Consider the following 110,645-nt stretch of genomic DNA (forward strand, 5'->3'; position numbering starts at 1 on the left):
CATGGCCACCGAGGGCTACCAGAGCAGCGGCAGCTCCAGCATCACGGTGAGCGAGGGATCCGGCCCCACCAACCCGACCACCCCGCCGCCGAACAGCCCGCCGCCGACCACCAGCAGCCCGCCCCCGACCCAGGGCGGCGGAGCCTGCCGGGTGAGCAACGCGCTGAACGCGTGGAACAACGGCCTGACCGACAACATCACCATCACGAACACCGGCTCGTCCGCCATCAACGGCTGGTCGCTGCGGTTCAACCTCGCGTCCGGGCAGAACATCACCTCCGGCTGGAACGCCAGTTACTCGCCGAGCAGCGGCCAGGTGACCGCGACCAACGTGAGCTACAACGGCAGCATCCCACCGGGCGGGTCGACCACGATCGGCTTCCAGGCCACCCACTCGGGCAACACCGCCGCACCGAGCGGATTCAGCCTCAACGGCGCCGCCTGCAGTAGCTAGCCGGCACCCGCGCTGTGCCGGGTCCCATCTCCTCCGGGCCCGGCACAGCACCGCCCCCTGGCCGACGGACACGCCGGCCGGGGGGCGGTGCTACGCGGTCACTCGGGCTGCGCGGGCTTCCCGAGCCCGAGCGCTCTCCCGATGATCCGGCCACCGACAAGCGCGAGCAGGGAGCCGAAGAGGAACGCGAACGCGTACGCGTTCGGGAATGGTGGGGCCAGCACAGCCGTGATGACCGCGGCCAGTCCGACGGCGATCAGTCCACCGCCGACAGCGATCCCAGCCCCGCGCCTGATCATCTGACGAGTCAAGCAGGCCCGCACCCGTCGAGCAAGCCTGAGAACGCCCCCTGACCGGCATCTGCGCTGGTCAGGGGGCGTTCTCGCGGCCTGTCGGGCGGAGGGTGTGGGATTCGAACCCACGAAGACATCGCTGCCTTACCGGTTTTCAAGACCAGCGCCATCGGCCACTAGGCGAACCCTCCCTGCCACGCCCCCACCGGGGGTACGTGACCGTGCCTAGTCTGCCACGGACGGCTAAATCCCAGTGCTGCCCTCCCACCCCTGGTGTCAGGATGGCGGCCGTGTGGGAGACCCCGTCGGTGGTGCTGATCAGCGGAATCATGGCGGCCGGCAAGTCCACAGTGGCCGAACTGCTGGCCCGGCGGCTGCCCCGCGCCGTGCACCTGCGCGGCGACGTGTTCCGCCGCATGATCGTCACCGGCCGGGCGGCGATGACCGCGCAGCCGGACGCCGAGGCGTGGCACCAGCTCCGGCTCCGCTACGACCTCGCGGCGACCACCGCCGACCGGTACGCGGCGGCCGGCTTCACCGTCGTCCTCCAGGACGTGGTGCTCGGCGCGGAGCTGCCGGCCATGGTCGACCGGATCCGGCACCGGCCGCTGGCCGTGGTGGTGCTCGCGCCCAGCGCCGGCGTGGTCGCCGCCCGCGAGCGGGACCGGCCCAAGCAGGGGTACGGCGACTGGCCGGTGGCCGACCTGGACGCCGCGTTCCGCGCCGACACCCCCCGGATGGGGTTATGGCTGGACAGTTCCGCGCAGACCCCGGCGGAGACGGTGGACGAGATCGTGGCCCGGGCGTGGACGGCCGGGCGGATCGGGTAAGACTGGGCTATGCACGCGATCACGATCCCGAAACCCGGTGGACCCGACGCTCTCGTCTGGGCGGCGGTGCCCGATCCGGAGCCCGGCCCGGGCGAGGTGGTGGTCGAGGTGCGGGCCAGCGGGGTCAACCGGGCCGACCTGCTGCAACGGCAGGGGCAGTACCCGCCGCCGCCGGGCGCGCCGGCGTACCCCGGGTTGGAGTGCTCGGGGGTGGTGGCGGCGATCGGCCCCGAGGTGACCGGCTGGGCCGTCGGCGACGAGGTCTGCGCGCTGCTGGCCGGTGGCGGGTACGCGGAACGGGTGGCCGTGCCGGCCGGGCAGCTGCTGCCGGTGCCGGCCGGGGTGGACCTGGTCGACGCCGCGGCGCTGCCGGAGGTGGCCTGCACGGTCTGGTCGAACGTGGTGCGGCTGGCCCGCCTCACCGGGGGCGAGACGCTGCTGGTCCATGGCGGCGGCAGCGGGATCGGCACCTTCGCCATCCAGCTCGGTGCGGCGCTCGGCGCGACCGTGGTGGTGACCGCCCGCGCCGGGAAGCACGAGCGGCTGCGCGAGCTGGGCGCCGCGCACACCGTCGACTACCAGGAGCAGGACTTCGTCGAGGAGGTCCGCCGGGTCACCGGGGGCCGGGGCGCGGACGTGGTCCTGGACATCATCGGCGGGGCGTACCTGCCGCGTAACGTGGCGGCGCTGGCCACCGGCGGGCGGCTCGTGGTGATCGGCATGCAGGGCGGCCGCAAGGGCGAACTGGACCTGGGCATGCTGCTGACGAAGCGCGCCTCCGTGCACGCGACCGCGCTGCGGTCCCGTCCGGTGGCGGAGAAGGCGGAGATCGTCCGGGGCGTCCGCGAGCAGGTGTGGCCGTTGGTCGAGGCGGGGAGGATCCGCCCGGTGGTGCACGCGCGGGCGAAGATGGCCGACGCCGCCGACGCGCACCGGCTGGTGGAGTCCAGCGACCACCTGGGCAAGGTGCTGCTGGTCCGGTGACCGGCCAGCCCGCCTCGCCCGCCGGCACGGCCGACCGGGGAGGCCGGGCCGCCGCGCCCGCCGGCACGGCCGGCCGGGGAGGTCAGGCCGGCTCGGCCGGCCGGGGAGGTCGGGCCGGCTCGGCCGGCCGGGGAGGTCAGGCCGCGTCGCCCGCCGGCTCGCCGGGCCGGGGCAGCATGAGCCGGGCGCCGGGGCCCTCGGCGGCCAGCGCGTCGCCGGGGTTGTAGAGGGTGCAGCGCTGCAACGACAGGCAGCCGCAGCCGATGCAGCCGTCCAGGTCGTCACGGAGCTTGCCGAGCAGCCGGATCCGCTCGTCGAGCCGGTCCCGCCAGGCCCTGGACAGCGCGGCCCAGTCGTCCGGGGTGGGCGTACGCGACGACGGCAGCGAGTCCAGCGCCTCGCGGATCTCCTCCAGCGAGACCCCGACCTGCTGGGAGATCCGGATGAACGCCACCCGGCGCAGCTCGGTGCGGGCGTACCGGCGCTGGTTGCCGCCGGTGCGCTGGGCCCGGATCAGCCCCAGCCGCTCGTAGTAGCGCAGGGCGGAGGGCGCCACCCCGCTGCGCGCGGAGAGCTGTCCGATGGTGAGTGCTTCGTACATCACATGGCCTTGAGTTGAAGTGAACTTCAAGTCCGAGGCTAGCCGCATGACGACGACCACTGCCACCGACCCGGCCGCGCTGGGCGCGCTGCTCGACCGGGTCCGCGCCGGACGCGAGTTCGGCGCGAACGTCTACTCGACGCTCGACGTCCTCCAGGTCCTCTACGACCGGGTGCTCCGGATCACCCCGGAGACCGTCGACGACCCGGACCGGGACCGGTTCCTGCTCTCCAAGGGCCACGCGGTCGCCGGCTACTACGCGCTGCTCGCGGCGAAGGGTTTCCTGCCGGTCGAGTGGCTGGACGACCAGGGCGGACCGGACAGCCGCCTCGGCGACCACCCGGACCGGACCCTGGTCACCGGCGTGGAGATCGGCTCCGGGTCGCTCGGCCACGGCCTCGGCCTGGCCGTGGGCACCGCGCTCGGCCTGCGCGCCCAGGGCCGGCCCGACCCCCGGGTGTACGTGCTGCTCGGCGACGCCGAACTCGACGAGGGATCCAACCACGAGGCGATCGCGTACGCCGGCGCCACCGGGCTCGGCAACCTCACCGCGATCGTGCTGGACAACCGGTCGGCGAGCCACGGTTGGCCGGGCGGCGCCGCCAGCCGGTTCACCGTCAACGGGTGGAGCGCCGCGACCGTCGACGGCCGCGACCACGACGCCCTGCACACCGCCCTCACCGGGCACGACCACCACCGGCCGCACGTCGTCGTCGCGGTCGTCACGGACGGGGAGTGACCATGCGCGAGACCTTCGTGACCACCGCCACCGGGTTCCTGGACGACCCGCGTACCGCGATCGTGCTGGCCGACATCTCCGCCGCCGCGTTCGCCCCGGCCGCCGCGCGGCACCCCGACCGGGTGCTCAACGTCGGCATCCGGGAGCAGCTCATGGCGGGCGTGGCGGGCGGGCTGGCGTTGACCGGGCTGCGCCCGATCGTGCACAGCTACGCGCCGTTCCTCGTCGAGCGGGCGTACGAGCAGATCAAGCTGGACCTCGACCATCAGGGGGTCGGTGCGGTGCTGGTCAGCGTCGGGGCGTCGTACGACCGGGCGGCGGCGGGACGCACCCACCTGGCGCCGGCCGACGTGGCGCTGATCGACACCCTGCACGACTGGACCGTGCACGTGCCCGGGCACCGGGACGAGGTGCCCGGCCTGCTGCGGGACGCCGTGTGCGGCGACGGCTCGGCGTACCTGCGCCTCTCCACGGAGAGCAACGGGCAGCCGCACCCGGACGCCGGCGACCTGCGGGTGGTGCGCGACGCCGGCCCCGGCGCGCCGCTGCTCGTGGTGGTCGGTCCGCTGCTGGACGAGGCGGTCGCCGCCGTCGCCGACCGGGCGGTCACCGTGGCGTACACCCACCGGCCGCGCCCGTTCGACACCGCCGGGCTGCGGGCCCTCGCGGGCGGCGAGGTGATCCTGGTCGAGCCGTACCTGGCCGGCACCTCGGCGCGGGTGGTCGGCGCCGCGCTGGCCGACCGGCCGCACCGGCTGCTCGCGCTCGGCGTGGGCCGCACCGAGCTGCGCCGCTACGGCACCGCGGCCGACCACACCCACTGGCACGGCCTGGACGCCGCCGGGCTGCGCCGCTCGATCGACGCGTTCCTGTCCGCGTGAGGAGGGAGGGCGGCGTCAGCGGGTGGGTGCCGGGCGGCGCCGGGTCCGCTCCCGGGCCAGGATCCAGATCGCCTCGACGCCGTCCTTCCAGGTGATCTTCTTGCCCTCCTCGCGGCCCCGGGCGCGGTAGCTGATCGGCACCTCGTACGGGCGGATCCGCCGGCGGAGCAGCTTGCCGGTGACCTCGGCCTCCATCCCGAAGCCGCGGGAGCGCACCTGGAGTGAGCGGTACAGCTCGAGCGGCATCAGCTTGAAGCAGGTCTCCAGGTCGCCGATGTAGGAGTTGTAGAGCACGTTCGCCACCGTGGTGACGCCCTTGTTGCCGATCACGTACCAGAAGCTGTAGGCGCTGTGGCTGCCGAAGGTGCGGTTGCCGTACACCACGCTGGCCCGCCCGTCGAGCACCGGCTCGAGCAGCTTCGGGATGTCCTGCGGGTCGTACTCGAGGTCGGCGTCGAGGATGACCATGTACTCGCCCTCGGCGTTGTCGACGGCGGTCCTGATCGCCGCGCCCTTGCCCGCGTTGCGGGGGTGGGTGATGACCCGCAGGCGCGCGTCGTCCACCCGGCCGAGCACCTCGGCGGTGCCGTCCCGGCTGCCGTCGTCGACCACAACGAGCTCGATCTCACACGGGTAGTCGACCGCCAACGCCTGCTTCAGGGCGTCGCCGATGCGTTCTTCCTCGTTGTAGACCGGCATGAGGATCGAGAGCTTCACACGGGTTCTCCAGGTGTAAGGACGGGCAAATCGGCCCTAGCGTAACCTGGCGGCTTTCCGCGGGGGCGCGAGCAGCGTCGCTGAGCTGTGTGAAGATGGCCGATCGGTGCCGGCCGCCAGGCGGCGGCCGCCCACCGGGACGGCCGCCGCGCGGCGTGGCTCAGCGTTGCTTGAGCGGGACCACGACCAGTCGGGCCACCCCGCCGTCGCCCTCCCGGGCGCCGGCCACGCCGACCGTGGTGCCCACCTTGATGTCGCTCGACCGCACCGTGGACCGCCGCTCGACCACCCGCAGCTTGTCACCGAAGGTCCAGGTCATCGTGAAACCGTCGGCGGACTTCACGGTCATCGACCGGTCGTCGACGGCGGTCACCTGGCCGCGCTGCACCGCCACGGTCTTCGTGCCGCCCTCCTTGGCCTGCACCACCACCTCGCCGTGCAGGGTGTTCTTGCGCAGCAGCACCCGGGCCCGGTGCCGCTTGCGCCACTCCTGCCCGCGCTCACCCTTGCGGTCCGGGCCGGCCTTCGCACCGGGCGAACCGGAGGGGGCCGGCGCGGCGACCGGGTCCACGTCCAGGTCGCCGGCATCGAGGCCCAGCGCGGCGAGGGCCTGACCGTCCGCGCCCAGGGCGGCGGCCACCTCGACCGCGCTCTCCTTCGCGGAGTCCTGGGCGAGCTGGGCCGGGCCGCAGCCGGTGAGGCCGAGCGCGGCCGCCGCGAGCAGGGCGGTGACGCCGGTGACGATTCGCTGACGTGCCATCGGTGGTCCTCTCGTCGTCTCTGGTGCGCCCAGCATCCCCCGCCCGCACGAGCGGAGCGTCAGGCCGATGTTCGGGTCAGGTAAGGATCGCCGGGCAGCCGGACGGTGAAGGCGGCCCCGCCCTCCGGCGCGTGCCCGGCGGTGATCTCCCCGCCGAGCCGGCGGACCAGCCCGGCGGCGAGCGCCAGGCCCAGCCCGCTGCCCACCTTGCGCACCCCCCGGTACCGCTGGTGCAGGGCCCCGCGCTCGAACGCCACCGCCAGGTCGTCGTCGGTGAAGCCGGGCCCGCCGTCGCGGACCTCGACCACCCCGCCGGCGGCCGGGTCCGCGCCGGCCGGCCGGACCGCGAGCACGACCGGCGCCCCCGGGGGTACGACCCGCAGCGCGTTCTCCAGCAGCCCGTCCACCACCTGCCGGATCCGGCCCGGATCGGTGTACGCGGGCACCGGGGCAGCCGGCGCCTCCAGCCGGAACGGCACGCCGACCGCCGCGCACCGGTCCGACCAGGTCCGTTCGGCGTCGGTCGCGAGCCGGGTCAGGTCCACCGGCCCCGGGTCCAGCGGGAAGTCGGCGGCCTCCAGCCGGGCCAGCGCCAGCAGGTCGCGGACCAGCCGGTCCAGGTGCTCGGCCTCGGCCAGCACGGTCCGGCCGGTGGCCGGCACCGCGTCCGCGTCGAGCACCCCGTCGGCGAGCGCCTCGGCGTAGCCACGGATCGCGGTGAGCGGGGTGCGCAGCTCGTGCGAGACCGAGAGCAGGAACTCCCGCTGCCGTCCCTCGCTGGTGGCCAGCGCGGCGGCCAGCCCGTTCAGCGCGTACGCCAGGTCGGCCACCTCGTCGGGCGGTTCGACCGGCACCCGCACCGCGCGGTCCCCGGCGCGCAGCCGGGCGGCGGCGTGCGCGGCGGTCCGGATCGGCCGGGCCAGCCGGCGGGCCAGCAGTAGCCCGGCGGCCGCCCCGGCGGCGAGCCCAGCCAGCAGCGGCAGCCAGAGGCCATGCAGCACCTGCCGCCACGGTCCGCTGCTGGTGGCCCGGGTGAGCACCACGCCGTCCCCGCCGGGCAGCGCCCGCCCCTCCACCAGGGCCCGGTGCCCGGCGACGAGCCGGCGGCCGGAGACGTTGCCGCCGGCGGCCACCCGGGCCACCACCGGCCGGGGCAGGCCGGCCCGGTCGACCTGGCCGGCCCGGATGACATACACCTCGATGTCCTGCTGGCGGAGCTGGCGGATGAGCCGGTCGCCGACGGTGTCCCGCTGGCGGACCGCCCGGACCCGCAGCACGTCGGCGGCGAGCCGGGCCTGCGCGGCCAGCGCCGCCTGGTCGCGCCGCTCCGCGCCGCGGACCGCCAGGGGGACCGCGACCAGCGCGGTGACCAGCACCGACACCAGCGCCACCGCGCAGGTGACCAGCACCGCGCGGGCGGTCAGGGTGTGCACGAGGCGCCGGCGCGGCCGGGTCGGGGCGGGCCGGGCGCCGATGACCGGCAGCGCGACGGTGGGCTGGTCAGGCATCGGCCGCGTACCCGACGCCGCGGTGGGTGCGGATCACGCTGGCCGGGCCGAGCTTGGCCCGCACCTGGGCCACGTGCACGTCGACCGTCCGGGTGCCGGCGTGGGCGGCGTACCCCCAGACCCCGGCCAGCAGCTCCTCCCGGGTGAACACCCGGCCGGGCCGGGCCATCAGGTGCGCGAGCAGGTCGAACTCGGTCGAGGTGAGCTGGACCGGGGCACCGGCCGCGGTGACCGTCCGGCGGGCCGGGTCGAGGGTCACCGCGCCGACCACCCGGGGCTGCTCGGCGCCGGCCGGCGGGTTGGCCGTGCGGCGCAGCACCGCGCGCACCCGGGCGACCAGCTCGCGCGGGCTGAACGGCTTGGTCACGTAGTCGTCCGCGCCCAGTTCCAGGCCGACGATCCGGTCGACCTCGTCGTCGCGGGCGGTGAGGAAGATGACCGGCGTCCAGTCGCCGTCGGCGCGCAGCCGGCGGCAGACCTCGGTGCCGGCCAGGCCGGGCAGCGCGATGTCGAGCACGCAGGCCACCGGGCGCAGCCGCCGCGCGGCGGCCAGGCCGGCGGTGCCGTCCCGTTCCAGGTGTACGCCGAAGCCGTCCCGGGTCAGATAGAGCCGGACCAGGTCGGCGATGGCCGGCTCGTCCTCCACCACGAGGACGAGCCCGCGCGGGACGGTGTCGGCGGTCACCGGCCCATGATTACCGACCGGTGGCCGCCGGGGCGGCCCGCGCCATGTTCGGGTTCGGTAAGGAGCCGGTCAGCGGACCGACGCGGGGCGCAACGCGGTCGGACGGACGCCGGCCGGCGGCTCGCCGATGGTGGCCACCAGCCGCTCGGCGGGCGTCCGGAGCCGGGTCCGGAAGGCGTGGTTGAGCAGCGCGTCGAGCTGCCAGACCTGCTTCGGGTGGTGGGTACGGATGAGGAACCGCTCGCGCATGCCGTCGATCGCGGTGGCCGCCAGCTCCACACACTGCGACCGGGCGTCCGGGCTCCAGGTGACGTTGCTCAGCTCGCGCAGTTCGGTGTTGAGGTGCAGGCGCAGCCGGTGCAGGACCCGGGTCTGCCGGGTCACCACCAGCCGGCGGTGGGTGAGCAGCATGAGGTACTCGCCGCCGATCGGGTGGTCGGGGCGGCTGCACCGGGTGACCAGGATGGTCGCGTCGCCGGAGCCGACGCACCGGCGGAAGATCGGCATGTGCCGACTCACGGTCTGGGCCGCCAGGCCGGTCTCGGCGGCGGCCGGAAGGAACGTTCGGGAGAACACGTCCATGCAACATGCAACGAGCAATTGAGCTGGGGTGATATGGGTCACCGCGGATTTCTGGAACTTCCACCCCGCTGAGCCGCACCGGGGGTGCGACCGGTCGGGTCGGGCCGGCGACGCCGGCCCGACCCGCGACGTCACAGCAGCGGTTGCTGCAACCGGGCGGTGGACTTGCTGAGCAGGATCGGGCCGGAGAACGCGCTGCCCGACCAGCGGTAGCGGTTGATGAGGTTGGTCGCGGTGTCCACCGCCACCAGGTCCGCCCGGCCGTCCCGGTCGAAGTCACCGATCGAGACGAGGTCGCGCCGGCCGGTCCAGCCGCTGCCCGCCTTGACCCCCGACGCCAACTGGCCGGCCGTCGTCACCGTGTACCGGTAGAGGTCGCCGGTGCGGGTCTGCCGCGCCAGCAGGTCGACGTACCCGTCCCCGTTGATGTCCGAACCGCCGGTCAGCTCGTCCATGCCGGTCCAGCCGCTGCTGCCCAGCACGATCCGCGCTCCGAAGCCGGTGCCCCGGCCCGGGTAGAGGTAGAGCGACCCGTTGGTGTTCGCCACCACCAGGTCCGGGTAGCCGTCCCGGTTGTAGTCGCCGATCGGGGCGAACTGGCGGTAGGCGCTGGTGAATCCGCTACCGACCCGGACGCGCGGCCCGAGGCCACCGGTGCCGGTGCCCGGGTAGAGCCAGAGGTACCCGGTGGCGGTCTCCCGCGCGATGATGTCCTCGCCGCCGGACCGGTCGAAGTTCCCCACCCGGATGATCTCGTTCATGGCGAGCCAGCCGCCGCCGAGCGAGATCCGGGGGGCGAGCCCGCTGCCGTTCCCCGGTTGCAGGTAGAGCGTCCCGCTGCGGCTGTCCCGGTAGACCAGGTCGGAGAAGCCGTCGCTGGTGAAGTCCCGGATGGCGGGCAGCGGCGCCAGGTCGAGGTAGTTCGAATCGATGTTGAGCTGGATCCCGCCCCAGGTCTCGTTGTGGTCGCCCTGGTACTGCTTCATCCGCCGCTTGGGGGCCCAGTAGTCGGCCGGGATGGCCGGGTCCGAGACCGTCGCCACGCCGTCCCACTTCGCGAAGTCCAGGTAGTCCGGCGGCACGTGCCCGGCCGTGCGGTACGCCGCCACCTGCTGTGCGACGCCGGTGGAGAGGCTGCTGTAGAAGCCAGAGAAGTAGCCGTGGTCGTGCAGCCGCGCGCTGTACGCGCTGACGTACGAATTGACCGCCTGGACGCAGGCCGGATCGCTGGTCGGGTACGACTCGACGTCGACGATCAGCACGCTGCCGGTCTCGAGCCCGAGGTTGCGCGCCTGGAGCGCGGCGTCGTCGGCCTCGGCGCGCCCCTGCCCGGCCGCCAGCGTCGGGTCGGCGGACATCCGGTGCGGGAACGTCGTGCAGGGTGCCTGCAGGCCGACGTAGAGCGGGATGAGCCGCCACCCGGCGGCCAGTTGGGTGGCGACCCACTGCGGCGTGAGGTTCGGCTGGGCGCAGCCGCGGCTGACCCCGCCGAAGTAGATCCCGACGGCCCGGTACGGCGACGCCAGCCAGGCCTGCATCGCCGCGCTGGACGGCGCGGTGCAGGTGTCGAAGCCGTACCCGGTGAAGGCGCCGGGTTGCGGGCCGTAGGTGGCCGCGACCGGGGTCATCGGCGGCGGAGCGGTGACGCCGGAGACGGCGAGCAGCGCCGCGGCCCCCAGCAGCCCGGTGGTCAGGGCGGCACCGAGCCGCCTCGCGGTGGCGCGCGATATCGCCCGGCCAGAGCGCAGAATCATGAGTCCCCGTTCGTCGGCACGAAAGCCGGCGGGCGGACACATCGACCAGTCCAGGCTCATCGCCGGCGGCCTGATTCTGCCGTCACTCGCCCGCCGTGTCGAGACCTGCGGAAATCGGTCGTCCACTCAGCACGGCGGACGGCCCGGACGGACGACGCCGCCGCGTCGGGGAAGTCCCCGGTGGACGGGCCGGCGGTCACCGGCCGGATCGGGTCGCCGGTGCGGGTCGCCGGGTCGGGTCGCCGGTGCGGGCCGCCGGTGCGGGTTGCCGGAGGCTCAGAGCAGCTCGACGATGGTCGCGTTGGCCATCCCGCCGCCCTCGCACATGGTCTGCAGGCCGTAGCGGATGCCGTTGTCCCGCATGTGCTGGAGCATCGTGGTCGTGATCCGGGCACCGGACCCGCCGAGCGGGTGGCCGAGCGCGATCGCCCCGCCCCGCGGGTTCAACCGCTCCGGGTCCGCCTCGGTCTCCGCCAGCCAGGCCAGCGGCACCGGGGCGAACGCCTCGTTCACCTCGTACACGCCGATCTCCTCGATGCCCAGCCCCGCGCGGCGCAGCGCCTTCGCGGTGGCCGGGATGGGGGCGGTGAGCATGGTGACCGGGTCGTCGGCGGCGACCACGGCGGTGTGCACCCGGGCCAGCGGGCGCAGGCCGTGCCGGCTGGCCCACTCGCTGGTGGTCACCGCGAGCGCGGCGGCGCCGTCGGAGATCTGCGACGCGGAGCCGGCGGTGACCACGCCGTCGGCGTGGAACGGGGTGGCCAGCTCGCCGAGCTTGGCCAGCGAGGTGTCCCGGCGGATGCCCTCGTCGGCGGTGAACTTGCCGCCGTCGGCGAGCGCCACCGGGGCCAGCTCCGGGTCGAACGCCCCGGCGTCCTGCGCGGCGGCCGCCTTCTCGTGGCTGGCCAGCGCGAACTCGTCGAGCTGGGTACGGGAGAACCGCCAGCGCCGGGCGATCAGCTCGGCACCGACGCCCTGGTTGAACGGGAGCGCGCTGTCCGCCGCGACCCCCTCGACACCCCGGTAGCGCTCCAGGATGGCCGGGCTGAACGGCAGGCCGCCGGCGACGCTGGAGCCCATCGGTACCCGGGTCATCGACTCGACCCCGCCGGCCACCACCAGGTCGGCCTGTCCGGAGAGGACCGTGGCGGCGGCGAAGTGCAGCGCCTGCTGGCTCGACCCGCACTGCCGGTCGAGGGTGGTGCCGGGGACCGACTCGGGCCAGCCGGCGGCCAGCACGGCGTTGCGGGCGACGTTCCACGACTGCTCGCCGACCTGCGACACGCAGCCCCAGATGACGTCGTCGACCTGCTCGGGGTCGATCCCGGTCCGCTCGGCCAGCGCCCGGAGCACGTGCGCCGAGAGGTCGACCGGATGCACGCCGGCGAGGCTGCCCTTGCGCCGCCCGACCGGGGTCCGTACCGCACCGACGATGACCGCGTCACTCATGTTTACTCCCCGGTAACTTGGGCTGCCCCCGATCCTACGTCGTACGCCCGCCGCCGTCCTCCCCCCGGTCGCCGGCCCTTCCCCCTGCCCGGCTCGGGTTGCGGCAGGTCGTTGCCTCCGACCGCCCGGCTCGGGTTGCGGCAGGTCGTTGCGTCCGGCTTGCCTGGAGACCACGATCTGCCGCACACCGTCGACCGGGAGGCGGCGGCGGGCGGCTGGCATGCTGGGGCGGTGATGCCACCGTCGCCCCCGGCCCGCCAGTGGCGGGTGCCGCCGGTCCTGCCCGCCGTCAAGGCGGCCGGCGCGCTCGTCCTGGTCGCCCTGGGCCTGCTCTTCACCGGCGACGACCCGGTCCCGCTGGTGCTCGCCGTCCTGGCCGCGGTGCTGCTGCTCGGCTGGGCGGCCCGGGACGTGGTGGCGCCGGTCCGGCTCGCCGTCGACGCCGGCGGCATCACCGTGATCCGGGGCTTCGCGGGCCGGCGGCTGCTGCCCTGGTCGGCCGTCGAGGCCATCCGGGTGGAGCGGCGGACCCGGCGCGGCCTGACCGCCGAGACGCTGGAGATCGACGCCGGGGAGTCGCTGCACCTGTTCGGCCGGTACGACCTGAACGCCCCGCCCGAGGAGGTCGCCGAGGCGCTGCACGCCGCCCGGGCCGCCGCCTGCTGACCGGGCCGGCGTGGTCAGCCGGTGAGCATGGCGGTGCGGACCAGGACCAGGCCGAGCAGCGCCAGCACCAGCACCGCGCCGCCGGCCGCCTGGAACAGGCTGCGCCGCATCCGTGGCGCGTACGCCAGGACCAGCGCCATCAGCGCCCCGGCGGCCAGACCGCCGAGGTGACCGGCGACCGAGATGCCCGGCACGGTGAACGTGAAGATCAGGTTGATCACGAGGATCGGCACGATGGCCGAGGTGTCCCGGCCGAGCCGGCGCATGATCACGAAGATCGCGGCGAAGAGGCCGAAGATGGCGGTCGACGCCCCGACCGTGCTGGTGTTCGGCGGGCTGAACAGGTAGGCGGCGACGTTGCCGCCGATCCCGGCCACCAGATAGAGCGCGAGGAAGCGCAGCGGCCCGAGCACCGCCTCCAGCGTCCGGCCGAGCACCCAGAGCGCCCACATGTTCAGCAGCAGGTGCACCAGGCCGTAGTGCAGGAACATCGCGGTCACCAGCCGGTACCACTCACCGGCGGCGATGCCGTGCGGCTCGCCGAAGGCGACGTACGAGGCGTAGCCCAGCACCCCACCCCACCGGGTCAGCGGCGTGTCCCCGCCGGCCAGCCCGCCGAAGGCGCCCCCGGCGGCCGCGTCACCGCCCCGGTCCGAGACGATGGAGAGGAGCATCACCAGCACGTTCAGCGCGATCAGCGCCTTGGTGACGTAGCCCTCGCGGCCGGCGGCACCGCCACCGAAGGCGGTACGCGCCGGCCGCACGCTGCGGCGTCCCTCACTCACGCACTCCGGGCACTGGTGCCCGACGGAGGCTTCCCGCATGCACTCCGGGCAGATCGGCCGGTCACAGCGGGTGCACCGGACGTAGGTCTCCCGATCGGGGTGCCGGAAGCAGACCGGAGTGGTCGGCCCCGGGCCCCCGGTGGCGTCGCCTGGCTGCCCGGAGCGCTCAGTCATGCGAGCAAAGGTACCCGCGTACAGCTCAGGACTGCTGGCGCTCGATCTCGACCCGCTCGATGACCACGTCCTGCAGCGGCCGGTCGCTCGGGCCGGTCGGGGTGTTCGCGATCGAGTCCACGACCTTCACCGACTGCTCGTCGGCGACCTGGCCGAAGATGGTGTGCCGGTTGTTCAGGTGCGGGGTCGGGGACACCGTGATGAAGAACTGCGAGCCGTTGGTGCCCGGCCCGGCGTTCGCCATCGCCAGCAGGTACGGCCGGTCGAAGCGCAGCTCCGGGTGGAACTCGTCGGCGAACTTGTAGCCCGGCCCACCGCGGCCGGTGCCGGTCGGGTCACCCATCTGAACCATGAAGCCGCTGATCACGCGGTGCGAGATGGTGCCGTCGTAGTACGGCCCGTTGCCCGGCTGGCCGGTGCGCGGGTCGATGTATTCGCGGGTGCCCTCGGCCAACTCGACGAAGTTGCGGACGGTCTTCGGCGCGTGGTTCGGGAAGAGCTCCAGCCGGATCGGGCCAGCGTTGGTGTGCAAGGTGGCGTAGACAGCCTCGGCCACGGGTACTCCTCACTCGTTGGTCAGTTCCATGCGGATCCTCCCATGTGCCCGATCTGGCCATGCGGAGGCATCCGAAGGTGGAGGATGTCGAAGGAAGAACTCCCAGGAGGTGGGACCGTGTTTGGAATCGGGCGGCGTAGGACCCAGGGGCAGCTCGCGAAGGCGGAGCTGAACCAGGGCATCGGTCACCTGAGGCAGGCCGCGACGCACGCGGCGAGGGGTGCCGGCGCCTCGGTCGGCCCGCGGGTCCAGGCAGCCCGGGTTGCCGTCGCGCCCACCGCGACCGTGCTCCGGGACCGGGCGTCGAGCGGGCTCGCCTCGTCGGTCGCGGCGGTCGCGCCGCTGGTCCTGGCGGCGCGCGGCGCGCAGGCCGGGGCCGCGGGCAAGGCGATCAAGGGGCGGAAGGCCGCCGCTGCCAAGCAGGTCGAGCTGAGCAAGAAGGCGAAGGCGAAGAACATGAAGGCCGCCAGGAAGAAGCAGAAGCGTTCGCGCGGGATGATGGCCGGCCTGCTGGCCGCCGGCACCGTCGCCGGCCTGGCCGGCGCGATGGCCCTGCGCCGCGCCCGTGAGCAGCGGGAATGGTCCGAGTACGACCCGACCGGCCGGATCGAGTCGAGCCCCGGCGACACGCTGGAGCCGATGCGCGAGGACGTCGACACCATCGTGGTGGAGACGCCCGACCCGACCGCGAAGGTCACCCAGGCCGGCCCGACCGGCGCGGGCAGCTCGGCGGTGGCCGGCAGCGGCAGCGCCTCGACCGCGCGCGCCAGCAGCCAGCCGGTGATCCAGCCGACCGACAAGGTCCCCTCGGTCGCCGAGGGCGCCCGGGACGTCTCCGGCCGCCCGGCCGACGACGTGAGCACGGCGCTGAGCAACGGCAAGAACGCCGCCCGGACCAGCGGTCGCCGCTGACCTCGACGGAAAAGCGCCGGCACGCGGGTACGTCCCGCGTCGCCGGCGCTTCCGGCTGCCGGGCGGGTCAGAGCCAGCCGTTACGGCGGAACAGTCGGTAGAGGGTGAAGGACGAGGCCAGCATCAGCGCCCACACCCCCGGGTAGCCGTAGGTCCAGCCCAGCTCCGGCATGTACTTGAAGTTCATCCCGTAGATGCCGGCGATGGCGGTCCACACCGCGCCGATCGCCGCCCACGCGGCGATCTTGCGCATGTCGTTGTTCTGGTCGACGGTGACCTGGGCCAGCCGGGCCTGGAGGATCGAGTTGAGCAGGTCGTCGTACGAGTTGACCTGCTCGACGGTGCGGCTGAGGTGGTCCTGCACGTCCCGGAAGTAGCGCCGCACCTCCTTCGGCACCTCCCGGTTGACCTGCGAGGTGAGGGTGAGCAGTGGCCGCTGCAACGGCACCACCGCCCGCTTGAACTCGACCAGTTCCCGCTTCATCTGGTAGATGCGCTGGATCCGCCCGCTGCCCTGCCGGTCGAAGACGTCCGCCTCCAGCACGTCGAGGTCGTCCTCCAGCCGGTCGGCGACCTCCAGGTAGAGGTCCACCACCCGGTCGGTGATCGCGTACGCCACCGCCCACGGGCCGGTGCGCAGCAGGTCCCGCTTGGCCTCCAGGTCGGCCCGGACCGCCGACAGCCGGCAGGCGTCCCCGTGCCGGACGCTGACCAGGAAGTCCGGCCCGATGAAGAGCATCACCTGCCCGGTCTCCACCACCTCGGAGTTCTCGGTCAGCTCGGTGTGCTCGCAGTAGCGGGCCGTCCGCAGCACCAGGAACGCGACCTCGCCGAAGTGCTCCAGCTTGGGGCGCTGCTGGGCCTTGACCGCGTCCTCCACGGCCAGCTCGTGCAGGCCGTAGGTGGCGGCGATCTCGGTCATCTCGTCCAGCTCCGGCTCGTGCAGGCCGAGCCAGACGAAGGCGTTCTCCTCCCGGCGGGCCGCCGCCAGCGCGTCGGCGTACTGCCAGTCGCCCTGCTGGCGCTCGCCGTCGACGTAGAGGGCGCAGTCGACGATGCCGCTGCGGCCGGGCCCGGTCGGGGCCGGCTCGCGGGGAGAACCGTCGGCGTTGAGGATGCGGCTCATCGCCCGGACCGGGGCCGCCCAGGCCCGCGGCCGGAGCACCCCGCCGCCGCTCTGTCCGGCCGCGCGGTCGCGTGCCAACCTGTCGGTCATCTCGCCCCCTCCCCACCATGCTGCGGCTTGCAGGTTACGCCGATCGGGACGAACCGCAGCGTCGGCGAGGGCTGCGACGAGGCTCACCCCTCGCCCGCCGGGCGGGCGGGCGGCGCCGGGCGGGCCGGCCGCGTCAGGGGGGTGAGGGGCGACACGGCCCACCCGGCACCCCTTGGGGGCGGGAGTAGTGCTGACGCGCCCTCGATCCGGGGGCCGGGAGGGGTTGCGGTCCCCGGCCGGCGGATCGGCCACCGAAAGGTGAAAGGCGCTCGCAGCATTGTGGGTCCCCGGCCGGCCCAACGGGAGCCCCGGGCCGGCCGGTTTCAGCCTTCTGTCAGGAACCTGACAGAAAATCAGCCCCGGACGGCGGCCATCGCCTCGGCCAGCCGCCGCACACCCTCGTCGATCCGGTCCGCGGTCACCGCGGAGTACGCCAGCCGCAGCGCGTGCCGGCCGCCGTCGATCACGAAGTCGCTGCCCTTGACCACCGCCACGCCGCGCTCGGCCGCCGCCGGGGCGAGCCGATCCACCTCGACGTCCTCCGGCAGCTCGACCCAGAGGAAGTAGCCGCCGTCCGGCTCCACGAACCGGGCCTCGGGAATGTGCCGGCGCAGCGCCTCGGCGAGCAGCCGGGCCCGCTCGCCCAGCGCGGTCCGCACCGTGTGGATCGACTGCTCGATCTGGCCGGAGACGCAGAACTGGTGCACGATCGCCTGCGCCACCATGCCAGGCGAGATGTAGAGGCTGGTGGCCTTCTTGGCGATCGCCGCGATCAGCTCCGCCGAGCCGACCAGGTAGCCGACCCGCACCCCGGGGCAGACCGTCTTGGTGAAGCTCGACGCGTGCACGACCACGCCGCGGCTATCCATCGACAGCATCGACGGCAGCGGCTCGCCCCGGAACCGGATGTCCGCGTACGGGTCGTCCTCGAAGATCGTGAAGCCGTACTCGGCGGCCAGGTCCAGCAACTCCCGGCGCTTCTCCAGGGAGAGGGTCACCCCGGCCGGGTTCTGGTAGTTCGGGATGACGTGGGCCAGCCGGGGCCGGACTCCCGACTCCAGCAGCTTGCGCAGCTCGGCGGTGTCCAGGCCGTCCGGCTGGACGGTCACGCCGTGGATCTCGCCGCCCATCTGCTGGAGGTTGAGCAGTGTCCGGTCGTACGTGGGACGCTCGACCACCACGGCGTCGCCCCGGCGGACCAGGTGGTCGAAGAGGAAGGCGTCGGCCTGGAGCGAGCCGTTCGTGATCAGCACCTGATCGGCCTCGACGCCGTGCTTCTCCGCGATCCACTTCCGCAGGGGCGGGTAGCCGACGGAGGTGCCGTACGCCGTGATCCCGGCGGGGTCGGCGTCGAAGGCACGGACGGCGGCGGCCTTGAGCCCCTCGACATCGACGATGTCCAGCGAGGGAGCGCCACGGGCGAAGGAGATCAACTGCTCGGCGGTCATGCGGACGAGCCTAGGGCCTGCTCCGGCCGGTCCGACCGAGATACACGCGAAGTTCAACATGCGGGCAGTCGATCCGTCCGACCGGCCGACCGGAGAGCCGAAACGCGCTCGCGAACCGTGTCCCGGGCGCGCGGAACCCGGCCGGCCGCCGCGGCCGGACCCCGCCGCGCTCGATGGATTCAGACCGTCGTGGGCGCGTGTTCCCGGGCCCAGACCCGCATCAGGTCGCGGACCGAGATGACCCCGGCCACCTCCCGTCCGTCGAGCACCACCAGATGCCGGAAGCCGCCGCGGGCCATGGCCGCCGCCGCCTCCTCCACCGTCCAGTCGGGACCGGCGTAGACCGCGTCCCAGGTCAGATGGGCACCGGTGCGTTCCTGGTCCGGGTCGAGCCCGGCACCGATCGCGTTGAGCACGTCCCGCTCGGTCATGATCCCGATCCCTTCGGAATCCGGATCGATCACCACCGCCGAGCCGACCCGGCGGGCCGACATCATCTGGGCCGCCTGGCGGAGCGTGTGCTCCGGGCCGACCACGAGCACCTCACTGGACATCGCTTCCCGAACCTGCATCACGCATCACCCCTATGGGACGGTGGCCTCGGTACGGACATGGTGGGCCATCGATGCGTACCGGGACAAGACCGGGCATCGGTGAAAACGGCGCCGGCTCGTCGCTGTCGGCGACGGCCGGGGGTCTCGTCGCTGTCAGCGGCGGCCGGGGGTCTCGTCGCTCTCGGCGGCGGCCGGGGTGTGGCGGCTCGAGCGGCTGGACACTCCGCGCCACCGCCGGGCGGTCCACGCCGGTTGCCCGTAGGGCCACCTCGGCCTGACGTTATCCTCCACGAGAACGCGGTTCAGCTCCGGGGAGGACGTCGGAAATGATCGGAATGGTACTGGCGGCCGGGGCCGGCCGACGGCTACGTCCGTACACCGACACCCTGCCGAAGGCGCTGGTGCCGGTGGACGGGGAGATCACCATCCTGGACATCGCGCTGCGCAACCTCGCCGAGGTCGGGCTCACCGAGGTCGTGATCGTGGTCGGCTACGCCGCGGACGCGGTCCGGGAGCGGCAGGCGGCGCTGGAGGAGAAGTACGGCGTCACCCTCACCCTCGTGCCCAACGACAAGGCCGAGGAGTGGAACAACGCCTACTCGCTGTGGCTGGCGCGGGAGTACTTCGCCCGGGGCGTGCTGCTGGTCAACGGCGACACCGTGCACCCGGTGAGCGTGGAGAAGACCCTGCTGGCCGAGCGCGGGCCGGGCATCCTGCTGGCCGTCGACAACATCAAGCCGCTGGCCGAGGAGGAGATGAAGACCACCTTCGACGCCGCCGGCCAGCTCACCCGGATCACCAAGCTGATGGACCCGGGCGAGTCGTACGGCGAGTACATCGGCGCCACGCTGATCGAGCCGCAGGTGGCTGACGCGCTCGCCGACGCCCTGGAGACGACCTGGCGGCGGGACCCGAACCTCTACTACGAGGACGGCTACCAGGAGTTCGCCGACCGGGGCGGGGAGGTGCGGGCCGCGCCGATCGGCGACGTGTCCTGGGTCGAGGTGGACAACCACGCCGACCTCGCCCGGGCCCGGGAGATCGCGTGCCGCTACTAGCCCGGACGGTCAACACCCCGCTCTCCATCGAGGTCCGGCGGGGCGCGGTGGCCGACCTGGGCCCGCTCCTGGCCGACCGGCGGATCTCCGCCGGCGGGGACGTGGCGGTGGTGGTCGGCCCCGGCCAGGGCGAGAAGATCGTGGAGCTGTGCCGGCCGTCGCTCGGCGCGGCCGATGTGTTCACGGTCACCGGTGGCACCATCGACGCCGCCAACCAGCTCGGCGACCACCTGCGCCGCCGGCAGTACGACGCCGTGGTGGGCATCGGTGGCGGCAAGACCATCGACACCGCCAAGTACGCGGCCACCCGTTACGGCATCCCGATGGTCACGGTCGCGACCAGCCTGGCCAACGACGGCATCGCCTCGCCGACGGCGTCCCTGGACCACGAGGGCGGCAAGGGCTCCTACGGCGTACACATCCCGATCGCGGTGATCGTCGACCTGGACTTCGTGGAGAGCGGCCCGGACCGGCAGACCCAGGCCGGCATCGGCGACGCGGTGAGCAACCTCAGCGCCTGCGCGGACTGGGAGTTGGCCCACGCGGTGCGCGGTGAGCCGATCGACGGCCTGGCCCTCACCCTGGCCCGGACCGGCGCCGAGGCCCTGATCAACCACCCCGGCAAGATCACCGACGACGCGTTCCTGACCACTCTGGCCGAGGCGCTCATCCTGGGCGGGATCGCGAGTTCGGTGTGCGGGTCGACCCGGCCGGCCAGCGGGGGCGACCACGAGATCTCGCACGCGATCGACCGGCTCTTCCCCGGCACGGGTTCGCACGGGGAGCAGGTCGGCCTCGGTGCGCTCTTCTGCACCTTCCTGCGCGGCGAGACGGAACGCTTCGGCCAGCTCGCCCGCTGCCTGCACCGGCACGGCCTGGCCACCACGCCCGCCGATCTGGGGTTGACCGACGAGCAGTTCGTCGAGGCCGTGCAGTTCGCCCCGGCCACCCGGCCGGACCGGTTCACCATCCTCGAGCACCTCGCGCTGTCGGCCGACGAGACCCGTCGGCGGCTGGGAGATTACGCCGATGAACTTCGCGATCACCGTGTCTGACCCCGCCCGCCCGACCGTCGCCGACTTCCACCGGCGCAACCGGGGCGGCGGCCTGTTCAGCGAGTCGGTGAGCCAGTGGATCGGGGCGTTCTTCGCCCTGCTCGCCCAGCGGGCCGGGCTGCGCCCGACCGCGTTGACCCTCGCCAACCTGGTGCTCGGCCTCGCCGCCTCGGTCACCGTGATCGCGCTCGCCGGCCCGGTCGCGGCCGGCACCGTCCCGGCCTGGGCGGTCGGGCTGGTCGCCCTGGTCGGCTGGCAGGTCGCGTACGCGCTGGACTGTGCCGACGGTCAGCTCGCCCGGGTGACCGGGCAGGGCAGCGCGGCCGGTGCCCGGGTCGACGTGCTCTGCGACGTGGCCGCCCAGATCGCCCTGGTCGCCGCGCTCGGGGCGACCGCCGTGGCGCAACACCCGGGCACGCCCGCGTGGCTGGTCGCGACGTTCGCCGGCACCTGGATGGTCAACCTGGTCACCTCGGTGATGCAGGCCGGGCCGAACGCGGCCAGCATGGTCACCTCGACCTCGCTCCCGGTACGCCTCGCCAAGCTGGTCCGCGACTACGGCGCGGTGATCCTCCTGGCCGGCCTGGTGCTGACCGTCGCCCCCGCGCTGGCCCTCTGGCTGCTCGTGGCCTTCACGATCGTCAACGGCGGATTCCTGCTGGCCAGCGTCGCCTTCTCCGCCCGCGCCTCCCTCCGCTGACGGGCACCGACCCGACCGTGCTCGGGCGGCCCGGCCCGGCCCGGCTCGGGGCGGGTCCGGCCAGGCGCGGTTCCGGCTCGGCGCGAGTCCGGATCGGCGCGGGCCCGACCTGGGGCCCGGTTCGGGGTTCGGCTCGGGCGGACCCGGCAGGCGGCTCGGGTGCCGGCGATGAACGGTGCTTACCCCTTGTGACCGTCAGGGCTGGGCCGGGGTCGTCCGGTTGCCCGCCACACCGGCGTAGATGTCGATCAGGCGCCGGGTCACCACGTCGGGGTGGAAGAGCCGCTCGTACCGGGCCCGGGCGGCGGTCGCCAGGACGCCGGCGCCGGCCCGGGCCACCGGGAGGGCGGCGGCCAGCACCGCCGGCTCGGGCGGCACCACCCAGCCCGCCGCACCGGGCTTGATGCCCGCCGGGATCGCCGGCCCGCTAGCGGCGCCGGCGGGGGCCGAGGCCACCTCGGCCGGGCCGGTGCCGGCCGGCTCGCGCGGGGTGTCGGCGCCGACCAGGTACGGGATGCCGCCCAGCGCGGTGCCGAGCACCGGCCGCCCGCTGGCCAGCGCCTCGATGATCACGGTGGGCAGCACGTCGTGCCAGGTGGAGGTGGCCAGCACCACGGCGCTCGAGGTGATCGCGGCACGGACCCCGGCCCGGTCGAGCTGCCCCAGGTAGTGCACGTCGGGTCGCTCGGCGGCGGCCGCCTCGACCAGCGGGCGCAGCTCGCCGTCCCCGGCGATCCGCAGCGGGCCCAGCGCGCCGACCGGGTGCCGCCGCCATGCCTCCAGCAGCAGGTCGAGCCCTTTCTCCGGGGTGAGCCGGGCCAGATAGAGGAAGCCTTCGCCGAGCGGCGCCGGGGCGCCGGGGTCGGGGACCGCGTTCGGCTTCACCACGATCCGCTCGTCCGGGATGCCGTAGTCGCGCAGGTGGTCGGCGACCGCGCTGGTCAACGCGATGAACCGGTCGACCGACCGCCAGGTGGGGCGGTGCACGGCCAGCGTGGTGGCCATCAGCGCGCTCTGCGCCCGGGAGCCGCGGTAGCAGCGGTGCACGATGGCCGGCACGCCCAGCGCCCGGCCCCGGCAGTCCTGGCAGATCACGCCGTCCCGGAAGTAGAGCCCGGAGGAGCAGACCTGCCGGTAGTTGTGCACCGTCTGCACCACCGGCACCCCCCGCTTGTGCGCGGTCCGCACCACCCAGGGCGAGAGCAGCGGGTACGGGTTGTGCAGGTGCAGCACGTCGGGCCGGTGCTCGACGAGCAGCCGGTCGAGGTCGTGCTGGGCCTGCGGGGCCCAGATCGGGGAGATCGGCAGCAGCGCCTTGGCCGCCTTCGACATGGTGGGGATCTCGTCGGAGCTGCGCAGGAACGGCAGCACCTCCACCCCGGCGGCGGTGAGCTGCCCGATCTCGGCGTCGACGATCGTGTTCTCGCCGGAGGGCTGGGCTTCCCGGTACCGGTTGTGCGCCACCACGATTCTCACGGGAAAGAAGGCTACCGTTGTACGGTGCCCGAACTACCGGAGGTGGAAGCGCTCGCCGGCTACCTGCGCGAGCGCGCGGTGGGCCGGCGCGTCGAGCGCGTCGAGATCACCGCGATCAGCGCCCTGAAGACGTACGATCCGCCGCCGAGCGCGGTGGCCGGGCGGGCCGTGGCCGGCGCGGGCCGGCACGGCAAGTTCCTCGACGTGCTCTTCGAGGGCGGGCTGCACCTGGTCGTGCACCTGGCCCGCGCGGGCTGGCTGCACTACCGGGAGGCGTTCCCGTCGACCACCCCGCTGCGTCCCGGCAAGGGCCCGGTCGCGGTGCGGGTCCGGCTCGACGACGGCTCCGGGTTCGACCTGACCGAGGCCGGCACCCAGAAGAAGCTGGCCGCGTACCTGGTGACCGATCCGGCGCTGGTGCCCGGGGTGGCCAAGCTCGGGCCGGACGCGCTCGGCGCCGACCTGGCCACCTTCGCCGAGCGGCTCCGCAGCCGGCGGGGGCAGGTCAAGGGAGTGCTGACCGACCAGGCGGTGCTGGCCGGCGTGGGCAACGCGTACTCCGACGAGATCCTGCACGCGGCGAAGCTCTCGCCGTTCGCGCTCACCGACCGGCTCACCGACGACCAGCTCGCCACCCTGCACGCGGCGACCCGGGCCGTGCTCGGTGACGCGGTCCGGCGGTCGATGGGGCAGCGGGCCGCGGAGCTGAAGGGCGAGAAGCGCTCCGGGCTGAAGGTCCACGCCCGGAAGGGCCTGCCCTGCCCGGTATGTGGCGATCTGGTGCGCGAGGTGTCGTTCGCTGATTCGAGCCTCCAGTACTGCCCCACCTGCCAGACCGGGGGCAAGCCACTCGCTGACCGTCGGTTGTCCCGCCTCGTACGGTGAGTAACCCCACTCTGCGATTACGGAGAGGAATCGACCCGGGATCTCCGAAGCTCCCGGTCCGCTCCTCTACCGGGCCCGCCATCCATCGGTATAGTGGCCCGGTCCCCGGCTTCACAACCGATACGGAGCCGGCCAGATCCCCGCGAGCACCGACGGACGGCACTTCCCTTCGGGAGGCCGTCCCGGCCGGGCCCGGCGTGGGAGACTGGAACGGTGGGCGACCCGGGCCCTCACTGCGAGTGAGGACGCGTGTCATGCGGGAGGACATGGGTTGAGGTGACGACAAGCCTCCAGCGCCCGGTAACCAACACAGGCCGGAGCAAGAGCGTGCGGCACGTCGACAGCTTCGAAATCCAGCCGCCGACACCGCCGTCGCACAACGGCGTACCCCGGTCGGCTTGGGCCCGTGCTCGCCGGCGGGTGTCCCGCTGGCACCGCCCCTACACCGCGCTGCTGCTCCTGCTCGACTTCGCCGCGGTGGTGGTGGCCGACTGGATCGCCCAGGAGGCGTTCGGCCAGGCCCGGGCCGGCTTCTACAACGCCCAGGAAGACCCGACCTGGTTCTACACCGTGGCGTTCGTGCTGCTGCCGCTCGGCTGGCTGGTCCTGCTCTGGGGCAACCGGGCGTACGACCGGCGGTACCTCGGGCTCGGCCCCGACGAGTTCAAGCGGGTGGTCCGGGGCGGGGTGGCGGTCGCCGCCACGGTGTCGTTCCTCGCCTTCGCCACCAAGACCGACCTCTCCCGCTACACGGTGGGCTTCGCCCTGCTCGGCGCGTTGATGCTGATCCTGGCTGAGCGGTTCATGGCGCGCTTCCTGCTGCACGCGATCCGCCGCCGGGCCGGCCAGGCCGGGCACCGGATGGTGCTGATCGGCACCCTGCCGGAGTGCCTGGAGGTCTACACCGCGGTCACCCGCAACCCCGGCGCCGGCCTGGTGCCGGTGGCGATCCACCTCACCGACGGGTACGCCGCCGCGCGGGGCATCGAGACCCCCGTGCCGGTCTACGCCGGCCGGGACGTGCTCGCCCTGGTCCGCGAGGTCGGCGGGGACACCATCGCGGTCTGCGGCTCGGCCAGCGCCGAGCCCGGCGAGCTGCGCCGGCTGGCCTGGCAACTGGAGGGCTCCGGCGTCGACCTGGTGGTCGCGCCCCAGCTCACCGACATCGCCGGCCCCCGGGTGCACATCCGCCCGATCGAGGGCCTGCCGCTGCTGCACGTCGAGGAGCCGACGCTGTCGGGCCCGGCGCTGCTGGTCAAGAACCTGATGGACCGGGTGGCCGCCGGGCTCGGCCTGGTGCTGCTGATCCCGCTCTTCGCGGCCATCGCGCTCGCCATCCGGATCTCCGACCCCGGGCCGGTCTTCTTCCGGCAGCCCCGGGTCGGGCACGAGGGGCGGACCTTCCGGGTCTGGAAGTTCCGGACCATGTACGTCGACGCCGAGGAGCGCCTGGCCAGCCTGGTCGACCAGAACGAGACCGACGGCCTGCTGTTCAAGATGAAGCAGGACCCGCGGGTCTTCCCGGTGGGCCGGTTCCTGCGCGCCTCCTCGCTGGACGAGCTGCCCCAGCTGATCAACGTGCTCTGGGGCGAGATGTCGCTGGTCGGGCCGCGCCCGCTCCCCGCCGACGACGGCGACTTCCTGGGCGACGTGCGGCGCCGGCTGCTGGTCCGCCCCGGGATCACCGGCCTGTGGCAGGTCTCCGGCCGCTCCGACCTGTCCTGGGACGAGGCGGTCCGGCTGGACCTCTACTACGTCGACAACTGGTCGCTGGCGTACGACCTGAGCATCCTGTGGCGGACCGTCGGGGTGGTGCTCGCCCGCAAGGGCGCGTACTAGCGCTCCGGAGGCGGACCCGTCAGGATCGCTGCGTGGGTGGCAACCTCTCGGCCGTGTTCGGCGTCGTCTCGCTGGTCAGCGCGCTCGCCGCGGCGCTCTGGGCGGTGCTGCGGCTGCGCGGCCGCCGGGGCATCGCGACCGCCACCCAGCGCGCCACCTACGAGGTGCTGCACACCGCCGGGCTGGCCGCCGAGCCGCTGCGGGCCGGGCTGAGCGCGGCGGGCGCGGCGAAGGCCGTACGCCATCTGCGGGCCCTGGTGGGTGCGGCCGGGCTGGCCCTGACGGACCGGGAGGCCCTGCTCGCGCTCGACGGGCGCGGGGCGCACCACGGCGACCAACTGCTCGCGGCGGCCCAGCGGGCGGCCGGCACCGGCCGGTCGACCGTGCTGCACGACGCGGAGCTGCAGTGCGACCTGGTGGACTGCCCGGTACGCGGCGCCGTGGTGGCCCCGCTGAGCGCGGACGGCCGGGTGGTCGGGGCGCTGGTGGCGATCGCCGACGAGCGGCCCGCCCCGGGGCTGGTGCAGGCCACCCTGGAGACCGCGCACTGGGCCGGCGATCAGCTCGCCCTCGCCGAGCTGGACTCGTCCCGGGAGCGCCTGGCCCGGGCCGAGGTACGCGCGCTGCGCGCCCAGATCAGCCCGCACTTCATCTACAACGCGCTGACCGCCATCGGCTCGTTCGTCCGGACCGACCCGGAGCGGGCCCGCGAGCTGATCCTGGAGTTCGCCGAGTTCACCCGCTACTCGTTCCGGGCGCACGGCGAGTTCACCACCCTCGCCGAGGAGCTGCGCTCGATCGACCGGTACCTGACCATCGAGCGGGCCCGGTTCGGGGAGCGACTCCAGGTGCGGCTCCAGATCGCTCCGGAGGTGCTGCCGGTGACCCTGCCGTTCCTCTGCCTCCAGCCGCTGGTGGAGAACGCGGTCCGGCACGGGTTGTCCCGCAAGCCGGGCACCGGCATGGTGAGCATCGAGGCCCGGGACGCGGGCGCGGAGTGCCACATCACGGTGGAGGACGACGGAGTGGGGATGGATCCGACCACGCTGACCGCCGGCATCGCCGAGCTGGCCGCGGCCGGCGGTGACCCGACCGACGACCCAGGGCAGCACGTCGGCCTCTCGAACGTCGACGAGCGGCTCCGGTCGGCCTTCGGGGACCGGTTCGGCCTGGTCGTCGAGACGGGCCTGGGCTCGGGTACGAAGGTGAGCATGCGGGTGCCGAAGTTCCATCCCGGGGTCCGGGCGACGTCATGAACACCGCCACCGGGTTTCTCCGCGTGCTGGCGGTGGACGACGAGCCGCCAGCGCTGGACGAGCTGGCGTACCACCTGCGGGCGGATCCGCGGGTGGCCCGGCTGCACACCGCCGGGGACGCCACCGAGGCGCTGCGGCTGCTCCGCGACGGCGACGTGGACGTGGTCTTCCTGGACATCCGGATGCCCGGGCTGGACGGCATGGAGCTGGCCCGGGTGCTGCGCCGGTTCGCTCGGCCACCGGCGATCGTCTTCGTCACCGCGTACGACGACGGCGCGGTGGACGCCTTCGACCTGGGCGCCACGGACTACGTGCGCAAGCCGGTACGGGCGGAACGGCTGGCCGAGTCGCTGCGCCGGGTGATCGGCTCCCGGGTGGTCCCCTCGCACCCGGCGGCCCTGGCCCGGGCCGAGGAGGACCCGACCATCCCGATCGAGCTGGCCGGGACGACCCGGATGCTGCCCCGCTCGGCGGTGCGCTGGGTGGAGGCGCAGGGCGACTACGCCCGGCTGCACACCGCGGACGGCTCGCACCTGGTCCGGGTCTCGCTGGCCACCCTGGCCGAGCGTTGGGCGGACGCGGGGTTCGTACGGATCCACCGCTCGTACCTGGTGCAGCTGCGGCTGATCGCGGAGCTGCGGCTGGTCAACTCGGGGTACGTGGTGGTGATCGACGGGGCGGAGTTGCCGGTGAGCCGCCGGCACACCCGGGAGCTGAAGGACAAGCTGGTCCGGGCCGCCAAGCAGGACTGGAACCGCTGAGCGGAGATTTTTCCGCCGGATCGGGAATACGCGCCATTGGCCGTACGCTGTACGGGACGCCGTACGACAGAGTGGAGGCCGCATGCCCGACAGCCGTTACGACGCCGCGACCGACTTCGACCGCCAGCTCGACCGCCTGGTGGGGCTCGGCTACCCCGCCCTCGCCGGGCTGACCGAGGACGCCTTCCGCGACCTGCTCACCCCGCTGCGCGCAGCGGCCGTCGCCGGGGCGGCCGGGCTGGCCGCACCCACCGACGGGCGGGTGCCCTTCCTGCTGGTGACCACCCGCGAGCTGGTGCCGGTGCCGGAGCGGATCGCGCTGACCACGCTCGCCGGCAAGCGCAAGCCCGGCGTCCTCGACCGAAACTTCCCCGCCGCCGACCTGCCCAGGTTCGACCCGATCAAGGAGCTGGAGGTGCCGGCCGGGCCGGCGTACCTGCTCTTCGACGTGGACCGGGGCGAGGAGTACCGCAACCTGCCGCCGGCCACCGCGCTGGACCAGATGACCGCGGCCGGCCGGCTGCCGATCACCATCGACGAGGGCCTGGCGTTCGTCACCCTGCACCCGCCCGCCCTGGCCAGCAACCGGTGCTTCTCGCTGGTCGGGTCGCGCTGCGGCGACCGGCGGGTGCCGGCGCTCTGGATCAGCCAGGGCGCGCCGAAGCTGGGCTGGTGCTGGCACGGCAACCCGCACACCTGGCTCGGCTCGGCCACCGCCGATCCGGTACGGGTCGGACTCGGCTGAGCCACGGGGGCGTCCCCACCCGTCGTCCACAACGAGGCAGCGGTCATCCACCGGGTTGTCCACAGGAGTGAAGCGTTATCCACATGTTGTCCACAGCGCCGTCCCGGTGCTCTTGACATTCCCACCGGGCAGGCGAGACTGCCGGGGATGACCGGAGCCGGGGAGCAGGACGGTCCGGGGCGGCGGGTGGCCGCTCCGGTCTCCGGGCCGCGCGCCCCGGAGCCGGACACCGCCGGCCCGGACACCCCCGGGCCGCGCGCCCCCGGTGCGCGCACCCCCTGGCCGTCCCGCCGGACCCGGATCGTGCTGGCCGAGGTGTCCCGCCCGGCCAGCCGAGCGGAGCGGACCCGCTCCGAGCTGACCCAGCAGACCCGGGTCGGCGAGACCCTGGTGCAGGGCCTCATGCGGGCCCAGCTCTCGCTGGCGCTGCGGCTCAGCCTGCTGGTGCTGATCGGGCTGGGCGGCCTGCCCTGGCTCTTCGCCATCGCGCCGTCGGTCGGTCGGGTCACCGTGCTCGGGGTCAACCTGCCGTGGCTGCTGCTCGGGGTGGCCGCCTTCCCCTTCCTGATCGGGGTCGGCTGGGCGTACGTGCGGCTGGCCGAGCGCAACGAGCAGGACTTCACCGACCTGGTCCAGCGGCCGGAGCGCTGAGATGGGCAACGCGTACGTCGTCCCGGCGATCGTGGTGGTCACCCTGGTCACCGTGGGGATCGGCTTCTACGGGCTGCGACTGGCCCGGACCACCTCCGACTTCCTGGTCGCCTCCCGGGCGGTCAGCCCGACCTGGAACGCCGCCGCGATCGGCGGGGAATACCTGTCGGCGGCGAGCTTCCTCGGCGTGGCCGGCCTCATCCTCAAGTACGGCGTCGACGTGCTCTGGTACCCGGTCGGCTTCGCCGCCGGCTACCTGGCACTGCTGCTCTTCGTGGCCGCCCCGCTGCGCCGCTCCGGGGCGTTCACCCTGCCGGACTTCTGCGAGGTGCGGCTCGGCTCGCGGCGGCTGCGCAAGCTGGCCACCGTCTTCGTCATCTTCATCGGCTGGCTCTACCTGGTGCCGCAACTCCAGGGCGCCGGGCTGACGTTGAACACGGTCGCCGGCTCGCCGTACCCGGTGGGCGCGCTGCTGGTCGCCGTGGTGGTGACCGCGAACGTGGCGCTGGGCGGGATGCGGGCGATCACCTTCGTCCAGGCGTTTCAGTACTGGCTCAAGCTGACCGCGCTGGCCGTACCCGCGATCTTCCTGGCGTTGCAGTGGCAGGCCGACGCCCGCCCGGCGGTGACCCCGCCCGACGGGCCGGCGTTCCGGACCGCGACCACCGTCGTGGTCGAGCACCGCGCGACCCTCACCCTCCCCGACGGCGAGATCCGGGAGGTACGCCCCGGCGACCGGCTCGACTTCGCCGCCGGTGACCCGGTGCCGGAGGTCGCCGGCACGGCCACCGACGCGGGCGACTGGCTCCTCCCGGACACCGCCGGGGACGACGACCGGGGATTGTTCGCCACCTACTCGCTGATCCTGGCCACCTTCCTCGGCACCATGGGCCTGCCGCACGTGCTGGTCCGCTTCTACACCAACCCGGACGGCGCGGCCGCCCGGCGCACCACGCTGGTGGTGCTCGCCCTGGTCGGCGTCTTCTACCTGCTGCCCACCATCTACGGCGTACTGGGCCGGATCTACACCCCGCAACTGCTGATCACCGGCCAGACCGACGCGGTGGTGGTGCTGCTGCCGGGGGCGGCCCTCGGGGCGGGCCTTGCGGGCCGGCTGCTCGCCGCGCTGGTCTCCGCCGGGGCGTTCGCCGCCTTCCTCTCCACCTCGTCCGGGCTGCTCACCAGCGTCGCCGGGGTGATCTCCACGGACGTGCTCGGCCGCGGCTCGGTGCGCGGTTTCCGGCTGGCCACGGTGATCGCGGGCGGGGTGCCGGCGGTCCTCGCCCTGAACGTCTCCGGGCTGGACGTCTCACAGGTGGTGGGGCTGGCGTTCGCGGTGGCCGCGTCGAGCTTCTGCCCGCTGCTGGTGCTCGGCATCTGGTGGCGCGGCCTGACCGACCTGGGCGCCGCCGCCGGGGTGCTGGTCGGCGGCGGGGCGGCGATCGGCGCGGTGCTGCTCACCGTGCTCGGCCCGCCGCTGACCGGCTGGCCGGCCACGCTGACCACCCAGCCGGCCGCGTGGACGGTGCCGCTGGCGTTCACCGTGATGGTGGCGGTGTCGATGGCCACCCGACGGCGGCTGCCGCCCGACGTCGGGGTCACCATGCTGCGCCTGCACGCCCCGGAGACACTGCGGCTCTAGCCCCTCCGGGCGTCGTCAGCAGGCGTCGGTCCCGAGGCAGAGCCGGTCCGCCACCCGATTCGCCACCGAGCGTGCCTCGTTGGGCGTCGTCTTGTGGTCCAGCCGGAGCTGCGCCAGCAGATCGCCCCGTCGCACGAAGAGCCAGCGGCTCGGGATCCCCTTGATCTGGCCGGCCACGAGCACCCAGTCGTCCTCGCCCGGCCCCTCGCCGAGGACGGCGAGGAATTCCTCCACGTGGTCCGGTTCGCATCCGGTGGCGATCCCCCGGACCCGCTGGAGGGAGGTGGTGGCGCCGGTGCCGGAGTGCCGGGTGACCCGTTCGACCAGCCAGTCGGTGGCCGAGTCGAACTGCACGAACGTGGTGGCCACCACGCCGACCGTCAGTGCGGGCACCTGGCCGTCGCAGTGGGCGGTCGCGGCTTCCAACGTCCAGTCACCGCCCCCGTTGGTCCGCTTCATCGTGAAGCCCTTGGGCAGGTCGGCGAGTTGCAGGGTGGCAGCCGCCGGGATGGTGCGGTCGGCCCGGCCGCTGCCGGCCGCGGCGCTGGTCGGGGGCGAGCTCGACGGCGTGCCGCCGCTCGGGTCCGGGCTCCCGCTCGGAGTCGGGTCGGCCGTGCGCTGCGGGGTCGGCTCCGGCGTCGTGGGGTTGACGGTGGCCGGAGGCAGCGGCGGCGTGGCGTCCGGGCGGTCGGCCAGCGCCACCGCGCCTGAGGCGACCACCGCGACGGCGACCGCGCAGGCCAGCACGGCGGCGATCCGGGTACGGCGGGTGCGTTGCCGGCCGCGCCGGCGGACCTGCTCGACGGGCGCCCAGACCAGGTGTTCGGTGTCCCGGTAGAGCTCCGAGAAGAGCGGCTCAGGCATTGCTGACCTCCTCGGGCAGGTTGATGTCGAGGAGAGCCGCCAGGGCCCTGCGGCCCCGGGCGAGGCGGGCTTTGACGGTGCCGGCGGGAGTGCCGGTCTGCTCGGCGATCTCGGCCACCGACAGGTCGGCCAGGTGGTACAGGACGATGGCGTGCCGCTGCTCCGCCGGGAGCCGCCGCAGCGCGGTGACCAGCAGCACGGTGTTCTCCGAGGGCGGCCCGACGGCGGGCGCCGGCCCGTGCCGCCGGTACGCGGCGACGCCACCCCGGATCTTGCGCCAGCGGTTGATCAGGAGCCGGTGACCGACCATGCGGACCCAGGCCTCGGGATCGTCGTACCCGCTGATCCGCGACCAGCGCTGCCAGGCCCGGACGTACGCCTCCTGGGCGGCGTCCTGCGCCTCGCTGAGGTCACCGGCTAGCGCGTAGAGCACCGTGACGACCCGTTGCCTGGTGGTTCGGTAGAACTCGTCGAATCCGGTGTCCGCATCCAATGTCCCTCCCCCGCCACGACCCTGCCTCTGTGACACCCGCCACCGTCCGGACCGGTTGCGCCGGCCGGTCCCGACTGTCGGGTTCTGCCGGTCGTCCGTGGCCGCGGTCCGGCCGGTGCCCGCGGGTCCGGGTGGTTCGCGCTACGGCTCAGGTAGGACCGGGGATCATCCTGTGGCCGGATCGACGGCTGGACCGGGCGGGATACGGTCGGGGGCATGGCTGAGCACCCCGCGCTGTCCCTCCGTGGCCTGGTCAAAAGGTTCGACACCAAGGTGGCGGTCGCCGGCGTCGACCTGGACGTGCCGACCGGCTCGTTCTACGGACTGCTCGGCCCGAACGGTGCCGGCAAGACCACCACCCTCTCGATGGCCGTCGGCCTGCTGCGCCCCGACGCCGGCCAGGCCCGGGTCCTCGGGTACGACGTCTGGGCCGATCCGGTCCGCGCCAAGGGCCTGCTCGGCGTGATGCCGGACGGGGTACGCCTCTTCGACCGGCTCAGCGGGGCGGAGCTGCTGGCGTACCACGGTCTGCTGCGCGGCATGGACCCGGCGGTGGTCGACCAGCGGGCCGCGGAGCTGCTGGACGTGCTGGCGCTCGGCGACGCCGGCCGCACCCTGGTGGTCGACTACTCGGCCGGCATGAAGAAGAAGATCGGCCTGGCCTGCGCGCTGCTGCACGGCCCTCGGCTGCTGGTGCTCGACGAGCCGTTCGAGGCGGTCGACCCGGTCTCGGCCGCGCTGATCCGCGACATCCTGCACCGCTACGTGGTCGGCGGCGGCACGGTCGTCTTCTCCAGTCACGTGATGGAGGTGGTCGAGCGGCTCTGCACGCACGTGGCGATCCTCGCCCAGGGCCGGATCAGCCGGGTCGGCACGCTCGACGAGGTGCGCGGCGGCCGTCCCCTGGAGGAGGTCTTCGTGACGGCGGTCGGCGGCCGGACCGCCACCGGTGAGGAGCTGTCGTGGCTGTCCCGGTGAGCGCACCGGACGCGCCGGCCCGGCCGGTCTCGGCCCGACACTTCGTCCGGCTCAAGCTGCGGGTGATGGGCAACAACTTCCGGGGCCAGGGCTGGCGGGTCGCGCTCTTCGTGGTGGGGTTGTTCTTCGGGCTCTGGTTCGCCGCCGGCGGTTTCTTCGCGCTGGCCGCCCCCGGTCTGGCCGGCGAGCCCCGCTACGCGCTGCTGGTCGCCGCGTTCGGCGGTGGGCTGCTGGTGTTGGGCTGGCTGCTGCTGCCGCTGGTCTTCTTCGGCGTGGACGAGACCCTGGACCCGGCCCGGTTCGCCCTGCTCCCGCTGTCCCGGCGCACCCTGGTCACCGGCCTGTTCGCCGCCGCCCTGATCAGCGTGCCGGTGCTGGCGACGCTGCTCGCGGTGACCGGGCTGGTGGTGACCGCCGGGGCGCTCGGCGGTTGGCTGGCCGCGCTGGTCGCGGTGCTCGGCGCCGCCGGCGGGCTGCTGCTCTGCGTGGCCGCCGCCCGCGCGGTGACCAGCGCATTCGCCACCATGTTGCGGTCCCGCCGGGTACGCGACCTGGCCGCGGTGCTGCTCGCGGTGCTGGCCGCGCTGCTCGGGCCGGTGCAGATCTTCGTGGCGGCGGCGGTCCAGCGCGCCGACTGGGACCGGCTGACCGGGGTGGCCCGGGTGCTCGGGTGGACGCCGTTCGGGGCGCCGTGGACCGTCGGCATCGACGTGGCCGAGGGCCGGGGCGGCGCCGCCGCGCTGAAGCTCCTGATCACCGCGCTGACGGTGGGCGCGCTGCTGCTCTGGTGGTCGCGGACGCTCGAGTCGGCGATGGTCGGCGCGACCAGCGCCGGACCGGCGCGGCAGCGGCGCGGCCCGATCGGTGGGGCCGTCGGGCAGCTCTTCCCCCGGGCGGTCGGCTGGGCCCGGCGGGACCGGTTCGGCGCGCTGGTCGCCCGGGAGTGCCGCTACTGGTGGCGGGACGCCCGGCGGCGGGCCAACCTGATCACCATCGCGGTGGTCGGCGTGTTCGTGCCGGTGATGGTCAACCTGGGTGGCTCCCGGCTGATCGAGGACGGCGGTCAGGCGTTCGGCCAGGCGGCGGCGGACGCGTCGCCGGTGCTGGTCAGCCTCTCGATGCTTTTCGTCGGTGTGCTCGCCTCGGTCACCCTGGCGAACCAGTTCGGTTTCGACGGCAGCGCGTACGCGGCGAACGTGGTGGCCGGGGTGCCGGGGCGGGTGGAGCTGCGGGCCAGGATGGCCGCGTTCTCGCTCTACGTGGTGCCGATCCTGATCGCCGTGGCGATCGTGCTGGCCGTCGCGCTCGGGCGGCCGGGCTGGCTCGGGGTGATGGCCGGGGCCCTGCTCGCCGCGTACGGCTGCGGGCTGGCGGTCAACTCCTTCGTGGCGGTGCTCGGCGGCTTCGCCCTGCCGGAGACGAGCAACCCGTTCGCGATGAACACCGGCTCGGGGGTGGCGAAGAGCCTGCTCAGCCTGGTCTCCATGGTCGCCTCGGCGGCGCTGGGGGTGCCGCTGGTGGTGGCCGCGGCGCTGCTCGGTGACGTCTGGCTCTGGCTGGCCCTGCCAGTCGGCGCGGCGTACGGGCTGGGCGGGGCGCTGCTCGGGGCGTACCTGGCCGGCGACGCGCTGGACCGGCGCCAGCCGGAACTGCTGGCCGCCGTCACCCCGAGGCGCTGACCATGCCGGTCGTCGAGGCCGTGGTCACCGTCCCGGTGCCGCCGGAGCTGGCCTTCGCCGTGTCGCAGACGGTGGCGCCGGTTCGCTACCGGTGGGACCCGTTCGTCCGGGAGCAGCACTTCCTGGCCGGCGCCACCCGGCCGGGCAAGGGGGTACGCACCTTCACCCGGTCCCGGCACGGCCTGGTCATGGTCAGCGAGTACGTCTCGTACGCCCCGCCGAGCAACGTGGGCATGAAGATGGTGCGCGGCCCGTGGTTCTTCGAGCGGTTCGGCGGCGGTTGGCGGTTCGCCCCGGGGCCCGATCCCGGGACGACGGTCGCCACCTGGCGGTACAACTTCCGCTGCCGGCCGGCGGCGCTGCGCCCGGTCGCCGAGTGGATCGGGGTACGCCTGCTCGGCTGGGACATCCGCCGCCGGATCGCCGGCTACGCGGCCGGCTGCGCCGACCCGGAGGTGCTGGCCGCCGCCCGCCGCGCCCTCGCGGCCTGACGCGCGCCAACTCGCCGCCCAACGCGCTCGCCGCCCTGCGTCGCTCCGTTGCCTGCGCCGCTCGGTGCGCAGCGCCGCTCGGTGCGCCACATCGCCCGCCGCCCAGGGTCGCTCGCCGGTCTGCTCGCGGCGCGCCGGGGTGGCCCGGGATTCGCGGTTCAGGCGGTGCGGCGGATGGCCGCGTACAACTGGTGGCCGTCACCGATGGTGGTGATGTTGACCAGTTCCCAGCCGTAGTTGCACAGGTGCTCGACGGCCTCCAGCAGCGGCTGGAAGCCGCTGTGCCCCCAGCCGCGCCGGGCGGTGACCACGAGATGCCGGTACGGGTAGACGCGCAGGTCGAGCCGGCCGTCGAGGACGGCTTCGGCGCTGACCACCCGCTCCCTGGCGAGTCGCTCGGGCGGGATCATCGACATGCCCGTCACGGTAGGCGCTCCGGTCGAGCCAGGGCCCGGGGGAGGCTGGTCATAGCTGGCGCAGGCTGGTCAGAGCTGGCGGAGGCTGGTCACGGCGGGGGGAGGCTGGTCACGGCCGGCGGATGCTGGTCACGGCCGGGGAGGCTGGTCACGGCCGGCAGAGGCTGGTCACGGCCGGCGGAGGTTGGTGACCAGGGCCCGCCAGGCGGCCGGCGGGAAGGCGAGGTTCGGTCCCGACGGATCCTTGCTGTCCCGGACCAGCACAACCCCCGGCACGTTGCCCGCCACCTCGACACAGTTGCCGGAGTCGTGCGACCTGCTCGATTTGCGCCAATCCGGCGAGGGGACGGTCATGGCGTCACCTTCAACTTGTGGAGGAGGTCCAGGGAAGCGCGCTCGGACAGCGCCTCACCCAGCAGGCTCTCCCACTTGCGCACCATCAAGCTAATCCACTCCGGATGGTCGGCGATCTGGCCGCGTGCCGCATTGTCGAGGCAGAGCAGGTGTTCATTGCCGGGCAGTTCCGCAAGAACGAAACCGCCTCCCATGGAGATATGGGCACCCACCTCAAGCGGAAGCACGTGCAGGCGCACCTGCGGCAGCTCGGCTGCCTCCAGCAGGTGCCCGAGTTGGCGGTCCATCACGGCTGGCCCGCCGACAGGGCGCCGCAGTGCGCTCTCGTCGATGACGAACACGCAGTCCGGCGGTTCGGCGCGCCGTAGCAGATCCTGGCGGCTCATCCGCACCGCGAGCACCTGCTCGACTCGATCAAGGCGATGCACACCGCCAGCCGAGACGATCGCCCGTGCGTACTCCTCCGTCTGGAGCAAGCCAGGAATCAGGCATGGCTCGAAGTTGCGCAACCTGATCGCCTGCTGCTCGTAGCCCTGCCACGGAAGGAACCACGTTGGCGAGCGGTCCCCTTCGGGTTTTCTGAGCAGGCCGGCGAGGAGGCCTCCGGTGCCGAGGGCCTGGTCGGCGGCGACGGCGAACTCCAGGGTGGGTCGGCGGCGGCCGGTCTCGATGGCGGCCACGGTGGACGGGCTCCACTTGATCAGCCCGGCCAGCCCTTCCTGGGAGACCTCCGCGCTGGCCCGGGCGGCCTTCAGCGCCCGGATCCACATCTCGATGTTCATCCTTACCTCTCCGGTAAGTACGCGACCGCGCTGCGTAGTAAGCCCTGGCATCCTCCCCTGTCCGCAGGCCCGAGTCCAGGGTGGAGACACGCGGCCCGGCCGGTGGAGGCGATGACCCGCCGACCGGTCCAGCGGCAGGTCGCCCCGGCCCTTCCCCCGGCCGGGGCGACCCCTCCCGGGAGGTACCGATGACGACAAGAAACGGAGATCTTGGAAAGAAGTGGCCCCCAGAGGGGCCGGATCTCTCCAAGATCTCGAAACGACCGGAGCCGGCGTCGCCGGCGGGGGCGGCAGGGACGGCAGGGACGGCGAAAACGGCGGGGACGGCGAGACCGGCAGGGACACCGAAACCGGCAGGGACAGCGAAACCGGCAGGGACGGCGAAACCGGCGAGGACGGCGGGGACGGCGAGGGCGCACCTGCCGATGCGGCCGGCGTGGCGCTGCCGGGCCTGCGGGGCGCCCTGGCCGTGCCAGCCGGCCCGGCTCGCGCTGCTGGCGGAGTACCGCCACGACCGGGTGGAGCTGCTGGTCTATCTGGGTGGCCTGCTGGCGGAGGCGCACACCCAGTTGCCCGGCGCGACGGACCTGCACGCCCGCTTCCTGGGTTGGGCGCGGGCCGGGGACGGCACAATGTTTCACGTGAATCATGAGCCGGGTGCCGAGATCCACCACACCGACCCGTTCGCCGTGCCCGCCGGGCAACGCTCGCCGGCACGCCGGTTGCGCGGCCGGCTGGCGGCCCCCGTGACGCTCTGGACCGCGCCGGGTCCGGCCGGGCTGACCGTCTCGTCCACGCTGGTCGCCGAGGGTGAGCCGGACCGGCTGCTCGGGTTGGTCGACCCGGAGTCCGACCTGTGGGCGGCGGTCGAGGAGGCGGGGCGGTTCGCCGTCGCCCAGCTCGGGCCGGCGCACCGGCAGCTCGCCGACCGCTTCGCCGGCCTGTTCCCGTCGCCGGGTGGCCTCTTCGCGATCGGCTCGTGGACCGACACCCCGTACGGGCCGGTGCCGTCGGACGCCGGCGGGTGGGCCGGCTGCCGGCTCGACGCGGCCCGCGAGTACGGCTGGGGCCTGCTGGTGGAGGCCACCGTCGAGGCCGTCGAGCTGGCCGAGGAGACCGCTCCGCTGCTGCACTACCGGGGTCGGTACCGCGAACTCACGAATTGACGTGCCGTTGAACGGAGTGACCTGGGTCACTCGGCGCAGCCGGAGTGCCGTTCGGCGCAACCGCTGACCATGGCCGATCCGAGCCTTCCCCGGAGGGGAGCGCGCTCTCTACCGTGCGCGAAAATCCCCGACGCCTGTGAAGGTGGTGATCCACAGATGTCCACGGACACGCCTGCCTCCGCGCCGGCCGAGTCCCCGGCCGAGCGGTACCTCGCCGTACAACGCTCGGACGAGTTCGCCGGGTTGCGGCGCGCGCTGCGCGGCTTCATCTTCCCGATGACCGTCGCGTTCTTCCTGTGGTACGCGCTCTACGTCATTCTCTCCGCGTACGCGCGGGGCTTCATGGGCGCGAAGCTCTTCGGCAACGTCAACGTCGCGCTCGTCTTCGGCCTGCTCCAGTTCGTGTCCACGTTCGTCATCGCGTGGCTCTACTCCCGGTTCGCCGACCGGAAGATCGACCCGGTCGCCGACCGGATCCGCGCCGAGATGGGGGAGGTGACCCATGAACACGGTCCTCGCGGCTGAGGCGGGCAGCACCACCGCCCGCAACCTCACCATCACGCTCTTCCTGATCTTCGTGGCGATCACGCTGGCCATCACCGTCTGGGCCAGCCGGCAGACCAAGACCGCCACCGACTTCTACGCCGGCGGCCGGTCCTTCTCCGGCTTCCAGAACGGCATGGCCATCGGCGGCGACTACATGTCGGCCGCGTCCTTCCTGGGCATCGCCGGCATCATCGCCCTGTACGGCTACGACGGCTTCCTGTACTCGATCGGCTTCCTGGTCGCCTGGCTGGTGGCGCTGCTGCTCGTCGCCGAACTGCTGCGCAACTCCGGCCGATACACGATGGCCGACGTGCTGGCCTTCCGGATGCGCCAGCGGCCGGTCCGTACCGCGGCGGCGGTCTCCACCATCACCGTCTCGATCTTCTACCTGCTGGCCCAGATGGTCGGCGCGGGCGCGCTGGTCGCCCTGCTGCTCGGCATCAAGCCGGGCACCACGTTCCTCGGCATGGACGCGGACACCGCCAAGGTGGCCACGATCATCCTGGTCGGCGCCCTGATGATCATCTACGTCACGGTCGGTGGCATGAAGGGCACCACGTACGTCCAGATCGTCAAGGCGTTCCTGCTGATGACCGGCGCGATCGTGATGACCCTGCTGGTGCTGGCGCACTACAAGTTCAACCTCTCCGCGCTGCTCGGCGACGCGGCCAAGCAGTCCGGCAAGGGCGCGTCGTTCCTGGAACCGGGGCTGCGCTACGGCGTGGAAACGCCCGGGGACGCGTTGAAGACCTTCTACAGCAAGATGGACCTGCTCTCGCTCGGCATCGCGCTGGTGCTCGGCACCGCCGGCCTGCCGCACATCCTGATCCGCTTCTACACCGTGCCGACCGCCAAGGCGGCCCGGAAGAGCGTGCTCTGGGCGATCGGCATCATCGGCGCCTTCTACCTGCTCACCCTGGCCCTCGGCTTCGGCGCGGCGGCGTTGGTCGGCGGCAAGGCGATCACCGCGCAGGACAAGGCCGGCAACACGGCGGCGCCGCAGCTCGCCGAGGCGCTGGGCAAGGACTTCTTCGGCGGTGATCTGGGCGGGGCGACCCTGCTGGCGATCATCGCGGCGGTCGCCTTCGCCACCATCCTGGCGGTGGTCGCCGGGTTGACCCTGGCCTCGTCGTCCAGCCTGGCCCACGACTTCTACGCCAACGTGGTGAAGGACGGCACCGCCTCCGAACGGCAGGAGGTCAACGTGGCCCGGATCTCCGCCCTGGTGATCGGCGCCATCGCGATCGTGCTGTCGATCTTCGCGCAGAGCCTGAACGTGGCGTTCCTGGTGGCGCTCGCCTTCGCGGTGGCCGCCTCCGGCAACCTGCCGGCGATCCTCTACAGCCTGTTCTGGAAGCGGTTCAACACCTCCGGCGCGGTGTGGGCGATCTACGGCGGCCTGATCGCCGCCGTGGTGCTGGTCTTCTTCTCCCCGGTGGTCTCCGGGGCGCCGACGGCCATGTTCCCCGACCACGACTGGCACTGGTTCCCGCTGTCCAACCCGGGCATCATCTCCATCCCGGTCGGCTTCCTCTGCGGCTGGATCGGCACCCTGCTCTCCAAGGAGAGCGACGAGGAGAAGTACGCCGAACTGGAGGTGCGTTCGCTCACCGGCGCGGGCGCGCACTGAGCACCACCCCACCGGATCGGTCAACCGGGGCCCCCTCCACGACGCGAGGCGTCGGGAGGGGGCCCCTTCCCGCGCTATAGGCTGGCCGGCATGAAGGTCGCTCCCCGTTTCGGAACCGGACACCGCATCCTGGTCACCGGTGGCGCCGGCTTCGTCCCGTCGCACCTGGTCGACCGGCTCATCGAACGCGGCTGCACGGTGGTGGCGCTGGACAACTTCATCACCGGCTCCAAGGACAACGTCGCCCACCTGCTGGGCCACCCGGCGTTCACGCTGGTCGAGGCGGACATCTCCGACGGGCTGCCGACCCACCACCCGGCCCTGGCCGAGCGGTTCGACGCGATCCTGCACATGGCCTCGCCGGCCAGCCCGACCGACTTCGAGAAGCTGCCGGTGGAGATCCTCCGGGTCGGCTCGGTCGGCACCCTGGCCCTGCTCGAGCGGGCCACCGACGACGGCGCCCGGTTCCTGATGGCCTCCACCTCCGAGGCGTACGGGGACCCGGAGCAGCACCCGCAGCGGGAGACGTACTGGGGCAACGTCAACCCGGTCGGCATCCGGAGCGTCTACGACGAGGCCAAGCGCTTCTCCGAGGCGGCCACCATGGGCTACCACCGCAGCCGGGGCACCGACACCGCGATCGTGCGGATCTTCAACACGTACGGCCCGCGGATGCGCCCGGACGACGGCCGCGCCATCCCGACCTTCGTCGCGCAGGCGCTGCGCGGCGAGCCGATCACCGTGCACGGCACCGGCGAGCAGACCCGCTCGATCTGCTACGTCGACGACCTGGTGCGCGGCATCCTGCTGCTGCTCGACTCGACCGAGACCGGCCCGATCAACTGCGGCACCGAGCACGAGCTGAGCATGCGGCAACTCGCCGAGTTGATCGTGTCACTCACCGACAGCCGGTCCGAGGTGACCTACATCACCCGGAGCGCGGACGACCCGGAGAAGCGGCGGCCCGATCTCACCCTCGCCCGTGAACTGCTCGGATATGAGCCGACCGTGGCGCCCGAAGAGGGGCTGCGCCGCACCATCGACTACTTCCGCGGCCGGCTAGGGTACTGACTCCCCCTGGGAGGAGGCTGACACCCGCGCTCACCTCAGGGCGTCGGTGGCCCGGCCGACCTACCCTCGGTTACATGTCCGCCACCACGTCTGCCGGCGCGCCGTTTCCCTACCTGAGTCGGAACTCGGGCCGCGCCCAGGTCCCCGGCCCCGGCCGGGACGCCGCCGGGCGCGCCCGTGCCACCGGGGCCCGCTGGTACCCGTCGTACGACGAACAACCCGGCCCGGACGGGCCGGGTGGCCCCGGCGGACCGGCCGGCCCGCGCGGGCCGGGCGGCGGACCGGGTGGCACCCCGGGCCGGCGTGGCCCGCGCCCGCGCTGGGGGCGGATCGGCCTGGTGGCCGGCGTCGCGGTGCTGCTGCTCGCGCTGCTCGGCGGCATCGGCGCCTGGTTCTACGCCCGCAACCTCAACGGCGACCTGGCCCGCACCGACCCGTTCTCGGAGATCACCGGCGGTCGGCCGGCGAAGCAGGTCGAGGGCGCGTTGAACATCCTCATGGTGGGCAGCGACTCGCGCGACCCGGACGCCCCGCTGGACGGCGCCGGCAAGTGGCGCGCCGACACGCTGATCCTCATGCACGTGCCGGCCGACCACAAGCAGGCCTACCTGGTCTCCATCCCCCGCGACCTGTACGTGCCGATCCCGGAGAGCGCGGGCGCGTCCTGCGACTCCGGCTCCCGCAACAAGATCAATGCCGCCTTCGCGTTCGGCGGCCTGCCGCTGGCGGTGAAGACCGTGGAGTGCTTCACCGATGTCCGGATCGACCACGTGATGGCGATCGACTTCGGCGGCTTCAAGGAGGTCACCGACGCCCTCGGCGGGGTGGACCTGAAGGTGGAGCGGACCATCACCTCGATCCACAAGCCGTACCGGACGTTCACCAAGGGCGTGAACCACATGGACGGCGCCGAGGCGCTGGACTGGGTGCGGCAGCGCAAGCAGTTCCCCGACGGCGACTTCGCCCGGATGCGCCACCAGCAGGAGTTCCTCAAGGCGCTGATGGACAAGGCGGCCAGCACCGGGACATTGACCAACCCGAAGAAGCTGAACGGTTTTCTCCAGGCGGTGACCGCGGCGGCCACCGTCGACCAGGGCTTCTCGGTGACCGACATGGCGCTGCAGTTCCGCAGCCTCCGGGGCGACAACCTGACCTTCATCACCAGCCCGAACCTCGGCGGCCAGGACGTCGACGGCCAGTCGGTGGTGGTCTCCGACCGGGAGAAAGCGCTGGCGATGTACCAGGCCATCGCGAAGGACAAGATGGCCGACTGGGTGCGGGCCAACCAGAAGAGCGACCCGGGCAACGGCGGCTGACGACGCGGGAAACACGCAACCGGTCGGCGGTCGAGGCTCGTCTGGTGTCGAGCCAACCGCCGACCGGCCGCATTCAATCATCCGTTCGGTCAATTTATCGGCGCGATTGCCAAGATGTGTGGGAATAGCCCGTACACGAGGTCGCGAGAACGGCAACAGATACGTACAGTGGTCCCGCCCCCGATCACCGAGCTGGAGCACGCATGCCGGTCCAGACCAGCCGTCGCCCTCAGTCACCTGATCCTGGAGCACCCGGCCGGGTGCCTCCCATCATCCCGACCCAGCCCGGCCCCGGCGGTGCCGGTGGCGGGCGGAAGCGGACCAAGCGCAAGGACCCACTCTGGGCCAAGCTCACGGTGATCTTCGGTGCGGTGCTGATGATGACCAGCGGTCTGGCGATCGTCGGCAGCAAGGCGGTGATCGGCCAGGCCACCAGCAACATCAAGCAGGGCAACCTGATCGGCGACGCCGGCAAGAGCGACGCCGAGGGCGGCAGCAGCCTCGAAGGCCCGATCGACATGTTGCTGCTCGGCGTCGACGCCCGGGCGAGCTGGGACGCCGACGACGTCCGCTCGGACAGCATCATCATCCTGCACATCCCGGCCAGCCACGACCAGGCGTACCTGATCTCGATTCCCCGGGACACCGAGGCGCACATCCCGAGCTGGCCGAAGGGCAACTGGGACGGCGGCGTGGAGAAGATCAACGCGGCCTTCCAGATCGGCGCCCGCAACAAGGGCGGCTGGGAGGGCGGCGCCCAGTTGATGGCGAAGACCATCAAGTCGATGACCGGGGTCAGCTTCGACGGCGCGGCGATCATCAACTTCGGCGGCTTCAAGAAGATCATCGACCAGCTCGGCACGGTGCACATCTGCGTCAACCACAAGGTCACCTCGAAGCACATGTCGTACGTCGACGGCAAGCCGATGTGGAACGCGGACGCGAAGAAGACCGGCAAGCCGAGGACCCCGGTGGTGCACAAGAAGGGCTGCCGGGAGATGAAGGGCTGGGAGGCGCTCGACTTCGCCCGCCAGCGCTACGGCCTGCCGAACAGCGACTACGACCGGCAGCAGAACCAGCAGCAGCTGATCAAGGCGATGGCGAAGAAGGCCACCGAGAAGGGCATGCTGACCAACCCGCTGAAGCTCAACGCCATGATGAAGGCGGCCGGCGAGTCGCTCATGCTCGACACCGGCAAGGTGCCGATGGAGGACTTCATCTACACCCTCAAGGGCCTCAACGGGAACGACCTGGTCACGCTGCGGACCAACGGCGGCACCTACGCCACCAACGCCAGCGGCCGGGAAGCACTCAACGAGCTGAGCATGGAGATGTTCCGCGCGGTCAAGCAGGACAAGCTCGCGGACTTCGTGGTGGCGAACCCGAGCGTGCTCTCCACCCGGAAGTGACCCGGTGACCCGGCGGTAGCTGCGGGAAAGCGGCCACCGCCGGAGTTCCGGCCCGTAGCCTGACGTGAGCAGGTCTCACGTCGTCACGGCTGCGGGGGAGGGTGTCACGTCCAGGCCAGCACGGACCGGACGCGGGCGGGGTCGACCCGGCCGCCGCAGCCGGTTCCTGCTCGGCGCGGGCCTCGCCCTGCTGCTGCTCGCCACCGTCGGGCTGGCCGGGCTGCACTGGCTCACCAACCGGTACGACCGCACCGTCACCAAGGAACAGCTGCTCGACGCGAGCGCCCGGCAACCCCGGACCGACCTCTCACGGGCCCTCAACTACCTGCTGATCGGCTCCGACCACCGGGCCGGCACCAACCCCGAGGACCAGCGCTCGGACACCATCCTGATCGTGCACGTGCCGGCCGGCATGCGACAGGCGTACCTCATCTCGATCCCCCGCGACCTGCTGGTCGCCATCCCGGCGGCGCCCGGCTACGGCGGCGGCCAGGACAAGATCAACGCGGCGTACGAGCACGGCGGCGGCGGCGCGGGCGGGGCCCGCCTGCTCTCCGCCACCCTGACCCGGCTCACCGGGACCCGCTTCGACGGCGCCGCGCTGATCGACTTCTCCGGCTTCAAGCAGGTCATCGACCTGCTCGGCGGCATCCGGATGTGCGTCGACACCCCGGTCCGGTCGATCCACACCAAGACCCAGTTCGAGCCGGGCTGCCAGCAGATGGACGGCGCACGGACGCTGGACTACGTCCGGCAGCGCTACGACCTGCCCGGCGGCGACTACGACCGGCAGCGGCACCAGCAGCAGATGCTGCGGGCGGTGCTCGACAAGGCCGGCGAGACCCACCTGCGCAGCGATCCGGTGAAGCTGGACCGGGTGCTCCGCGCCGTCGGCGGCGCGCTGACCCTGGACAGCAACGGCGTACCCCTGGAAGACCTGCTCTTCGCCCTCCGCTCGCTGCCCGCGGACGCGCTGCGCGGGGTGCAGGTCCCGTCCTACCCGCAGACCATCGACCAGGTGTCGTACGTGGTGCTCGACAGCGGCGGCGGCGGGCTCTTCGACGCGCTGCGGGCCACCCGGATGCCGGACTGGGCCGCCGCCAATCCCCGCTGGGTCAACCGGCTCTGAGCGGACCGGCCGTCTAGGCTTGTCCCCGTGTTCGGACCCCAGGTTCCCAGCGTGCCCGCGTCGGCCGTGCCCGACGAGACCTACCTGCTCGACGTCCGGGAGGACGACGAGTGGGCCGCCGGCCACGCGCCGGCCGCCCACCACCTGCCGATGACCGAGTTGCCCGCGCGACTGAGCGAGGTGCCGGACGACCAGGAGGTGTCGGTGATCTGCCGCTCCGGTGGCCGCTCCGCCCAGGTCGTCGCCTACCTCCTGCGCAACGGCTGGGACCAGGTGCGCAACGTCGACGGCGGGATGGGCGAGTGGGCCGCCGCCGGCCGCCCGGTGGTCACCGACGACGGGCAGCCGGGCCAGGTGGTCTGAGGCTTCCACGGCCATGACCATTCCACTGGTCTTCGCGCACCGCGGCTCCTCGTACGACCTGCCCGAGCACACGCTCGCCGCGTACCTGCGCGCCCTCGACGAGGGCGCCGACGGGCTGGAGTGCGATGTCCGGCTCACCCGGGACGGGCACCTGGTGTGCGTGCACGACCGCCGGCTGGACCGGACCAGCAACGGCCACGGCCTGGTCAGCGCGCGTACCCTCGCCGAGCTGGAGCTGCTCGACTTCGGCTCGTGGCACCCCGGCGTGCTCGCCGAGGGGGACGAACCGCTCGACGAGTCGCACACCCGGCTGCTCACCCTGGAGCGGCTCCTCGACGCCGTGCTGGCCGCCGGCCGGCCGGTCCGGCTGCTGATCGAGACCAAGCACCCCACCCGGTACGGGCGGGACGTGGAACGCCGCCTGGTCGGCATGCTGCGCCGGTACGGGCTGGCCGAGCCGGGCCCGGACGACCCGGTCCGGGTCACCGTGATGTCGTTCTCCCCGCTCGCCGTCCGCCGGATCCGTGAGCTGGCTCCCGCCCTGCCCACGGTGCTGCTGCTGGAGGTGCTGCCGCGCTGGCTGCGGCTGGGCCGGCTGCCGTTCGGCGCCCCGATCGCCGGGCCGGGCATCGGCCTGCTGCGGGCCCGGCCGCAGTTGGTCCCCGCGCTGCGGGCCGCCGGCCATCAGGTCTACGTCTGGACGGTCAACGAGCCGGCGGACCTGGAGCTGGTGCTGGCCGCCGGGGTGGACGGGGTGATCACCGACCGGCCCGCCCTGACCCTGGCCCGGTTGGGTCGCTGAGCGCCGCCGGCCCGCCCGGTGGCCCGTCCCGCCCCGGCACCCGCCGCGCGGCGGATCGACCCGGTGGCCGGTCCCGCCCCGGCGCCCGCCGCGTGGGGGGTCCACCCGGTGGCCGGTCCCGCCCGGCCGGGCGGGGGTGTCCGGCGACCGGGCGGCGGGGCACACTCGGGACATGCCGGAGCGAACCGACTACCCCGCCCTCATCGCCGGCCACACCCGCGTCATCTCCATGATCAACTCAGGGGAGGCCGGCCTGCCGGTGCTCAACCGGCTGCTCGGGGTGGTCGAGCCGGCCGTCGGCGCGGCCGGCCTGGTCTGGGTGGAACTCGCCCCGGCCGGCGGCCGGGTCATCGCCGCCACCGGCAGCGCCGAGTTCGTCATCGGGCACCCCCTGCCGCCCACCGACCCGACCACCGTCTGCCTGCTCTCCGGCCCGCCGCTACGGGAGATCCCGGTGGACACGATCCCCGGCTCGCTCGCCGACGAGCTGGCCGGGCGCGGGCTGCACCGCATGATCGTCGCCCGGGCCAAGGTCGGCGGCCTCACCGTCGGCAGCCTGCACGCCCTCTACCCGGCCGGCGACCGGCTCGACGCCTCCCAGCGCGCCGTCATCGGCTACGTCGCCGCCTGCATCGCCCACATGTACGGCGACCAGTCCGGCCTGCCCGTCCACGGGGACGGCCCGGTGGTCGCCGCGCTGGCCGACGGCCTCGCCGTGGTCGACCGGGAGCACCACGTACGGCTCTGGAACCCGGCCGCCGTGCAGGTCGCCGGCCGGCCGGCGAGCGAGGCGCTGAACCGGCCGCTGCCGTTCCCGCTCCCGCCCTCCGGCCAGGTGCTCGACCACCGGCTGCCGGACGGTCGCTGGCTGCGGATCACCGCCGGCGAGCTGCCCGGTCCCGGCGCGCTGCGCGTGGTCACCTTCCGGGACATCACCGACCAGCAGCGCCGCGACCACGACCGGGATCTCTTCGTCGCGGTGACCAGCCACGAGCTGCGCACCCCGGTCACCGTGATCAAGGGGTACGCGGACACCCTCACCGACCACTGGGAGTCGCTGAGCGACGGCGACCGGCGCCAGGCCGCCCGGATCATCGGGCAGCGCGCCAACGAGCTGGCCCGGCTCGTCGACCGGCTGCTCACCGCCGCCACGGAGAACCGGCCCGGCGAGCAGTCGGCCGCCCCGTTCGACCTGGCCGAGGCGCTGCGCACCGCGGTGACCGACCTGCCGGCGGACGTCCGGCACCGGGTCGTCCTGGACCTCCCGGCCGACCTGCCCAAGGCGCTGGGCGACCGGCACAGCGTCGCCACCGTGCTGACCGAGCTGAGCACCAACGCCGGCAAGTACTCGCTGCCGGACACCCCGATCGAGGTGTCCGCCGAGGCGAACGAGCGGACCGTCTCCCTGCGGGTCGCCGACCGGGGCATCGGCATCCGGCCGGAGCACGTGGAGCGGGCGTTCGACCGGTTCTGGCAGGGCGAGTCCGGCGACCGGCGCCGATATCCGGGGGCCGGGCTGGGTCTCTATCTCGTCCGCCAGATCGTTGAACAACAGAATGGATGGGTATCCCTCCGACCGAGAGCCGGCGGGGGTACGGTCGCAGAGGTGCGGCTGCCCCGGGGCTGACCAGGTGACCGGGGGTGAGGGGACAGCGGTGGCGACGGGTTGGGCCGAACGATCGTGGTGCGTGGTGGTGCCCCACCACGCGACCGGTGCCCGCCTGGCCCGGCACCGGCTCGCCGACGAACTGGCCGCGCTGGTTTCCCCCGCCCGGCTGGCGGACCTCGTGGCGGTCCTCGCCGAACTGGTGGGCAACGCGGTCCGGCACGCCGAGCCGCTGCCCGGCGGCGTGGTCCGGGTCGCCTGGCGACTGCGGGCCGCCTCCGACGGCGGGCAGGCCGTCCAGCTGCGGGTCACCGACGGCGGATCGGTCGCCGGCCCACTGATCCGACCCTCGGCCCCGGACGCCGTCGACGGGCGCGGGCTGCACATCGTGGCCGGGCTGGCCAGCCGCTGGGGCGTGGAGCGGGACGGCCTCGGCCAGAGCGTCTGGGCCGAGTTCGACCCGGTCCGCTCCACCCGGCCCGACCTGGTCCCGGCCGGTTGACCGGCCCGGCCCGACGGGTCCTACCCACGCCGGCGCGTCCCGGCATCTAGGCTGTCTCGCCGTGAGCAAGCGTCGAAAGAACCAGCGGGCCGCCGAACCCACCCCGAAGCGGGAGAAGGTGCGCGACATCTACGTGCCCCGACCGTTCGAGGGTCTGGTCGACGAGCCGGAGTGGATCGCCCTGCGCGAACTGGTCCCGGCCGCCTCCGCGCCGCTGCGGCTGGCCCCGGAGCTGGTCGAGGAGTACGGCGACCGCCCGGTCACCCTGGCCACCGTGCTGCCGATGGCCGCCCCGGCGATGACCAAGCCCGACGGGCGGGTCCTCATCGGCCTCCAGCGCCACCAGCAGTCGGGCGACGTCTCCCGGGATCTCGCCGACGCCCTGCTCAGCGCCCTGCGGGCGGAGCCGGGCGGGCAGGTGTCGGTGGCCCCGCTGCCCGGCCCCGGCCCCCGCCTCCAGGACATCCTGGTCGACGGTCCGCTGGAGATCAGCATGCACGACGGCTTCGAGTTCTGGCTCGACCCGGGCGCCACCGACGACCCGACCGTGCAGGCGTCCCTGGAGCGGGCCAACGCGGCCGTCTACCCGACCGTCCGGCTGGCCGCGGCGCGGGCCGCGTACTGGTGCCAGGTGCCGGAGAAGGCGCACGTGCGCTGGGTGCTGCCGGACGACGAGGACCTGGCGCTGGACGCGCTGTCCCGGCTGGGCGCCGCCGGCGCGCTGACCCTCGGCGAGCAGACCCGCTTCGCGGGCATGTTCCGCGCGCACGGCCGCCTGGTGCCGGTCTGGGACCTGCCCGAGGACGTCCCGGCCGCCGACTGGGAGGAGCCGGTCACCGGGTTCGCCAAGCGCTACGCCGAGGCGCTGGAGGAGAAGGAACCGCTGGACGCCGCCGCCCGCCGCGCCCGGCAGGGCCTGCTCGGCCGGCAGCTCACCCTGCGCTGAGCGGCTCGCGGACCAGCGGGCAGGACATACAGCGCGGGCCGCCCCGGCCGGAGCCCAGCTCCGAGCCGGCGATCGCGATCACCTCGATGCCGGCCCGGTCCAGCTGGGCGTTGGTCTCCACGTTGCGCTCGTAGCCCACGCAGAGCCGGGGCGCGATGGCGAGGGTGTTGTTGCCGTCGTCCCACTGCTCCCGCTCGGCGGTGACCGGATCGAGGCCGGTGTCGATGACCCGGAGCTGGTCCAGGTCCATCGCGTCGGCGGCGGCCCGCAGGAACGGCGCCGGGCCGTCCACCCGCAGCTCGTCGCCGTCCGCCCCGGCGATCACCGTGTACGCCGAGAGCGTGCTGGCGATGTTCGGGTACATCAGCACGGCGTCGACGTCGACCATGGTGCAGACCGTGTCCAGGTGCATGGTGGCCCGCTCCTGGGCGACCGGCACCACCAGGATGGTGTGGGCCAGGCCGGCGGCGAAGACCTGCCGGGCCAACCGTTCCGCCCCGGCCGGGGTGGTCCGCTCGCCCACCCCGACGGCGAGCACCCCGGGGGCGAGCAGCAGGACGTCGCCGCCCTCCAGGTGCTCCAGCTCGGGGTGGTAGAGGAAGCGCGTGCCGGCGAAGCGCGGGTGGTGGCGGTAGATCGCGTCGGTCAGGCTGGTCTCCCGGCGGCGGGCCGTCATGGCCAGGCTGGTCACCCCGACCCGGTCCCCGATCCAGACCGACGAGTCGCGGGTGAAGAGCAGGTTGGGCAGCGGGTCGATGACGAAGTCGTGCCGGTTCATCAGCGTCCAGACCAGACCGCCCGGCCGGTCCGGGCCGATCCGCAGCTCCTCGTGGGCCAGGCCGGCGATGAACACGTCGGCGAGCGCGGCCGGGTCGAGGTAGGCCAGGTGGTCGGTGATCCGCCGGCGCAGGGTGTCGCCCAGCCGGGGCGAACGGAGCACCAGCTCGGTCAGCTCGGCCCGGGCGTCCGGCACGGCGAGCGTCTCGGCCAGCAGGGTCGCCAGGTAGAGCACCTCCACCCCGCGGTCGCGCAGGGCGGCGGCAAAGGCGTCATGCTCCTCCTGTGCTCTTCCCACCCATGGGATAGCGTCAAAGAGCAAGGAGTCGTTGTTGCGTGGGGTGAGGCGGGCGAGTTCCGGCCCGGGGCGGTGCAACAGCACGGTGCCGAGCCGACCGACCTCGCTGTCCACGTAGTGGGTCACCTTCGCAGCGTAGGACAGGCTTCCGCACCATCCGGGAAAAGAAGTGTGAATGAATATGGCATTCATCCGCACTCATTCCGGCGCTCCAACTTGCCGAGCCCCCGGGTAGGCAACGTAGGGTAGTGGAGACATAACTTCGAGAGACCTTTTGCCGGAGGTCGCGATGACTGTCTTTCCCGCTCGTCGAGCCGTACCCACCCGGGCACTGCCGCCCGTCGCGGTGCCGCACCCTCGGGCCGAGTCCACCTCGGTGCTCGAACCGGCCCGGCCGACGCCCCTGGAGTGGGCCCGCCGCCGCCGCGCCGAGCGGGGCGCCCGCCGGTTGGAGGCGGCCGGGGCCCGCGCCCTCGGCCAACTCGACCACCTCGGGCCCGCCTGGCACGTCATCGAATGGCCCCGCACGGACGCCGTCGACGTCCTCCTCGACCGCGGCCAGGACGACCGGGCCGGCTTCCTCGCCATCGGGCCGAGCGGACTCTTCGCGGTCACCATCGCCGACCACGGCCGGGCCCGGGTGCTCGTCGCCGGCGACGTCGTGCAGATCAACGGCAAGCGCCCGCCCTATGTGGCCGAAGCCCGGCGCGACGCCAAGCGGGCCAGCAAGGCCCTCTCCGACGCGGTGGGCCTGCCCATCCCGGTCACCCCGGTGCTGACCTTCGTCGGCTCCGGGGTGATCAGCGTGTACGGCCTGCCCAAGGACTGCCTCATGGCCACCCACCGGGAGCTGGACCGGCTGCTCGTCGCCGGCGGCAACCGGATCAGCCCGGCCACCGCCGAGAAGCTGTCCCGGGTCGCCCAGCACCCCAACACCTGGCTGAACGGCACGTACCGTCCAGCGGCCGACTACCGGTGGTATGAGGAGGGCCGAACGGCCGCTGACAAGCGGGCCGCCCGGCGGTAACGTCTCCGGCGACGCCACGCGGTCCGCGGATCCGCCCCGGTGGTTCCGTCGGCCACGCCGTCGCCGGCCGTCCACACCGGGGATCCGTCGCGCCGACACCCGTCTCCCGTCCGGCCGACGCCCCCGGCAGCACCGACGGCCGCCGGGCCCGACGCGGTCGGCGAGCGGCCTGACGACCGGCTAGCGTGGACAGACCGTCGGTGTACCTAGGAGGCGCGGTGGCCCACGTCGAGCTCTCGCTCTCGGAAGTGTTCGCGCCCACGGCGGGGACCTCGTCCGAGCAGGAGTCCGACAACGTCGGGCAGTGGTCGGCCACCGTTTCCCGGGCCGCCGAGCCCTGCCTGCTGATCGACGCCGACACCAACGTGCTGGCCATCTCGTCCGCGGGTTGCGCGCTGCTCTGCCTCGGCGCGCCGGAGGACGTCATCGGGCGGCCGCTGCTCGCCGGCGGCCTGCGCCTGGTCGACTTCACCGCCCGCCCCAGCGAGCTGACCGAGCAGGACACCGACAAGATCGCGCCGCTGCTCGCCCTGCACTCCAAGCAGCTCGCCCGGGGCCTGCTCCGGGTCATGGGGCCGGACGAGGCCGGCACCACGGTCGACGCCATCTCCACGCCGGTGTTCGCCGACGGCGAGGTGGCCGGCGCCCTCACCTTCTTCTCCAAGATCTGACCGGCCGCCGGCCAGGTGACGGACGCCGCACCGGGCGCCGACCGGGCGGCCGGCGCCGAGGCCATAGGGTGCCCCCATGCTCGATGTCGCGCTGTTGCCGGGCGAGTACGCCGTGTGCCGCCTGCCGGCCGGCTCCACCCTGCCGCCGCAACTCTGGGACGGGCTGGCCGACGGGGACGTGGTGACGGTCACCTGGACCGCCGAGGGCAGCTCGCTGATCTGCCCGGTCGACCGCGCGCCCGCCCAGGTGGTGGTCGAGACCGACTGGCGCTGCCTACGGATCGTCGGCCCGGAGGAGCTGCCGCTGACCGGCATCCTCGCCGCCCTGGTCGGCCCGCTCGCCCAGGCCCGGGTGAACGTGGTGGCCTTCTCCACCTACGACACCGATCACGTGCTGGTGCCCAGCGTGCGGCTGGCGGAGGCGACCAGCGCCCTGGAACGGGCCGGGCACCGGGTGCACAAGTGACCTTCACCCCGACCGGGGATCCTCCTACGATGGGCTCGGCCAGCAGGCCAGAACGACATACGTCGATGTCGAGGATCGGACCGTGCCCACCCCACCCTGTTCCGCCGTCCGCACCCGCCTGAGCCTCCCGGCGGCGCTGGCCGCCCTGCTCGCGCTGGCCGGCTGCGGTGCCCCACCCGAGCTGCGGCAGTCCAGCACCCCGGCGGTCACCGCCACCGCCACGGCCACCGCGACCCCCACCCCGAGCGCGCCGCCGACGACCGTCGACACGCCGGCCGCCCCGGTGCCCCTGCCCACCCCCAGCGACCTGATCGCGAACCCCTGCCCGGCCGGGCCCTCCGGCGACCGGGTGGTGTCGCTGCTGCGCGGCGCGGCCGGCGTCCTGCCCCGGGACGTCCGGGTCCGGGTGCGCACCGGTCCGCTCTGCGCCGGCGACTGGCAGTACACCGTGCTGGAGGTGACCGGGCACGAGGAACTCCAGGTGGTCACCCGGGGCGGGCCGAGCGCCCTGAAGCTGGTCACCGCCGGCACGGACGTCTGCTCGGTCGAGGTCCGCGCCGCCGGCCCGCCCGGCATCCGTACCCTGGCCTGCGCCGGCACCCCGGGTGCGTAGGCTGGTCGGCATGCCGGGAACACCGCCGACCCGCTTCGTCTACCTGGGTCCCGAGGGCACCTTCGCCGAGCAGGCGCTCCGTACCGTCCCCGCCGCCGAGCGGGGCGACCGGACGCCGGCCCGCAGCGTCGGCGAGGCGCTGGACGCCGTACGGGCCGGGGAGGCGGACGCCGCACTGGTGCCCCTGGAGAACTCCATCGGCGGAGCCGTCGGGGTGACCCTGGACGAACTGGCCGAGGGCGCACCGCTGGTGATCACCCGCGAGGTGATCCTGCCGGTGGAGTTCGTGCTCGCCGCCCGCACGGAGACGCCGCTCGCCGCCGTGCGCAGCGTGGCCGCGCACCCGCAGGCCTCCACCCAGTGCCGGAACTGGCTGCGCGACCACCTGCCCGACGCCACGGTGGTCGACGTGCTCTCCAACGGCGCCGCCGCGGCGGGCGCGGCCGCCGGCGAGTACGACGCCGCGATCTGCGCCCCGATCGGGGCGAACCGGCACCGGCTCGCCGTGCTCGCCGACAAGATCGCCGACCATCCGGACGCGGTGACCCGGTTCGCGCTGCTCTCCCGCCCCGGCCCGCCGCCCCCGCCCACCGGGGACGACGTCACCTCGCTGGCGGTCTACCTCGCCCACGACCGGGTCGGCGCGCTGCTGTCGGTGCTGATGGAACTGGCCGTGCGGGGCATCAACATGTCCCGGATCGAGTCCCGCCCGACCGGTGAGGCGCTGGGCCGGTACGTCTTCTTCCTGGACTGCACCGGCCACGTCGCCGACGTACGCCTCGGCGAGGCGTTGCAGGGACTGCGCCGGGTCAGCGCCGGGGTCCGCTTCCTCGGCTCGTACCCCCGGCACCGCTGGAGCCCGGCGGCGAGCGAGCGGCCGGTCCCCGCGCCGGCCGGCCTCTCCGACGCCGACTACGCCGACGCGGCGGCCTGGCTGGCCCGGCTGCGCGCCGGCGAGCTGAGCTGAGGCGCCGGGGCCGCCCGGTCGGCGCGGCCCCGGCGCCCGGTCACTGCAGCAGGCCGCCGAGCAGGCCGCCCTGCTGCTGTTGCTGCGCGCCGCTGCCCTGCACCGGCGGCTCCTCGGACGGCTGCACCACCACGAAGCCCTGGCCGGCGAAGCTCATCGTGAACGCCTCCCCGGTGCTGCGCCCGAGCAGCGTGCCGAGGCCGAGCTGCTCGGCCCGGTGGTAGCCGGTCTGCAGGTTGGCCGACCAGCAGACGGCGGCCTGCGGGTCGACATAGGTCGGCGCGTCCACGTTGAGCACCACCGGGGTGCCCTTGGTGGTGATGGCGATCCGGCCGTGGCCGGTGAAGACGCAGTTGAACAGGCCGGAGGCGGCGAAGCCCATGCCGCTGACCATCTTGATGTCGTAGGTCAGCGACGAGTCGAAGGCGAGCACGCTGGAGCCGTTGATGGACAGCGCGTCGCCGGGCTCCAGGTCGATGATGTGCACGTCCTTGGCGAGGTCGGCGAGAAAGACGTCGCCGCGGCCGCTGAGCTTCATCAGCGGGACGCCCTCGCCGGTGAGCCGCTGCTTGATGAACTTGCCGATGCCGCCGGAGCCCAGCGCCTGGAACTGCACCTGACCTTGGTACGCGACCATGGACCCGACCCGGGCCATCGCCTCGCCGTTCAGCTCGATCTTCAGCATCTTGGAGTTCTGCAGCCGCAGGCCCGGCTGCTGGGACTCCTTCTCAAGGTTCTCCGCGGAGAACAGGGCGCTGCGCATGGATTTCCTCCTGCATCGGGGTGTGCCTGCCCCGCAGGTTAGGGGAACCGCGCAACGGCGGGGATCGGCCAAGCGGGGCCCGGTGGGCGACCGTCAGCCCCAGCCCAGGCCGTGCAGACGGTCGTCGTCGATGCCGAAGTGGTGGGCGATCTCGTGCACCACGGTCACCGCCACCTCCTCCACGACGTCCTCGTCGGTGTCGCAGATCGCCAGGATCGGGTTGCGGTAGATGAGGATGCGGTCCGGCAGCACGCCGGAGTAGTCCCAACCGCGGTCGGTGAGCGCGTGCCCCTCGTAGAGGCCGAGCAGGTCCTCGCCCGGAGGCGGATCGTCCTCCACCAGGATGACCACGTTGCTCATCAGCCCGAGCAGTTCCTCGGGCACCTCGTCGAGGGCGTCGCCGACCAGTTCCTCGAACCGCTCCCGGCTCATCTCCACGGCCACCCGTCCGCTCCCTCCTTCACGTCGGCACGCCGCACGGCAAGGGTGCCCGGGTGGGCACCCTTGCCGTGCGGGCGTTCTCAGGCGAGGCGGGCGTCCAGCGAGATCTGCGCGCCGGGGGAGAGCAGCCGGGAGATCGGGCAGTTCTCCTTGGCCGCCTCGGCGAGCTTGGTGAACTGGGCCGCGTCCATGCCCGGGACCTGGCCGACGGTCTCCAGGTCGATCCGGGTCACGGTCATGCCCGCGTCGGTCTTGTCGAAGTGCACCTTGGCGGTGGTCTCCACCGAACTGTCGGTGGCGCCGGCGTCGGCGAGCTGCTTGGAGAGGGCCATCGAGAAGCAGGCCGCGTGCGCGGCGCCGATCAGTTCCTCGGGGTTGGTCCCCTCGCCCTCCTCGAAACGGGACTTGAAGGAGTAGTTGCCGGTGAGACCGCCCTTGCCGGTGCGGACCGTGCCGGCACCCTCGGTGAGGTTGCCCTGCCAACGTGCGGAAGCGGTACGGATAGGCATGGCAACGACGCTAACCGAAACCGGGGCGCGACGCACCGGGCAGTGCCGACCGTGCCCGGGCTCACGGTCACCGTGCCGGGCCGCCGGCTGTGTCATGATGCGACGCAGACCCGCGTGCGCGGAAGGTGGCCCATGTCCCAGGATCTCCCCATCCCCCGGCAGGATCACCGGTCCGACGACCCGACCGTGGTGGAGTGGGGTGACACCGAGCCGAGCCCGCCCGGCCGCCTCGGCACCTCGCTGGCCGGTCTGGCCCGCGACCACCGCCTGCCGCCGCTGCTCGTCGGGCTCGGCGCGGTGGCCGCGATCGGCTCGCTGGTCGGCGAGTGGCTGGTGATGACCGTCCCGAACGGCGGCCCCGAGGGGAGTGTCGCGGTCCGGATTCCCGGCGGCGTCGCGGAGGTCAGCGGCTTCGGGGTGGCCTACCTGGTCGGCCTGCTCGGCCTGGCCGCCGCGGTGGCGTTGGCGCTGCGCGGCACGCCCGCCGTCCGGCACAACGCCCGGGTGGCCGGGCTCGGTCTCGGCGCGACCGTGCTGGCGCTGCTGATCGCCACGGCCGCCTCCCTCGACCACACCAGCCAGCGCAGCCTCTTCTTCTCGCCCGAGGACGGCTTGCAGGTCGAGTACGGGCGCGGCCTGGTCAGCGCCTTCGCGGCCACCGTGCTGCTCACCGCGGCCCTCTACCTGTCCGACCGGGCCCGCGCGGGCCGGCCCGGCCCGGCCGAAGCGGACACCGAGGCCGATCCGGCCCCGGCGGAGGGGATCCCGAACCGCCGGCGCCGCCACTCCGACGCCGACGGGGTGCCGGCCGGGCCGGCCGACCTGACCGTCGAGCCCACGGTGCCGTTCGCCCGCCCCGAGCCGCCCCGCTGAGCCCGGCCGCCCCGCTGAGCCGAGCCGCCCGCTGAGCCGAGCCGCCCGCTGAGCCGGGCCGGGCCGACACCCGGCGGCCGCCCGGGGTTGGTGCCGGATTCGCCGGAAAGCCGTGGTTGCGGCGCACCCCGCGAGATACGGTTGCTGCCCGCCGTACTCAGGCCGCGGCACCGAGGACCAGGCGGCCGACGCGACGGCGGCGGGCGAAGGAGGAGCCATGACCCGCCCCGGGCTGCCCAAACTGATCGCCACCGACCTGGACGGCACGCTCGTCCGCAGCGACGACACGGTTTCCGCGTACACCCATGAGGTGCTGGACCGGGTGCGGGCCGCCGGCATCCCGGTGGTCGGCGCGACCGGCCGCGGCCCCCGCCTGACCGAGCTGACCCGCAACGACATCCGGGCCGCCGACTTCCTGGTGATGGCCGGCGGGGGCCGGGTGGTCGACCAGAGCGACCCGGACGGCCCGCTGGTGCTGCGGGACGAGCGCCTCGCCGGGCAGGTGCTGGCCCGGCTGCTCGCCGACCTGGAGGCCGCGGTCGGCCCGCTGACCGTGATGGTGGAGGCGTCCGACGAGCCGGACGCGCCGCTCTGGGGCGACTATCACCCGAGCTGGCCGTACCAGGACCGGTTCGAGGCGCGCAGCCGCCAGGAGTGCCTCTCCTGCGACGTGATCAAGGCGTTCGCCCGGACCGCCGACCACCACGTGGACGAGTTGCTGGCGGTGGCCCGGCAGATCGTCCCGCCGGAGCTGGCCGCGCTCACCCAGGCCGGGCTCGGTTTCATCGAGATCTCCCCGCCCGGGGTGGACAAGTCGACCGGGCTGAGCGTGGTCGCCGAACGGCTCGGCGTCGACCCGGCGGAGGTGCTGGTGTTCGGGGACCAACCCAACGACCTGCCGATGTTCGGCTGGGCCGGTTGGGCGCGGGTCGCGGTGGCCAACGCCCACCCGGCGGTCCGGACCGCGGCCGACGAGATCACCCTGCGCAACGACGACGACGGTGTGGCGGTCTACCTGGACCGGCTACTCTCCCGGTGATGGGAGATCCACCCCGGCTGGTCGCCACCGACATCGACGGCACCCTGCTCCGCGACGACCGCACGCTCAGCCCGCGTACCGCGGCGGCGCTGGCCCGGATCACCGCGGCGGGCACCCCCGTGGTGCTGGTCACCGGCCGCCCGATCCGCTGGCTGCCGCTGGTGTACGAGCAGCTGGCAGCGCCGCTGCCGGCGGTCTGCGCCAACGGCGCGGTGGTGTACGACCCGGTCACCGACGAGGTGCTGCGTGCCGACCCGCTCGCGCCCGACCTGCTGGCCGAGGTGGCCCGCCGGCTGCGCGCCGAGGTGCCCGGGGTGAGTTTCGCGGTAGAGATCGTGGACAGCCGGCAGATGCGGCACGAGGCGCACTACCCGCTGCGCTGGGACGCCGACCTGGAGGCCATCCGGGCCATCGAGTCCCCCGACGAGCTGCACTCGGCCCCGGCGGTGAAGCTGCTGGCCCGGGCCGGCGAACAGGACCCGGACGCGTTCGTCCAGGTGGTGGCGGCGGCGCTGGAAGGGCTGGCCGAGGCCACCCACTCGTCGTACAGCGGGCTGGTGGAGATCTCCGCGGCCGGGGTGACCAAGGCGGCGGGCCTGGCCTGGTACGCCGCCCGGCTCGGCGTCGGCGAGCGGGACGTGCTGGCCTTCGGGGACATGCCGAACGACCTGCCGATGCTGACCTGGGCCGGCCGGGCGGTCGCGGTGGCCAACGCCCACCCGGCCGTGCTGGAGATCGCCGACGAGGTCACCGGGCCGAACGACGCCGACGGCGTGGCGGCGTACCTGGAGCAGGTCTTCGGGGTGGCCTGACGGCCCGGGCGCGTCCCGGCCGGCGAGCCGGCGGCGACGCGCCCGGACGGATCAGAGGTACTGGCCGGGGGTGTGGCCCTCGCTGTTCGGCGCCATGCCCGGGATGCCCGGCATCACCGCACCGGGGCCGCTGGGGAGCGCGGCCCGGCCGGAGCGCATCTGCTCCAGCTGCACCCGGGCCGCCATCTGCTGGGCGACCAGCGCGGCCTGGATGCCGTGGAACAGCCCTTCCAGCCACCCCACCAGCTGGGCGTGGGCGATCCGCAGCTCGCTCTCGCTGGGCGCCTTGTCCTCGGTGAAGGGCAGCGAGATCCGTTCCAGCTCCTCGCGGAGCTCGGGGGCCAGGCCCTCCTTCAGCTCCACGATCGACCGTTCGTGGATCTCGCGCATCCGGTGCCGGCTGGCGTCGTCGAGCGGAGCGGCCTTGACCTCCTCCAGCAGCTGCTTGATCATGCTGCCGATCCGCATCACCTTGGCCGGCTGCTCGACCAGGCGGGTCGGGTCCTCGCCCTGCCCCTCCTCGGTCTGCATCGTGCCGACCGGCCGGCCGTCCGGCCCGACCACCACCACGGTGCCGGGGACGCCATCCTGGTCCTGCTCGTCGTCCGGTCCGACGGAACCTGCTTCGGTCATGGGACCCATCTTTACCCACCCTCACCAGACGCACGCGCCCGGACCGGCTCCCGGGCCGGAACCACCCGCCCGGGGCGCGCTACCGTCGCGGTCATGCCCGCCCGGGGCGCGCTACCGTCGCGGTCATGCCCGCAGACCCGCGCGACGTGCTGACCCGGCCGGCCCCGCCGCCGGACGCCACGGTCCGCTACGGCGACCACCCGGAACAGGTCGCGGACCTGCGCCGGCCGGCCGGCGACGGCCCGGCCCGGCCGCTGGTCGTCGTGGTGCACGGTGGCTTCTGGCGGGCCGAGTACGACCGGACCCACACCGGCCCGATGGCCGACGCGCTGGCCGCCCTCGGCCACCCGGTCGCCCAACTCGAGTACCGGCGCACCGGCCAGCCCGGCGGTGGCTGGCCGCACACGCTCCAGGACGTGCTGGCCGGGGTGGCCGCGCTGCCCGGGTTGGCGGCCGCCGCGCTGCCCGGCCGGGTGGCACCGGTGCCGCCGATCCTGGTGGGCCACTCCGCGGGTGGCCACCTCGCGCTCTACGCGGCGGCGACCGCGCCGGGCACGGTGGGCGGGGTGCTCGCCCTGGCGCCGGTCGCCGACCTCGCCGAGGCGTACCGGCTGGACCTGGATGACGGCGCGGTGGCCGCGCTGCTCGGCGGCGGCCCGGCGGAGGTCCCGGAGCGCTACGCGGCCGCCGATCCATCGGCATTGGTGCCGGCACGAGTACGCACAGTAGTGATACACGGCTCACTCGACCGGCAGGTGCCGGTGGCTGTCAGCCGCTCGTGGGTGGCCGCGGCCCGCGCCGCCGGCGCCCCCGCCACCCTGGTTGAGCTGCCCAAATGCGAGCACTTCGGGCTGATCGCGCCAGATGACCCGGCGTGGCCGGTCGTCGTGACCGCGTTGCGGTCGCTTCACGATGATCTTCCTGCCATTGACGCAGCGTCGCGGACCAGGTAGAACGCCGGAGGGGCCCACACCCTGGCGGCCCCGCTCGGGAAGGAAACTGGTGTCGCAGATGAACCGCAGGCGGGCCCTCCAACTGTTGGCCGCACTGGGTACGACCGGACTGGTGGCCGGCTGTGGCTCCGACACCGACGACGAGGGCGCGCCCGCACCCGGGAGCCCCATCAAGATCGGCCTGATCGTGCCGAGCGCCGGGCCGAACAAGGCCATCGGTGACGACCTCGTGCACGGCTTCCAGCTCTTCCTGAACCTCCACGAACAGCGACTCGGCGGCCACCCGGTGACCGTCGTCACGGCCGAGGAGGGCAACGAGGCCAAGAGCGGCAAGGCCGCCGTGGACCGGCTCGTCAAGGACGGCGTGCTCGCCCTCACCGGGGTGGCCAGCTCCACCGTGCTCGCCGGCGTCCGGGACACCGTCGAGCAGGCGCGGGTCCCGCTGATCAGCTCCAACGCCTCCCCGGCCAGCCTCGCGAGCGTCGTCTACATCTGGCGGACCTCGTACGTGCTCGACGAGCCCGGCCGGGCGCTCGGGCAGTACCTGCGGGAGCAGTTCAAGGACGCGTCGACCCGCATCGCGATCATCGCGCCCGAGGGCCTGAGCAGCGACGACGTCATCGCCGGCTTCAAGAAGGGGTACGAGAAGGGCCGCCAGCTCGCCAACGACCCGATCTTCACCCCGGACGACCCGAACCCGGGCAAGAACGCGTACGCCGGCGCGATCCAGCGGGCGCTGGCCCAGCGGCCCGACGCGATCCTGTGCAACTACGCCGGCACCGCGGCCGTGCAGTTCATCAAGCAGCTCTACGACGAGGGCTACGAAGGGCCGCTCTACGCCCCCGGCTTCCTCACCGAGGGCACCGTGCTGAGCGAGCTGGACGACGGCGACGGCGGCAAGCAGCGGAATCGGATCATTGAGTACGGCATCGAGACCACGCTGAACTACTCGCCGGACCTGAACAACACGGCCAACCGGGTGTTCGCCTCGGCGTACCGGAAGACGTTCAACGCCTCCCCGACCACCTACGCGATGGCCTCCTACGACGCCGCCCAGGTGCTGGACAAGGCGATCCGGCTGGCCGGTGCGGACCCCACCCCGCAGCAGCTCAACCTGGCGCTCGGCAAGATCGGCCAGATCGACAGCCCGCGCGGGACCTGGCAGTTCAACCAGCCGCGTACCCCCCAGCAGAAGTGGTACCTGCGCAAGGTCCAGCTCGACGGCCGGATGCTGTCGAACGTGGTGATCAACGAGCTGGCCACGCTGGGCTGACCCGCCGCCGTACCGACGAAACGGGCGGCCTCCCCCGGTGGGGAGGCCGCCCGTCGCGTGCGGTGCGGGCGCCGGTCAGTGGCGCAGCTCGGCGATGCAGCACTTCACGCTGCCGCCGCCCTTCTTCAGCTCGGCCAGCTCGACCGGGACCGGGTGGTAACCGGCCGCCTTCAGCTTGCCGGCCAGCCGGGTGGCGTCGCTGTTCAGCACCACGTTCAGGCCGTCGCTGACCAGGTTCAGGCCGAACGCCAGCGCGTCCTCGTCGTCGGCGAGCACCGCGTCCGGAAAGAGCTGGGCGAGCACCTTCTGGCTGGCCGCCGAGAAGGCGCCCGGGTAGTAGGCGATGTTCTCGTCGTCGATCGAGGCGAGCGCCACGTCCAGGTGGTAGAAGCGCGGGTCGACCAGGCGCAGCGAGACCACCGGCCGGGCGAGCGCCTCCTGCGCCTCGGCGTGCGCGGCCAGTTCGGTGCGGAAGCCGCGGCCGGCCAGGACCAGCCCGCCGTGCGCCTCCGGCAGGTACGCGAAGTCGCCCTCGCCCTCGTTGGTCTCGCTCGGCGCGATGAACCGCCAGCCGTTCTCCTCGTAGAACGCCCGGTGCGCGGCGGCCTCGGCGGTCCGCTGCTCGTGCTTGAAGTGGGCGCCGTACACGACGCCGTCCACCACGAACGCGCCGTTGGCCGCGAAGACCATGTCCGGCAGCCCGCGCTCGGGGGTGAGCAGATGCACCTCGTGCCCGAGGCCGACGAGCGTCTCCCGCAGGCGGTCCCACTGCTTGACCGCCAGCTCCGCGTCGACCGGCGCGGTCACGTCCATCCACGGGTTGATCGCGTACTCGACCGCGAAGTGCTCCGGCGAGCACATGAGATATGTCCGCTTTCGCGGGACTCGCTGCTGGTTCACGGTCACCAAGAGTAGGTACGGTACAACTTTGGTAACAGCCACAACCATTGCTTCCCAGAGGCGGAACGTTGCAGATAGACGCCGTTGACCAGCGAATCATTGCGCTCCTCGTCGCAGACGCCCGCGCCTCGTACGCCGACATCGGCGCCCGGGTGTCACTCTCCGCCCCCGCCGTCAAGCGACGCGTCGACCGACTCCGATCCGCCGGCGTGATCCGGGGCTTCACCGCGGTCGTCGACCCGGCCGCGGTCGGCTGGACCACCGAGGCGTTCGTCGAGCTGTTCTGCGCCGGCCGCACCACCCCGGCCCAGATCGGCGCCGCCGCCCGCCGACACCCCGAGGTGGTCGGCGCGTACACCGTCTCCGGGGAGGCGGACGCGCTGGTGCACCTGCGCGCGGCCGACATCGCCCACCTGGAGGAGGCGTTGGAACGGCTGCGGGCGGAGTCCTTCGTCACCTCCTCCCGCAGCACGATCGTGCTGTCCCGGCTCGTCGAGTCCCCCGGCGTCGGCCCGTCCACCCCGTGACCTCCCCGGACCCGGCCTGCCCGCCGCCTTGACCTCCCGGGCCCGGGCGGCCCGCCGCGTGCCGTCCCCGGGGCTGGGCTGTCCGCCATGTGGCGCCCCCGGGGCCCGGCCTCCCCGGGCCTGGGCTGTCCGCGGCGTGGCGTCCCCGGGGCCTGGGCTGTCCGCGACGTGGCGTCCCCGGTTCGGCGGCGGCCCGGGGGCGCGGCCCTCTCCGGGCTTGACCTGAAGCCCGGTTCACGTCGTGCACTGGGTGCCGATGATCCGGGCACGGGACCCGGGTGGGTGAGGAGACGGCATGCGCGCGGTGTGGCTGCGGGAGTTCGGCGGGCCGGAGACGCTGGTGCCCGGACCGGCACCGGATCCGGTGGCCGGGCCGGGCCAGGTCCTGATCGAGGTGGCGCACGCCAACCTGACCTTCGTGGAGACGATGTTCCGGGCCACCGGGTTCGGGCCGTTCCGCGCGGCCCTGCCGGTGATCCCCGGCAACGGGGTGGGCGGGGTGATCGCCGCGGTCGGCCCGGACGTCGACCCGGCCCGCGTCGGGCACCGGGTGGTCAGCTCCACCGGCGGCACCGGCGGGTACGCCGAGCGCGTGGTGGTCGATCAGGCGGCACCCGTACCGGTGCCGGACGGCCTGCCGCTGGACCGGGCCGTCGCGCTCCTCGCCGACGGCCGCACCGCACTGCTGCTGGCCGGCGCGGCCGACCTGCGCCCCGGCGACCGGGTGCTGGTCGAGGCGGCGGCCGGCGGGGTGGGCAGCCTGCTGACCCAGCTCGCGGCGGCGGCCGGAGCGCGGGTGGTCGCCGCCGCCGGCGGCCCGCGCAAGGTCGCCCTGCTCCGCGAGCGCGGCTGCGGGCTGGCGGTCGACTACCGGGAGCCCGACTGGACCGACCGGGTCCGCGCCGCCACGGGCGGTGTCGACGTGGTCTTCGACGGGGTCGGCGGCCCGCTCGCCCGGGCGGCCTTCGACCTGCTCGACGCCGGGGGCCGGATGGTCAGTTTCGGGCTGGCCGGCGGCGCCTGGGCGGACATTCCGGACGGGCTGGCCGCCAGCCGCCGGGTCACCCTGGTCCGCCCGGCCGCCCGGCCGGAGCAGCTGCGCGCCCTCACCGAACTGGCGCTCGCCGAGGGGGCGGCGGGACGGCTCCGGCCGCTGATCGGGCAGCGCTTCCCGCTGGAGCGGGCCGCCGAGGCGCACGCCGCCATGGAGTCCCGGGCGACCATCGGCAAGACCCTGCTCGACGTCCACTGACCCGCCGCCCGGCCGGCCGCTCCGCTGACCCGCCGCCCAGCCGGTCCCTCCGCGGGTTCGTGCCGGCCGGCCGGTCCCTCCGCGGGTTCGTGCCGGGCGCGACCGAGCGGGATGGTCAGAGGTACATGCCGGTGCGGTGCTCGGACTCGGTGCGGGCGGGCTTGTCGCCCTCACCGAAGAACCGCTTGCCCCCGAACTCGCCGTGCAGCCGGTCATCCAGTTCGTCGGCCAGGCCGGTCATCACCTGCACGGCGAGCATCAGGTGGGTGGCCTGGAAGTTGCGGCCGAAGACCGGGATGGAGGCCCAGACCGTGTCGTCGGCGCAGTAGAGCCGGCCGATCGGCATCCGGTTGGTCAGTTCGGAGAGCTTCACGTAGAGGCGCTCGGTCGGCTCCACCTCGGTGAGCACCGGGGAGAAGACGTCCACCAGGGGTGGGTTGTCGCGGACCCGGACGAAGACCATCGCCGAGCCGGCCCGGATGTTGATGTCGCCGTCCGAGTCGACCTGCAACTGGTCGGACTTCGACTTGAGCATGGTGGAGACGACCGTCCGGACCCGCTCCTCCAGGGCGAGCACGTCGTTCTCGGCGCTCTGCGCGGTGGCCGCGGCGGCCAGCGCCTCGTCGAGGTCGGCCTCCACGTCGCGATCCGGCCCGAACTCGCTGCGCGCGGTGCCCAGCGGCTCCGCCGGCAGCGCCTCCCCCTCGGCGTCGTGCACCAGGTAGACCAGGAAGGCGGGGTGCGGTGCGCCGTACACGTCACGCAGGGTCCGGGACAGCACCGCGGCCAGCCGGGTCGCCTCGGCGACCGCGCAGCCCAGGCCGAACTGCTCACCCGAGCCCTGGAGCACCCCCGGCGGGGACCAGCCCAGCGCGATCATGTCCGCCACCGCGGCCCGGTCCAGCCGGTACCCCTGCGGGAGGGTTGCGTTGCCGACCGCCCGCGCCGACAACCGGCCCTCGGCCCCGACGTCCACGCTGATCGAGTAGACGGCGTCGCCGGTGCCGGAGGCGGTCGGGTCGAGGGTCAGCTCCAGGTGGGCGCCCTCGGGCAGCCGCCGCAGCCGCTCGGCGAGCGCGCGCGCGAAGTCCCGCCAGGCCTCGGTCACCTTGGCCCGGAGGTCGGCCGTGGTCGGCTCGTCCAGCAGGATCGACTCGTGCTGCTCCGGCGTAGCGCCGGCGGGCTCATCGGCCGACGAGGGGTGGTCTGCCGTCATGATCGCCTCCGTCCGTCATGGGCCACCCTACCCACGACCGCCGGGGGTCGAATCACGCCCGACCGGGATCGGACAGCCGACCGGCGGCCGGGCCACGCCGGCTATCCGGCGGGGCTGCTGCCGTCCAGCTCGACCGGCCAGGAGGCGGCCAGCTCAGCCAGCCGGGCGGCCGTCGCGGCCGGCTCCGCGCCCCGCCCCACGGCCAGCCCCAACAGGTACGCGCTGACCGGCGCGCCCGGCCGGAGCACCTGATGGGCCACGTCCTTGGCCAGGTCGAGCACGGCCGGCACCGGCACCTCGGCCGGGTCCAGCCCCAGCTCGGCGCAGGCCGCCGTGACCCAGTCGTCCATCACCGTCATCGCGTCCACTCCTCGGCCCGGCGTACGTCCTCGTCAGTGTCGCAGTCGAACCAGGGCGGCGGCCCGGCACCGGCCCAGGACACCTCCCGCACGGCCAGGCCGGCGAGCAGGCCGCGCACCGGGGCGCCGTCGACCGTGCCGCCGCGCTCCCCGGCGAGCCGGTCGACGGCGGACCGCAGCCCGGCCACCCGCCACACCCCGCAGAGCTGTTGCCGGCGCCCGTCGTCGTCGACGTAGCAGGCGCCGTCCGCGGCCGACCCGTCCAGCGCGGCCAGCAGGTCGGTCACCGCGGCCGGGGTGAGCAGCGGCAGGTCGCCGGCGAGCAGGGCGACTGTGCCGGCGCCGGGGTCGAGCAGCGCCAGGCCGGCGGCCGTGGCGGCGACGGGACCACCCCCGGCCGGGCGTTCGCGGGTCACCCGCACCCCGCCCGGGACCGGGCCGGCCGGGCCCACCACGATCCGTGGCGCGGCGTCCGCCACGGCGGCCAGCACCCGGTGCAGCATGGGTCGGCCACCGACCGGGCGCGCCGGCTTGTCCACCCCGCCCATCCGGCGGGCCGCGCCACCGGAGAGCACGATCGCCGCGTACGCCGTCACCGGGTCACCGTAACCAGCACCGGCCGCCGCCGCCGAACCAGCACCGGCCTGCCCTGCCGAAACCAACGCCGGCCTGCCCTGCCGAAACCAGCGCGGACTTGCCCTGCCGAAACCAGCGCGGACTTGCCCTGCCGATACCAGCGCGGGCCCCCCTCGCCGACATCCGCGGCGGTCGACCGGCCGTCGTCGTGCGGACCGCTCGGCGGGCGGGGCAGGATGGCGGGATGGGACGGGCGACTGACCGGCGCGGCGTGCTCCGGATCGATCTCGACGCGGCGGCCGACGGGCGCGCCCGGGTGCGCCGGCAGGACACCCTCGCGGTGGAGGAACCGCTGGAGATCCGCGTCGGCCGGCCCGGCCCGGGCCGACGCGAACCGCTCGCGGTGACCATGCGGACGCCCGGTGACGACCTGGACCTGGCCATCGGTTTCCTGCTCACCGAGGGGATCATCCGGTCCGCCGAGGACGTGCACACCGCTCAGCTCTGCGCCGGGGCGGAGACCCCGAACACCTACAACGTGGTCGACGTGGTGCTCGCTCCCGGCGTGCCGGAACCCACCACCGACCCGGCCCGCAACTTCTACACCACCAGCTCGTGCGGGGTGTGCGGCAAGGCGAGCATCGACGCGATCCGGACCCGCTCGCCGTTCCGGGTCGAGGACGACCCGCTGGGCGTACCCGCCGAGCTGCTCGCCGACCTGCCGGACCGGCTGCGCGCCGCGCAGCGCGCCTTCGACCGGACCGGAGGGTTGCACGCGGCCGGCCTGTTCACCGCCGACGGCGAGCAGGTGGTGCTGCGCGAGGACGTCGGCCGGCACAACGCGGTGGACAAGGTGGTCGGCTGGGCGGTGCGGGAGCACCGGCTGCCGCTGACCGGGCACCTGTTGATGGTCTCCGGCCGGGCCAGCTTCGAGCTGACCCAGAAGGCCTGGATGGCCGGAGTGCCGCTGCTCGCCGCGGTCTCCGCGCCCAGCACCCTCGCGGTCGAGCTGGCCGAGGAGGCCGGGATGACCCTGGTCGGCTTCCTGCGCGGCCGGACGATGAACGTCTACACCGGCCCGCACCGGGTCACCGAACCCGCCGGCTGATCCGGCCCGCCCCGACGGCGGCATCAGGCGCTCCGGCGGGTCGGGCGGCGGCGACCGTCGCGGCGGCGGGCGCGGCGGCGGACCACGCCGGGAAAGGCGACCTCCGGCCAGCCGTCGAGCCGGGACGGGGGCAGCCCCTGGCGGAGCATGTCGTCCAGGAGCAGCGCGAGCGAGTAGTCCGGATGGGTGGCGAGCACCCGCTCCACGGCGACCACGGCCAGGGCGCCGTAACCAGCCCGCCAGGCCGCGAAGGCGAGCAGGCTGCCGGGAGCGGCGATCAGCTCCGGCTCGGCCCGGCGCAGCACCTCGGTCCAGAGGCTGATGTCGGCGTCCCGTCCGTCGGTGCGTTCCCAGGCGTGGTCGCGAACCTCCAGCCGGGTGAGGAGCACGGTCAACCAGGCCACCTCGTCGTCGCTCAGCCGCTCGCCCCGGCGGTGCCGGCGGAACGCCACGCGCACGGCGGCCACCCCGGCGGAGCGTACGGATCGGCCGCCGACGAGCGCGGTCTCGCTCGCCTCCTCGGCCAGGGCGGCCAGCCGGCGGCGGGCCCGCGCGGTCGCCCGGCTCATGGCCACCCGGACCGGCCCGCCGAGCGCGGACACCTGGGCGGTCAGCGCGGCCCGGTCGGGCAGGGCGACCTGACCGGCGAAGACGGCGGCCGCGCTCACCTGGCTGGCGGCCGGGTCGTAGGGGGTGCCGTCGGGCGGGCAGCAGGACGGCTCGGTGCAGAGGTAGGACCACCAGCGCCCGTCGGTCACCCGCAGCGCGTCGAGGACGGTCAGCCCCGCCGCGTCCAGTGCCTGGCCCACCGCGTCGACCGCACCGGTCACCCGGTCGGCGGGTCCGTAGCCGATCACGGTGGCGGAGTCGGTGCCCTGCCGCGCGATCACCTGCGCCAGGTGCCGGGCGGGCGGCCGGGGGTCGGCGCCCGGCTCGGGCAGGTCGCCCCGGGCGGCGAAGACGACCTGGCGCCCCCGCAGGGCCACCACGACCACGCTGTCGGCGGGATGGAAGCCGAGCAGGTACGGCACGGCGGCGATCAGGTCGGCGGGGCAGCGGACGGCGAGCCGGGGACGGTCGGTGGAAGTCATGCCGGGAGCGTGCGGCGGCCGGGGCGTGCCGCGACAGTCCCTGTGGACGACACGCTGGTTGTCCACAGATACGGAGAGTATCCGCGCAGGTCAGCGCGGAACGGATACCGCCGGGAAGCGCGCACGGGCCGCGACTGTCGGTGCGACGGACTACGTTGCGCTCATGGACCTGGCGTACCTGCGGGCACACCCGGAGCACCTGCCGACCTTCCTGACCCATCAGCGGATCCGGGAAACGCCGGTCTCCGGCGGGGAGATCTGCGCCGCGTCCCGGCTCACCCTCGACGACGGGCACTCGGTCTTCGCCAAGACCTGGCCGGAGCGGGCGGGGCGGCCGGCGCCGGCGGGCTTCTTCGCCACCGAGGCGGCCGGGCTGCGCTGGCTGCGCGAGACGGGCACGGTCGCCGTGCCGGAGGTGGTGGTGGCGCTGCCCGAGCTGCTGGCGCTCGACTGGGTCGAGTCGGGCGAGCCGACGGCCGAGGCCGCCGAGCGGTTCGGCCGGGAGCTGGCCGGCCTGCATCGGGCCGGGGCGCCGGCGTTCGGCGCCGAGTGGACGGGTTTCATCGGCGCGCTGCCGCAGGACAACACGCCGGACCCGGGCCCGTGGTCGGAGTGGTTCGCCCGCCGCCGCCTTTTGCCGTACCTGCGGATGTCGGTCGACGACGGCGCGCTCGGCGCCAAGGAGGCCGGCCTGGTCGAGGAGCTGATCGACCGGATCGGCGAGTTCGGCGGCGACGAGCCGCCGGCGCGGATCCACGGCGACCTCTGGCGCGGCAATGTGCTCTGGGGCGCGGACGACCGGGTCTGGCTGATCGACCCGGCGGCACACGGCGGCCACCGGGAGACCGACCTGGCCCAGCTCGCCCTCTTCGGCGGCCCGCCGCACCTCGACCGGATCATGGCGGCCTATCGGGAGGAGTGGCCGCTCGCCGATGGTTGGCGGGAGCGGATGCCGCTGCACCAGTTGCACGTGCTGCTGGTGCACAGCTCACTCTTCGGAACGGCGTACCGGGATGCGGTCGCCGGCGCCGCCCACCTCGCGCTCAGCGGGGTCCGACGCGCTACGGTCGACGGGTGACCGCCGCCCGGACGAGGACCGACGGGGTCCTCGTCGACCGGTATGGCCGGATCGCCCGGGACCTCCGGGTCTCGCTGACCGACAAGTGCAACCTGCGCTGCACCTACTGCATGCCGGCGGAGGGCCTGCCCTGGCTCGCCGGCCCGCAGCTGCTCGATGACGACGAGATCATCCGGCTGATCCGGGTGGCGGTGCAGCGGCTCGGCATCACCGAGGTCCGCTTCACGGGTGGAGAACCGCTGATCCGGCCCGGCCTGGTCCGCATCGTGTCCGCCGTGGCCGCGCTGGAGCCCCGGCCCCGGATCTCACTGACCACCAACGGCATCGGCCTGGACCGGCTCGCGCCGGCCCTGCGCAGCGCCGGCCTCGACCGGGTGAACGTCTCGCTGGACACCCTCGACCCGGCCCGGTTCGCCGAGCTGACCCGGCGGAACCGGCACGCCGACGTGCTGGCCGGGCTGGCGGGCGCGGCCGAGGCCGGGCTGACCCCGGTCAAGGTCAACACGGTGCTGATGCGCGGGGTCAACGACGACGAGGCGCCCGGGCTGCTCCGGTTCGCCCTGGAGCACGGCTACCAGCTGCGGTTCATCGAGCAGATGCCGCTGGACGCCCAGCACGGCTGGGACCGCGACACGATGGTCACCGCCGAGGAGATCCTCGCGGCGCTGAACGCGGCGTTCACGCTCACGCCCGATCCGGCCGAGCGGGGGGCGGCTCCCGCCGAGACCTGGCTGGTCGACGGCGGGCCGGCCCGGGTCGGGGTGATCGGCAGCGTCACCCGCCCGTTCTGTGGCGACTGCGACCGCACCCGGCTGACCGCCGACGGCCAGGTCCGCGCCTGCCTCTTCGCCACCGAGGAGTCCGACCTGCGGGGTGCGCTGCGCGCCGGCGCGGACGACGCCGAGCTGGCCGACCGCTGGCGTACCGCGATGTGGGGCAAGCGGGCCGGGCACGGCATCGATGATCCGGCCTTCCTGCAGCCAGCCCGCCCGATGTCGGCGATCGGAGGCTGACCGGTGCAGCTGACCGTCCGCTACTTCGCCGGGGCGCGCGCCGCCGCCGGCCGCGCCGAGGAGACCGTCCCCGCCGCCGGACGCTCCCTCGACGAGCTTCTCGACGAGCTGTCCGCGCGGCACGGTGACCGGCTCGCCGTGGTGCTGAAGGCGGCGAGCTTCCTGGTCGACGGCGTGGCCTGTCATGATCGTCAGACCCCGCTGCCGGCCGGCGTGACGGTCGACGTGCTGCCGCCGTTCGCGGGTGGCTGAGGAGGACCTGCGTGCTGGCGATGGCGATGTTCCTGGGCTTTGCTGTGCTCGTCACCGCCCTGATCCACCTCTACCTGTGGAAGCGGCTGGTCCGGGACACCACCCGACCCGGGCGACTCCGGCGGGCCGGCGGGATCGTAGCGCTGCTGCTGGCGCTGCTGGTGCCGGCCACCATGGCGGGGACCCGCAACGGCATGTACTGGCTGGCCTGGCCGGGCTACCTCTGGCTGGCCCTGATGTTCTACCTGCTGGTGCTGCTGCTGGTTCTGGAGGTGCCGATGGCGGTCGCGAAGCTGGTGCTGCGCCGCCGCGAACGCGCCACCACCGCCGGCGCGGTCGGCGAGCCGGCCCCGGTGCCGGCGGGCGTCGGCGGCCGCGCGGACAGCACCGCGACCGGCCCTGTCACGGAACCGGCGGCGACCAGCCCCACCGCCATGTCGCCCGTCGCGCTCGCGGAGCCGCCCACCGCGCCACTGGAGGCGCGGTCCGCCAGGTCGACCGAGCCGCCGACCGGCGCGGACAGCGGGCTGCGGACGGCGGTGTCACCGGACGGCCGCGACCCCGGCGGGGACCGGCCGGACCACGACCCGTCCCGCCGGTTGCTGCTCGCCCGGGGGGCCGCCATCTTCGCCGGGCTCACCGCCGCGGGGATCACCGGGTACGGCGTCCGTACCGCGCTGGGCCCGCCCCGCCTGGACCGGGTGCAGATCCCGCTGGCGAAGCTCCCGCGCGGCATGGACGGCCTGCGGATCGCCACGGTCTCCGACATCCACCTCGGTCCGCTGCGCGGCCGGTCGCACACCGAGCGGATCGTCGCGATGATCAACAGGTTGGACGCCGACCTGGTGGCGGTGGTCGGCGACCTGGTCGACGGCTCGGTGGCCGAGCTGGGCGAGGCCGCCGAGCCGCTGCGCGACCTGCGCTCCCGGTACGGCAGCTTCTTCGTCACCGGCAACCACGAGTACTACTCCGGCGTCGAGGAGTGGGTCCGCGAGGTGGACCGGCTCGGCGTGCGGGTGCTGCAGAACGAGCGGCAGGAGATCCACGCCCGGGGCGGGGTGCTCGACCTGGCCGGGGTGAACGACGTGACCGCGGCCGGCACCGGCCTGGCCGCTCCGGCCGACTACGCCGCCGCCCTCGGCGACCGCGACCCGAGCCGCCCCGTGGTGCTCCTCGCCCACCAGCCGGTGGCCGCCCACGAGGCGGCGAAGTTCGGCGTGGACCTGCAGCTCTCCGGGCACACCCACGGCGGCCAGTTGGCGCCGTTCAACCTGCTCGTCGGGTTGCAGCAACCGGTCGTCTCCGGGCTGGGCGAGGTGGACGGCACCACGGTCTACGTGACCAACGGCGCCGGGTTCTGGGGCCCGCCGGTCCGGGTCGGTGCCCCGCCCGAGGTGACCCTGGTGGAGCTGCGCGCCCCATAGCGCGCGATGGCCACGCAGTCCAGCACCGCATTGCTCAGGTCACCCGTACGCGTGGCGACGGGCGGGCGGGGGACCGGGCGTGACAGGATGCGGCGTGCCTCCGTTCAGCGCCGCACCCCCCGGTGGCCTCCCGCCATTCGTCGCGGATCTGCACATCCACTCGAAGTACTCGCGCGCGTGCAGCCGTGACCTGACCCTGCCGAACCTCGGTTGGTGGGCCCGGCGCAAGGGCGTCGGCGTGCTCGGCACCGGTGACTTCACCCATCCCGCCTGGTACGACCACCTGCGCGAGACGCTGCACCCGGCCGAGCCCGGCCTCTACCGGCTCAGCGCGGAGGCGGAGCGGGACATCGCCCGCCGGCTGCCACCGCGGCTGGCGAGCGAGGCGGAGGCGGACCCGGTCCGGTTCATGCTGAGCGTGGAGATCTCCACGATCTACAAGCGGGACGACCGGACCCGCAAGGTGCACCACCTGATCTACCTGCCCGATCTGGAAGCGGTGGCCCGGTTCAACGCCGCGCTGGGCCGGATCGGCAACCTCGGCTCGGACGGCCGCCCGATCCTCGGCCTCGACTCCCGGGACCTGCTGGAGATCACTCTGGAGGCCAGCCCGGACGGCTACCTGGTGCCGGCGCACATCTGGACGCCCTGGTTCTCCGCGCTCGGCTCGAAGTCCGGCTTCGACGCCATCGCCGACTGCTACGCCGACCTGGCCGAGCACGTCTTCGCGGTGGAGACCGGGCTCTCCTCCGACCCGGAGATGAACTGGCGGGTCGGCAGCCTCGACCGCTACCAGTTGGTCTCCAACTCGGACGCGCACTCGCCGCCCGCGCTGGCCCGCGAGGCCACCGTGTTCCACTCGGCCCGCGACTACTTCGCGATCCGGGAGGCGCTGCGCACCGGGGACGGGCTGACCGGCACCATCGAGTTCTTCCCGGAAGAGGGCAAGTACCACGCCGACGGGCACCGGCTCTGCGGGGTGAACTGGTCCCCGGAGCGGACCCGGCAGGCCGGCGGCCACTGCCCGGAGTGCGGCAAGCCGCTGACGGTGGGCGTACTCAGCCGGGTCGAGGAGTTGGCCGACCGGCCCGCGGGGCACCGGCCCGGGCACGCCCGCGCGGTGACCCATCTGGTGCCGCTGGCGGAGATCCTCGGTGAGATCAACAAGGTGGGCGCCCGCTCGAAGAAGGTCGAGGGCCGGCTCAACGAGCTGGTCGCCGCGCTCGGCCCGGAGCTGGAGATCCTGACCAGCACCCCGCTCAGCGAGATCGGCCGGGTCGGTGGCGAGCTGCTGGCCGAGGGCATCGGCCGGCTGCGCCGCGGTGAGGTGCGCCGGATCCCCGGCTACGACGGCGAGTACGGCGTCATCACCCTCTTCGACCCGGCCGAGCTGGGCGGCGCCGGGGGCGGCGCGTCGGGTGGGCAGGAGACCCTCTTCGACGTACCCGTGCCCGCGCAGCGGAAGCCCGCGGAGCCGGCGGCCAGGCCGAAGGCCCGGCGCGCGGCGGCGGTCAAGGCGGAGCCGAAGCGCAAGCCGGCCCCGCCGCCGGCGCCCCCGATCGCGTCGGCGCCCTCGCCGCACGAGCCGTTCGAGCCGATGCTGGCCGGTATGGAGGAGGTCGGCACCGGCCTGCTGGACCGGCTCGACGCGATGCAGCGGGTGGCGGCGTCCGCGCCGGGCGGTCCGCTGCTCATCGTGGCCGGTCCGGGCACCGGCAAGACCCGGACGCTGACCCACCGGATCGCCTACCTCTGCGCCGAGCTGAACGTCTTCCCCGAGCAGTGCCTGGCGATCACCTTCACCCGCCGGGCCGCCGAGGAGCTGCGGCACCGCCTCGACGGGCTGCTCGGCCCGGTCGCCGAGGACGTCACGGTGGGCACGTTCCACTCGCTGGGCCTGGCCATCCTGCGGGAGAACGCCACGGCCGCCGGCCTGCCGGCGGACTTCCGGATCGCCGACGACGCCGACCGGGCGGCCGCCCGCGCGGAGGCCGGCGAGGACGACGAGCGGTACACCGCGTTGCTGCGCAAGCGCGACCTGGTCGACCTCGACGAGCTGCTCACCGTGCCGGTGGCGCTGCTGAAGGCGGACCGGAAGCTGGTCCGTGAGTACCGCGACCGCTGGAAGTGGATCTTCGTAGACGAGTACCAGGACGTCGACGCGGTCCAGTACGAGCTGTTGCGGCTGCTCAGCCCCGCCGACGGCAACCTCTGCGCGATCGGCGACCCGGACCAGGCGATCTACTCGTTCCGGGGCGCCGACGTCGGCTACTTCCTGCGCTTCTCCCAGGACTTCACCGACGCCCGGCTGGTCCGGCTGAACCGCAACTACCGCTCCTCGGCACCGATCCTGGCCGCCGCCGTGCAAGCCATCGCGCCCTCGTCGCTGGTGCGCGGCCGCCGGCTCGACCCGGCCCGGCTGGACCCGGAGGCGCCGCTGGTCGGTCGCTACGCCGCGGCCTCCGTCGCGGACGAGGCCGATTACCTGGTACGCACCATCGACGAACTGGTCGGCGGCCTGTCCCACCGCTCGCTCGACTCGGGACGCATCGACGGCCGGTCGACCTCGCTGTCGTTCTCCGACATCGCGGTGCTCTACCGCACCGACTCGCAGGCGGCACCGATCGTGGACGCGCTGGCCCGGGCCAACATCCCGGTGCAGAAGCGGTCGCACGACCGGCTCCGGGACCGGCCGGGCGTGCCGGCCCTCGCCCGCGAGCTGCGGCACGCCGGGCAGGACGGTTCGCTGCCGGCCTCGTTGCCGGCCCGGGTCCGGCTGGCCGGGCAGGTGCTGGCCGAACGTTTCGCCGTGCCGACCCTGGACGGCTCCGGCACGGTACGCCCCGAGGACGTCCGCACGGCGGTGGACCTGCTCACCCCGCTGGCCCGGCGCTGCGGCGACGACCTCGGGCTGTTCCTCTCCCAGCTCGCCACCGGCGCCGAGGTGGACGCCCTCGACCCGCGGGCCGAGGCGGTCACCCTGCTCACCCTGCACGCGGCCAAGGGCCTGGAGTTCCCGGTGGTCTTCCTGGTCGGCGCCGAGGACGGCCTGCTCCCGCTGCGCTGGCCCGGCCAGGAGCCGGACGACGACGCGGTCGCCGAGGAGCGCCGGCTCTTCTTCGTCGGGCTCACCCGCGCCCAGGACCGGTTGTACGTCAGCCACGCGGCGCGCCGCAGCCGGCACGGCACCGAACGGGACTGCCGCCCCTCGCCCTTCCTCGAGGTGATCGACCCGGGTCTGTTCGAACGGTTCGGTGAGGCCGAGGCCCGCCGGCCCAAGGACCGCCAGCTACGGCTGATCTGAGGGTGGCGGTCGCGGGCCTCGCGCTGGTCCGCGGCCGATGCTGGGTGAGCGCCAGGGCTTGCGCCGGCCCTGCGCCAGCCCTGCACCGCCCTTGCGCCAGCCCTGCACCGCCCTTGCGCCAGCCTTGCGCCGCCCGTGCGCCGGCCTTGCCCCAGCCCTGTACCACCCTTGCGGCGACCTGCGACCCGGGCGACTGCTCGATAGCGATATGCCTCAGCGGCATGATTATGCCGCTGAGGCATATTCGTCATGAGCATCGCCTTCGCCAGGATGGCCGGCGTCGGCGGCCGGACAGCCACCCCACGGCGCGCCTGCCGGCCGGTCAGGCCAGCAGCACCGCGAGCCACGCACCCGCGAGGATCGCCGGGCCGAACGGCAGGGCGGTGTCCCGGCGTACCCGGCGGGTGGCCAGCAGGGCGAGCACGACGACGCCGTTGAGCAGGTGCGGCAGGACCAGCCCGAGGCCCAGTGCCGACCAGCCCAGCCAGCCGAGCGGCAGGCCGAGCGCGGCGGCGAGCTTCACGTCGCCGAAGCCGAGCCGGGAGCCGGGCAGCACGGCCAGCAGCGCGTAACCGGCGAAGGAGAGCGCGGCGCCGGCCAGCGCGGCCAGCAACCCGCCGGCGGCCCCGGTGACCAGCGCCGCGACGAGCAGGCCGAGCGCACCGCACCCGGCGGCGAGCGCCACGAGCGGGTCGGGCAGGCGCAGGCAGGCCAGGTCCACCAGCGCGAGCACCAACCCGATCGCCCCGACCAGCAGGTACGCCGGCAGCGCGGGATCCCCGCCCCGGGCGGCCGCGAGCCCGCCGAACACCACCGCCCCGACGACGGTCAGGGTCACCCGTCGGGGTGTCCGCCCCGGTCCTCGGCTCCGGACGGCCGCCCGGACCGGGGACGCCGACGACGGCGGCACGGGCGCTGGCGACGACGACGGCGGCACCGGCGCTGGCGGCGACGGCATGGGCGCCGACGACGGCAGCACGGGCGCTGGCGACGGCGATGGCGGCGGCACGGGCGATGCAGCCGGGGTGGCGGCGCGGGGCAGGTAGCGGCCGGCGAACGGGACGGCGAGCCAGCCGGCCAGCGCGCCGAGCAGCGCGACACCCGTCACCGCCCCGGCGGACACGAGTCTGGAGGCTACCGGCGCGAGTGCTCGGCGGCTGCCCCGTCGACCGGTCGGCGCGGCCGCTCGGTGCTCACCACCACCGCCACCCCGGCGACGATCACCGCCCCGCCGAGCAGCACCTGCGCGGTGATCGGCTCGGCGACGAACAGCGCGCCGAGCGCCACCGCGACCGCCGGGTTCACGTACGCGTAGGTGGCGACCAGCGAGATGGGCGCGTGGTGCAGCAGCCAGACGTACGCGGTGAAGGCCACCAGGGAGCCGGCCACCATCAGGTACGCCAACGCGGCCCAGGATCGTCCGGTCACCTGGCCGGGGGAGAAGCCGCGCAGCTCGCCCCGGCCGACGGCGATCGTGGCGAGCACCAGCGCGCCGGCCACCATCTCGTAGACGGTGGCCACGAACGGGTCGGCGGGCATCCGGATCTTGCCGGAGAGGTAGGAGCCGAACGACCAGGAGAGGGAGGCGGCGACCACGGTGAGCGCGCCGACCACCGGCACGGCCCCGGATCCGCCGCTGGGCAGCACCAGCAGGACGAGCCCGACAAAGCCGAGCCCCACCCCGGCGAACGTCCAGGGCCGGGGACGGTCGCCGCCGAGCGTACGCAGCAGCACGACGAGCAGCGGCACGGTGGCCACCAGCAGCGCGGCGATGCCGGAGGGCACCGCCTTCCCGGCCGGGCCGGACTCGGCGAGCACGACCAGCCCGTTGCCCCCGGCGAGCAGGAGCACCCCGATCAGGGCGGCGGACCGGAGCTGCCGCCGGTCCACCCGGAGGGCGCCCGGGCCCCGCCGCAGTCGCAGCACCAGCGCGAGCACGGTGGCGGCGACGGCGAACCGGGCCGCCGCCGAGGTGAGCGGCGGCAGCGACTCCACGGCCACCCGGATGCCCAGGTAGGTGGAGCCCCAGAGCAGGTAGACGAGGATCAGCGCGGTCCAGATCAGCGCCGGTCGCGCGGTGGGCGGTGCGGGGTGGGCGAGCGGTGTCGCACTCGCAGGGCGTGAGCTCATCGGTGGACCACGCTACGGTGACCACGGCGTCGGCGTCCCCGGTTGGTGGCCGGCCTCTCAGCACTGGTGGACCAGGAGGGCGATCCATGTCGAACGTCGGCGGCGCACCGGACCCCTGGGAGGGGCGACCCGGGGACCGCTACCGCCCGTCCGCCGGCCCTCGCCCCGACCCCGGCCCGCCCGGCCAGGGCGGCTGGGACGACCGGCCGGGCGGCTGGGACGACCGGCCCGCGGCGCCGTACCAGCCCGCCGACCCGTACCAGCCCGCTGATCCGTACCAGGGCGCCGACCCGTACCACGCCGCCGGCCCCTACCAGGGTGCCGATCCATACCAGGCCGGGGCGCCGTACCAGGGTGCCGATCCGTACCAGGCCGGCGGCGGCCCGGGCCGGGCCGCCGGGGATCCGTACCAGGCGCCGGCGCAGCGGTACGAGCCGGGCGGCTGGGACGGTGGGCCGCCGCCCTACCCGGTGCAACCCGGCCAGGGCGGGTACGGGCAGCAGCCGTACCCCGGGCCGGGGCCGAAGCGCCGCCGAGGTCCGCTGATCGCGGTGCTGGCCGTGTTGGCGGTGCTGCTGCTCGGCGGCGCGGCGGCGTACTGGGTGTCCGGCCGGGACGAGCCGAGCGCGGGCGGGACGGCCACCGGGGCCACCGCCCCGACGGCCGGGGCGAGCGAGCCGGACGACCCGGTGGCCACCACGCCGGCCCCGGCCTCCTCGACCGACCCGCGGTTCGTGCAGGCCGGCCAGTGCGTCCGCAACGAGGGGGGCACCGGCCAGCCGAAGCTGGTGATCACCGAGTGCGGCGCGAAGACGTACCAGGTGCTGCGCCGGATCGACGGCGCGACCAGCGGCAAGAAGGACGCCGAGGCGAAGTGCGCGAAGGTGGCCGGCTACACCGACTGGTACTTCTTCGACAGCGACCTGGACACCCTGGACTTCGTGCTCTGCCTGAAGCAGCGCTGACCTCGCCGTAGCTAAAACTAGGGCTGTCTAGCGTCTGAGCTAGACAGCCCTAGTTTTGTCTCGACGGTTCCCGACACGCCGGTAGCCCCATCTACGGATGTCTAGCCTCCCAGCTAGACAGCCCGATACTCTGCGATTCGTGGATCCGGTCCGCAACCCGTACGCCCCCGGCGCCGGCCAGCGCCCGCCCGAACTCGCCGGGCGGGGGCGGGAGCTGGACGTCTTCGACGTGGTGCTGGAGCGGATCGCCCGGGGTCGCCCCGAGCGCAGCCTGATGCTCACCGGCCTGCGCGGTGTCGGCAAGACGGTGCTGCTCAACACCCTCCGGTCGGAGGCGATCAACCACCTCTGGGGCACCGGCAAGATCGAGGCCCGGCCGGACCAGTCGCTGCGCCGGCCGATCGCCGCCGCGCTGCACATGGCGGTCCGTGAGCTGGCCCCCCGGCACCGCGCTCCGGACCGGATCGACGCCTTCCTCGGCGTGCTCAAGGCGTTCGCCCAGCGCTCCGCGCCCACCGGTCGCGGCGCCGCCGCGCCGAAGCTGCGCGACCGGTGGCAGCCCGGCATCGACGTGCCGGCCAGTAGCGGCCGGGCCGACTCCGGGGACATCGAGATCGACCTGGTGGAGCTGCTGACCGACGCGGCGGCGGTCGCCACCGACGTGGGCACCGGCATCGCGATCTTCATCGACGAGATGCAGGACCTCGGCGCGGAGGACGTCTCCGCGCTCTGCGCCGCCTGCCACGAACTGTCCCAGCTCGGCGCGCCGCTCATCGTGGTCGGCGCCGGGCTGCCGCACCTGCCCGCCGTGCTCAGCGCCGCGAAGTCGTACTCCGAACGGCTCTTCCGCTACCAGCGCATCGACCGGCTCGACCGGATCGCCGCCGACCAGGCGCTCTGCGCGCCGGCCGAGCGGGAGGAGGTCGAGTACGAGCAGAAGGCGCTCGACCTGCTCTACGACAAGTCCGGCGGCTACCCGTACTTCGTCCAGGCGTACGGGAAGGCCACCTGGGACCATGCCCCGCGCTCGCCGATCACCGCGGCCGACGTCCGGGTCGCGGCACCCGAGGCCGAGGCCGAACTGGCGGTCGGCTTCTTCGGTTCCCGCTTCGAGCGGGCCACCCCCGCCGAGCGCGAGTACATGCGGGCGATGGCGACCCTGTCCCTGGTGGAGGGGGAGGAGAGCGGCCGGGACGACATGGACGCGGCGGTACCGACCGCCGAGATCGCCCGCGCGCTCGGCCGCAAGCCGGCCAGTCTCTCCCCGGCCCGGGACGCGCTGATCAAGAAGGGCCTCATCTACTCGGGCGAGCGGGGCACGGTGGCCTTCACCGTCCCGCACTTCGGCCGCTACCTGCGCACCCAGCCCGCCTGACGGCCGCCGGGCCCAGCCCACCTGCCAACGCCGCCGGGACGAGCCCGCCGGGCCGGTGCCGGGACGGACCCGCCGGGCCGGTGCCGGGACGGACCCGCCGGGACGCGGTGGGAGTCAGACCCGCCGGGCCGGGGCGGGGGTCAGACCTTCGACCAGGGGGCGGGGAAGAGGACCTCGCCGGCGGGCGGCTCGGGCTCGTCGCTGGTGGACGGCGGCAGGACCAGCGCCTGCCAGGGCTCACCGAGCCCGGACCAGGGGCTGGTCAACCCGAGCCGGTCGGCGGGGCCGAAGCCGAAGCGCCGGTAGAACGCCGGGGCGCCGAGCACCACCACGAGTCGCTCCCCCAGCTCGGTCCCGGCGTCCAGGGCGGCCTGCACCACCGCGGTGCCGTGCCCGACCCGTTGCCGGTGCGGGGCGACCGCCACCGGGCCGAGCGCCAACGCCGGGTACGAGTCGCCGTCGGTCCGCACCCGGACCCGGGTCAGCAGCGCGTAGCCGACGACCTCACCGCCGTACTCGGCGACCATGGACAGTTCGGGAATCCAGGCGTCATCGCGCCGGAGCTCGTCGACCAGGGCCACCTCGGGCGGGGGCGTGGCCACGTCGGGGCGCGCGAAGGCGGCGGCCAGCACCCGGGCGACCGGCCCCTCGTCCGCCGGATCCTCGGGTCGGAGTCGCAGGGTCGTCACGCGCGCGACCTTACCCGGCATCGCCGGTCCATCCGCGACGGTCGCTGAAATCGGTGCGTCGACGGACGTCCACGTCGGCCGATCCCTTTCGAGTGTTGCAGGGGTGGCGATCTCCGTGACGGGGTATGACTGAGCCATGAAGCCCGTGCGCTCCCTCGCCCGCGTCATGTTGAGCGGCATCTTCGTGGTCAGCGGCGCCCGCAATCTGCGCAACCCGGGACGGCTGGTCCCGGCCGCGCAGCCGATCACCGACAAGGTCACGCCGCTGCTCCAGAACATCAACCCCCGCATCCCCACCGACACCGCGACGCTGGTCCGGGCGAACTCGGCCACCCAGCTCGTCGCCGGTCTGATGCTGGCGACCGGGCGGTTCACCCGACCCGCCGCGCTCGTCCTGGCCGCCACCCTGGTGCCGACCACCGCGGCCGGTCATCCGTTCTGGAACACCGAGGACCCGACCGCGCGCAACAACAACCAGATCCACTTCCTGAAGAACCTCGGGCTCTTCGGCGGTCTCCTCCTCGCCGCCGCGGACACCGAGGGCAAGCCGGGACTGCGCTGGCGCGCCGGCCACCGGATCGACCACTCGCGCCGCTCGGTGCAGCGCGCGGTCCGGACCGCCCGCCGGGAGGCGAAGATCGCCGTACGCTCGGCGGCCACCGCCCGCCGGATGCCCGGCTGACCTGCATCAATACGGCCACCACCCCCCGCATGGCCACGTAATCACCTGAACCGTCCGAGACCCGTTAACGCGGTGGAAATGTCAAAAACACGTGTGGGATCGGACACGGTCGCATAACGCGGGAGGCTGCAACGTGAGGCGCCGTTCTAGGCTCCGGTCTGGACCTGGACGGGTAGGACGATCTTGGTACGGGGGTGGCCACGCCATGCCGACGACAGTCGGTAGACGGACGGACCGCCTTGCCCCGCTCCAGCGCGCGGCCCGCGGGATCGATCGCCGGACCGTGGTCCGGACCGGCATCGTGGCCGCCGTCGCCTACGCCGCGTGGCTGGCCATCGGCGCCTTCGGGCGGCCGTACACCTTCTTCGACATGAAGATCTACCACGGTGCCGTGGTGTGGTGGGCGAGCGGCAACGAGCTGTACGACTTCATCGCCCCGTCGACCACCCTGGGCTTCACCTACCCGCCGTTCGCCGGCCTGGTCATGCTGCCGATGTCCTGGCTGCCGGTCGACGCCGCCGGCTGGCTCAACGCGCTGGCCAGCATCGCCGCGCTCGCGGTCGTGCTGGCCGCGCTGCTGCGCCCGATCGTCGACCGGCTCGGCTGGTCACTCTGGTTCACCGTCGGCATCGCCACGCCGATGGCGGTGGCGATCGAACCGTCCCGGGAGACGCTCGGCTACGGCCAGGTCAACCTGCTGCTCTTCGCGCTGATCATGGCGGATCTGGTGGGGCTGCGCTGGCGGGCCAAGCGGGGCACCCACCTCGACATCGCCGACTCGCCGCTGACCCGGTTCGTCTACAGCGGCGCCTGGGCCGGCGTCGGCATCGGCCTGGCCACCGCCGTGAAGCTGACCCCGGCGCTCTTCGTCGGGTACCTCGTGCTCACCCGCCAGTGGCGCGCGGCGCTGACCGCGGTGGGCACCGCCGTCGCGGTGACCGTCGGCACGTTCGCGCTGGTCGGCGAGGAGTCGCGGGCCTACTTCGGCGGCGTGCTCTGGCAGACCGAGCGGGTCGGCGCGGCGGACATGACCGCCAACCAGTCGCTCGCCGGCCTGCTGGCCCGGCTGTACGACTCGATCGAGACGCCGGGCCTGCTCTGGCTCGCCTTCTCCGTGCTGGTGCTCGCGCTGGGGCTGTCCCGGGCCGCCAGCGCCCGCGCCGACGGCGACGAGCTGACCGCGTTCACCCTGGTCGGGCTCACCGCCAACGTGATCAGCCCGATCTCCTGGTCGCACCACCTGGTCTGGGTCATCCCGGCGATCATCGTGCTGGCCGACGCCGCGGTACGCCGCCGCGAGGCCAGCCGTGGACTGCTCCCCCGGATCACCGGCACGGCACCGGCCAACGGGGTGCCGGCGCTGCGCCCACCGATCTGGTACCCGACGTTGACCGGCCTGCGGCACGGGGTCGGCGCGCTCGGGCTCTACCTGCTCTTCCTGATCTCGCCGATCTGGCCGTACGAGCACCAGCTCCCGGAGGTGTCGCACTACCAGGACGGCCTGTTCGGCGCGCTGATGGAGAACTCCCTGGCGATCGCCCTGATCGTGCTGGTCGCGGCGCTGCCCTGGCGCCCGGGCGCGGAGCCGGCGTTCTACCACGACCGGCTGTCCCGGTCGGCCCAGCTCAGCGCCCGACGCTGACGGTCAGGGGCAGTTCACCCACTCCTCGGTGCCGTCGTCGAAGACCTGCCGCTTCCAGATCGGCAGTCGCGCCTTGACCTCGTCGACCAGCCGGGCGCAGGCCGCGAAGGCGGCCGCCCGGTGCGCGGTGCTGACCGCCGCCACCAGGGCCACGTCGCCGATCTCCAGCCGGCCGATCCGGTGCGACACCGCCACCGCGTAGACCTCGGGGTCGGCGGCGACCTCGGCGGCCACCTCGCGGAGCACCGCCTCGGCGGTGGGGTGGCCCTCGTACTCCAGCAGGGTGACCAGCCGGCCGTGGTCGTGGTCGCGGACCACGCCCTGGAACGACACGACCGCGCCGGCCCGCCGGTCGGCGACCGCCGCCTCGTGCGCGGCCAGGTCGAGCGGCTGGTCGGTCACCGCGCCGAGGGTGACTCCCGCGACCGGGCTCACCACGCCCGCTCCCCGGCGGTCAGCGGCAGCGGCACGACCGGCACCCGCGCCCCCGCCTCGCCGCTGGTGCCCGGCCGGATCAGCGCGAAGCCGTCCGCGCCGGCCAGGCCGCGCAGCATCGCCGAGCCGACGTGCCGCAGCGGGTGGAGGGTGCCGGCGGCCCGGTCCCACCGGACCAGGGCGAGGTGGGTGTAGTCACCGCGGCCGGGGATCGGCTCGGCCAGGACCGCCTGCGGCAGCACCGGCATCGGCCGGCCGGCCAGCCCGGCGAGCAGCGGTGCCACCAGCGAGACCAGCGCGACGATGGCGGACTGCGGATTGCCCGGCAGCCCGGCCACGAAGCGGACCCGGCCGTCGTCGCCGACCAGCCGGGCCAGCAGCATCGGGAAACCGGGCCGGACCGCGACGGTGTTGACCACGTAGTCGGCGCCGAGCGCCGCCAGGGTGGGATGCAGGTGGTCGACCGGGCCGCGCATGGTGCCGCCGGTGGTGCAGACGACGTCGGCGGTGGCGAGCGCGCCGCGCACCGCGGCCACGTGGGCCGGCAGGGTGTCGGCCACCGGGCCGACCACGTCGGCCGGGCGCACCTGGCAGCCGTACCGGCGCAGCCAGGCCGGCACGGCCGGGCCGAGCGCGTCGCGGACCCGGCCGGCGCCGGGCGGACCGGAGGTCAGCAGCTCGTCACCGAAGACCAGCAGCGCGGCCCGGGGTGGCCGGCGCACCCGCAGTCGGTCCTGGCCGCAGGAGGCGGCCAGCCCGATCACCGCCGGGTCGACCGGCGTGCCGGCGGGCAGCAACTCCTCCCCGGCGTACGCCTCCTCGCCCGGATTCCGCCACTCCGGGGCCGGCCGCGGCGTGCCCTGGACGCGACCGTCGGCGGTCCGGGTCGACTCCTCGATCCGCAGGATCGCCGTGGTCCCCTCGGGCACCATCGCGCCGGTGGCGATCTCCGTGGTGCTGCCGTCGTGGGTCAGCGGGGGCGGGCTCTGCCCGGCGAGCACCCGGCCGACGACCCGCCACGGGCCCTCCCCGCGCACCGCCCAGCCGTCCACGCTGGAGGTGGGGAACGCCGGCAGGTCGGTACGCGTGGTGAGCGCCTCGGCGAGGGTGTGCCCGTCGGCGTCGGCGAGCGGGCGGTCCACCGCGGGAAGCGCGGCGGCGAGGCCGACCGCGTACGCCCGGGAGCGGGCCTCCTCCCACCCGGCCGGCGGCGCCGCGGCGACCTCGGCCGCGGCGGCTGCTGCGGTTTCCGTGCTCATCCGGTGAGCCTATCGCCGGACCGGCGGCCGGGGGTTCCCCGGCGCCGCGCGGCCCGGGGCCGGTTCAATGGTCACCGCCGTGCAGTTGGTCGACGGCGTGCCGCAGGATCGGGCCGAGCACGGCCAGTCCGTCCTTCGCCCCGCCCCGCGACCCGGGCAGGTTGACCACCAGCATCCGCCCGGTCACCCCGGCGAGGCCCCGGGAGAGGGCGGCGGTGGGCACCGCGGCGCGGCTGTGCGCCCGGATCGCCTCGGCGATGCCGGGGATCTCGTAGTCGAGCAGGGCCCGGGTCACCTCGGGGGTGCGGTCGGTCGGGGTGATGCCGGTGCCGCCGCTGGTGAGCACCACGTCGACGCCCTCGTCGCGGGCCGTCCGCAGGGCCGCGCCGACCGGCTCGCCGTCGGGCACCACCACCGGCTCGTCAACCTCGCAGCCCAGCTCGCGCAGGCCGGCCACCAGGAGCGGGCCGCTGGTGTCGGCGTACACCCCGGCGGCGGCCCGGTTGGACGCCACGATCACCCGGGCGCGGATCACGGCCGGTCCTCCGGCCGCACCCACTCGCCGGTCTTGCCGCCCTCCTTGCGGAGCACCCGCACCGCGTCCACCGAGGCGGCCGGGTCGACGGCCTTGACCATGTCGACCAGGGCGAGGCCGGCCACCGCCACCGCGGTGAGGGCCTCCATCTCGACGCCGGTCCGGTCCGCGGTCCGCGCACTGGCGGTGATCTCCACCGTGTCATCGGTGAGCCGCAGGTCGACGGTGACGGCGTGCAGGGCGATCGGGTGGCAGAGCGGGATCAGGTCGGGGGTCCGCTTGGCCCCCATGATCCCGGCCAGCCGGCCGACCGCGAGCGCGTCGCCCTTGGGCAGCCCGTCGCGGCGCAGCAACTCGACGACCTCCGCCGTGGTGCGGAGCCGGCCGGCGGCGACCGCGAGCCGGCCGGAGACCGGCTTGGCGGAGACGTCGACCATCCGGGCCGCGCCGGCCGAATCGACGTGGGTGAGCTGGGCGGGTTCGGTCACGGCGCGAGCCTATCCCTCCGGTACGACGGACCACCGGTGTCGGTGGGGAGGAGCGCCACGCTGGGGTGCCGCGGTCGCGTCCGCGGCGCTCCTCCCCACCCACCCGCCGTCCAGTCGCTGGGGGTTTCTGGCGGCAGGCGTCTGGTCGGCTCGGCCCTGCCCCGGTGTAGAGCCTCCCCCGTTCGCCGACACCGGCAAGACGTTAGGGGGGGCCGCGATAAGAAATCGATAAGTCCGTCAGCCGCCTTGCTACTCGGCGATGAGCTGCTCCAGCCCTTCCCGTTCCGGCACACCCATCCGACGGAAGATCGCCAGGGCCCGCTGCCGATAACGGCGGGCCAGCGCGGGTTGGTCGTCGGCGAGGTGGTCGGCGAGCGCGACGAGGGCACGCCCCTGCTCGTACGGGTGGGCGATGCGCGTGGCCAGCTCGAGCGCGCGCCGGTGAGCCGCGACGGCGTCGGCGGCCTGCCCGCCGAACGCGAGGGTGATACCCAGGTCGTTCCAGACGGCCGCCTGCACGTGCCGTTCCCCGGAATCCACGGCGAGGTCGAGGGCCAACTCGTGCTGCGCCCGCGCGGCGTCCAGCCGGCCCAGGTGCCGGTACGCGATCCCCAGGTCGTTGCGCGCCTCTGTCTCGCCGAACCGGTGCCCGGTGCGGTCCCGAAGCCGCAGTGACGCGATGAGGAGCCGCGCGGCCTTGCTAAACCGCCCGCGGCGGTTCTCCACCGCCGCGATGTGGCCCAGGGCAGTGGACATGTCGTACTGGCTGCCCCGGGAACGCGCGACGAAGAGGTGCAGTCGGTGTGCCTGGAGCGCCTCCTCGTGCCGTCCCACGACGGTGAGGGCGAGCCCGAGGTTCGCCAATGCCAGACTCGTGTCGACGGCGGCGCCGCCGGGCCGCTCCCGGAGCAACTGTCGTCCGAGGTCGACCGAACGGGCCGGGTTACCGGTCAGCATGTTGACGGCCACCAGGTTCGCCCGGTAGCGATGCTCGTTGAACTGGTCGCCGAGTTCGCGGGAGATGGACACCGCCGCCTCAACGTGCCGCAGGCAGTCCAGATAGCTGCCCGTCCGGATGTACGCGGAGGCCAGATAGTTGTGCATGACCGCCTGCGCCGCCTGGTCGCCGTCCTTCTGGGCGGCGGCGAGCCCGGTGCGGTGGGTGACCAGGATGTCGTCGAAGTAGCCCCGGATGTAGCAGAACCGCCAGATCGCCCGGGCGATCCGCCAGCCGTATGCCTGGTGGGACTCCTGCTCGGCGAAGGCGATCAGGGCGAGCAGATTCGAGCGTTCCCGCTCCAACCACTCGACGTCCGCCGGATCGGAGTGCCCCAGCAGGTCGGGGCGCCGGGCCGGGCCCAGGCGCAGCTGGCCGGAGAGCGCGAGTTGTTCGAGAGTCTGCGCCCGGCCGACCACCTCATGGAGGACGTGGTCGAGGAGCCGGCCCCCGGCCTGGTCGCGGTCGCGCACCTCGTGAAGATCGCCCGACAGCTCGGCGGAGTACTGGCGCATCAGGTCGTGCAGGCGGTAGCGGCCCGGTTCGACCTCCTCGACCAGATGCTGGTCGAGGAGCTCGTCCAGCATCGTCTCGGTCACCTCCAGCGGCAGGTCGCCGAGGGCCGCCGCCATCGGTGCGTCGAAATGGACGCCGGGATGGACGCTGAGGAGCCGGAACAGGTACCGGACCCGTTCGGCGAGCGGTTCGTACGAGGCGGTGAAGGCGCTGGCCACCGTCTGCTGCTCCACCGCGAGCTGCCGCAGCACCGTCCGCCCGTCGCTCAGCCGCCCGGCCAGGTCGGCGACCCGCCAGGTGGGCCGGTGCAGCAGGCGTCCGCCGGCAAGGCGGATCGCGAGCGGCAGATGGCCACAGTGACGTGCCACCTCGGCCGCCGCCTCCGGCTCCCGGCGTACCCGGTCCTCGCCGGCCGTACGGGCCAGCAGTTGCACCGCCTCTTGCGGGGTCAGCGCAGGGAGCGGGACGGGTGGTCCGATGTCGCCGGCGGACAACCGGCGGCGACTGGTCACGAGCACGACCGAGCCCGGCCCGGCGGGCAGGAGCGGCCGGACCTGATCACTGCTGACGGCGTTGTCCAGCACGATGACCGTGCGGCGCCCGCGCAGCTCGCGCTGCCACAGCCCGGCACGGAGTACGTGGTCGGTGGGGATCCGCCCAGCGGGGACCCCGAGTTGACGGAGCAGTGCGGTGAGCGCGTCCCCCGGGTCCATCGGTACGCCGCCGGAGTGCCCGCGCAGGTCGATGAAGAGCTGCGCGTCGGGGTGACGGTCGGCGAGCTGCCGCGCCAGATGCACCGCGAAGGTGGTCTTGCCGCTGCCCGCCATCCCGTCCACCACCCGCACCGGCGACTGCTGTTCGCCGGCTGCGGCCAGCTCCGCCAGCAGGCGCTCGGTGAGCGACCGCCGTCCGACGAAGTTCGCCACCAGGCGAGGCAGGTGGCTGCCGGCGGCCCTGGCCGGCGCTTCGGTCGGACGGGCCGGGCGAGCCGGGGCCGGGGCATCCATCGGTGCCGGTGGGTCGGTGATCAGCCGGTCGACCGGCTCCCGATTCAGGATGTGCCGGCGCAGCGACCGCAGCTCCGTTCCCGGCTCGATGCCCAACTGCTCCATCAGCGCGCTCTCGGCCCGGCTCAGCGCGGACAGGGCACCGCCAACATCACCGTCGGCGTAATGCGCGCGAACGAGCAGGGCATGTGCCTGCTCCCGGTACGGGTGGACGACCACGTGGTCGGTCAGGAAGGCGATCGCCGACCTGATGCGCCCGACCCGCAGATCCAGCTTCGCCCGAAGCTCGATCACCGAGAGGCGCTGCTCATCCGTGGCGGCCCGACGAGCGGCAAGGACCGGCCCGACCGGCAGCCCGGCGAGCAGGCCGCCCCGCCAGAGCGACTCGATGCGGGTCAGCAGTCGGTCGACCGTGTCGATCCCCCCGCGCGCCCAGGCACTCTCCGCTGCCTGGGTGAGGCGTTCGAACCGTAGGAGGTCCACCGAGTCCTCGGTCAGCTCGAACCGGTAGCCGCCGGAGAGCCGGGAGAGGTGGGGACCGGCGTGCTTGTCGAACGTCCGGCGGAGGTTCGCGGCGTACGTCCGCACGTTCGCCACCGCCGAGCGCGGCGGCTCCTCGGGCCACAGTTCGTCGATGAGCGACTCGGTCGTGACGACGCGGCCGGGGTGCGCGGCCAGCATGGCCAGCACCGTCCGCTGCTTGGGCGTACCCAGCGGGACCTGGGCGGATCCGCACCACGCCTCGAGCACCCCGAGGAGATGGATCTCCGCCAATCCCTTCGTCCGCAATGGTGCCGAAATTCCAATACCTCTTCAATTACCGCAGCGCCATGCACAAGGCGCCTTAACGCCAGATTACGCGCGATCCACCACGCGACTTCCAAAAAGATATCAGAGAGCGACGACATTTTTTCTGTCCGTCTAAGTCGAGGCGGGGGGCGACCGACCGATAGCGAGTATCGGTCCAGCGAGCACCGAACGGCTGCAGACACCCGTCATCGCGGGCTCGATAATCACCATTAGGCGCGGCACTGAATATGCGTTCGGTCTCCAGACAAAGACAGTGCGTGACAATGGGCAGCGACATTTGCGCATTATGCGCATATGGACATCTAATGTCACCAACCCGGCCTAAAAGGCCATAACATGACTCCCGTCGGTGGGGGTCGGAGCAGCGGCCCTCGGGATCAAGCGAAGGGCGAGGCCAATGCGCGGCAACGACTGGCTGTGACCAACCTTTCCGGGCTCCAGGGCAGGTCGTACAGTACGGGTACACGCACCGCTACCGGATGACCGCGGTGGAGGCAGAAGACGTGACCCACACCATCGCACGCGACAATGGGACCGATCGGCGGCTGTTGCTGCTTGTCGGTCTCGTCGTGTTCGCGGCCGCGATCGCGTCGGTGGTCAGCCTGCGACTCATCTCCACCCAGGGCCTGGCCACCTCGAATGACCTGACCGCGGCGGTCACCCTGACGTTCCTCGTCGCCGTCGCCGCCACCGTCAACGTCCGAATCCGCATCCGTGCCACCACGCACGGCATCTCCTGGACGGACGCGGCCACGATGGTGGGCCTGGCCGTCGCCCCGGTGCCGTGGGTTGTCATCGGCACCGGCGTGGGTGTGGCAATCATCCGGTTGCTCGGTCGACTCTCGCCCATCAAATTGGCCTTCGGTGTCGCGAAGGAGATGACGCTCGCCGCGGTCGGCGGCATCGTCCTCGTCCTGTCGGGCTGGACGTGGCCCTGGTCCGGTCCGGTCACGCGCTCCCTCCCGGCGCTGGTGCTGGCGTACCTGACGATCGTCGTGCTGGACGAGTTGCTGATGTTTCCCGTCCTCGCCCTCGCCACCCGGACCCCCCTCCGCAACCGGTTCCGTCAGCAGATCGACCTTCGGTTGGCGAGCGTGGTCGCCCGCTTCGCGGTGATCCTGTCGACCCTGCTGATCCTCCGAATCAACCCGACCTTCCTGATCGTCGTCCCACCCGTCGTGCTGAGCCTGCACCTGGCGTATTCGGGACGACTGCGCAGCAGAGCCGAGCGGGACGCCTGGCAACGGCTCGCCCGCACCACCGACGCGCTCAACGTGGTCGATCTGGACGAGGTGCTGACCACCGCCGTCACCCAGGCGACCGAACTCTTCTCGGCCGATGAGGTCGACATCGAACTGCGCGAGGAGAGCCGCCTCGTCCGGGGAGCCGGCGGGGCCATCACCTTCCAGGGCGCGACCGGCGAACCGAGCGCGATCGCCGGTTCGACACTGTCCACCCCCCTCGAAGGGCACGACCAGCACACCGACATCGGTACGCTCCGGCTCCGCTTCGCCGGCCCCGTGCAGCTCTCCGAGCGGGAGCAGTACACCCTGCGTACCTTCGCCTCCGCGCTGTGCACCGCCGTCCGCAACGCCCAGGCGTACGCCGAGCTGGCCCGGATCGCCGAGGAGCACGCGTACGCCGCCAGCCACGACGCCCTGACCGGGCTCTCCAACCGCCGGCACCTGCTCGACGAGGGCACCGAGCAGCTCACCAACCGGCACGCCGACGGCGTCACCGCCCTGGTGCTGATCGACCTCAACCACTTCAAGGAGGTCAACGACACCCTCGGGCACGGCGCCGGCGACCGGGTGCTGATGCAGGTGGCCGACCGGCTGCGCGCCGCGGCCCGCCCCGACGACCTGGTGGCCCGGCTCGGCGGCGACGAGTTCGCCGTCCTGCTGCGCGGCCTGCCCGCCCCGGCGGTCGCCGCGCACCGGGCCGAGTCCCTGCTCGGCGCCCTGCACGAGCCCCTCGACCTGGACGGCATGCGGATCAGCGTGGAGGCCAGCGGCGGGATCGCCGTGGCGCCCGCCAGCGGCGGCATGCCCGAGCTGCTGCGCCGCGCCGACGTCGCGATGTACCAGGCCAAACGGGCCGGTCAGCGGATCTCCACGTACGCCCCGACCCGGGACACCGCCGACCTGGGCCGGCTCACTCTCGGCGGCGAGCTGCCCCGCGCGGTCGCCGACCACGAGTTCACCGTCACCTTCCAGCCGATCGTCGACCTCGGCACCGGCACGGCCATCGGCGCCGAGGCGCTGGCCCGCTGGCACCACCCGACGCACGGCATGATCGACCCGCTGCGCTTCCTCGAGGCGGTGGAACGCTCCGGGCTGCTGCCCGCGTTCGCCGAGGCCATCCTCGACCAGGCGCTGATCGCCGCCGGCACCTGGCGGACCGCCGGGTTCGACCTGCCGGTCTCGGTGAACGTGTCGCCGCGCAGCCTGCTCGACCCGCGCTTCCCCGGCGCGGTCCTGGCCCGGCTGCGGGCGCACGACCTGCCGCCGGACCGGCTCGTGCTGGAACTGACCGAGACCCTCACCCTCAGCCAGCTCGACGTGGTCGACCAGGTGCTCAGCCGGCTCCGCGACTCCGGCGTCCGGCTGGCCCTCGACGACTTCGGCACCGGCTACTCGTCGCTCTCCCTGCTCTCCCGCATCCCGGTGCACGAACTCAAGATCGACCGCAGCTTCGTCACCGCGATGGAGACCTCCACCGAGGCGGCCGCCGTGATCCGCTCCACCCTCGACCTCGGCCGCAGCCTCAACCTCACCGTGGTCGCCGAGGGCGTGGAGAGCGAACCGCAGCGGCGGGCGCTCTGGGAGCTGGGCTGCGCCGCCGGCCAGGGCCACCTGTTCGCCCGGCCGCTGCCGGCGGGCGCGCTGCTCGCCGCCCTGCACCGCGGTGCCGGCGGGCGTCCCGGCGCGCTGGCGCCGCCGCTGCACGACGAGGGCGCGGTGATTCGCCTGCCCGGCCGTCGCACCGGCGCCCGCAACCGCACCACCGGCACCCCGGCCGCGGGCCGCACCGGCGAACCCGGCGGACGCTGACCCGCACCCCGGCCCAACCCCCGGCCCCCGGCCCCGCCGAACGCGGCACGGCGGCCCGGGCCGGGTCTGCCAGACTTGCCGGCGTGATCGCCGACGCCGAGCCGACCGCCCCCGCCCGCCCCTGGCGGGCCGTGGACACCGCCGGCGGCGGCCTCGCCCTCGACCTCGGCCTCTACGCCGCCGCCGCGCTCTTCGCCGCGATCACCGCGGCCACCTCCACCCTCGCCCCGCACCGGGCCTGGGGCGTACCCGCCACGATCGGCTACCTGCTGGCCACGCTCCTGGTCACCGGCCAACTCCTCGCCCGCCGGCACCGGCCCGACGCACCCCTGGCCGGGCTGCCCGCCCGCTGGGCGGTCACCGGGCTCACCTGGGCCAGCACCACCCTGCTGCCGATCGTGACGCAGAGCGTGCAGCGCGCGGCGGGCCGCACCGACCGGGCCCAGGAGGAGGTGCTCGTCGTCGAGCAGGCCGGCAGACGGCTCGCCGAGCACGGCACCCCCTACCTCGGGCACGACGCGATCGCCGCGCTACCGCCGGGCGAGCAGCTCCTCGGCTACACCCCGTACCAGCCGGGGATGGCGCTGTTCGGGCTGCCCCGGGCCGCCACCGACGCCTGGTGGACCGACGCGCGGGTCTGGTTCGCCCTGGTCACCGCCGTGGTGCTGGCCGCCGCCGTGGCCACCCTGCGGGGCACGCCCGCCCCGACCGGACCGCACCGCGCCGCCGCCCTGCTGCGCGCCGTACAGGCGGTCACCGTGCTGCCGATCTGCGCGCTCACCCTGGCCACCGGCGGCGACGACCTGCCCGTACTCGCGCTCTGCGTGCTCGCCGTGGCCCTCGCCGCCGCCGGCCGGCCCGGACGCGCCGGCCTGGCGGTCGGGGTGGCCGGCGCCCTCAAGCTCTTCGCCTGGCCGGTGGCGGTCGTCCTGGTCTGCTGGGCCGCGACCCGCCGGGCCGGCTCCCGCACCGCCCTCGGCGCCCTCGGCCTGCCCGTGCTCGCCCTGCTCCCCGCCCTGCTCGTCGACCGCGACGCGCTGGTGGAGAACGTGCTGCGCTTCCCGCTCGGCCACGGCCTGGTGACCAGCCCCGCCCAGTCCCCCTTCCCCGGTCACCTGATCGCCAGCACGCTGCCCGCCGGCCGGATCGTCGCCGCCGCGCTGCTGGTCGCGGTGGGGGCGGCCATCGCCCTCCGGCTGCTGCGCCGCCCACCGCGCACCGCCGCCACCACCGCACTGATCTGCGGGTACGGGCTGCTCGCCGCGATCCTGCTGATGCCCTCGACCCGGTTCGGTTACCTGCTCTACCCGGTCGCCCTGCTCACCCTCGCCCCCGCGGTCACCCTCGCCGAACACCGCCACCACCCCGCCGGCTGACCGGCATTCCGGGCAACTGCCCGGCACATCCGGCCGGCGGGGCGTACACCTGAGGACATGACCAGCTACCGCGACCGGGCCGAGGCGGGCCGGATGCTCGCCGACCAGCTCACCGACCTCGCCGGACGGCCGGACGTCGTCGTCCTCGGACTCGTCCGCGGCGGCGTACCCGTCGCCCGGGTGATCGCCGACCGGATCGGCGCGCCCCTGGACGTGCTGGTGGTCCGCAAACTCGGCGTGCCCTGGGCGCCCGAGGTGGCGTACGGAGCGCTCGGACCCGACGGCGTGCAGGTGCTCAACGACATGGTCGCCGACCGGCTCAGCGATGCCGAGCGGGCCCAGGTACGGGAACGCGAACAGGCCGAGCTGGACCGCCGGGAGCAGCGGTACCGGGGCGGCCGGCCCCCACTCGACCTGGCCGGTCGCACCGCCGTCATCGTCGACGACGGGCTGGCCACCGGCGCCACCGCGCGGGCCGCCGTCCAGGTCGCCCGCCAACTGGGGGCCGCCCGGGTCGTGGTGGCCGTGCCGGTCGGCTCCGACCAGGCGTACGAGATGCTCGCCGCCGAGGCCGACGAGCTGCTCTGCCTCCAGGTGCCGGCCGACTTCGCCGCCGTGGGCGCCTACTACGACGACTTCCACGAGGTCTCCGACGACGAGGTGACGCAGGCGCTCACCGCCACCGCATGACCGCACCGGGTACCGTCGGTTCCATGCAGCTCACCTGCCCCAAATGTCACGGAGAAATGCGCCAGTACGAGCGCAGCGGAGTGGTGATCGACCAGTGCGGCGAGTGCCGCGGCATCTTCCTCGACCGCGGCGAGCTCGAGAAGCTGTTCGAGGCGGAGGCGAACTGGAACCGGCAGCACGCCGGACCGCAGGCCGGGCCGCAGGCCGCCGGCTACCCGCCGCCGCCACCGCCCGCCGCCCCGCAGCAGCCCGGATACGGCGCCGTGCCCCCACCGCCGCCGCCACCGCCGCCCGGCCACGGCTACGCCCAGCCCGCGTACGGCCAGCAGCACTACGGCTACCACGGCCACTACCGGCGCAAGAAGCGGCACGGCTTCCTCGGCGAACTCTTCGACTGACCGCACCACGCCGGCCGGCCGTCGGGCCGGCCGGCACCGTGCCCCCCGGCTCCGGTCGTGGCAGGCTCCCTGACATGACGGCGAGCGGGCGGCACATCGCGTTGGCGCAGGCGTACGACGGCATCACCCGGGTGGTCGCCGACCTCGACGACGCCGACCTGCAACGACCGACCGGCTGCCGCGGGTGGCTCGTCGCCGACCTGCTCTTCCACGTGCTCTGTGACGCCCAGCGGGCGCTGGTCGCGCTGGCCAGCCCGGCGCCCGGCCCGGCCGACGTGGACCAGGTCAGCTACTGGCGGTCCTTCCCGCCCGGCGGCGCCGCCGGCGGCGACCGGCACGCCTGGTGGGCCCGCCGCTCGGCTTCGGCGTTCGAACGCCCGAGCGGCGTGGTCCGGCTCTGGTCCGACACCGCGCCCGCCGCCGTTCGCGCGGCCGGCGCCGCCGTGCACGGCGACGACCCGGAGCGCTGCGTCACCACCCAGGGTCACGTCATCCGGATCCCCGATCTGCTGGCCACCCTGACCACCGAGGCCGTGCTGCACCACCTCGACCTGATCGTCGACCTGCCGGACGCGCCCCGACCCGGCGCCGCCGCCGTCGCGGTCACGCTGACCACCCTGGACGGCCTGCGCGCCGACGCGCCCCGCCCGGCCGGCTGGGACGACCAGGATTACCTGCTCAAGGCCAGTGGCCGGCGGCCGCTCACCGACGCCGACCGGCGCGAACTGGGCGCGGCCGCGGAGCGGTTCCCGCTGCTCGGCTAGGCGTCAGACGATCGCCATGTCGACGAAGCGGGACAGGTGCAGCTGAGCGGCCACCGTCACCGTGTCGGTCGGGCCATTCCGATGCTTGGCAACGATGAAATCCGCCTCGCCGGCGCGCGGCGACTCCTTGTCGTAGTAGTCGTCGCGGTGCAGCAGGATGACAACGTCCGCGTCTTGCTCAATTGATCCAGATTCCCGCAGATCGGACAGTTGGGGTCGCTTGTCGGTACGCTGCTCCGGGCCACGGTTCAGCTGACTGACCGCGATCACCGGGCATTCGACCTCCTTGGCCAGCAGCTTCAGGCCACGGGACAGGTCGGCGACCTCCTGCTGCCGGCTCTCGGTGCGCTTCGGCGAGGTCATCAGCTGGAGGTAGTCGACCACGATCAGCTTGAGGTCGTGCTTCTGCTTGAGCCGACGCGCCTTCGCCCGGATCTCCATGAGGTTCATGCTTGGCGTGTCATCGACGAAGAGCGGCGCCTCGCTGATCTCACCCATGCACCGGGCCAACTTGGTCCAGTCGTCGTCGGAGAGCTGACCGCTGCGCAGCACGTGCAGCGGAACCCGGGCCTCGGCCGAGAGCAGTCGCATGACGATCTCGACCTTGCTCATTTCCAGCGAGAAGATCGCCGACGCGTGGTTGGCACGAATAGCAGCATTTCGGGCAAAATCCATAGATGCTGTGGATTTTCCCAAACCGGGCCTGCCTGCCACGATGATGAGCTGGCCCGGGTGGAGGCCGTTGAGCAGCCGGTCGAGGTCGCTGAAGCCGGTCGGCACCCCGGTCATCACCCCGCCCTGTGCCCCCACAGCCTCGATCTCGTCCAGGGTCGGCTGGAGCATGTCGGCCAGAACGGCGAAGTCCTCGCTGACCCGCTTCTCGGTGATCTCGTAGACGGCCTGCTGGGCGAGGTCGACGATGTCGTCGACGTCCCGGCTGCCGCCCTGGCCGGTGCCGTACCCGAGTTGGACGATGCGGGTGCCCGCCTCGACCAGCCGGCGCAGCACCGCCCGCTCGCCGACGATGCGCGCGTAGTAGGCGGCGTTCGCGGCGGTGGGCACGCTGGCGATCAGCGTGTGCAGGTAGGGCGCGCCGCCGATCCGGGCGAGGTCGCCGGAGTCGGCCAGGGCGGCCGCCACGGTGATCGGGTCGGCGGGCTCACCGCGGCCGTAGATGTCGAGGATGGCGTCGAAGATGGTGGCGTGCACCGGCCGGTAGAAGTCGTTGGACTTGAGGATCTCGACGACGTCGGCGATGGCGTCCTTGGAGAGCAGCATGCCGCCGAGGACGCACTGCTCGGCGGCGACGTCCTGGGGCGGGGTCTTCTCGAACTGCGCGTCGCGTTGGGCCGGCATCGGCGGTTGCCCGCCGGTCCCGTCCGCCCGCGTGTCGTCCGTGACCGACACGGGTCCCCCCTTGCTGCGTCGGATCGGTTCCAGCTGTACCGCCGGGGTGTGACAACTTCGACGACCCTCCGGTCGATCGGGGGCCACCGCCCGGACGGTCGGGGGACCACGATACGGAACCCGAGGTCAGACCCTCAACAATGCCGGTGGACGAGCCTCGGGACAACCTGTGGACGCCGGGCGCAGAAATGTGCGCAGCGTGTGCACAGGATGTGGACAAGTAATGGGGAATTCCTCGCGACAGCGCTCTGACCTGCGGTTATGCAATCCCCACCCTGTGGACGGAAGATTTCGGGTAGAGCTTCGCGGCCGTTCGTCCCGTACTATCTCTGCGAACGGCTACACCTGGACAGCGGATTGCGATTTCGGTTGAGAAGGGTCACGCTCCGGCCGTGAGTTACCGGGACTGGGCAGGCGGGGAGGGCAGCCCGCGCGAGCGGCCGCCGGTCACCTCGTGGGACGACCCCGCCGGGCGGTTCCCGGCCAGCTCCGACCGTCCCGGTTCGGCCCGCCGTGAGCTGGAGGCGTCACCCTACGAGTCCGGGCGGTACGGCACCCCGAGCCGCCGTCGGGCGATCGAACGCGGGCAGGACGAGCCGGTCGAGACGTACCTGCCCCGGTGGGCGCTGGAGTCGGGGATCCGCCGGGCGGACGGCGGGGGCCGACACGCCGCCCCGGACGACGAGGACGAGGTCGAGCCGCCGTACTCGGGAAGTGGCTGGCGCGGTGCCGCGGAGAGCGGGTGGCGCGCGGACGGCGACCGCCGCGAGTTGCGGGCGATCGGTGCCGGGCCGGCCGTCGAGCACACCGCCGAGTGGACCTTCGACGCCCCGCAGGACCGGGGATACGTGGGGAGCCGACGCGCCGAGTCCATGGAGGACGAGCCGGTGTCCGGGCCGGCGCCGCTGACCCGGCCCCGGCGTGCCCCGACGCGGCGGCCGCAGGTGACCTGGTCCGGCGTGGCGGAGACCGGTTCCCCGGGTGGGGAGGTCGAGCGCTGGGCGGACGGCCCGGGCGAGCCGCGGGCGGATGCCTGGTCCCGTCCGGCAACGGATGCCTGGTCCCGTCCGGCGGCCGACCCGTGGGCCCGGGGCCGGGCGGCCGAGCCGGAGCCGGTGCCGCCGGCGGTCGACCCGTGGGACGCGTCCGGGGTGCACGCCTGGCAGCGCCCGGCGGCCGGCGAGCGGTGGGACCGGTCGGACGGCCCGGCCCCCTGGGACCGGATGGAGCACACCGGTGAGCTGGGCCGGGTCACGGACACCGGCCGGTGGGCCGCGCAGCCCGACCCCGGTGGGCCGGACCGGTACGCGGGCGGGTGGGACCGGTCCGCCGAGCCGGGCGGCTGGGACCGGTACGCGGAGGTCGACCGGTGGGACCGGACGGTGCCGCCGGCGCCGGTCCGGGAGGGCTGGGCATCGGCGGAGCGGGCCGAGAGCTTCTGGTCGGGGACGCGGCTGGCCGGGGACGATCCGCGGTGGGTGGCGACCCCACCGTCGGCGCCGCGGTCGCCCATGGTGGGTTATCCGGCCGCCCGGCCGGGTCCGGTGCCCCGGCGCCGCCCGATGCCGGCGGTGGACGCCGAGCGGGGTGGGGCGGCGGCGTTGCGCCGGCGCGTGGAGACGGTGGGCGGCGGGGCGTGGGGTCGCCGGCTGGAGGACGACCTGCTCGATCCGGATCCGGGCGGGCCGCTGCGGTCGCTGGCCTACACCGCCGCGTGTTACCTGGTGCCGGCGGTGCTGCTGCTGGTCGGGTTGCTGTTCCTGGACGGGCAGCCGCCGGCGGGCTGCGTCACGGACATCACCGGTGGTGGCTGTGACTCGCCGCGTACGCACGCGCTGGCCTCGCTGATCGACGGCGCGCCGCGGTTCGGCCTGGCGCTGGTGAGCAGCCTGGTCGTGGCGGTGGTGCTGCGCCGGGTCGGCTCGGGTTGGCGGTCGGCGACGGTGGCGCTCGCGGCGGCGGTGGTCGGCGGGGGCCTGTCGACGGTGCTGATCAGTGCGGTGACCGGCCAGCCGATCGGCTGAGCGGTGACCGGACCGGGACGGGTCCCGGAGCAACGGAAAGGGCCCGCACCGGCAGTCCGGTGCGGGCCCTTCCGTGGTGCTGCGGGTGTCAGCCCTTGACGACGTTCAGGTCGAACTTGGCGGTCACCTCGGGGTGCAGCTTGATGCTGACCGGGTACGAGCCGAGCGACTTGATGTGTCCGGGCGTCTCCAGCCGGCGACGGTCCAGGATCGGACCGCCGGCCGACTTGACGGCGTCGACGATCTCGGCCGGGGTGACCGAGCCGAAGAGCCGTCCGCCGTCGCCGGCGCGGGCCTTCAGGTTGACCTTCAGGCCTTCGATCTGGGCCTTGACCTCGTTGGCATGGTCGAGGTCGCGGATCTCGCGGGCCGAGCGGGCCCGCTTGATGACCGTGACCTGCTTCTCCGCGCCCTTGGTCCAGGCGATCGCGAAGCCCTGCGGCAGCAGGTAGTTACGGCCGTAGCCGTCCTTGACCTCGACGATGTCGCCCGGGGCACCGAGGCCGGACACCTCCTGAGTCAGGATGATCTTCATGTCGGTGCCTCCTCTCAGCGGGCCGTAGCCGTGTACGGCAGGAGCGCCATCTCGCGGGCGTTCTTGACCGCACGGGCGATCTGCCGCTGCTGCTGCGAGGTCACGCCGGTCACCCGCCGAGCGCGGATCTTGCCGCGGTCGGAGATGAACTTGCGCAGCAGCGCGGTGTCCTTGTAATCGATGTAGGTGATCCCGTCCTTGTCGAGCGGGTTCACCTTCTTCTTCGGCTTGCGCAGTGCCGCAGCCTTGGCCATTGCTCTTGCTCCTGGTTTGCGATCGCGGGCGCTCGGCGCCATTAGAACGGGGGCTCCTCGTCGAAGTTTCCGCCGCCCGAACCAGCGCGGGAGGGGGCCGGGGCAGCCGAGGCCCAGGGGTCGTCGAAGTTGCCTCCGCCGCCGCCCTGGCCACCGCCACCACCACCGAAGCCGCCGCCACCGCCGCCCGAGCGGGACATCTTCTGCACCTTCGCCGTGGCGTAGCGCAGGGACGGGCCGATCTCGTCGACCTCCAGCTCGATGACGGTGCGCTTCTCGCCCTCACGGGTCTCGTACGACCGCTGACGCAGCCGGCCGGACACGATCACCCGGGCGCCGCGCTGCAGCGACTCGGCGACGTTCTCGGCGGCCTGCCGCCAGACCGTGCACGAGAGGAAGAGCGGCTCGCCGTCCTTCCACTCGCCGGACGCCTTGTCCATGAAGCGGGGCGTCGAGGCGACCCGGAACTTGGCGACCGCCGCCCCGGAGGGGGTGAATCGCAACTCGGGGTCATCGGTCAGGTTGCCGATGACCGTGATGGTGGTGTCTCCTGCCATGACCATCTCCTCGCGCACTCATCGTTTCGCCCTCACAGGCTCTCAGAGCCCTCCGACAGCGTCGATGAGGCTTGATCCGGACGTGCCGGGTCTAGATGCTCAGCGCATCTCCGGGCGGATGACCTTGGTGCGCAGCACCGACTCGTTGAGTCGGAGCTGACGGTCCAGCTCAGCCACGGCCTCCGGCGACGCCTGGAGGTCGATGACGGCGTAGATGCCCTCGGCCTTCTTGTTGATCTCGTACGCGAGGCGCCGGCGGCCCCACACGTCGGTCTTCTCCACCGAGCCACCCGCGGTCCGGATCACGTTCAGGTACGTGTCGAGCGACGGGGCGACGGTGCGCTCCTCGAGGCTGGGGTCGAGGATCACCATGACTTCGTAATGACGCAAGACGTGCTCACCTCCTGTGGGCTAAGCGGCCACGGTCCTTCCGTGGCAGGAGGTCGTGCGTCGTTGCCGTGACCGGTGCCGGGGGAACCCGGCCGGACGCGGACAACCGGACCAGGATACCCGGTCCGGACGATCATGGCCGGGCCGGTCGGGCGGCCCGTTCCGGGCGCGGTGACCGGCGTCCGGCCCGGGACGCGGTGACAGGGGTCCACCCCCGGCATCGGGTGCCGGTGGTGGACCCCTGTCCACGGGGCCGCGGGGCGTCCCGTCCGCATTCCTTGGGTGGGACCTGGGGAGGAACGACCACACCGATGAGGTTGGATCGAGGACGCCCCGCGGAGCTTTATCGTGTTGTCACCTGGTCTGACCATACAACGGCTCTCGTCACCTCTTGGGGTAAATGGAGGAATTTGCCCCGGCATCCCTCGTCGCGGAATGCCAATGTGCCGAGCGGGTCCCGCCCCGTCGTGCCGGGACCGCACGGCGGGGCGTCCCGTTGGCGGGGGTCTCCCCTCGCCCGGACGCGCTGTGGACCGCGCCGGGCGGAGCGTCGACCATCGATCCCACCTCCACCAACGAGCGCCGGACCGGCAGGTGACGCTGCCGTTCGCCACAGCTCCCCGGCCGACCCGTCGAACGGGGGCGGCCACGGTCACCCCGCGTGTCAGCGGCGCGACGTAGGCTGCCGTGCATGCGAATCGGAGCCCACGTCGATCCGACCGACCCGCTGGCCGAGGCGACCGCCCGGGACGCCGAAGCCGTCCAGTTCTTCCTCGCCGATCCTCAGGGATGGAAGGCCCCGAAGCCCCGGGAGGACGCCGAGCGGCTGCGCGGGGCCGATGTCGACCTTTACGTCCACGCGCCGTACGTCATCAACGTGGCCACCCTGAACAACCGGATCCGGATCCCCAGCCGCAAGCTGCTGATCGCCCACGCGAACGCCGCGGCCGCCGTCGGCGCCAAGGGCCTGATCGTGCACGGCGGCCACGTGAGCGCCGGTGACGACCTGGTCGTCGGCTTCGACAACTGGCGCAAGACCTTCGCGTACGCGGCGGACTCCGGCGGCTTCCCGCTCCCGGTCCTGATCGAGAACACCGCCGGCGGGGACAACGCCTGTGCGAGGCACCTCGACGCGCTGGCCCGGCTCTGGGAGGCCCTCGGCGACTACGAGGTCGGCTTCTGCCTCGACACCTGCCACGCGTTCGCCGGCGGCGAGGAGCTGCTGGGCCTGGTCGACCGGGTCAAGGCCATCACCGGCCGGATCGACCTGATCCACGCCAACAACTCCAAGGGCGCGTTCAACTCCGGTCAGGACCGGCACGACAACCTCACCGGCGGCACCATCGACCCGGAGCTGGTGGTGGCGGTCATCCGGGCGGCCGGCGCGCCGGTCATCGTGGAGACCCCCGGCGGCGTCGAGGGCCAGGCGGCGGACATCGCCTTCCTGCGGGGTCAGCTGGGTACGGCCGCATGACCACCGAGCAGTCCGACGCCACCGGACCGGCGCGCGAGGCGAGCGAGGCCGGAGCGGGAAGCGGCACCGGGTCCGGCCTGCCCGAAACAGAGCCGGCGGCCGGCCACGCCGGATTGAGGACCGACGCGGGTTCCGGCCTGCCCGGCACGGAGTCGGCGGCGGGCCAGGCCGGAGCGAGAACGGACGCGCCCGGCGCCGGAGCGGCGACCGGAGGCACGGACGCGCCCGACCGGGCCGACGCCGCCACGAAGACCGCCGCGAGCACCGTGACCGGAACCGGCACCTCGGGAACCGCCGCCGCCGCGAAGACCACCGCCACCACCGCGACCGACGCCAGCACGGTAGGAACCGCCGCCGGCACCGCCAAGGCGGGCGTCGCGACCGCTGCCGACACCGCGAAGACCGATGCCGGCAGCGCACAGCCCGACGCCGACACCGCGAAGCCCGCTGCCGACACCGCGGAGGTCGACGCGGGCAGCACAAAGGCCGACGCCGGCACCACGAAGGCCGACGCGGACACCGCGAAGGCGGCGGCCGGGACCACCGCCGAGGGCGAGGACGGCGCGGGCGAGGAGACCGAGCCGGCGGACCCCTTCTCGGCCTTCGGTCCCGCACCGGCCCCGGTGCTCACCCGTGCCCGCCGGGTGGGTCGCGCGGTCGGCCGGTTCCTGATCCACGAGTGGACCCTGGCCACCGCCGGCGCCCTGCTGCTCGCCGTGCTGATGACCTGGCCCACCCTGCGCTACCCGGGCTACACCCTGCCGCAGGACTACTGGGACCCGAGCCTCCAGTCGTGGCAGATGGCGTGGTCGGGGCACATCCTGCTGACCGACCCCGGCCAGCTGTGGAACGCCAACACGTTCTTCCCGGAACGGTGGAGCTTCGCCTTCTCCGACACGCTGCTCGGGTACGCGCCGGCCGGCATGCTCGGGCACGGGCCCGAGGCCGCCGTGCTGCGCTACAACATCCTGTTCGTGCTGGCGCACGCGCTCGCCACGCTCGGGGCGTACGCGCTGGCCCGCCAGCTGGGGTCGGGCCGGATCGGGGCCGCCGTGGCCGGGGCCGCCTACACGTACGCCCCGTGGCTGCTGGCCCAGGCCGGGCACCTGCACATCGTCTCCAACGGCGGGATCCCGCTGGCGCTGGCCATGCTCGCCCGCGGCCACGGCTGGTCCCTGCGGTACGGCTACCGCCCGGCCCGACGCCGTCCCGGCTGGGCGTTCGCCGGGTGGCTGGTGGCGGCGTGGCAGCTCAGCCTCGGCTTCGGCATCGGCCTGCCGTTCGCGTACCTGCTGGCCGGCATCGCGCTGGTCTCCGCCGGGATCTGGTTCGCCCGGCGCTGGCTGGTCCGGCGCGTGAAGCGCCCGTTCGGCCGCCGGCTGTTCCTCGCCGACGTGCTCGGCGCGCTTCTCTTCGCCGCGGTGGGGGCGCTGCTGGCGATCCCGTACTTCAAGGTCGCCGAGCTGCACCCGAACGCGGCGCGGACGCTCGGCGACATCGGCACCTACTCGCCGCCGGTGAGCGGGTTCTTCACCGCTCCGGCCGAGTCGCGGGTGTGGGGTTCGCTGCACGAGGGCGCGCGCAACGCCCTGCCGTGGCACCCCGAGATGACCCTGCTGCCGGGCTTCGTGCTCTACGCCCTGGCCGCCGGCGGGCTGTTCTTCTCCGTGTGGCGGGTCCGGCACCGGCTCTTCCTGCTCGCCGGGGTGCTGGTCAGCATGGTCCTGGCGATGGGCACCCGGTTCTTCCACGGCACCGTCAGCTACGTCCCGCTCTTCGAGCACCTGCCGGGCTGGAACGGCCTGCGCACCCCGGGGCGGATGATGCTCTGGGCCACCCTGCTGCTCGGCCTGCTGGCCGCCGGCGCGGTGACCGCGTTCTGCGCCCGGGTACGCGAACTCGCCGCGGAGCGGGTCCCGCCGTGGCCGGGCCCGTGGCTGCGGCTGGCCACCCTGCTGCCGCTGCTGCTGGTCGTCGTGGAGGGCCTGAACGCCACCCCGCACCCGGTGGTGCCGCCGCAGCCGGTGGCGATCCGGACCCTCGACGGGCCGATGCTGGTGCTGCCCACCAGCCAGAACCTGGACCAGCCGGTGATGCTCTGGTCGACCAGCCGGTTCCAGGACGTGGTCAACGGCGGCAGCGGCTTCACCCCGGAGAGCCAGGCCAAGGTCCGTGACGTCAGCGTCGGCTTCCCCGACCTGCGCAGCATCGACTACCTGCGCCAGCTCGGGGTGAAGAACGTGGTGGTGCTCCCCGATCGGCTCCCCGGCACGCCCTGGGAGGGGATGCTGGAGCGGCCCTCCGACGGGTTGGGGGTGACCCGCGAGGAGGTGGGTGACGCGGTCGTGTTCCACCTGTAGCTGGTGGGTTGTTGCGGTGGGGTTGGCCCTGGGTGTGGGTCTCAGGCGCGGCTCAGAGCAGTTGGGTCCTCGTCAGGGCTAGGCGGGCACGGGTTCGGTCGGGTGCGGGGTGGGCCGGTGGCGTAGCCGGCGCAGCCACGCGGCGTCCTCCGCGCCGTCGAGGACGCCGCCGTCCGGGTCGTCGGCGTAGGTGCTGCGCACCGCGTCCCGCTCGGGGCGGAGGATGTCCCGGATCACGAAGCCGCAGAGCACCACGACGGTGACCAGCCGGAAGGTGGCGGCGAGCACGAAGACCCCCTCGGGGAACACCGGCCGGCTGGTGGCCGTGCCGAGCAACTCCCCGTAGAACGCGACGAAGTAGCCCACCTCGGCGAGCTGCCAGGCCAGGAAGGCGCCCCACCGGGGCCGGGCCAGCACCGCGAGCGGGAGCAGCCAGAGCACGAACTGCTGGGACCAGACCTTGCTGAAGATCAGGAAGGCGGCGACCACCAGGAAGGCGAGTTGACCGAGGCGGGGCCGGCGCGGGGCGAACAGCGCCAGCGCGGCCACCCCGAGGCAGGCCAGTCCGAAGAGGAGGTACGACACCCAGTTCAGGGTGGGGATGTGCGCGTTCAGCCACTCGAAGGGCCCGAGGTCACCGGGGCTGGACGGGTTGATCCGGCCGTCCAGGTACCGGCCGATGTACCAGAGGGTGCCCCAGTCGATCGGCCGGGTGCTGTTCAGCTCGAAGAACCGGCCCCAGTTGTCCCGGTAGGGGATCGCCACGGGCAGGTTCACCGCCACCACCGTCACGGCGGCCGAGAGGACGGCGAGCACGGCGGCCCGGATCCGGCCGGCGCGGACCGCGAGCACCACGATCGGTCCGAGCAGGAACAGCGGCCAGAGCTTCGCGGCGCCACCGAGCCCGAGCAGCACCCCGGAGAGCGCGGCCAGCACCGCGCCGACCGGGCCGGATCTGGTCCACGCCCAGGCCAGCAGCCCGAACGCGGCCAGCCCGATGGCCAGCAGGTCCCAGTTGACGGTGGCGGTGAGCAGCAGCGCGGGGGCGAGCGCGAAGAGGGCCGCGTCCCAGGGCCGGCGGCGGCGCAGGGCGAGGATCACCGCCACGGTGGCCACCGCCAGGGCGCCGAGCACCAGTGCGTTCAGGTTGTAGAACCACTGCCCCTGGTTGATGGTCGGGTCGTCGACGCCGAGCGCGTGCACCGGCAGCCCGATCGCCCCCATGAAGTAGCCGGTCAGCACCGGGTACTCGACGGGGTGGTCGGCGTAGGGCACCTTGCCCTCGTTGAGCCCTTCGGCGTAGTAGAGCGCCAGCACGTCGGTGTAGCACATCCGCGTGTACTGGCTGTTGTTCTGCCAGGCGCCGTCCTGGCAGGGCGACTTCTGCACCCAGTGCAGGGCGAGGGTGAGGCAGACCAGCGCCAGCACGATCCGGGCGGCGGTCCAGAACCGGCCGTCGCGACCGGCCGGCCGGTCCAGGGCGACCGCGTGATCGCCGAGCGGGCCGCCGATCAGCTCGGAGGCGCCGCGGACGAACCCGTCCGAGCGGGACGGGTGGTCGGTGGTCCCGGGGTCGTCGAAGCCGGCCGTCGACTGGGTGCTCATGGAGAGGCATCCTGCCGTACGTCGGGCCTCCGCGTCCCGTCCCGAGCGCGAATTTCCGGTACCCGGGAACGCCGACGGCGGCCGGGCCGGGGCCCGACCGCCGTCGATGGCGCTGCCGTCAGTACGTCTGCCGTGGCGGTGTGCTCGGTAACAGTCCGCCACCGCCACCGCCCGGCCCGCCACCGCCGCCCGGCCCGGGGTTGCCGCCGCCCGGCCCGGGGTTGCCGCCGCCCGGCCCGTCGGGGCAGAACAGGCCGAGCGGGTCGCAGTTGGGCTGCTCGACCGGCGGCGGAGGAGCCTCACCGTTGCCGGCGTCCTTGTCACCGATGTGCGCGGCGGGCGGGAAGTCCATCTTGTCCTGGCCCTTGAGCGCGTCGCTCATGAACCGCTGGAAGATGGCGCCCGGCATCCGGGCACCCATGATGTCCCTGCCGTTCTTGTCCTTGATCGCCAGCCGCTTGCCCTTGTTGCCGACCCAGACCGCGGTGGCGAGCTGCGGCGTGTAGCCGATCATCCAGGCGTCGCCGTTGTGGCTGCTGCCGTCGCCCAGTTCCCAGGTACCGGTCTTCTCGGCGACCTTGCGGCCGTCGTCGAGCGGACGGTGCGACGACTTCGTCGGGTACTGCTCCAGCACCGAGGTGACGTCGGCGACGACATCCTTGGGGACGCGCCGCTGCGGCTTGAGCTTCTCGCCGCCGACGGTCTCCCACTTGCCGGTGCTGATGTTCTGCTTCTCCACCTTCTTCACGAAGTGCGCCTTGTTGTAGACGCCCTCGTTGGCGAAGGTGGCGACGCCGTTGGCGTGGTCGAGCACGGTGATCGGGTACTGGCCGTAGCCGATCACGTGGAAGAACGGCTCCGGGGCCAGGTCCTTCGGGTCGGCCTTGGTCAGGTCGTACGCCTTGACCGGGTTGGTGCCCCACATGGTGGTGACGCCGGCCTGCTTGGCCATGTCGAGGACCTTGTCCGGGCCGATCTTCTCGGTGATGTAGTAAAACGGCACGTTCAGCGACTTCAGCGTCGAGACTTCCAGCGTGCAGGAGTCACCGCAGGAGACCTTGTCCGCGCCGGCGTTGCTGACCTTGAACTTGGTGTCCTTCGGGGTGAACGCCGAGCCCTTCCACCGCGAGTCGAGCGAGATGCCGTCCTTGAGGGCCGCCGCGAGGGTGTAGATCTTGAAGGTCGAGCCCGGCGAGTGACCACCGGTGAGCACCCCGTTGTCGGTGTTCTTGCCGGCGAAGTCGGTGCCGGTGCCGTTGTCGCCGCCGTAGTAGGCGCGCACGGCGCCGGACTTCGGGTCGATCGACACGAGGGCGGACATCAGGTTCGAGGGCTGGCCGGCGAGTTCGGATCCCTTGGTGGCCCGGCGGGCCGCGGCCAGCGCCGCACTCTGGATCTTGGTGTCGATGGTGGTGGTGATCCGGTAGCCACCCTTGCTGAGCGCCTGCCGGCATTCCGGCAGGTCCGCGGTGACCGCGGCCTCGTTGTCGGTGCACAACTTCATGTCGCGCATCTCCTGCGCGACGTAGTTGATCACGTTGCCGTACGGCGTGTCGACGCCGAAGGCGGCGTTGCCCTTCGGGTTGTACTTCTTGAGGGTCTTCGGGTACTCGGTGGGGTGCTTCGGCTTGCCGGGCGCGTCGAGCCAGCCCTCGGTGATCATGCCCTGCACGACGTAGTTCCACCGCTCCAGCGCGGCCTGCTGGTTGATCGCCGGGTCGTAGCCCTTGTGCGTGGCGCTCGGCTCGGGCTGCTTGATCAGCGCCGCGAGCACCGCGGCCTCCGCCACGGTGAGCTGCTTGGTGGACTTGCCGAAGTAGGTCTGCGCCGCCGCCTCGATGCCGTACGCGCCGCGGCCGAAGTAGATCACGTTCAGGTAGTGCTGCATGATCATCGGCTTGTCGTACTTGTCGTTCAGCTTGGAGGCGAGGATCGCCTCCTTCACCTTGCGGCCGTACGTGTCCTGGTTGAGGTTGTCGAACGCGTTGCGGGCGTACTGCTGGGTGATGGTCGAGGCACCCTGCTTGTCGCCGCCGGTGAGGTTGTTCCAGGCGGCCCGGGCGATGCCCTTGTAGTCCACACCGTCGTGCTTGTAGAAGTTGCGGTCCTCCGCCGCGGCGACCGCGTCCTGGACCCACTGCGGGATGTCCTTGATGGTGATCAGCGTGCGGTTCTGGTCACCGATCTTCGCGATCGGGGTCTTACCCGTCTTGTCGTAGATCGTGGTGGCCAGCGGCGGGGTGGTGTCCTCGGGAAGGACCACGTTGGTCGAGTACCAGGTGAAGGTCACCACGCCGATGCCGGCCAGCATGATGAAGACGGCGAACCCGGCGATCATCACGTTGATCCGGCGGCGCTTCTTCGCCCGGGCCACCGCGCCCGGGTCGTCGCCACCGCCCTGACCGCCCCGCCCGGGACCGGTCGGGCCGCCGGGCCCACCCGGGCCGCCGCCCGCCAGGCCGGGCACGCCGGCGCGGGCCACCGCGGCCCGGCCACCCACCGCGGCCGAGCCGACGCTCGCCCGTCCGGCCGTACCCACGCTGGCCGCGCCGACCGAGGCGCGGCCGGCCGGACCCGGAGAGACCGGGACGGAGGCCCGGCCCGGGCCGGCCGGGGAGACCGGTACCGAGGCGCGGCCCGGCGCCGGCGAGACGGGCACCGAGGCCCGGCCGGACCGCCCGACGGATGCGGAGCCCGAGGTGCCGCGCGGTGCGGGGGCGGAGCCACCGACCGAGGCACGTCCGCCGGACCCGCCCCGCGGCGGTACGGAGGCGCGGGCCGAGGCGCCGTCCCCCGATCCGGATGGCCAGCCGTTCCCGCGTGCGCCCCCGCCGGAGCTGGGGTCCCCGCCCGGGCCCGGGAGCTGGGCCCGCCCACGCGAAGAACTGGGATCGCCGTAGTTCATTCCTCACACCCTGCCGGTCGCGGTGGGGCGCGGTCGCGCCGCCACCGGGTTGCCGTGAGATGGAACACGAGACGCTACACCGTGGGCGCACCCCGGCGCAGGCGTCAGATCCGACCTAATCGGACCAATCAGACGTGGAAGCTGTCGGGTGGACCGCCCGCCGATGTCGCGGGGGTCAACCAGGACAGCCAGGTTCACCGTTGCGCCTCTCGCCTTCGACGAGGGGTGGAACCGGTCGCGGCCGAACCGCTCGCCGCCTCCTGCTCCGACCCGTCCTCGGTGCCGTCGGCCAGCCCGTCCCGGCCGAGCAGGTACTGCTCGACGAGATGGTTCCAGGCACAGCCGGGGCACACCTCCACCACGTAGACCTGGAACTCACGCAGCGTCATCGCCAGCAGCGACAACTCGGCCCGGTTTCGCGCCTGCCCGGCCGACTGCTTGAGTTCGTCCCCGTAAATGTAGTGGACGTGGATGAGGTTCTCGCTGCGACAGATCGGGCAGCGCTCATCGGTGGGTTCGCCATGGAAGCGAGCAGCGTTCTTCAGGTACGGCGACGCGTCGCAGACGTCGTACGTGCCGATCCGGTTCGCCAGGAGGTCACGCAGCACCGCTCGCTTCTGGAGCGAGTAGTCGACGACCTGGCGAGACGTGCGCATGCGGCAAAGGGTACGCGGTCCGGCCGGACGAGGCGACCATGGTCACGATCCGTGACCGCAGCACCGCGTAACGGGGGTTTGCCCCGGTCGGACGACTCCGCTAACGTGCGATGTATCGGTCCGATACATCGCAGCGGTTACGACTCCGCGCCGGGGGTAAGAAGGGATGGCCCGTGCTCGAGTTCGCCATCCTGGGCCTCCTGCAGGAGGCTCCGATGCACGGCTACGAGCTGCGCAAGGAGCTGACCGCCAAACTCGGCGCCATCCGGGCGGCGATCAGCTACGGCACGCTCTACCCGACCCTGCGCCGGCTGCAGGCGGCGGGCTGGATCACCGAAGCCGCCGGCACACCCGCGACCGCCGAGGAGGTTCCCGCGCTGACCAGCCGACGCGGTCGGGTGGTCTACACCATTACCGCGGAGGGCAAGGAACGCTTCGCCCAGCTCATAGCGCAGGCTGGTCCCGAGACGTACGACGACACGGGCTTCGGCGTGCACTTCGCGTTCTTCGCCCGGACCGACCAGGCCACCCGGCTCCGGATCCTGGAAGGTCGTCGCCGGAAGATCGAGGAGCGTCGCGAGGGTCTTCGCGACGTGCTCGGCCGGGCGGCCGAGCGGCTCGACGCGTACACCCTGGAACTGCAACGCCACGGGCTCGACGCCTGTGAGCGCGAGGTCCGCTGGCTGGAGGAGCTCATCGCCAACGAGCGCTCCGGCCGAGCCCCGACGGTCCCGCAACCCGGGACAGCCGGCGGCCGACGAGAAAACGACAGCCCGCCCCCGCCTGGAGAGTCCAGGAAAGAGCGGCCGTGATGAAAGAAGAAGGAGGCAGACGTTATGGGCTCCGTCCGCGTCGCCATCGTCGGTGTGGGTAACTGCGCCTCGTCCCTCGTGCAGGGCGTGGAGTACTACCGGAACGCCGACCCGAACGACCGCGTCCCGGGTCTCATGCACGTCACCTTCGGCGACTACCACGTCTCCGACGTGAAGTTCGTCGCGGCGTTCGACGTGGACGCCAAGAAGGTGGGCATGGACCTCGCCGAGGCCATCGTGGCCAGCGAGAACAACACGATCAAGCTGTGCGACGTGCCGCCGACCGGCGTCACCGTGCAGCGCGGCCCGACCTTCGACGGTCTCGGCCAGTACTACCGCGAGATCATCGAGGAATCGGACGTCGAGCCGGTCGACGTGGTCCAGGCGCTGCGCGACGCGCAGGTCGACGTCGTCGTCTCCTACCTGCCGGTCGGTTCCGAGCAGGCCGACAAGTTCTACGCCCAGGCCGCCATCGACGCGG

General features: G+C 73.5%; 110 protein-coding genes and 1 tRNA gene (1 of these 111 running past the window's edge). 64 read left to right on the forward strand and 47 right to left on the reverse strand.

Going from position 1 to position 110,645, the window contains the following annotated elements; translation table 11 throughout:
- A partial coding sequence (locus ACIBPB_RS28150) for a cellulose binding domain-containing protein (protein WP_396842469.1) occupies nucleotides 1-454 on the forward strand: 454 nt, incomplete at its 5' end.
- Nucleotides 455-552: 98 nt separating this feature from the next.
- On the opposite strand, the gene ACIBPB_RS28155 is transcribed toward ACIBPB_RS28150, so the two are convergent.
- On the reverse strand, nucleotides 553-753 hold the full coding sequence (locus tag ACIBPB_RS28155; RefSeq protein ID WP_396842470.1) for a hypothetical protein: 201 nt from the start codon (nucleotides 751-753) through the stop codon (nucleotides 553-555).
- Nucleotides 754-851: 98 nt separating this feature from the next.
- Nucleotides 852-938 (reverse strand) — tRNA-Ser (locus tag ACIBPB_RS28160).
- 99 nt (nucleotides 939-1,037) lie between these two features.
- Here ACIBPB_RS28160 and ACIBPB_RS28165 point away from each other — a divergent pair.
- Nucleotides 1,038-1,577: an AAA family ATPase gene (locus tag ACIBPB_RS28165; protein ID WP_396842471.1), complete on the forward strand. Its 540-nt coding sequence runs from the start codon at nucleotides 1,038-1,040 to the stop codon at nucleotides 1,575-1,577.
- Nucleotides 1,578-1,586: 9 nt separating this feature from the next.
- Entirely contained in the window at nucleotides 1,587-2,561 is a 975-nt protein-coding gene (locus ACIBPB_RS28170; protein WP_396842473.1) for an NAD(P)H-quinone oxidoreductase, read from the forward strand.
- Between the two features lie 136 nt (nucleotides 2,562-2,697).
- Here ACIBPB_RS28170 and soxR read toward each other — a convergent pair whose 3' ends face one another.
- A complete protein-coding gene (gene soxR, locus ACIBPB_RS28175) occupies nucleotides 2,698-3,162 on the reverse strand; it encodes a redox-sensitive transcriptional activator SoxR (protein ID WP_396842474.1) in 465 nt (154 codons plus the stop codon).
- Between the two features lie 46 nt (nucleotides 3,163-3,208).
- Here soxR and ACIBPB_RS28180 point away from each other — a divergent pair, with 46 nt between their 5' ends.
- A complete protein-coding gene (locus tag ACIBPB_RS28180) occupies nucleotides 3,209-3,901 on the forward strand; it encodes a transketolase (RefSeq protein WP_396842475.1) in 693 nt (230 codons plus the stop codon).
- A 2-nt stretch (nucleotides 3,902-3,903) separates the two neighbouring features.
- Nucleotides 3,904-4,782 carry a transketolase family protein gene (locus tag ACIBPB_RS28185; RefSeq protein WP_396842476.1) on the forward strand — a complete coding sequence of 293 codons (879 nt, stop codon included), beginning with the start codon at nucleotides 3,904-3,906 and terminating at the stop codon, nucleotides 4,780-4,782.
- 15 nt (nucleotides 4,783-4,797) lie between these two features.
- On the opposite strand, the gene ACIBPB_RS28190 is transcribed toward ACIBPB_RS28185, so the two are convergent.
- From ACIBPB_RS28190 to ACIBPB_RS28220, 7 genes are all read right to left on the reverse strand, one after another.
- Nucleotides 4,798-5,499, reverse strand: a complete 702-nt coding sequence (locus tag ACIBPB_RS28190) for a glycosyltransferase family 2 protein (protein ID WP_396842477.1) — start codon at nucleotides 5,497-5,499, stop codon at nucleotides 4,798-4,800.
- 160 nt (nucleotides 5,500-5,659) lie between these two features.
- Entirely contained in the window at nucleotides 5,660-6,259 is a 600-nt protein-coding gene (locus ACIBPB_RS28195; protein ID WP_396842479.1) for a hypothetical protein, read from the reverse strand.
- Nucleotides 6,260-6,318: 59 nt separating this feature from the next.
- The gene (locus ACIBPB_RS28200; protein ID WP_396842480.1) at nucleotides 6,319-7,767 is read right to left on the reverse strand and encodes a sensor histidine kinase; all 1,449 of its coding nucleotides are present in this window, start codon (nucleotides 7,765-7,767) and stop codon (nucleotides 6,319-6,321) included.
- Nucleotides 7,760-8,452, reverse strand: a complete 693-nt coding sequence (locus tag ACIBPB_RS28205) for a response regulator transcription factor (RefSeq protein ID WP_396842482.1) — start codon at nucleotides 8,450-8,452, stop codon at nucleotides 7,760-7,762. The genes ACIBPB_RS28200 and ACIBPB_RS28205 overlap by 8 nt, the downstream gene beginning before the upstream one ends.
- A 69-nt stretch (nucleotides 8,453-8,521) precedes the next feature.
- Nucleotides 8,522-9,034, reverse strand: a complete 513-nt coding sequence (locus ACIBPB_RS28210; protein WP_396842483.1) for a hypothetical protein — start codon at nucleotides 9,032-9,034, stop codon at nucleotides 8,522-8,524.
- A 131-nt stretch (nucleotides 9,035-9,165) separates the two neighbouring features.
- Entirely contained in the window at nucleotides 9,166-10,788 is a 1,623-nt protein-coding gene (locus ACIBPB_RS28215) for a glycoside hydrolase domain-containing protein (protein WP_396842484.1), read from the reverse strand.
- Between the two features lie 276 nt (nucleotides 10,789-11,064).
- A complete protein-coding gene (locus ACIBPB_RS28220; protein ID WP_396842485.1) occupies nucleotides 11,065-12,237 on the reverse strand; it encodes a thiolase family protein in 1,173 nt (390 codons plus the stop codon).
- A gap of 234 nt (nucleotides 12,238-12,471) precedes the next feature.
- On the opposite strand from ACIBPB_RS28220, the gene ACIBPB_RS28225 reads away from it, so the two are divergent.
- Entirely contained in the window at nucleotides 12,472-12,903 is a 432-nt protein-coding gene (locus ACIBPB_RS28225) for a PH domain-containing protein (protein WP_396842593.1), read from the forward strand.
- Between the two features lie 14 nt (nucleotides 12,904-12,917).
- On the opposite strand, the gene ACIBPB_RS28230 is transcribed toward ACIBPB_RS28225, so the two are convergent.
- Together ACIBPB_RS28230 and ACIBPB_RS28235 are read right to left on the reverse strand one after the other, a co-directional pair.
- Nucleotides 12,918-13,862 (reverse strand): rhomboid family intramembrane serine protease, encoded by a 945-nt coding sequence (locus tag ACIBPB_RS28230; RefSeq protein WP_396842486.1) that lies wholly within the window; start codon nucleotides 13,860-13,862, stop codon nucleotides 12,918-12,920.
- 25 nt (nucleotides 13,863-13,887) lie between these two features.
- On the reverse strand, nucleotides 13,888-14,418 hold the full coding sequence (locus ACIBPB_RS28235) for a peptidylprolyl isomerase (protein ID WP_357318825.1): 531 nt from the start codon (nucleotides 14,416-14,418) through the stop codon (nucleotides 13,888-13,890).
- An 84-nt stretch (nucleotides 14,419-14,502) separates the two neighbouring features.
- Here ACIBPB_RS28235 and ACIBPB_RS28240 point away from each other — a divergent pair, with 84 nt between their 5' ends.
- The gene (locus ACIBPB_RS28240) at nucleotides 14,503-15,330 is read left to right on the forward strand and encodes a hypothetical protein (protein WP_396842487.1); all 828 of its coding nucleotides are present in this window, start codon (nucleotides 14,503-14,505) and stop codon (nucleotides 15,328-15,330) included.
- Nucleotides 15,331-15,397: 67 nt separating this feature from the next.
- Here the strand turns inward: ACIBPB_RS28240 and corA are convergent, their stop codons facing one another.
- The 3 genes from corA to ACIBPB_RS28255 form a co-directional block, all read right to left on the reverse strand.
- Nucleotides 15,398-16,546, reverse strand: coding sequence for a magnesium/cobalt transporter CorA (gene corA / locus ACIBPB_RS28245; RefSeq protein ID WP_396842488.1), 1,149 nt, complete (start codon nucleotides 16,544-16,546; stop codon nucleotides 15,398-15,400).
- A 353-nt stretch (nucleotides 16,547-16,899) separates the two neighbouring features.
- Nucleotides 16,900-17,994: a PLP-dependent aminotransferase family protein gene (locus ACIBPB_RS28250; protein ID WP_357318833.1), complete on the reverse strand. Its 1,095-nt coding sequence runs from the start codon at nucleotides 17,992-17,994 to the stop codon at nucleotides 16,900-16,902.
- A gap of 179 nt (nucleotides 17,995-18,173) precedes the next feature.
- On the reverse strand, nucleotides 18,174-18,566 hold the full coding sequence (locus ACIBPB_RS28255) for a cyclic nucleotide-binding/CBS domain-containing protein (RefSeq protein ID WP_396842489.1): 393 nt from the start codon (nucleotides 18,564-18,566) through the stop codon (nucleotides 18,174-18,176).
- A 308-nt stretch (nucleotides 18,567-18,874) separates the two neighbouring features.
- Between ACIBPB_RS28255 and ACIBPB_RS28260 the strand changes: the two genes are divergently transcribed.
- From ACIBPB_RS28260 to ACIBPB_RS28270, 3 genes are read left to right on the forward strand one after another with little or no spacing between them, the layout of a single operon-like run.
- Nucleotides 18,875-19,606 carry a sugar phosphate nucleotidyltransferase gene (locus ACIBPB_RS28260; protein ID WP_396842490.1) on the forward strand — a complete coding sequence of 244 codons (732 nt, stop codon included), beginning with the start codon at nucleotides 18,875-18,877 and terminating at the stop codon, nucleotides 19,604-19,606.
- The gene (locus ACIBPB_RS28265) at nucleotides 19,594-20,661 is read left to right on the forward strand and encodes an iron-containing alcohol dehydrogenase family protein (protein ID WP_396842491.1); all 1,068 of its coding nucleotides are present in this window, start codon (nucleotides 19,594-19,596) and stop codon (nucleotides 20,659-20,661) included. Before ACIBPB_RS28260 ends, ACIBPB_RS28265 begins: the two co-directional genes overlap by 13 nt.
- Nucleotides 20,636-21,361: a CDP-alcohol phosphatidyltransferase family protein gene (locus tag ACIBPB_RS28270; RefSeq protein ID WP_396842492.1), complete on the forward strand. Its 726-nt coding sequence runs from the start codon at nucleotides 20,636-20,638 to the stop codon at nucleotides 21,359-21,361. Before ACIBPB_RS28265 ends, ACIBPB_RS28270 begins: the two co-directional genes overlap by 26 nt.
- 195 nt (nucleotides 21,362-21,556) lie before the next feature.
- Here the strand turns inward: ACIBPB_RS28270 and ACIBPB_RS28275 are convergent, their stop codons facing one another.
- Nucleotides 21,557-22,837 carry a glycosyltransferase family 4 protein gene (locus ACIBPB_RS28275; RefSeq protein WP_396842493.1) on the reverse strand — a complete coding sequence of 427 codons (1,281 nt, stop codon included), beginning with the start codon at nucleotides 22,835-22,837 and terminating at the stop codon, nucleotides 21,557-21,559.
- 24 nt (nucleotides 22,838-22,861) lie between these two features.
- Between ACIBPB_RS28275 and ACIBPB_RS28280 the strand changes: the two genes are divergently transcribed.
- The 7 genes from ACIBPB_RS28280 to ACIBPB_RS28310 all read left to right on the forward strand — a co-directional run bounded on the left by ACIBPB_RS28280 (nucleotide 22,862) and on the right by ACIBPB_RS28310 (nucleotide 30,616).
- A complete protein-coding gene (locus ACIBPB_RS28280; RefSeq protein WP_396842494.1) occupies nucleotides 22,862-23,722 on the forward strand; it encodes an Fpg/Nei family DNA glycosylase in 861 nt (286 codons plus the stop codon).
- A 327-nt stretch (nucleotides 23,723-24,049) separates the two neighbouring features.
- Nucleotides 24,050-25,561, forward strand: coding sequence for a sugar transferase (locus ACIBPB_RS28285; RefSeq protein WP_396842495.1), 1,512 nt, complete (start codon nucleotides 24,050-24,052; stop codon nucleotides 25,559-25,561).
- A gap of 32 nt (nucleotides 25,562-25,593) precedes the next feature.
- Nucleotides 25,594-26,817: a histidine kinase gene (locus ACIBPB_RS28290; protein ID WP_357318856.1), complete on the forward strand. Its 1,224-nt coding sequence runs from the start codon at nucleotides 25,594-25,596 to the stop codon at nucleotides 26,815-26,817.
- Nucleotides 26,814-27,578 (forward strand): LytTR family DNA-binding domain-containing protein, encoded by a 765-nt coding sequence (locus tag ACIBPB_RS28295; protein ID WP_357318859.1) that lies wholly within the window; start codon nucleotides 26,814-26,816, stop codon nucleotides 27,576-27,578. The genes ACIBPB_RS28290 and ACIBPB_RS28295 overlap by 4 nt, the downstream gene beginning before the upstream one ends.
- 82 nt (nucleotides 27,579-27,660) lie before the next feature.
- Nucleotides 27,661-28,323 (forward strand): DUF5701 family protein, encoded by a 663-nt coding sequence (locus tag ACIBPB_RS28300; protein ID WP_396842496.1) that lies wholly within the window; start codon nucleotides 27,661-27,663, stop codon nucleotides 28,321-28,323.
- 186 nt (nucleotides 28,324-28,509) lie between these two features.
- The gene (locus ACIBPB_RS28305; protein WP_396842594.1) at nucleotides 28,510-28,974 is read left to right on the forward strand and encodes a hypothetical protein; all 465 of its coding nucleotides are present in this window, start codon (nucleotides 28,510-28,512) and stop codon (nucleotides 28,972-28,974) included.
- Between the two features lies 1 nt (nucleotide 28,975).
- Nucleotides 28,976-30,616, forward strand: coding sequence for a cation acetate symporter (locus ACIBPB_RS28310; RefSeq protein ID WP_396842497.1), 1,641 nt, complete (start codon nucleotides 28,976-28,978; stop codon nucleotides 30,614-30,616).
- Between the two features lie 15 nt (nucleotides 30,617-30,631).
- On the opposite strand, the gene ACIBPB_RS28315 is transcribed toward ACIBPB_RS28310, so the two are convergent.
- Both ACIBPB_RS28315 and ACIBPB_RS28320 read right to left on the reverse strand, forming a co-directional pair.
- A complete protein-coding gene (locus tag ACIBPB_RS28315; protein ID WP_396842498.1) occupies nucleotides 30,632-31,480 on the reverse strand; it encodes a hypothetical protein in 849 nt (282 codons plus the stop codon).
- Nucleotides 31,473-31,973, reverse strand: a complete 501-nt coding sequence (locus ACIBPB_RS28320; protein WP_396842500.1) for a SigE family RNA polymerase sigma factor — start codon at nucleotides 31,971-31,973, stop codon at nucleotides 31,473-31,475. Before ACIBPB_RS28320 ends, ACIBPB_RS28315 begins: the two co-directional genes overlap by 8 nt.
- Before the next feature lie 216 nt (nucleotides 31,974-32,189).
- Here ACIBPB_RS28320 and ACIBPB_RS28325 point away from each other — a divergent pair, with 216 nt between their 5' ends.
- From ACIBPB_RS28325 to ACIBPB_RS28335, 3 genes are read left to right on the forward strand one after another with little or no spacing between them, the layout of a single operon-like run.
- Nucleotides 32,190-32,951, forward strand: coding sequence for an ABC transporter ATP-binding protein (locus ACIBPB_RS28325; RefSeq protein WP_357318871.1), 762 nt, complete (start codon nucleotides 32,190-32,192; stop codon nucleotides 32,949-32,951).
- Entirely contained in the window at nucleotides 32,936-34,630 is a 1,695-nt protein-coding gene (locus ACIBPB_RS28330; RefSeq protein WP_396842502.1) for an ABC transporter permease, read from the forward strand. The genes ACIBPB_RS28325 and ACIBPB_RS28330 overlap by 16 nt, the downstream gene beginning before the upstream one ends.
- Nucleotides 34,631-34,632: 2 nt before the next feature.
- On the forward strand, nucleotides 34,633-35,121 hold the full coding sequence (locus ACIBPB_RS28335) for an SRPBCC family protein (protein WP_396842503.1): 489 nt from the start codon (nucleotides 34,633-34,635) through the stop codon (nucleotides 35,119-35,121).
- 158 nt (nucleotides 35,122-35,279) lie between these two features.
- Here ACIBPB_RS28335 and ACIBPB_RS28340 read toward each other — a convergent pair whose 3' ends face one another.
- The 3 genes from ACIBPB_RS28340 to ACIBPB_RS28350 all read right to left on the reverse strand — a co-directional run bounded on the left by ACIBPB_RS28340 (nucleotide 35,280) and on the right by ACIBPB_RS28350 (nucleotide 36,673).
- Nucleotides 35,280-35,537 (reverse strand): hypothetical protein, encoded by a 258-nt coding sequence (locus ACIBPB_RS28340; protein WP_396842504.1) that lies wholly within the window; start codon nucleotides 35,535-35,537, stop codon nucleotides 35,280-35,282.
- 168 nt (nucleotides 35,538-35,705) lie between these two features.
- A complete protein-coding gene (locus tag ACIBPB_RS28345; protein WP_396842505.1) occupies nucleotides 35,706-35,891 on the reverse strand; it encodes a DUF397 domain-containing protein in 186 nt (61 codons plus the stop codon).
- Nucleotides 35,888-36,673: a Scr1 family TA system antitoxin-like transcriptional regulator gene (locus tag ACIBPB_RS28350; protein ID WP_396842507.1), complete on the reverse strand. Its 786-nt coding sequence runs from the start codon at nucleotides 36,671-36,673 to the stop codon at nucleotides 35,888-35,890. Before ACIBPB_RS28350 ends, ACIBPB_RS28345 begins: the two co-directional genes overlap by 4 nt.
- A gap of 425 nt (nucleotides 36,674-37,098) precedes the next feature.
- Between ACIBPB_RS28350 and ACIBPB_RS28355 the strand changes: the two genes are divergently transcribed.
- The 12 genes from ACIBPB_RS28355 (at nucleotide 37,099) to ACIBPB_RS28410 (ending at nucleotide 49,159) form a co-directional block, all read left to right on the forward strand.
- Complete coding sequence (locus ACIBPB_RS28355; RefSeq protein WP_396842509.1) at nucleotides 37,099-37,839, forward strand: flavin reductase family protein; 741 nt, start codon at nucleotides 37,099-37,101, stop codon at nucleotides 37,837-37,839.
- 156 nt (nucleotides 37,840-37,995) lie between these two features.
- A complete protein-coding gene (locus ACIBPB_RS28360; protein ID WP_396842510.1) occupies nucleotides 37,996-38,364 on the forward strand; it encodes a DUF485 domain-containing protein in 369 nt (122 codons plus the stop codon).
- Nucleotides 38,342-40,015: a cation acetate symporter gene (locus ACIBPB_RS28365; RefSeq protein WP_396842511.1), complete on the forward strand. Its 1,674-nt coding sequence runs from the start codon at nucleotides 38,342-38,344 to the stop codon at nucleotides 40,013-40,015. The genes ACIBPB_RS28360 and ACIBPB_RS28365 overlap by 23 nt, the downstream gene beginning before the upstream one ends.
- A 90-nt stretch (nucleotides 40,016-40,105) precedes the next feature.
- On the forward strand, nucleotides 40,106-41,086 hold the full coding sequence (locus tag ACIBPB_RS28370) for a UDP-glucuronic acid decarboxylase family protein (RefSeq protein ID WP_396842512.1): 981 nt from the start codon (nucleotides 40,106-40,108) through the stop codon (nucleotides 41,084-41,086).
- A gap of 74 nt (nucleotides 41,087-41,160) precedes the next feature.
- On the forward strand, nucleotides 41,161-42,402 hold the full coding sequence (locus ACIBPB_RS28375) for an LCP family protein (protein WP_396842513.1): 1,242 nt from the start codon (nucleotides 41,161-41,163) through the stop codon (nucleotides 42,400-42,402).
- 203 nt (nucleotides 42,403-42,605) lie between these two features.
- Nucleotides 42,606-43,811, forward strand: a complete 1,206-nt coding sequence (locus ACIBPB_RS28380) for an LCP family protein (RefSeq protein WP_396842514.1) — start codon at nucleotides 42,606-42,608, stop codon at nucleotides 43,809-43,811.
- 190 nt (nucleotides 43,812-44,001) lie between these two features.
- On the forward strand, nucleotides 44,002-44,940 hold the full coding sequence (locus tag ACIBPB_RS28385) for an LCP family protein (RefSeq protein ID WP_396842595.1): 939 nt from the start codon (nucleotides 44,002-44,004) through the stop codon (nucleotides 44,938-44,940).
- Between the two features lie 27 nt (nucleotides 44,941-44,967).
- Nucleotides 44,968-45,303, forward strand: coding sequence for a rhodanese-like domain-containing protein (locus tag ACIBPB_RS28390; protein WP_396842515.1), 336 nt, complete (start codon nucleotides 44,968-44,970; stop codon nucleotides 45,301-45,303).
- Nucleotides 45,304-45,316: 13 nt separating this feature from the next.
- A complete protein-coding gene (locus tag ACIBPB_RS28395; RefSeq protein WP_396842516.1) occupies nucleotides 45,317-46,105 on the forward strand; it encodes a glycerophosphodiester phosphodiesterase in 789 nt (262 codons plus the stop codon).
- Nucleotides 46,106-46,277: 172 nt separating this feature from the next.
- Nucleotides 46,278-47,732 (forward strand): ATP-binding protein, encoded by a 1,455-nt coding sequence (locus ACIBPB_RS28400; RefSeq protein WP_396842517.1) that lies wholly within the window; start codon nucleotides 46,278-46,280, stop codon nucleotides 47,730-47,732.
- 61 nt (nucleotides 47,733-47,793) lie between these two features.
- Nucleotides 47,794-48,213: an ATP-binding protein gene (locus ACIBPB_RS28405; protein ID WP_396842518.1), complete on the forward strand. Its 420-nt coding sequence runs from the start codon at nucleotides 47,794-47,796 to the stop codon at nucleotides 48,211-48,213.
- A gap of 61 nt (nucleotides 48,214-48,274) precedes the next feature.
- Complete coding sequence (locus tag ACIBPB_RS28410; RefSeq protein WP_396842519.1) at nucleotides 48,275-49,159, forward strand: DUF5926 family protein; 885 nt, start codon at nucleotides 48,275-48,277, stop codon at nucleotides 49,157-49,159.
- Here the strand turns inward: ACIBPB_RS28410 and ACIBPB_RS28415 are convergent.
- Complete coding sequence (locus ACIBPB_RS28415) at nucleotides 49,146-50,360, reverse strand: arginine deiminase (protein WP_357318923.1); 1,215 nt, start codon at nucleotides 50,358-50,360, stop codon at nucleotides 49,146-49,148. The genes ACIBPB_RS28410 and ACIBPB_RS28415 overlap by 14 nt on opposite strands.
- Nucleotides 50,361-50,523: 163 nt before the next feature.
- Between ACIBPB_RS28415 and ACIBPB_RS28420 the strand changes: the two genes are divergently transcribed.
- The 5 genes from ACIBPB_RS28420 to pheA all read left to right on the forward strand — a co-directional run bounded on the left by ACIBPB_RS28420 (nucleotide 50,524) and on the right by pheA (nucleotide 53,978).
- Complete coding sequence (locus ACIBPB_RS28420) at nucleotides 50,524-51,261, forward strand: hypothetical protein (RefSeq protein ID WP_046568726.1); 738 nt, start codon at nucleotides 50,524-50,526, stop codon at nucleotides 51,259-51,261.
- A 218-nt stretch (nucleotides 51,262-51,479) separates the two neighbouring features.
- Nucleotides 51,480-51,932: a hypothetical protein gene (locus ACIBPB_RS28425; RefSeq protein ID WP_396842520.1), complete on the forward strand. Its 453-nt coding sequence runs from the start codon at nucleotides 51,480-51,482 to the stop codon at nucleotides 51,930-51,932.
- Between the two features lie 76 nt (nucleotides 51,933-52,008).
- Nucleotides 52,009-52,398: an ACT domain-containing protein gene (locus ACIBPB_RS28430; protein WP_396842521.1), complete on the forward strand. Its 390-nt coding sequence runs from the start codon at nucleotides 52,009-52,011 to the stop codon at nucleotides 52,396-52,398.
- A gap of 118 nt (nucleotides 52,399-52,516) precedes the next feature.
- Nucleotides 52,517-53,011 carry a hypothetical protein gene (locus ACIBPB_RS28435; protein ID WP_396842596.1) on the forward strand — a complete coding sequence of 165 codons (495 nt, stop codon included), beginning with the start codon at nucleotides 52,517-52,519 and terminating at the stop codon, nucleotides 53,009-53,011.
- Nucleotides 53,012-53,021: 10 nt separating this feature from the next.
- Nucleotides 53,022-53,978: a prephenate dehydratase gene (gene pheA / locus ACIBPB_RS28440; RefSeq protein ID WP_396842522.1), complete on the forward strand. Its 957-nt coding sequence runs from the start codon at nucleotides 53,022-53,024 to the stop codon at nucleotides 53,976-53,978.
- A gap of 40 nt (nucleotides 53,979-54,018) precedes the next feature.
- On the opposite strand, the gene ACIBPB_RS28445 is transcribed toward pheA, so the two are convergent.
- The 3 genes from ACIBPB_RS28445 to ACIBPB_RS28455 all read right to left on the reverse strand — a co-directional run bounded on the left by ACIBPB_RS28445 (nucleotide 54,019) and on the right by ACIBPB_RS28455 (nucleotide 55,691).
- Complete coding sequence (locus ACIBPB_RS28445; RefSeq protein WP_396842523.1) at nucleotides 54,019-54,741, reverse strand: AIM24 family protein; 723 nt, start codon at nucleotides 54,739-54,741, stop codon at nucleotides 54,019-54,021.
- 93 nt (nucleotides 54,742-54,834) lie between these two features.
- A complete protein-coding gene (locus ACIBPB_RS28450; protein WP_396842597.1) occupies nucleotides 54,835-55,179 on the reverse strand; it encodes a metallopeptidase family protein in 345 nt (114 codons plus the stop codon).
- 83 nt (nucleotides 55,180-55,262) lie between these two features.
- On the reverse strand, nucleotides 55,263-55,691 hold the full coding sequence (locus ACIBPB_RS28455) for an OsmC family protein (RefSeq protein ID WP_396842524.1): 429 nt from the start codon (nucleotides 55,689-55,691) through the stop codon (nucleotides 55,263-55,265).
- Between the two features lie 132 nt (nucleotides 55,692-55,823).
- Between ACIBPB_RS28455 and ACIBPB_RS28460 the strand changes: the two genes are divergently transcribed.
- The 3 genes from ACIBPB_RS28460 to ACIBPB_RS28470 all read left to right on the forward strand — a co-directional run bounded on the left by ACIBPB_RS28460 (nucleotide 55,824) and on the right by ACIBPB_RS28470 (nucleotide 58,415).
- A complete protein-coding gene (locus ACIBPB_RS28460) occupies nucleotides 55,824-56,564 on the forward strand; it encodes a hypothetical protein (RefSeq protein ID WP_396842525.1) in 741 nt (246 codons plus the stop codon).
- A gap of 217 nt (nucleotides 56,565-56,781) precedes the next feature.
- On the forward strand, nucleotides 56,782-57,603 hold the full coding sequence (locus ACIBPB_RS28465) for an HAD family hydrolase (RefSeq protein WP_396842526.1): 822 nt from the start codon (nucleotides 56,782-56,784) through the stop codon (nucleotides 57,601-57,603).
- A complete protein-coding gene (locus ACIBPB_RS28470; RefSeq protein ID WP_396842527.1) occupies nucleotides 57,603-58,415 on the forward strand; it encodes an HAD family hydrolase in 813 nt (270 codons plus the stop codon). The genes ACIBPB_RS28465 and ACIBPB_RS28470 overlap by 1 nt, the downstream gene beginning before the upstream one ends.
- Before the next feature lie 51 nt (nucleotides 58,416-58,466).
- Here ACIBPB_RS28470 and ACIBPB_RS28475 read toward each other — a convergent pair whose 3' ends face one another.
- Nucleotides 58,467-59,057, reverse strand: coding sequence for a bacterial proteasome activator family protein (locus ACIBPB_RS28475; RefSeq protein WP_396842528.1), 591 nt, complete (start codon nucleotides 59,055-59,057; stop codon nucleotides 58,467-58,469).
- Nucleotides 59,058-59,173: 116 nt separating this feature from the next.
- Between ACIBPB_RS28475 and ACIBPB_RS28480 the strand changes: the two genes are divergently transcribed.
- Together ACIBPB_RS28480 and ACIBPB_RS28485 are read left to right on the forward strand one after the other, a co-directional pair.
- A complete protein-coding gene (locus tag ACIBPB_RS28480) occupies nucleotides 59,174-60,001 on the forward strand; it encodes an alpha/beta hydrolase family protein (RefSeq protein WP_396842529.1) in 828 nt (275 codons plus the stop codon).
- A 49-nt stretch (nucleotides 60,002-60,050) separates the two neighbouring features.
- The gene (locus ACIBPB_RS28485) at nucleotides 60,051-61,274 is read left to right on the forward strand and encodes an ABC transporter substrate-binding protein (protein ID WP_396842531.1); all 1,224 of its coding nucleotides are present in this window, start codon (nucleotides 60,051-60,053) and stop codon (nucleotides 61,272-61,274) included.
- 75 nt (nucleotides 61,275-61,349) lie between these two features.
- Here ACIBPB_RS28485 and ddaH read toward each other — a convergent pair whose 3' ends face one another.
- Complete coding sequence (ddaH, locus tag ACIBPB_RS28490; protein ID WP_396842532.1) at nucleotides 61,350-62,183, reverse strand: dimethylargininase; 834 nt, start codon at nucleotides 62,181-62,183, stop codon at nucleotides 61,350-61,352.
- A gap of 59 nt (nucleotides 62,184-62,242) precedes the next feature.
- Between ddaH and ACIBPB_RS28495 the strand changes: the two genes are divergently transcribed.
- Nucleotides 62,243-62,701 carry an Lrp/AsnC family transcriptional regulator gene (locus ACIBPB_RS28495; protein WP_357318959.1) on the forward strand — a complete coding sequence of 153 codons (459 nt, stop codon included), beginning with the start codon at nucleotides 62,243-62,245 and terminating at the stop codon, nucleotides 62,699-62,701.
- A gap of 295 nt (nucleotides 62,702-62,996) precedes the next feature.
- Nucleotides 62,997-63,953, forward strand: a complete 957-nt coding sequence (locus ACIBPB_RS28500) for a zinc-binding dehydrogenase (protein ID WP_396842533.1) — start codon at nucleotides 62,997-62,999, stop codon at nucleotides 63,951-63,953.
- Nucleotides 63,954-64,068: 115 nt separating this feature from the next.
- Here ACIBPB_RS28500 and ACIBPB_RS28505 read toward each other — a convergent pair whose 3' ends face one another.
- The 3 genes from ACIBPB_RS28505 to ACIBPB_RS28515 form a co-directional block, all read right to left on the reverse strand.
- Nucleotides 64,069-65,169 carry a T3SS (YopN, CesT) and YbjN peptide-binding chaperone 1 gene (locus ACIBPB_RS28505; RefSeq protein WP_396842534.1) on the reverse strand — a complete coding sequence of 367 codons (1,101 nt, stop codon included), beginning with the start codon at nucleotides 65,167-65,169 and terminating at the stop codon, nucleotides 64,069-64,071.
- Between the two features lie 101 nt (nucleotides 65,170-65,270).
- Nucleotides 65,271-65,528 carry a DUF6457 domain-containing protein gene (locus ACIBPB_RS28510; RefSeq protein WP_396842535.1) on the reverse strand — a complete coding sequence of 86 codons (258 nt, stop codon included), beginning with the start codon at nucleotides 65,526-65,528 and terminating at the stop codon, nucleotides 65,271-65,273.
- Nucleotides 65,525-66,124, reverse strand: coding sequence for a molybdenum cofactor guanylyltransferase (locus tag ACIBPB_RS28515; RefSeq protein WP_396842536.1), 600 nt, complete (start codon nucleotides 66,122-66,124; stop codon nucleotides 65,525-65,527). The genes ACIBPB_RS28510 and ACIBPB_RS28515 overlap by 4 nt, the downstream gene beginning before the upstream one ends.
- Nucleotides 66,125-66,348: 224 nt before the next feature.
- Between ACIBPB_RS28515 and fdhD the strand changes: the two genes are divergently transcribed.
- Nucleotides 66,349-67,212, forward strand: a complete 864-nt coding sequence (gene fdhD / locus ACIBPB_RS28520) for a formate dehydrogenase accessory sulfurtransferase FdhD (RefSeq protein WP_396842537.1) — start codon at nucleotides 66,349-66,351, stop codon at nucleotides 67,210-67,212.
- Nucleotides 67,213-67,235: 23 nt separating this feature from the next.
- Here the strand turns inward: fdhD and ACIBPB_RS28525 are convergent, their stop codons facing one another.
- Nucleotides 67,236-68,303, reverse strand: a complete 1,068-nt coding sequence (locus ACIBPB_RS28525; protein ID WP_396842538.1) for a DUF4192 domain-containing protein — start codon at nucleotides 68,301-68,303, stop codon at nucleotides 67,236-67,238.
- Nucleotides 68,304-68,466: 163 nt separating this feature from the next.
- Between ACIBPB_RS28525 and ACIBPB_RS28530 the strand changes: the two genes are divergently transcribed.
- From ACIBPB_RS28530 to ACIBPB_RS28550, 5 genes are all read left to right on the forward strand, one after another.
- A complete protein-coding gene (locus ACIBPB_RS28530) occupies nucleotides 68,467-69,381 on the forward strand; it encodes a fructosamine kinase family protein (RefSeq protein ID WP_396842539.1) in 915 nt (304 codons plus the stop codon).
- A complete protein-coding gene (gene moaA, locus ACIBPB_RS28535; protein ID WP_396842540.1) occupies nucleotides 69,378-70,394 on the forward strand; it encodes a GTP 3',8-cyclase MoaA in 1,017 nt (338 codons plus the stop codon). The genes ACIBPB_RS28530 and moaA overlap by 4 nt, the downstream gene beginning before the upstream one ends.
- Before the next feature lie 3 nt (nucleotides 70,395-70,397).
- Entirely contained in the window at nucleotides 70,398-70,646 is a 249-nt protein-coding gene (locus tag ACIBPB_RS28540; protein WP_046568656.1) for a MoaD/ThiS family protein, read from the forward strand.
- Between the two features lie 20 nt (nucleotides 70,647-70,666).
- Nucleotides 70,667-72,070, forward strand: coding sequence for a metallophosphoesterase (locus tag ACIBPB_RS28545; protein ID WP_396842598.1), 1,404 nt, complete (start codon nucleotides 70,667-70,669; stop codon nucleotides 72,068-72,070).
- Between the two features lie 94 nt (nucleotides 72,071-72,164).
- Nucleotides 72,165-75,374, forward strand: coding sequence for a UvrD-helicase domain-containing protein (locus ACIBPB_RS28550; RefSeq protein WP_396842542.1), 3,210 nt, complete (start codon nucleotides 72,165-72,167; stop codon nucleotides 75,372-75,374).
- A 322-nt stretch (nucleotides 75,375-75,696) separates the two neighbouring features.
- Here ACIBPB_RS28550 and ACIBPB_RS28555 read toward each other — a convergent pair whose 3' ends face one another.
- A complete protein-coding gene (locus ACIBPB_RS28555; RefSeq protein ID WP_396842543.1) occupies nucleotides 75,697-76,212 on the reverse strand; it encodes a prepilin peptidase in 516 nt (171 codons plus the stop codon).
- A gap of 296 nt (nucleotides 76,213-76,508) precedes the next feature.
- A complete protein-coding gene (locus ACIBPB_RS28560) occupies nucleotides 76,509-77,504 on the reverse strand; it encodes an EamA family transporter (protein ID WP_396842544.1) in 996 nt (331 codons plus the stop codon).
- 470 nt (nucleotides 77,505-77,974) lie between these two features.
- On the opposite strand from ACIBPB_RS28560, the gene ACIBPB_RS28565 reads away from it, so the two are divergent.
- Together ACIBPB_RS28565 and ACIBPB_RS28570 are read left to right on the forward strand one after the other, a co-directional pair.
- Nucleotides 77,975-78,469 carry a hypothetical protein gene (locus ACIBPB_RS28565; RefSeq protein WP_396842599.1) on the forward strand — a complete coding sequence of 165 codons (495 nt, stop codon included), beginning with the start codon at nucleotides 77,975-77,977 and terminating at the stop codon, nucleotides 78,467-78,469.
- Nucleotides 78,470-78,608: 139 nt separating this feature from the next.
- The gene (locus ACIBPB_RS28570; RefSeq protein ID WP_396842545.1) at nucleotides 78,609-79,844 is read left to right on the forward strand and encodes an AAA family ATPase; all 1,236 of its coding nucleotides are present in this window, start codon (nucleotides 78,609-78,611) and stop codon (nucleotides 79,842-79,844) included.
- A 140-nt stretch (nucleotides 79,845-79,984) separates the two neighbouring features.
- Here ACIBPB_RS28570 and ACIBPB_RS28575 read toward each other — a convergent pair whose 3' ends face one another.
- Nucleotides 79,985-80,554 (reverse strand): GNAT family N-acetyltransferase, encoded by a 570-nt coding sequence (locus ACIBPB_RS28575; protein ID WP_396842546.1) that lies wholly within the window; start codon nucleotides 80,552-80,554, stop codon nucleotides 79,985-79,987.
- A 115-nt stretch (nucleotides 80,555-80,669) separates the two neighbouring features.
- Between ACIBPB_RS28575 and ACIBPB_RS28580 the strand changes: the two genes are divergently transcribed.
- Together ACIBPB_RS28580 and ACIBPB_RS28585 are read left to right on the forward strand one after the other, a co-directional pair.
- On the forward strand, nucleotides 80,670-81,215 hold the full coding sequence (locus tag ACIBPB_RS28580; RefSeq protein WP_357319005.1) for a DoxX family protein: 546 nt from the start codon (nucleotides 80,670-80,672) through the stop codon (nucleotides 81,213-81,215).
- A gap of 205 nt (nucleotides 81,216-81,420) precedes the next feature.
- Nucleotides 81,421-82,857 carry a glycosyltransferase 87 family protein gene (locus ACIBPB_RS28585; protein ID WP_396842547.1) on the forward strand — a complete coding sequence of 479 codons (1,437 nt, stop codon included), beginning with the start codon at nucleotides 81,421-81,423 and terminating at the stop codon, nucleotides 82,855-82,857.
- A 3-nt stretch (nucleotides 82,858-82,860) separates the two neighbouring features.
- On the opposite strand, the gene ACIBPB_RS28590 is transcribed toward ACIBPB_RS28585, so the two are convergent.
- From ACIBPB_RS28590 to ACIBPB_RS28610, 5 genes are all read right to left on the reverse strand, one after another.
- Entirely contained in the window at nucleotides 82,861-83,295 is a 435-nt protein-coding gene (locus ACIBPB_RS28590) for a molybdenum cofactor biosynthesis protein MoaE (protein WP_396842548.1), read from the reverse strand.
- Entirely contained in the window at nucleotides 83,289-84,551 is a 1,263-nt protein-coding gene (locus tag ACIBPB_RS28595; RefSeq protein ID WP_396842549.1) for a molybdopterin molybdotransferase MoeA, read from the reverse strand. Before ACIBPB_RS28595 ends, ACIBPB_RS28590 begins: the two co-directional genes overlap by 7 nt.
- Before the next feature lie 64 nt (nucleotides 84,552-84,615).
- Entirely contained in the window at nucleotides 84,616-85,086 is a 471-nt protein-coding gene (locus tag ACIBPB_RS28600; RefSeq protein WP_396842550.1) for a molybdenum cofactor biosynthesis protein B, read from the reverse strand.
- The gene (gene moaC / locus ACIBPB_RS28605; RefSeq protein ID WP_396842551.1) at nucleotides 85,083-85,574 is read right to left on the reverse strand and encodes a cyclic pyranopterin monophosphate synthase MoaC; all 492 of its coding nucleotides are present in this window, start codon (nucleotides 85,572-85,574) and stop codon (nucleotides 85,083-85,085) included. The genes ACIBPB_RS28600 and moaC overlap by 4 nt, the downstream gene beginning before the upstream one ends.
- Before the next feature lie 249 nt (nucleotides 85,575-85,823).
- A complete protein-coding gene (locus ACIBPB_RS28610; RefSeq protein ID WP_396842552.1) occupies nucleotides 85,824-88,868 on the reverse strand; it encodes an AfsR/SARP family transcriptional regulator in 3,045 nt (1,014 codons plus the stop codon).
- Nucleotides 88,869-89,407: 539 nt separating this feature from the next.
- Here ACIBPB_RS28610 and ACIBPB_RS28615 point away from each other — a divergent pair.
- From ACIBPB_RS28615 to ACIBPB_RS28635, 5 genes are all read left to right on the forward strand, one after another.
- Entirely contained in the window at nucleotides 89,408-91,957 is a 2,550-nt protein-coding gene (locus ACIBPB_RS28615; protein ID WP_396842553.1) for a putative bifunctional diguanylate cyclase/phosphodiesterase, read from the forward strand.
- 86 nt (nucleotides 91,958-92,043) lie between these two features.
- Complete coding sequence (locus tag ACIBPB_RS28620; protein ID WP_396842600.1) at nucleotides 92,044-93,333, forward strand: glycosyltransferase 87 family protein; 1,290 nt, start codon at nucleotides 92,044-92,046, stop codon at nucleotides 93,331-93,333.
- 57 nt (nucleotides 93,334-93,390) lie between these two features.
- Nucleotides 93,391-94,023: a phosphoribosyltransferase gene (locus ACIBPB_RS28625; protein ID WP_396842554.1), complete on the forward strand. Its 633-nt coding sequence runs from the start codon at nucleotides 93,391-93,393 to the stop codon at nucleotides 94,021-94,023.
- Between the two features lie 23 nt (nucleotides 94,024-94,046).
- On the forward strand, nucleotides 94,047-94,421 hold the full coding sequence (locus tag ACIBPB_RS28630; protein ID WP_396842555.1) for a zf-TFIIB domain-containing protein: 375 nt from the start codon (nucleotides 94,047-94,049) through the stop codon (nucleotides 94,419-94,421).
- Nucleotides 94,422-94,495: 74 nt separating this feature from the next.
- Nucleotides 94,496-95,185 carry a maleylpyruvate isomerase N-terminal domain-containing protein gene (locus ACIBPB_RS28635; protein WP_396842556.1) on the forward strand — a complete coding sequence of 230 codons (690 nt, stop codon included), beginning with the start codon at nucleotides 94,496-94,498 and terminating at the stop codon, nucleotides 95,183-95,185.
- A gap of 3 nt (nucleotides 95,186-95,188) precedes the next feature.
- Here the strand turns inward: ACIBPB_RS28635 and dnaB are convergent, their stop codons facing one another.
- Nucleotides 95,189-96,541 carry a replicative DNA helicase gene (gene dnaB, locus ACIBPB_RS28640; protein ID WP_396842602.1) on the reverse strand — a complete coding sequence of 451 codons (1,353 nt, stop codon included), beginning with the start codon at nucleotides 96,539-96,541 and terminating at the stop codon, nucleotides 95,189-95,191.
- Nucleotides 96,542-96,984: 443 nt separating this feature from the next.
- Between dnaB and ACIBPB_RS28645 the strand changes: the two genes are divergently transcribed.
- Entirely contained in the window at nucleotides 96,985-98,616 is a 1,632-nt protein-coding gene (locus ACIBPB_RS28645) for a hypothetical protein (RefSeq protein ID WP_396842557.1), read from the forward strand.
- 88 nt (nucleotides 98,617-98,704) lie between these two features.
- Here the strand turns inward: ACIBPB_RS28645 and rplI are convergent, their stop codons facing one another.
- The 4 genes from rplI to rpsF form a co-directional block, all read right to left on the reverse strand.
- On the reverse strand, nucleotides 98,705-99,151 hold the full coding sequence (gene rplI, locus ACIBPB_RS28650; protein WP_357319044.1) for a 50S ribosomal protein L9: 447 nt from the start codon (nucleotides 99,149-99,151) through the stop codon (nucleotides 98,705-98,707).
- 14 nt (nucleotides 99,152-99,165) lie between these two features.
- On the reverse strand, nucleotides 99,166-99,405 hold the full coding sequence (gene rpsR / locus ACIBPB_RS28655) for a 30S ribosomal protein S18 (protein ID WP_007073789.1): 240 nt from the start codon (nucleotides 99,403-99,405) through the stop codon (nucleotides 99,166-99,168).
- 41 nt (nucleotides 99,406-99,446) lie between these two features.
- On the reverse strand, nucleotides 99,447-99,980 hold the full coding sequence (locus tag ACIBPB_RS28660; protein ID WP_396842558.1) for a single-stranded DNA-binding protein: 534 nt from the start codon (nucleotides 99,978-99,980) through the stop codon (nucleotides 99,447-99,449).
- 81 nt (nucleotides 99,981-100,061) lie between these two features.
- Complete coding sequence (rpsF, locus tag ACIBPB_RS28665; protein ID WP_046563719.1) at nucleotides 100,062-100,352, reverse strand: 30S ribosomal protein S6; 291 nt, start codon at nucleotides 100,350-100,352, stop codon at nucleotides 100,062-100,064.
- A gap of 691 nt (nucleotides 100,353-101,043) precedes the next feature.
- Between rpsF and ACIBPB_RS28670 the strand changes: the two genes are divergently transcribed.
- Together ACIBPB_RS28670 and ACIBPB_RS28675 are read left to right on the forward strand one after the other, a co-directional pair.
- Complete coding sequence (locus ACIBPB_RS28670) at nucleotides 101,044-101,826, forward strand: deoxyribonuclease IV (protein ID WP_396842559.1); 783 nt, start codon at nucleotides 101,044-101,046, stop codon at nucleotides 101,824-101,826.
- The gene (locus ACIBPB_RS28675) at nucleotides 101,823-104,186 is read left to right on the forward strand and encodes a hypothetical protein (RefSeq protein ID WP_396842560.1); all 2,364 of its coding nucleotides are present in this window, start codon (nucleotides 101,823-101,825) and stop codon (nucleotides 104,184-104,186) included. The genes ACIBPB_RS28670 and ACIBPB_RS28675 overlap by 4 nt, the downstream gene beginning before the upstream one ends.
- 78 nt (nucleotides 104,187-104,264) lie before the next feature.
- Here the strand turns inward: ACIBPB_RS28675 and ACIBPB_RS28680 are convergent, their stop codons facing one another.
- The 3 genes from ACIBPB_RS28680 to ACIBPB_RS28690 form a co-directional block, all read right to left on the reverse strand.
- Nucleotides 104,265-105,791, reverse strand: a complete 1,527-nt coding sequence (locus tag ACIBPB_RS28680; protein WP_396842561.1) for a glycosyltransferase family 87 protein — start codon at nucleotides 105,789-105,791, stop codon at nucleotides 104,265-104,267.
- A 118-nt stretch (nucleotides 105,792-105,909) separates the two neighbouring features.
- Complete coding sequence (locus ACIBPB_RS28685) at nucleotides 105,910-108,696, reverse strand: transglycosylase domain-containing protein (protein ID WP_396842562.1); 2,787 nt, start codon at nucleotides 108,694-108,696, stop codon at nucleotides 105,910-105,912.
- A 194-nt stretch (nucleotides 108,697-108,890) separates the two neighbouring features.
- The gene (locus tag ACIBPB_RS28690) at nucleotides 108,891-109,352 is read right to left on the reverse strand and encodes a DUF5318 domain-containing protein (protein WP_357319061.1); all 462 of its coding nucleotides are present in this window, start codon (nucleotides 109,350-109,352) and stop codon (nucleotides 108,891-108,893) included.
- 173 nt (nucleotides 109,353-109,525) lie between these two features.
- Between ACIBPB_RS28690 and ACIBPB_RS28695 the strand changes: the two genes are divergently transcribed.
- Both ACIBPB_RS28695 and ACIBPB_RS28700 read left to right on the forward strand, forming a co-directional pair.
- On the forward strand, nucleotides 109,526-110,164 hold the full coding sequence (locus ACIBPB_RS28695; RefSeq protein WP_357319064.1) for a PadR family transcriptional regulator: 639 nt from the start codon (nucleotides 109,526-109,528) through the stop codon (nucleotides 110,162-110,164).
- A 24-nt stretch (nucleotides 110,165-110,188) separates the two neighbouring features.
- Nucleotides 110,189-110,645, forward strand: partial view of an inositol-3-phosphate synthase gene (locus ACIBPB_RS28700; RefSeq protein ID WP_046563083.1) — the beginning only. 623 nt of this gene lie beyond the right edge of the window; the window shows 457 of its 1,080 coding nt (coding positions 1-457); it begins with the start codon at nucleotides 110,189-110,191; its stop codon lies off the right edge, out of view.

This window comes from Micromonospora sp. NPDC049836, assembly GCF_044465125.1.
Classification (GTDB): domain Bacteria; phylum Actinomycetota; class Actinomycetes; order Mycobacteriales; family Micromonosporaceae; genus Micromonospora.

Excerpts from the sequence above, each read along its gene's own strand:
- ACIBPB_RS28155 (WP_396842470.1), bottom strand. The coding sequence starts at position 753 with ATGATCAGGCGCGGGGCTGGGATCGCTGTCGGCGGTGGACTGATCGCC.
- ACIBPB_RS28170 (WP_396842473.1), top strand. The coding sequence starts at position 1,587 with ATGCACGCGATCACGATCCCGAAACCCGGTGGACCCGACGCTCTCGTC.
- soxR (WP_396842474.1), bottom strand. The coding sequence starts at position 3,162 with ATGTACGAAGCACTCACCATCGGACAGCTCTCCGCGCGCAGCGGGGTG.
- ACIBPB_RS28180 (WP_396842475.1), top strand. The coding sequence starts at position 3,209 with ATGACGACGACCACTGCCACCGACCCGGCCGCGCTGGGCGCGCTGCTC.
- ACIBPB_RS28185 (WP_396842476.1), top strand. The coding sequence starts at position 3,904 with ATGCGCGAGACCTTCGTGACCACCGCCACCGGGTTCCTGGACGACCCG.
- ACIBPB_RS28195 (WP_396842479.1), bottom strand. The coding sequence starts at position 6,259 with ATGGCACGTCAGCGAATCGTCACCGGCGTCACCGCCCTGCTCGCGGCG.
- ACIBPB_RS28200 (WP_396842480.1), bottom strand. The coding sequence starts at position 7,767 with ATGCCTGACCAGCCCACCGTCGCGCTGCCGGTCATCGGCGCCCGGCCC.
- ACIBPB_RS28210 (WP_396842483.1), bottom strand. The coding sequence starts at position 9,034 with ATGGACGTGTTCTCCCGAACGTTCCTTCCGGCCGCCGCCGAGACCGGC.
- ACIBPB_RS28215 (WP_396842484.1), bottom strand. The coding sequence starts at position 10,788 with ATGATTCTGCGCTCTGGCCGGGCGATATCGCGCGCCACCGCGAGGCGG.
- ACIBPB_RS28220 (WP_396842485.1), bottom strand. The coding sequence starts at position 12,237 with ATGAGTGACGCGGTCATCGTCGGTGCGGTACGGACCCCGGTCGGGCGG.
- ACIBPB_RS28225 (WP_396842593.1), top strand. The coding sequence starts at position 12,472 with ATGCCACCGTCGCCCCCGGCCCGCCAGTGGCGGGTGCCGCCGGTCCTG.
- ACIBPB_RS28230 (WP_396842486.1), bottom strand. The coding sequence starts at position 13,862 with ATGACTGAGCGCTCCGGGCAGCCAGGCGACGCCACCGGGGGCCCGGGG.
- ACIBPB_RS28240 (WP_396842487.1), top strand. The coding sequence starts at position 14,503 with ATGTCGAAGGAAGAACTCCCAGGAGGTGGGACCGTGTTTGGAATCGGG.
- corA (WP_396842488.1), bottom strand. The coding sequence starts at position 16,546 with ATGACCGACAGGTTGGCACGCGACCGCGCGGCCGGACAGAGCGGCGGC.
- ACIBPB_RS28250 (WP_357318833.1), bottom strand. The coding sequence starts at position 17,994 with ATGACCGCCGAGCAGTTGATCTCCTTCGCCCGTGGCGCTCCCTCGCTG.
- ACIBPB_RS28255 (WP_396842489.1), bottom strand. The coding sequence starts at position 18,566 with ATGCAGGTTCGGGAAGCGATGTCCAGTGAGGTGCTCGTGGTCGGCCCG.
- ACIBPB_RS28260 (WP_396842490.1), top strand. The coding sequence starts at position 18,875 with ATGATCGGAATGGTACTGGCGGCCGGGGCCGGCCGACGGCTACGTCCG.
- ACIBPB_RS28270 (WP_396842492.1), top strand. The coding sequence starts at position 20,636 with ATGAACTTCGCGATCACCGTGTCTGACCCCGCCCGCCCGACCGTCGCC.
- ACIBPB_RS28295 (WP_357318859.1), top strand. The coding sequence starts at position 26,814 with ATGAACACCGCCACCGGGTTTCTCCGCGTGCTGGCGGTGGACGACGAG.
- ACIBPB_RS28300 (WP_396842496.1), top strand. The coding sequence starts at position 27,661 with ATGCCCGACAGCCGTTACGACGCCGCGACCGACTTCGACCGCCAGCTC.
- ACIBPB_RS28310 (WP_396842497.1), top strand. The coding sequence starts at position 28,976 with ATGGGCAACGCGTACGTCGTCCCGGCGATCGTGGTGGTCACCCTGGTC.
- ACIBPB_RS28315 (WP_396842498.1), bottom strand. The coding sequence starts at position 31,480 with ATGCCTGAGCCGCTCTTCTCGGAGCTCTACCGGGACACCGAACACCTG.
- ACIBPB_RS28325 (WP_357318871.1), top strand. The coding sequence starts at position 32,190 with ATGGCTGAGCACCCCGCGCTGTCCCTCCGTGGCCTGGTCAAAAGGTTC.
- ACIBPB_RS28335 (WP_396842503.1), top strand. The coding sequence starts at position 34,633 with ATGCCGGTCGTCGAGGCCGTGGTCACCGTCCCGGTGCCGCCGGAGCTG.
- ACIBPB_RS28340 (WP_396842504.1), bottom strand. The coding sequence starts at position 35,537 with ATGTCGATGATCCCGCCCGAGCGACTCGCCAGGGAGCGGGTGGTCAGC.
- ACIBPB_RS28345 (WP_396842505.1), bottom strand. The coding sequence starts at position 35,891 with ATGACCGTCCCCTCGCCGGATTGGCGCAAATCGAGCAGGTCGCACGAC.
- ACIBPB_RS28350 (WP_396842507.1), bottom strand. The coding sequence starts at position 36,673 with ATGAACATCGAGATGTGGATCCGGGCGCTGAAGGCCGCCCGGGCCAGC.
- ACIBPB_RS28355 (WP_396842509.1), top strand. The coding sequence starts at position 37,099 with ATGCGGCCGGCGTGGCGCTGCCGGGCCTGCGGGGCGCCCTGGCCGTGC.
- ACIBPB_RS28360 (WP_396842510.1), top strand. The coding sequence starts at position 37,996 with ATGTCCACGGACACGCCTGCCTCCGCGCCGGCCGAGTCCCCGGCCGAG.
- ACIBPB_RS28365 (WP_396842511.1), top strand. The coding sequence starts at position 38,342 with ATGAACACGGTCCTCGCGGCTGAGGCGGGCAGCACCACCGCCCGCAAC.
- ACIBPB_RS28370 (WP_396842512.1), top strand. The coding sequence starts at position 40,106 with ATGAAGGTCGCTCCCCGTTTCGGAACCGGACACCGCATCCTGGTCACC.
- ACIBPB_RS28375 (WP_396842513.1), top strand. The coding sequence starts at position 41,161 with ATGTCCGCCACCACGTCTGCCGGCGCGCCGTTTCCCTACCTGAGTCGG.
- ACIBPB_RS28380 (WP_396842514.1), top strand. The coding sequence starts at position 42,606 with ATGCCGGTCCAGACCAGCCGTCGCCCTCAGTCACCTGATCCTGGAGCA.
- ACIBPB_RS28395 (WP_396842516.1), top strand. The coding sequence starts at position 45,317 with ATGACCATTCCACTGGTCTTCGCGCACCGCGGCTCCTCGTACGACCTG.
- ACIBPB_RS28400 (WP_396842517.1), top strand. The coding sequence starts at position 46,278 with ATGCCGGAGCGAACCGACTACCCCGCCCTCATCGCCGGCCACACCCGC.
- ACIBPB_RS28420 (WP_046568726.1), top strand. The coding sequence starts at position 50,524 with ATGACTGTCTTTCCCGCTCGTCGAGCCGTACCCACCCGGGCACTGCCG.
- ACIBPB_RS28430 (WP_396842521.1), top strand. The coding sequence starts at position 52,009 with ATGCTCGATGTCGCGCTGTTGCCGGGCGAGTACGCCGTGTGCCGCCTG.
- pheA (WP_396842522.1), top strand. The coding sequence starts at position 53,022 with ATGCCGGGAACACCGCCGACCCGCTTCGTCTACCTGGGTCCCGAGGGC.
- ACIBPB_RS28445 (WP_396842523.1), bottom strand. The coding sequence starts at position 54,741 with ATGCGCAGCGCCCTGTTCTCCGCGGAGAACCTTGAGAAGGAGTCCCAG.
- ACIBPB_RS28455 (WP_396842524.1), bottom strand. The coding sequence starts at position 55,691 with ATGCCTATCCGTACCGCTTCCGCACGTTGGCAGGGCAACCTCACCGAG.
- ACIBPB_RS28460 (WP_396842525.1), top strand. The coding sequence starts at position 55,824 with ATGTCCCAGGATCTCCCCATCCCCCGGCAGGATCACCGGTCCGACGAC.
- ACIBPB_RS28465 (WP_396842526.1), top strand. The coding sequence starts at position 56,782 with ATGACCCGCCCCGGGCTGCCCAAACTGATCGCCACCGACCTGGACGGC.
- ACIBPB_RS28470 (WP_396842527.1), top strand. The coding sequence starts at position 57,603 with ATGGGAGATCCACCCCGGCTGGTCGCCACCGACATCGACGGCACCCTG.
- ACIBPB_RS28475 (WP_396842528.1), bottom strand. The coding sequence starts at position 59,057 with ATGGGTCCCATGACCGAAGCAGGTTCCGTCGGACCGGACGACGAGCAG.
- ACIBPB_RS28480 (WP_396842529.1), top strand. The coding sequence starts at position 59,174 with ATGCCCGCAGACCCGCGCGACGTGCTGACCCGGCCGGCCCCGCCGCCG.
- ACIBPB_RS28500 (WP_396842533.1), top strand. The coding sequence starts at position 62,997 with ATGCGCGCGGTGTGGCTGCGGGAGTTCGGCGGGCCGGAGACGCTGGTG.
- ACIBPB_RS28505 (WP_396842534.1), bottom strand. The coding sequence starts at position 65,169 with ATGACGGCAGACCACCCCTCGTCGGCCGATGAGCCCGCCGGCGCTACG.
- ACIBPB_RS28510 (WP_396842535.1), bottom strand. The coding sequence starts at position 65,528 with ATGACGGTGATGGACGACTGGGTCACGGCGGCCTGCGCCGAGCTGGGG.
- fdhD (WP_396842537.1), top strand. The coding sequence starts at position 66,349 with ATGGGACGGGCGACTGACCGGCGCGGCGTGCTCCGGATCGATCTCGAC.
- ACIBPB_RS28525 (WP_396842538.1), bottom strand. The coding sequence starts at position 68,303 with ATGACTTCCACCGACCGTCCCCGGCTCGCCGTCCGCTGCCCCGCCGAC.
- ACIBPB_RS28530 (WP_396842539.1), top strand. The coding sequence starts at position 68,467 with ATGGACCTGGCGTACCTGCGGGCACACCCGGAGCACCTGCCGACCTTC.
- ACIBPB_RS28545 (WP_396842598.1), top strand. The coding sequence starts at position 70,667 with ATGGCGATGTTCCTGGGCTTTGCTGTGCTCGTCACCGCCCTGATCCAC.
- ACIBPB_RS28560 (WP_396842544.1), bottom strand. The coding sequence starts at position 77,504 with ATGAGCTCACGCCCTGCGAGTGCGACACCGCTCGCCCACCCCGCACCG.
- ACIBPB_RS28575 (WP_396842546.1), bottom strand. The coding sequence starts at position 80,554 with ATGCCGGGTAAGGTCGCGCGCGTGACGACCCTGCGACTCCGACCCGAG.
- ACIBPB_RS28580 (WP_357319005.1), top strand. The coding sequence starts at position 80,670 with ATGAAGCCCGTGCGCTCCCTCGCCCGCGTCATGTTGAGCGGCATCTTC.
- ACIBPB_RS28585 (WP_396842547.1), top strand. The coding sequence starts at position 81,421 with ATGCCGACGACAGTCGGTAGACGGACGGACCGCCTTGCCCCGCTCCAG.
- ACIBPB_RS28595 (WP_396842549.1), bottom strand. The coding sequence starts at position 84,551 with ATGAGCACGGAAACCGCAGCAGCCGCCGCGGCCGAGGTCGCCGCGGCG.
- ACIBPB_RS28625 (WP_396842554.1), top strand. The coding sequence starts at position 93,391 with ATGACCAGCTACCGCGACCGGGCCGAGGCGGGCCGGATGCTCGCCGAC.
- ACIBPB_RS28630 (WP_396842555.1), top strand. The coding sequence starts at position 94,047 with ATGCAGCTCACCTGCCCCAAATGTCACGGAGAAATGCGCCAGTACGAG.
- ACIBPB_RS28635 (WP_396842556.1), top strand. The coding sequence starts at position 94,496 with ATGACGGCGAGCGGGCGGCACATCGCGTTGGCGCAGGCGTACGACGGC.
- dnaB (WP_396842602.1), bottom strand. The coding sequence starts at position 96,541 with ATGCCGGCCCAACGCGACGCGCAGTTCGAGAAGACCCCGCCCCAGGAC.
- rplI (WP_357319044.1), bottom strand. The coding sequence starts at position 99,151 with ATGAAGATCATCCTGACTCAGGAGGTGTCCGGCCTCGGTGCCCCGGGC.
- rpsR (WP_007073789.1), bottom strand. The coding sequence starts at position 99,405 with ATGGCCAAGGCTGCGGCACTGCGCAAGCCGAAGAAGAAGGTGAACCCG.
- ACIBPB_RS28670 (WP_396842559.1), top strand. The coding sequence starts at position 101,044 with ATGCGAATCGGAGCCCACGTCGATCCGACCGACCCGCTGGCCGAGGCG.
- ACIBPB_RS28675 (WP_396842560.1), top strand. The coding sequence starts at position 101,823 with ATGACCACCGAGCAGTCCGACGCCACCGGACCGGCGCGCGAGGCGAGC.
- ACIBPB_RS28680 (WP_396842561.1), bottom strand. The coding sequence starts at position 105,791 with ATGAGCACCCAGTCGACGGCCGGCTTCGACGACCCCGGGACCACCGAC.
- ACIBPB_RS28685 (WP_396842562.1), bottom strand. The coding sequence starts at position 108,696 with ATGAACTACGGCGATCCCAGTTCTTCGCGTGGGCGGGCCCAGCTCCCG.
- ACIBPB_RS28690 (WP_357319061.1), bottom strand. The coding sequence starts at position 109,352 with ATGCGCACGTCTCGCCAGGTCGTCGACTACTCGCTCCAGAAGCGAGCG.